110 protein-coding genes and 4 pseudogenes (2 of these 114 running past the window's edge) are annotated in these 112,655 nt (G+C 62.5%); 53 read left to right on the top strand and 61 right to left on the bottom strand.

What is annotated here, in order from left to right:
• On the bottom strand, positions 1-337 hold the 5' end (the start) of the coding sequence (locus MKK04_RS11145) for an ABC transporter substrate-binding protein (RefSeq protein WP_207830216.1). The gene continues 632 nt to the left of window position 1, outside the view; 337 of the gene's 969 nt are visible here — the first part of the coding sequence; it begins with the start codon at positions 335-337; the stop codon falls past the left edge of the window.
• Between the two features lie 199 nt (positions 338-536).
• Between MKK04_RS11145 and MKK04_RS11140 the strand changes: the two genes are divergently transcribed.
• The 4 genes from MKK04_RS11140 (at position 537) to MKK04_RS11125 (ending at position 4,859) form a co-directional block, all read left to right on the top strand.
• Entirely contained in the window at positions 537-1,451 is a 915-nt protein-coding gene (locus MKK04_RS11140) for a LysR family transcriptional regulator (protein WP_063913512.1), read from the top strand.
• A 164-nt stretch (positions 1,452-1,615) separates the two neighbouring features.
• Positions 1,616-2,155: a winged helix-turn-helix transcriptional regulator gene (locus tag MKK04_RS11135; RefSeq protein WP_207830219.1), complete on the top strand. Its 540-nt coding sequence runs from the start codon at positions 1,616-1,618 to the stop codon at positions 2,153-2,155.
• 95 nt (positions 2,156-2,250) lie between these two features.
• On the top strand, positions 2,251-3,297 hold the full coding sequence (locus MKK04_RS11130) for an HlyD family secretion protein (RefSeq protein WP_241106800.1): 1,047 nt from the start codon (positions 2,251-2,253) through the stop codon (positions 3,295-3,297).
• A complete protein-coding gene (locus tag MKK04_RS11125; RefSeq protein WP_233687475.1) occupies positions 3,294-4,859 on the top strand; it encodes a DHA2 family efflux MFS transporter permease subunit in 1,566 nt (521 codons plus the stop codon). The genes MKK04_RS11130 and MKK04_RS11125 overlap by 4 nt, the downstream gene beginning before the upstream one ends.
• 71 nt (positions 4,860-4,930) lie before the next feature.
• Here MKK04_RS11125 and MKK04_RS11120 read toward each other — a convergent pair whose 3' ends face one another.
• From MKK04_RS11120 to MKK04_RS11110, 3 genes are all read right to left on the bottom strand, one after another.
• Positions 4,931-7,369, bottom strand: coding sequence for a TonB-dependent siderophore receptor (locus tag MKK04_RS11120; protein ID WP_241106590.1), 2,439 nt, complete (start codon positions 7,367-7,369; stop codon positions 4,931-4,933).
• Positions 7,370-7,447: 78 nt separating this feature from the next.
• Entirely contained in the window at positions 7,448-8,284 is an 837-nt protein-coding gene (locus MKK04_RS11115) for a FecR family protein (RefSeq protein ID WP_207830228.1), read from the bottom strand.
• Positions 8,281-8,805, bottom strand: a complete 525-nt coding sequence (locus MKK04_RS11110) for an RNA polymerase sigma factor (RefSeq protein ID WP_207830230.1) — start codon at positions 8,803-8,805, stop codon at positions 8,281-8,283. Before MKK04_RS11110 ends, MKK04_RS11115 begins: the two co-directional genes overlap by 4 nt.
• Positions 8,806-9,117: 312 nt before the next feature.
• On the opposite strand from MKK04_RS11110, the gene MKK04_RS11105 reads away from it, so the two are divergent.
• From MKK04_RS11105 to MKK04_RS11080, 7 genes are all read left to right on the top strand, one after another.
• On the top strand, positions 9,118-9,513 hold the full coding sequence (locus MKK04_RS11105; RefSeq protein ID WP_207830231.1) for a hypothetical protein: 396 nt from the start codon (positions 9,118-9,120) through the stop codon (positions 9,511-9,513).
• 107 nt (positions 9,514-9,620) lie between these two features.
• The gene (locus MKK04_RS11100) at positions 9,621-10,055 is read left to right on the top strand and encodes a hypothetical protein (protein WP_207830233.1); all 435 of its coding nucleotides are present in this window, start codon (positions 9,621-9,623) and stop codon (positions 10,053-10,055) included.
• A 107-nt stretch (positions 10,056-10,162) separates the two neighbouring features.
• On the top strand, positions 10,163-10,849 hold the full coding sequence (locus MKK04_RS11095) for a methyltransferase family protein (RefSeq protein ID WP_241106589.1): 687 nt from the start codon (positions 10,163-10,165) through the stop codon (positions 10,847-10,849).
• A 118-nt stretch (positions 10,850-10,967) separates the two neighbouring features.
• A complete protein-coding gene (locus MKK04_RS26540) occupies positions 10,968-11,120 on the top strand; it encodes a hypothetical protein (protein ID WP_325176033.1) in 153 nt (50 codons plus the stop codon).
• A gap of 25 nt (positions 11,121-11,145) precedes the next feature.
• A complete protein-coding gene (locus tag MKK04_RS11090) occupies positions 11,146-13,329 on the top strand; it encodes a heavy metal translocating P-type ATPase (protein WP_241106588.1) in 2,184 nt (727 codons plus the stop codon).
• On the top strand, positions 13,326-13,544 hold the full coding sequence (locus tag MKK04_RS11085; RefSeq protein WP_207830241.1) for a hypothetical protein: 219 nt from the start codon (positions 13,326-13,328) through the stop codon (positions 13,542-13,544). Before MKK04_RS11090 ends, MKK04_RS11085 begins: the two co-directional genes overlap by 4 nt.
• A gap of 152 nt (positions 13,545-13,696) precedes the next feature.
• Positions 13,697-14,017 carry a DUF2933 domain-containing protein gene (locus MKK04_RS11080; RefSeq protein ID WP_241106587.1) on the top strand — a complete coding sequence of 107 codons (321 nt, stop codon included), beginning with the start codon at positions 13,697-13,699 and terminating at the stop codon, positions 14,015-14,017.
• Positions 14,018-14,212: 195 nt separating this feature from the next.
• Here MKK04_RS11080 and MKK04_RS11075 read toward each other — a convergent pair whose 3' ends face one another.
• Positions 14,213-14,602, bottom strand: coding sequence for a MerR family transcriptional regulator (locus MKK04_RS11075; protein WP_207830246.1), 390 nt, complete (start codon positions 14,600-14,602; stop codon positions 14,213-14,215).
• Positions 14,603-14,675: 73 nt separating this feature from the next.
• On the opposite strand from MKK04_RS11075, the gene MKK04_RS11070 reads away from it, so the two are divergent.
• The 3 genes from MKK04_RS11070 (at position 14,676) to MKK04_RS11060 (ending at position 18,382) form a co-directional block, all read left to right on the top strand.
• A complete protein-coding gene (locus MKK04_RS11070; protein WP_241106586.1) occupies positions 14,676-15,776 on the top strand; it encodes an SDR family oxidoreductase in 1,101 nt (366 codons plus the stop codon).
• Positions 15,777-15,947: 171 nt separating this feature from the next.
• Positions 15,948-17,459: a sensor domain-containing diguanylate cyclase gene (locus tag MKK04_RS11065; protein WP_241106585.1), complete on the top strand. Its 1,512-nt coding sequence runs from the start codon at positions 15,948-15,950 to the stop codon at positions 17,457-17,459.
• Between the two features lie 23 nt (positions 17,460-17,482).
• Positions 17,483-18,382 (top strand): DMT family transporter, encoded by a 900-nt coding sequence (locus tag MKK04_RS11060; protein WP_063913521.1) that lies wholly within the window; start codon positions 17,483-17,485, stop codon positions 18,380-18,382.
• Positions 18,383-18,444: 62 nt separating this feature from the next.
• Here MKK04_RS11060 and MKK04_RS11055 read toward each other — a convergent pair whose 3' ends face one another.
• The 4 genes from MKK04_RS11055 to MKK04_RS11040 all read right to left on the bottom strand — a co-directional run bounded on the left by MKK04_RS11055 (position 18,445) and on the right by MKK04_RS11040 (position 23,651).
• A complete protein-coding gene (locus MKK04_RS11055) occupies positions 18,445-19,698 on the bottom strand; it encodes an OprD family porin (protein WP_241106584.1) in 1,254 nt (417 codons plus the stop codon).
• Positions 19,699-19,756: 58 nt separating this feature from the next.
• On the bottom strand, positions 19,757-21,061 hold the full coding sequence (locus MKK04_RS11050; protein WP_241106583.1) for a CitMHS family transporter: 1,305 nt from the start codon (positions 21,059-21,061) through the stop codon (positions 19,757-19,759).
• Positions 21,062-21,184: 123 nt separating this feature from the next.
• Positions 21,185-22,498, bottom strand: a complete 1,314-nt coding sequence (gene dctA, locus MKK04_RS11045) for a C4-dicarboxylate transporter DctA (RefSeq protein WP_207830256.1) — start codon at positions 22,496-22,498, stop codon at positions 21,185-21,187.
• Positions 22,499-22,571: 73 nt separating this feature from the next.
• Positions 22,572-23,651 (bottom strand): 4-oxalomesaconate tautomerase, encoded by a 1,080-nt coding sequence (locus MKK04_RS11040; RefSeq protein ID WP_082888347.1) that lies wholly within the window; start codon positions 23,649-23,651, stop codon positions 22,572-22,574.
• A gap of 147 nt (positions 23,652-23,798) precedes the next feature.
• Here MKK04_RS11040 and MKK04_RS11035 point away from each other — a divergent pair, with 147 nt between their 5' ends.
• On the top strand, positions 23,799-24,692 hold the full coding sequence (locus MKK04_RS11035; RefSeq protein WP_016714082.1) for a LysR family transcriptional regulator: 894 nt from the start codon (positions 23,799-23,801) through the stop codon (positions 24,690-24,692).
• A 60-nt stretch (positions 24,693-24,752) separates the two neighbouring features.
• On the opposite strand, the gene tcuB is transcribed toward MKK04_RS11035, so the two are convergent.
• The 3 genes from tcuB to MKK04_RS11020 form a co-directional block, all read right to left on the bottom strand.
• On the bottom strand, positions 24,753-25,934 hold the full coding sequence (tcuB, locus tag MKK04_RS11030) for a tricarballylate utilization 4Fe-4S protein TcuB (RefSeq protein WP_241106582.1): 1,182 nt from the start codon (positions 25,932-25,934) through the stop codon (positions 24,753-24,755).
• Positions 25,915-27,369, bottom strand: a complete 1,455-nt coding sequence (tcuA, locus tag MKK04_RS11025) for an FAD-dependent tricarballylate dehydrogenase TcuA (protein ID WP_207830259.1) — start codon at positions 27,367-27,369, stop codon at positions 25,915-25,917. Before tcuA ends, tcuB begins: the two co-directional genes overlap by 20 nt.
• 148 nt (positions 27,370-27,517) lie before the next feature.
• Positions 27,518-28,438 carry a LysR family transcriptional regulator gene (locus MKK04_RS11020; RefSeq protein WP_233687488.1) on the bottom strand — a complete coding sequence of 307 codons (921 nt, stop codon included), beginning with the start codon at positions 28,436-28,438 and terminating at the stop codon, positions 27,518-27,520.
• A gap of 425 nt (positions 28,439-28,863) precedes the next feature.
• On the opposite strand from MKK04_RS11020, the gene MKK04_RS11015 reads away from it, so the two are divergent.
• From MKK04_RS11015 to arsJ, 5 genes are all read left to right on the top strand, one after another.
• Positions 28,864-29,220 (top strand): metalloregulator ArsR/SmtB family transcription factor, encoded by a 357-nt coding sequence (locus MKK04_RS11015; protein WP_063913529.1) that lies wholly within the window; start codon positions 28,864-28,866, stop codon positions 29,218-29,220.
• 115 nt (positions 29,221-29,335) lie between these two features.
• Positions 29,336-30,397: an ACR3 family arsenite efflux transporter gene (gene arsB / locus MKK04_RS11010; protein WP_207830262.1), complete on the top strand. Its 1,062-nt coding sequence runs from the start codon at positions 29,336-29,338 to the stop codon at positions 30,395-30,397.
• 4 nt (positions 30,398-30,401) lie between these two features.
• On the top strand, positions 30,402-31,118 hold the full coding sequence (arsH, locus tag MKK04_RS11005; protein ID WP_241106581.1) for an arsenical resistance protein ArsH: 717 nt from the start codon (positions 30,402-30,404) through the stop codon (positions 31,116-31,118).
• 23 nt (positions 31,119-31,141) lie between these two features.
• Entirely contained in the window at positions 31,142-32,146 is a 1,005-nt protein-coding gene (locus MKK04_RS11000; protein WP_207830269.1) for an ArsJ-associated glyceraldehyde-3-phosphate dehydrogenase, read from the top strand.
• A 9-nt stretch (positions 32,147-32,155) separates the two neighbouring features.
• Entirely contained in the window at positions 32,156-33,385 is a 1,230-nt protein-coding gene (gene arsJ, locus MKK04_RS10995; RefSeq protein ID WP_241106580.1) for an organoarsenical effux MFS transporter ArsJ, read from the top strand.
• 161 nt (positions 33,386-33,546) lie between these two features.
• Here the strand turns inward: arsJ and MKK04_RS10990 are convergent, their stop codons facing one another.
• Positions 33,547-34,029: a glycine zipper domain-containing protein gene (locus tag MKK04_RS10990; RefSeq protein ID WP_207830274.1), complete on the bottom strand. Its 483-nt coding sequence runs from the start codon at positions 34,027-34,029 to the stop codon at positions 33,547-33,549.
• 305 nt (positions 34,030-34,334) lie between these two features.
• Entirely contained in the window at positions 34,335-34,568 is a 234-nt protein-coding gene (locus MKK04_RS10985) for a PLDc N-terminal domain-containing protein (RefSeq protein WP_241106579.1), read from the bottom strand.
• A 183-nt stretch (positions 34,569-34,751) separates the two neighbouring features.
• On the opposite strand from MKK04_RS10985, the gene MKK04_RS10980 reads away from it, so the two are divergent.
• The 6 genes from MKK04_RS10980 to MKK04_RS10955 all read left to right on the top strand — a co-directional run bounded on the left by MKK04_RS10980 (position 34,752) and on the right by MKK04_RS10955 (position 37,249).
• Complete coding sequence (locus tag MKK04_RS10980) at positions 34,752-35,255, top strand: CinA family protein (protein WP_207830278.1); 504 nt, start codon at positions 34,752-34,754, stop codon at positions 35,253-35,255.
• A 13-nt stretch (positions 35,256-35,268) separates the two neighbouring features.
• A complete protein-coding gene (locus MKK04_RS10975; protein WP_233687494.1) occupies positions 35,269-35,775 on the top strand; it encodes a hypothetical protein in 507 nt (168 codons plus the stop codon).
• 9 nt (positions 35,776-35,784) lie between these two features.
• Positions 35,785-36,228, top strand: coding sequence for a DUF421 domain-containing protein (locus tag MKK04_RS10970; RefSeq protein ID WP_087500755.1), 444 nt, complete (start codon positions 35,785-35,787; stop codon positions 36,226-36,228).
• A gap of 123 nt (positions 36,229-36,351) precedes the next feature.
• Positions 36,352-36,816: a hemerythrin domain-containing protein gene (locus MKK04_RS10965; RefSeq protein ID WP_063913538.1), complete on the top strand. Its 465-nt coding sequence runs from the start codon at positions 36,352-36,354 to the stop codon at positions 36,814-36,816.
• The gene (locus tag MKK04_RS10960) at positions 36,816-37,061 is read left to right on the top strand and encodes a hypothetical protein (RefSeq protein WP_207830282.1); all 246 of its coding nucleotides are present in this window, start codon (positions 36,816-36,818) and stop codon (positions 37,059-37,061) included. Before MKK04_RS10965 ends, MKK04_RS10960 begins: the two co-directional genes overlap by 1 nt.
• A 44-nt stretch (positions 37,062-37,105) precedes the next feature.
• Positions 37,106-37,249 carry a hypothetical protein gene (locus MKK04_RS10955; RefSeq protein WP_207830284.1) on the top strand — a complete coding sequence of 48 codons (144 nt, stop codon included), beginning with the start codon at positions 37,106-37,108 and terminating at the stop codon, positions 37,247-37,249.
• 81 nt (positions 37,250-37,330) lie between these two features.
• Here MKK04_RS10955 and MKK04_RS10950 read toward each other — a convergent pair.
• The 6 genes and pseudogenes from MKK04_RS10950 to MKK04_RS10925 form a co-directional block, all read right to left on the bottom strand.
• Positions 37,331-37,414, bottom strand: a pseudogene (locus MKK04_RS10950) (exodeoxyribonuclease III); the annotation flags it as partial.
• Positions 37,411-37,653 (bottom strand): hypothetical protein, encoded by a 243-nt coding sequence (locus tag MKK04_RS10945; RefSeq protein ID WP_003257678.1) that lies wholly within the window; start codon positions 37,651-37,653, stop codon positions 37,411-37,413. The gene MKK04_RS10945 and the pseudogene MKK04_RS10950, both read right to left, overlap by 4 nt.
• 193 nt (positions 37,654-37,846) lie before the next feature.
• Positions 37,847-38,461, bottom strand: coding sequence for a hypothetical protein (locus tag MKK04_RS10940; protein ID WP_241106799.1), 615 nt, complete (start codon positions 38,459-38,461; stop codon positions 37,847-37,849).
• Positions 38,462-39,125: 664 nt separating this feature from the next.
• Positions 39,126-40,460: an MFS transporter gene (locus MKK04_RS10935; protein WP_241106578.1), complete on the bottom strand. Its 1,335-nt coding sequence runs from the start codon at positions 40,458-40,460 to the stop codon at positions 39,126-39,128.
• A 52-nt stretch (positions 40,461-40,512) separates the two neighbouring features.
• A complete protein-coding gene (locus MKK04_RS10930; RefSeq protein WP_241106798.1) occupies positions 40,513-41,583 on the bottom strand; it encodes a C45 family autoproteolytic acyltransferase/hydolase in 1,071 nt (356 codons plus the stop codon).
• Positions 41,584-41,700: 117 nt separating this feature from the next.
• Positions 41,701-42,630 (bottom strand): LysR family transcriptional regulator, encoded by a 930-nt coding sequence (locus MKK04_RS10925; protein WP_207830294.1) that lies wholly within the window; start codon positions 42,628-42,630, stop codon positions 41,701-41,703.
• Between the two features lie 244 nt (positions 42,631-42,874).
• On the opposite strand from MKK04_RS10925, the gene MKK04_RS10920 reads away from it, so the two are divergent.
• Positions 42,875-44,596 (top strand): amidohydrolase, encoded by a 1,722-nt coding sequence (locus tag MKK04_RS10920; RefSeq protein WP_241106577.1) that lies wholly within the window; start codon positions 42,875-42,877, stop codon positions 44,594-44,596.
• 106 nt (positions 44,597-44,702) lie between these two features.
• A pseudogene (locus MKK04_RS26655) lies at positions 44,703-44,804 on the top strand (formate/nitrite transporter family protein); the annotation flags it as partial.
• Between the two features lie 308 nt (positions 44,805-45,112).
• On the opposite strand, the gene MKK04_RS10915 reads toward MKK04_RS26655, so the two are convergent.
• From MKK04_RS10915 to MKK04_RS10905, 3 genes and pseudogenes are all read right to left on the bottom strand, one after another.
• Entirely contained in the window at positions 45,113-45,520 is a 408-nt protein-coding gene (locus MKK04_RS10915; RefSeq protein ID WP_233687496.1) for an OsmC family protein, read from the bottom strand.
• 136 nt (positions 45,521-45,656) lie between these two features.
• Positions 45,657-45,803 (bottom strand): annotated as a pseudogene (locus tag MKK04_RS10910) (HlyD family secretion protein); the annotation flags it as partial.
• Positions 45,802-46,062, bottom strand: a pseudogene (locus MKK04_RS10905) (FUSC family protein); the annotation flags it as partial. The pseudogenes MKK04_RS10905 and MKK04_RS10910, both read right to left, overlap by 2 nt.
• Positions 46,063-46,283: 221 nt before the next feature.
• Between MKK04_RS10905 and MKK04_RS10900 the strand changes: the two are divergent.
• Positions 46,284-47,936 carry a SulP family inorganic anion transporter gene (locus MKK04_RS10900; RefSeq protein ID WP_233687497.1) on the top strand — a complete coding sequence of 551 codons (1,653 nt, stop codon included), beginning with the start codon at positions 46,284-46,286 and terminating at the stop codon, positions 47,934-47,936.
• 173 nt (positions 47,937-48,109) lie between these two features.
• On the opposite strand, the gene MKK04_RS10895 is transcribed toward MKK04_RS10900, so the two are convergent.
• The 10 genes from MKK04_RS10895 to pedF form a co-directional block, all read right to left on the bottom strand.
• Positions 48,110-49,843, bottom strand: a complete 1,734-nt coding sequence (locus MKK04_RS10895; protein ID WP_241106576.1) for a PAS domain-containing hybrid sensor histidine kinase/response regulator — start codon at positions 49,841-49,843, stop codon at positions 48,110-48,112.
• Positions 49,827-50,990 carry an alcohol dehydrogenase-like regulatory protein ErcA gene (ercA, locus tag MKK04_RS10890; RefSeq protein WP_063913548.1) on the bottom strand — a complete coding sequence of 388 codons (1,164 nt, stop codon included), beginning with the start codon at positions 50,988-50,990 and terminating at the stop codon, positions 49,827-49,829. The genes MKK04_RS10895 and ercA overlap by 17 nt, the downstream gene beginning before the upstream one ends.
• A gap of 89 nt (positions 50,991-51,079) precedes the next feature.
• The gene (pqqD, locus tag MKK04_RS10885; RefSeq protein WP_207830305.1) at positions 51,080-51,352 is read right to left on the bottom strand and encodes a pyrroloquinoline quinone biosynthesis peptide chaperone PqqD; all 273 of its coding nucleotides are present in this window, start codon (positions 51,350-51,352) and stop codon (positions 51,080-51,082) included.
• Between the two features lie 52 nt (positions 51,353-51,404).
• Positions 51,405-51,476 carry a pyrroloquinoline quinone precursor peptide PqqA gene (gene pqqA / locus MKK04_RS10880; RefSeq protein WP_003253598.1) on the bottom strand — a complete coding sequence of 24 codons (72 nt, stop codon included), beginning with the start codon at positions 51,474-51,476 and terminating at the stop codon, positions 51,405-51,407.
• 251 nt (positions 51,477-51,727) lie between these two features.
• The gene (gene exaC, locus MKK04_RS10875; RefSeq protein ID WP_207830307.1) at positions 51,728-53,248 is read right to left on the bottom strand and encodes an acetaldehyde dehydrogenase ExaC; all 1,521 of its coding nucleotides are present in this window, start codon (positions 53,246-53,248) and stop codon (positions 51,728-51,730) included.
• A 162-nt stretch (positions 53,249-53,410) separates the two neighbouring features.
• Entirely contained in the window at positions 53,411-55,195 is a 1,785-nt protein-coding gene (pedH, locus tag MKK04_RS10870) for a PQQ-dependent alcohol dehydrogenase PedH (RefSeq protein WP_063913551.1), read from the bottom strand.
• 385 nt (positions 55,196-55,580) lie between these two features.
• Complete coding sequence (locus tag MKK04_RS10865) at positions 55,581-56,504, bottom strand: quinoprotein relay system zinc metallohydrolase 1 (protein ID WP_207830310.1); 924 nt, start codon at positions 56,502-56,504, stop codon at positions 55,581-55,583.
• A 40-nt stretch (positions 56,505-56,544) separates the two neighbouring features.
• Positions 56,545-57,312 carry a quinoprotein dehydrogenase-associated SoxYZ-like carrier gene (locus MKK04_RS10860; protein ID WP_241106575.1) on the bottom strand — a complete coding sequence of 256 codons (768 nt, stop codon included), beginning with the start codon at positions 57,310-57,312 and terminating at the stop codon, positions 56,545-56,547.
• A gap of 194 nt (positions 57,313-57,506) precedes the next feature.
• The gene (locus MKK04_RS10855; RefSeq protein WP_207830316.1) at positions 57,507-58,382 is read right to left on the bottom strand and encodes a substrate-binding periplasmic protein; all 876 of its coding nucleotides are present in this window, start codon (positions 58,380-58,382) and stop codon (positions 57,507-57,509) included.
• Between the two features lie 5 nt (positions 58,383-58,387).
• A complete protein-coding gene (pedF, locus tag MKK04_RS10850; RefSeq protein WP_207830319.1) occupies positions 58,388-58,849 on the bottom strand; it encodes a cytochrome c-550 PedF in 462 nt (153 codons plus the stop codon).
• A gap of 254 nt (positions 58,850-59,103) precedes the next feature.
• Between pedF and exaA the strand changes: the two genes are divergently transcribed.
• Together exaA and MKK04_RS26650 are read left to right on the top strand one after the other, a co-directional pair.
• A complete protein-coding gene (gene exaA, locus MKK04_RS10845; protein WP_241106574.1) occupies positions 59,104-60,999 on the top strand; it encodes a quinoprotein ethanol dehydrogenase in 1,896 nt (631 codons plus the stop codon).
• A 67-nt stretch (positions 61,000-61,066) separates the two neighbouring features.
• A complete protein-coding gene (locus MKK04_RS26650; protein WP_233687499.1) occupies positions 61,067-61,726 on the top strand; it encodes a pentapeptide repeat-containing protein in 660 nt (219 codons plus the stop codon).
• A 142-nt stretch (positions 61,727-61,868) separates the two neighbouring features.
• On the opposite strand, the gene MKK04_RS10835 is transcribed toward MKK04_RS26650, so the two are convergent.
• Both MKK04_RS10835 and MKK04_RS10830 read right to left on the bottom strand, forming a co-directional pair.
• The gene (locus tag MKK04_RS10835) at positions 61,869-62,507 is read right to left on the bottom strand and encodes a response regulator (protein WP_241106573.1); all 639 of its coding nucleotides are present in this window, start codon (positions 62,505-62,507) and stop codon (positions 61,869-61,871) included.
• A complete protein-coding gene (locus MKK04_RS10830) occupies positions 62,507-63,781 on the bottom strand; it encodes a HAMP domain-containing sensor histidine kinase (RefSeq protein ID WP_207830333.1) in 1,275 nt (424 codons plus the stop codon). The genes MKK04_RS10835 and MKK04_RS10830 overlap by 1 nt, the downstream gene beginning before the upstream one ends.
• A 153-nt stretch (positions 63,782-63,934) precedes the next feature.
• Between MKK04_RS10830 and MKK04_RS10825 the strand changes: the two genes are divergently transcribed.
• From MKK04_RS10825 to MKK04_RS10800, 6 genes are all read left to right on the top strand, one after another.
• Entirely contained in the window at positions 63,935-65,119 is a 1,185-nt protein-coding gene (locus tag MKK04_RS10825; RefSeq protein ID WP_233694247.1) for an ABC transporter substrate-binding protein, read from the top strand.
• Between the two features lie 31 nt (positions 65,120-65,150).
• Positions 65,151-66,140, top strand: coding sequence for a YVTN family beta-propeller repeat protein (locus MKK04_RS10820; RefSeq protein ID WP_207830339.1), 990 nt, complete (start codon positions 65,151-65,153; stop codon positions 66,138-66,140).
• Positions 66,137-66,877, top strand: a complete 741-nt coding sequence (locus MKK04_RS10815; RefSeq protein WP_207830341.1) for an ABC transporter ATP-binding protein — start codon at positions 66,137-66,139, stop codon at positions 66,875-66,877. The genes MKK04_RS10820 and MKK04_RS10815 overlap by 4 nt, the downstream gene beginning before the upstream one ends.
• Complete coding sequence (locus MKK04_RS10810) at positions 66,874-67,665, top strand: ABC transporter permease (RefSeq protein WP_013972167.1); 792 nt, start codon at positions 66,874-66,876, stop codon at positions 67,663-67,665. Before MKK04_RS10815 ends, MKK04_RS10810 begins: the two co-directional genes overlap by 4 nt.
• Positions 67,666-67,832: 167 nt before the next feature.
• Complete coding sequence (locus MKK04_RS10805; RefSeq protein ID WP_063913563.1) at positions 67,833-68,393, top strand: PQQ-dependent catabolism-associated CXXCW motif protein; 561 nt, start codon at positions 67,833-67,835, stop codon at positions 68,391-68,393.
• A gap of 58 nt (positions 68,394-68,451) precedes the next feature.
• On the top strand, positions 68,452-69,117 hold the full coding sequence (locus MKK04_RS10800; protein WP_063913564.1) for a response regulator transcription factor: 666 nt from the start codon (positions 68,452-68,454) through the stop codon (positions 69,115-69,117).
• A gap of 106 nt (positions 69,118-69,223) precedes the next feature.
• Here MKK04_RS10800 and MKK04_RS10795 read toward each other — a convergent pair whose 3' ends face one another.
• The 4 genes from MKK04_RS10795 to MKK04_RS10780 all read right to left on the bottom strand — a co-directional run bounded on the left by MKK04_RS10795 (position 69,224) and on the right by MKK04_RS10780 (position 74,789).
• Entirely contained in the window at positions 69,224-71,122 is a 1,899-nt protein-coding gene (locus tag MKK04_RS10795; RefSeq protein WP_207830343.1) for a hybrid sensor histidine kinase/response regulator, read from the bottom strand.
• On the bottom strand, positions 71,091-72,254 hold the full coding sequence (nosP, locus tag MKK04_RS10790) for a nitric oxide-sensing protein NosP (RefSeq protein ID WP_241106572.1): 1,164 nt from the start codon (positions 72,252-72,254) through the stop codon (positions 71,091-71,093). Before nosP ends, MKK04_RS10795 begins: the two co-directional genes overlap by 32 nt.
• Positions 72,255-72,420: 166 nt before the next feature.
• Positions 72,421-73,605, bottom strand: coding sequence for a porin (locus MKK04_RS10785; RefSeq protein ID WP_207830347.1), 1,185 nt, complete (start codon positions 73,603-73,605; stop codon positions 72,421-72,423).
• Positions 73,606-73,901: 296 nt separating this feature from the next.
• Positions 73,902-74,789 carry a MerR family transcriptional regulator gene (locus MKK04_RS10780; protein ID WP_241106571.1) on the bottom strand — a complete coding sequence of 296 codons (888 nt, stop codon included), beginning with the start codon at positions 74,787-74,789 and terminating at the stop codon, positions 73,902-73,904.
• Positions 74,790-74,942: 153 nt separating this feature from the next.
• On the opposite strand from MKK04_RS10780, the gene MKK04_RS10775 reads away from it, so the two are divergent.
• The 7 genes from MKK04_RS10775 (at position 74,943) to MKK04_RS10745 (ending at position 80,447) form a co-directional block, all read left to right on the top strand.
• Entirely contained in the window at positions 74,943-75,389 is a 447-nt protein-coding gene (locus tag MKK04_RS10775) for a PAS domain S-box protein (RefSeq protein ID WP_207830353.1), read from the top strand.
• A gap of 101 nt (positions 75,390-75,490) precedes the next feature.
• Entirely contained in the window at positions 75,491-75,913 is a 423-nt protein-coding gene (locus tag MKK04_RS10770) for a nuclear transport factor 2 family protein (RefSeq protein WP_207830355.1), read from the top strand.
• A complete protein-coding gene (locus MKK04_RS10765) occupies positions 75,910-76,662 on the top strand; it encodes an SDR family NAD(P)-dependent oxidoreductase (RefSeq protein ID WP_207830358.1) in 753 nt (250 codons plus the stop codon). The genes MKK04_RS10770 and MKK04_RS10765 overlap by 4 nt, the downstream gene beginning before the upstream one ends.
• 6 nt (positions 76,663-76,668) lie before the next feature.
• Positions 76,669-77,916, top strand: coding sequence for an NAD(P)/FAD-dependent oxidoreductase (locus tag MKK04_RS10760; protein WP_241106570.1), 1,248 nt, complete (start codon positions 76,669-76,671; stop codon positions 77,914-77,916).
• Entirely contained in the window at positions 77,913-78,722 is an 810-nt protein-coding gene (locus tag MKK04_RS10755) for a DUF1365 domain-containing protein (RefSeq protein ID WP_207830363.1), read from the top strand. Before MKK04_RS10760 ends, MKK04_RS10755 begins: the two co-directional genes overlap by 4 nt.
• The gene (locus MKK04_RS10750; protein WP_063913574.1) at positions 78,697-79,959 is read left to right on the top strand and encodes an SAM-dependent methyltransferase; all 1,263 of its coding nucleotides are present in this window, start codon (positions 78,697-78,699) and stop codon (positions 79,957-79,959) included. Before MKK04_RS10755 ends, MKK04_RS10750 begins: the two co-directional genes overlap by 26 nt.
• Entirely contained in the window at positions 79,959-80,447 is a 489-nt protein-coding gene (locus MKK04_RS10745) for a DUF2878 domain-containing protein (RefSeq protein ID WP_063913575.1), read from the top strand. Before MKK04_RS10750 ends, MKK04_RS10745 begins: the two co-directional genes overlap by 1 nt.
• Here the strand turns inward: MKK04_RS10745 and MKK04_RS10740 are convergent.
• From MKK04_RS10740 to MKK04_RS10730, 3 genes are read right to left on the bottom strand one after another with little or no spacing between them, the layout of a single operon-like run.
• Positions 80,385-80,567 (bottom strand): DUF2256 domain-containing protein, encoded by a 183-nt coding sequence (locus MKK04_RS10740; protein ID WP_207830365.1) that lies wholly within the window; start codon positions 80,565-80,567, stop codon positions 80,385-80,387. The genes MKK04_RS10745 and MKK04_RS10740 overlap by 63 nt on opposite strands.
• Complete coding sequence (locus tag MKK04_RS10735) at positions 80,564-82,090, bottom strand: cryptochrome/photolyase family protein (protein ID WP_233694251.1); 1,527 nt, start codon at positions 82,088-82,090, stop codon at positions 80,564-80,566. Before MKK04_RS10735 ends, MKK04_RS10740 begins: the two co-directional genes overlap by 4 nt.
• Before the next feature lie 28 nt (positions 82,091-82,118).
• Positions 82,119-82,640: a chalcone isomerase family protein gene (locus MKK04_RS10730; protein WP_207830640.1), complete on the bottom strand. Its 522-nt coding sequence runs from the start codon at positions 82,638-82,640 to the stop codon at positions 82,119-82,121.
• A 159-nt stretch (positions 82,641-82,799) separates the two neighbouring features.
• Between MKK04_RS10730 and MKK04_RS10725 the strand changes: the two genes are divergently transcribed.
• Complete coding sequence (locus MKK04_RS10725; protein WP_063913577.1) at positions 82,800-83,570, top strand: SDR family NAD(P)-dependent oxidoreductase; 771 nt, start codon at positions 82,800-82,802, stop codon at positions 83,568-83,570.
• 31 nt (positions 83,571-83,601) lie between these two features.
• Here MKK04_RS10725 and MKK04_RS10720 read toward each other — a convergent pair whose 3' ends face one another.
• The 11 genes from MKK04_RS10720 to pstS form a co-directional block, all read right to left on the bottom strand.
• Positions 83,602-84,156 carry a helix-turn-helix domain-containing protein gene (locus MKK04_RS10720; protein WP_063913578.1) on the bottom strand — a complete coding sequence of 185 codons (555 nt, stop codon included), beginning with the start codon at positions 84,154-84,156 and terminating at the stop codon, positions 83,602-83,604.
• A gap of 247 nt (positions 84,157-84,403) precedes the next feature.
• Entirely contained in the window at positions 84,404-85,762 is a 1,359-nt protein-coding gene (locus tag MKK04_RS10715; RefSeq protein ID WP_241106569.1) for an aspartate aminotransferase family protein, read from the bottom strand.
• Positions 85,763-85,832: 70 nt separating this feature from the next.
• Positions 85,833-86,606 (bottom strand): gamma-glutamyl-gamma-aminobutyrate hydrolase family protein, encoded by a 774-nt coding sequence (locus MKK04_RS10710; RefSeq protein ID WP_063913580.1) that lies wholly within the window; start codon positions 86,604-86,606, stop codon positions 85,833-85,835.
• A 78-nt stretch (positions 86,607-86,684) separates the two neighbouring features.
• A complete protein-coding gene (locus MKK04_RS10705; RefSeq protein ID WP_063913581.1) occupies positions 86,685-88,031 on the bottom strand; it encodes a glutamine synthetase family protein in 1,347 nt (448 codons plus the stop codon).
• A 27-nt stretch (positions 88,032-88,058) separates the two neighbouring features.
• Positions 88,059-88,613: a helix-turn-helix domain-containing protein gene (locus MKK04_RS10700; protein WP_063913582.1), complete on the bottom strand. Its 555-nt coding sequence runs from the start codon at positions 88,611-88,613 to the stop codon at positions 88,059-88,061.
• Between the two features lie 161 nt (positions 88,614-88,774).
• Positions 88,775-89,374 (bottom strand): hypothetical protein, encoded by a 600-nt coding sequence (locus MKK04_RS10695; RefSeq protein ID WP_063913583.1) that lies wholly within the window; start codon positions 89,372-89,374, stop codon positions 88,775-88,777.
• Complete coding sequence (locus MKK04_RS10690) at positions 89,374-90,072, bottom strand: hypothetical protein (protein WP_207830370.1); 699 nt, start codon at positions 90,070-90,072, stop codon at positions 89,374-89,376. The genes MKK04_RS10695 and MKK04_RS10690 overlap by 1 nt, the downstream gene beginning before the upstream one ends.
• A 40-nt stretch (positions 90,073-90,112) precedes the next feature.
• Positions 90,113-90,874 carry a phosphate ABC transporter ATP-binding protein PstB gene (gene pstB, locus MKK04_RS10685; RefSeq protein WP_233687519.1) on the bottom strand — a complete coding sequence of 254 codons (762 nt, stop codon included), beginning with the start codon at positions 90,872-90,874 and terminating at the stop codon, positions 90,113-90,115.
• A gap of 75 nt (positions 90,875-90,949) precedes the next feature.
• Entirely contained in the window at positions 90,950-91,843 is an 894-nt protein-coding gene (gene pstA / locus MKK04_RS10680) for a phosphate ABC transporter permease PstA (RefSeq protein ID WP_024086822.1), read from the bottom strand.
• Positions 91,843-92,808, bottom strand: a complete 966-nt coding sequence (gene pstC / locus MKK04_RS10675; RefSeq protein WP_063913585.1) for a phosphate ABC transporter permease subunit PstC — start codon at positions 92,806-92,808, stop codon at positions 91,843-91,845. Before pstC ends, pstA begins: the two co-directional genes overlap by 1 nt.
• A 72-nt stretch (positions 92,809-92,880) precedes the next feature.
• Complete coding sequence (gene pstS / locus MKK04_RS10670) at positions 92,881-93,912, bottom strand: phosphate ABC transporter substrate-binding protein PstS (RefSeq protein WP_087500806.1); 1,032 nt, start codon at positions 93,910-93,912, stop codon at positions 92,881-92,883.
• A gap of 269 nt (positions 93,913-94,181) precedes the next feature.
• Between pstS and MKK04_RS10665 the strand changes: the two genes are divergently transcribed.
• Positions 94,182-94,559: a termination factor Rho gene (locus MKK04_RS10665; protein WP_207830378.1), complete on the top strand. Its 378-nt coding sequence runs from the start codon at positions 94,182-94,184 to the stop codon at positions 94,557-94,559.
• 1,111 nt (positions 94,560-95,670) lie between these two features.
• Here MKK04_RS10665 and MKK04_RS10660 read toward each other — a convergent pair.
• Together MKK04_RS10660 and MKK04_RS10655 are read right to left on the bottom strand one after the other, a co-directional pair.
• Positions 95,671-95,904, bottom strand: a complete 234-nt coding sequence (locus MKK04_RS10660; RefSeq protein WP_207830381.1) for a hypothetical protein — start codon at positions 95,902-95,904, stop codon at positions 95,671-95,673.
• Positions 95,905-96,001: 97 nt separating this feature from the next.
• Positions 96,002-96,439: an MAPEG family protein gene (locus MKK04_RS10655; protein WP_233694909.1), complete on the bottom strand. Its 438-nt coding sequence runs from the start codon at positions 96,437-96,439 to the stop codon at positions 96,002-96,004.
• Between the two features lie 190 nt (positions 96,440-96,629).
• Between MKK04_RS10655 and MKK04_RS10650 the strand changes: the two genes are divergently transcribed.
• Positions 96,630-97,457 carry a helix-turn-helix domain-containing protein gene (locus tag MKK04_RS10650; protein ID WP_241106568.1) on the top strand — a complete coding sequence of 276 codons (828 nt, stop codon included), beginning with the start codon at positions 96,630-96,632 and terminating at the stop codon, positions 97,455-97,457.
• A 121-nt stretch (positions 97,458-97,578) separates the two neighbouring features.
• On the opposite strand, the gene MKK04_RS10645 is transcribed toward MKK04_RS10650, so the two are convergent.
• Together MKK04_RS10645 and MKK04_RS10640 are read right to left on the bottom strand one after the other, a co-directional pair.
• Positions 97,579-98,922, bottom strand: a complete 1,344-nt coding sequence (locus MKK04_RS10645) for an MFS transporter (RefSeq protein WP_207830389.1) — start codon at positions 98,920-98,922, stop codon at positions 97,579-97,581.
• Between the two features lie 45 nt (positions 98,923-98,967).
• Positions 98,968-100,110: an iron-containing alcohol dehydrogenase gene (locus MKK04_RS10640; protein WP_233688242.1), complete on the bottom strand. Its 1,143-nt coding sequence runs from the start codon at positions 100,108-100,110 to the stop codon at positions 98,968-98,970.
• Between the two features lie 143 nt (positions 100,111-100,253).
• Between MKK04_RS10640 and MKK04_RS10635 the strand changes: the two genes are divergently transcribed.
• The 5 genes from MKK04_RS10635 to MKK04_RS10615 all read left to right on the top strand — a co-directional run bounded on the left by MKK04_RS10635 (position 100,254) and on the right by MKK04_RS10615 (position 106,423).
• Positions 100,254-101,195 (top strand): LysR family transcriptional regulator, encoded by a 942-nt coding sequence (locus MKK04_RS10635; protein WP_207830392.1) that lies wholly within the window; start codon positions 100,254-100,256, stop codon positions 101,193-101,195.
• Between the two features lie 252 nt (positions 101,196-101,447).
• Positions 101,448-102,323 carry a universal stress protein gene (locus tag MKK04_RS10630; RefSeq protein WP_241106567.1) on the top strand — a complete coding sequence of 292 codons (876 nt, stop codon included), beginning with the start codon at positions 101,448-101,450 and terminating at the stop codon, positions 102,321-102,323.
• 424 nt (positions 102,324-102,747) lie between these two features.
• On the top strand, positions 102,748-103,974 hold the full coding sequence (locus MKK04_RS10625) for an MFS transporter (protein ID WP_207830397.1): 1,227 nt from the start codon (positions 102,748-102,750) through the stop codon (positions 103,972-103,974).
• A 182-nt stretch (positions 103,975-104,156) separates the two neighbouring features.
• Positions 104,157-105,998, top strand: a complete 1,842-nt coding sequence (locus MKK04_RS10620; protein WP_233688269.1) for a potassium transporter Kup — start codon at positions 104,157-104,159, stop codon at positions 105,996-105,998.
• A gap of 92 nt (positions 105,999-106,090) precedes the next feature.
• Positions 106,091-106,423 carry a hypothetical protein gene (locus MKK04_RS10615; RefSeq protein WP_233688243.1) on the top strand — a complete coding sequence of 111 codons (333 nt, stop codon included), beginning with the start codon at positions 106,091-106,093 and terminating at the stop codon, positions 106,421-106,423.
• Positions 106,424-106,686: 263 nt separating this feature from the next.
• On the opposite strand, the gene MKK04_RS10610 is transcribed toward MKK04_RS10615, so the two are convergent.
• A complete protein-coding gene (locus MKK04_RS10610) occupies positions 106,687-108,312 on the bottom strand; it encodes a methyl-accepting chemotaxis protein (RefSeq protein WP_233694906.1) in 1,626 nt (541 codons plus the stop codon).
• Positions 108,313-108,567: 255 nt separating this feature from the next.
• On the opposite strand from MKK04_RS10610, the gene MKK04_RS10605 reads away from it, so the two are divergent.
• On the top strand, positions 108,568-108,966 hold the full coding sequence (locus MKK04_RS10605; RefSeq protein WP_063913598.1) for a tetratricopeptide repeat protein: 399 nt from the start codon (positions 108,568-108,570) through the stop codon (positions 108,964-108,966).
• A 6-nt stretch (positions 108,967-108,972) separates the two neighbouring features.
• Here MKK04_RS10605 and MKK04_RS10600 read toward each other — a convergent pair whose 3' ends face one another.
• The 3 genes from MKK04_RS10600 to pdxR all read right to left on the bottom strand — a co-directional run.
• Entirely contained in the window at positions 108,973-109,677 is a 705-nt protein-coding gene (locus tag MKK04_RS10600; protein WP_207830411.1) for an SDR family oxidoreductase, read from the bottom strand.
• A gap of 89 nt (positions 109,678-109,766) precedes the next feature.
• Positions 109,767-110,672, bottom strand: coding sequence for a LysR substrate-binding domain-containing protein (locus tag MKK04_RS10595; protein WP_233694905.1), 906 nt, complete (start codon positions 110,670-110,672; stop codon positions 109,767-109,769).
• A gap of 629 nt (positions 110,673-111,301) precedes the next feature.
• Positions 111,302-112,655, bottom strand: partial view of a MocR-like pyridoxine biosynthesis transcription factor PdxR gene (gene pdxR, locus MKK04_RS10590; RefSeq protein WP_241106566.1) — the 3' portion only. 146 nt of this gene lie beyond the right edge of the window; the window shows 1,354 of its 1,500 coding nt (coding positions 147-1,500); its start codon lies beyond the right edge, outside the window — the gene reads right to left on this strand; it ends in the stop codon at positions 111,302-111,304.

The following is a 112,655-nucleotide window of genomic DNA, read 5'->3' as shown; positions in this document are numbered from 1 at the left end:
CCGGCGCGCCGACGCCAACCACCTTGCCGGCAGCCGCTGCCTTGTTCCAGACCTCGCTGCGCCCCACCCACTCTTCGGCAAATACCTGAATATCATTGCTGCTCAGGGCGTTTTCCATGGAGATGGAGTTACCCGGCAAGCTATCGGTATCACAGCCATAACCGTTTTTCAGCACGAACTGCATCACATCCGTGAGCAGCATCCCGCTTTCCCAATTCAAACCGGCGAATTTCACCGGTTTGCCAGACTCGCACCAACCGGCCGCCTGGCTGGCGCCAGCGGCCGCCAGCAGCCCGAAAGATAGTGTCGTGGTCAGCAGAGCCTTTGTAATTTTCATTGTGACGCTCCCAAACAAGAACATGGATTGCAGTAGTCGAGGGCATCCGGCCCAAAGAGGGTCGCCAAACTTGCTGATGAGCCTTGCAATCGGCATCGGCGTGGCCCCTGTGATCGGTGGCCACTGCGCAGTAGAAATATTTCACAACCTTAAAAAAGGATAAAATAATATGTCCTGATGTATCACAACGGAAAAAACTATGAAGTTCACACTGCGACAACTTCGCTATGCGCTCGCAGCGGCCAAGCACGGAAACCTGACGACTGCCGCCATGGAGCTTCATGTTTCACAACCCTCCATCTCGGCGGCCATCACCGAACTGGAAGAGGTACTGGGTCAATCGATTTTCGTACGCCAACGTGGCCTTGGCATATCGCTGACCCCATTCGGTCGCACCGTCATGGTCCAGGCCCGTCGCGTTCTGGCAGAGGCTCGGACCTTTGCCGAGATCAATGCCAATGCCGGGGAGTGTGTCGGAGAATTGGTCGTCGGATGTTTTGAAGACCTGGCGCCCTATTGCCTGCCACAGATTGTGCGACGGATGCAGGAGTCCTGCCCGAGGGTGACTGTCGATATGCGCGAAGGCAGCTTCGATTATGTTGGCAAGCGGCTGAGTGAGGGCGCGATAGAGCTGGCAATCACCTACGATCTGGGTCTGCCGCCGAACACGCAATGCACACAGCTGTGTCAGCTGACTGCCCAGGTACTGCTGGCTGCCGATCACCCGTTGGCCAAGGAGCCGCGCGTCAGTCTCAAAGCGCTATCCGAATACACTCTGGTCGTCACCGATCAGGTCCACAGCTGGCAGCACGTGCTGGATCTGTTCAGCTTTTACGATCTATCACCCGCCGCTGTGCACCGTGTGCGCACCTTCGAACTGCAGCGTAGCCTCGTCGCCAACGGGTTTGGCGTGGCGCTGATCTATACCCGGCCATTTGGTGACCGTAGTTATGATGGTCAAGCGCTGGTGTGTCGGCCGACTCTGGAGAAATTGCCAACGCATAGCATCGTCCTGGCCCATGACCAGCGCTATCCGCTGACGCCTTCGGCTGAGGCGTTCAAGGAGCTGGCGGTGGCATGGTTCGCGGAACGGCCGTCGTTTGCGTCCGAGTGAACAACGGGTGTCGCATGACGACGCTGGCGGGTAGATGAGATTCCCTGCACGTAAGTCAATCTGGCCGACCAACGGACATCAAAACCATGGCCATAGTAACTTGCATAATGAAAGTTACTGGCGGATAGTGACGTCATCCCAGGATGACGCCCAAGGCCGATGCCATGAAAAAAGCCAGCTTCCAACCCATGCCTTGCCCCGTAGCCCGTGCGCTCGAACACATCGGTGATGGCTGGAGCCTGTTGGTCCTGCGCGATGCGTTCTATGGCCTGCGCCGGTTCGATGAGTTCCAGCACAGCCTGGGCATCGCCACCAATACGCTTACCCGTCGGCTGACCGACCTGGTCACCGCAGGCCTGCTCGAGCGCCGGCCGTACCAGAACAACCCGCCGCGCTTCGAATACCTGCTCACCGAGGCCGGGCGTGACCTGCGCCCGGTGATCCTGACCTTGATGGCGTGGGGTGCGAAGCATGCCGAGGGTTCGCAAAAGGTCTACCTGGCCGATGAACGCACCGGCGAGCCTGTCGCCCTGGCGCTCATGGACGCCAACACTGGAAAACCCATCACCGTGGACGAGCACCGGCTGCGTATCGCACCCGACGCGGACCCGCTGACCCATTGGCGCGCTGAAACCGGGCAGGCCTACCGCCAAGGCAGCACCTTGGTAAGCCCCTTCCCCACCCAAGCCTCTTCAGAGGGTTGACCGTCATGAATGCTCACGTTGGCGCAGCGCCTGACCCGGTGGACGACACCGAAGCCATTGCAAGGAAATCCATCGGTAGAAAAGCCCTCCTGCGCATGGCGCTACTGGCGCTCGCGATGGTTGGCGGTGCAGGCTATGCCAGCCACTGGTGGAGCCATGGCCGCTTCATCGAAGGCACCGACGATGCCTACGTGGGCGCGGACGTCACCGTGATCAGCGCCAAGGTACCGGGCTATATCACCGAGGTCGCGGTGGTGGACAACCAGTTCGTCAAGGCAGGTGACCTCCTGGCGCGGATCGATGTGCGCGACTACACGGCGGCACTGGCCAAAGCGGATGGGGCCGTCGCCGCGCAACGTGCCCGTCTTGCAAACCTCGATGCGGTAGAGCAGTTGCAGCATGCGCTCATCAGTCAGGCCAAAGCGCAGATCGACGCCCGCAGCGCCGAAGCTCAGCGAGCCATGAACGACAAGGTCCGCTACCAGACGCTGGTCAGCAGCCAGGCGGTTTCCGTGCAAAGCGCCCAACGCGTCGAGGCCACCTGGAAAACGGCGCAAGCCGATCGGGCCCACGCCGAGGCTGGCTGGCTTGCGGCGCGCCAGCAACTGGCGGTGATCGACACGCAACGTCAGCAGACACAAGCCGCGCTGGCCCAGGCAGAGGCAGACAGGGAGCAGGCGCGGCTCAATATCGGTTACACCGAACTACGCTCGCCGGTGGACGGCTACGTGGGCAACCGCCGAGCCAAGGTCGGGGCCTTTGCCGCATCCGGCAGTCAGTTGATCTCTGTGGTGCCCGCCCATGGGCTATGGGTGGACGCCAACTTCAAGGAAGACCAACTCGCGAACATGCAAGTCGGCCAGACGGTCAGCGTCACCGCCGATATCCTGCCGGGCCATACCTTCCATGGCCGCATCGAGAGCATCGCGCCAGCCACGGGCGCGCAGTTCAGCGTGCTTCCCCCCGAGAATGCTACCGGCAACTTCACCAAGATCGTGCAGCGCGTGCCGGTGCGGGTGCGCCTTGAGGGCAGCGATGCAGACTTTGGCGCCCTGCGCCCGGGCCTTTCGGTGATCGCCGAAGTCGACACCGGGCCGCAGGCCCTGCCGCAAGCGAAACTGGCATCGGCAGCCCGGCCATGAATGGCGCCCTGCCCGTTCTCACACCCGCACAGAAAGTCACGGCCTTTGCCACCATGTGCGTAGGGATGTTCATCGCCTTGATCGATATCCAGATCGTCTCGGCATCGCTCAAGGACATCGGCGGCGGGCTCTCGGCCGGTGCAGACGACATCGCCTGGGTGCAGACGGCCTACCTGATCGCGGAAATCATTGTGATTCCCTTGTCGGGGTGGCTGTCACGGGTCATGAGCACGCGATGGCTTTTCGCGGCATCGGCGGCCGGCTTCACCCTGACCAGCTTGCTGTGTGCATTGGCCTGGAACATCCAGAGCATGATTGCCTTTCGTGCCCTGCAGGGCTTTCTTGGCGGGTCGATGATCCCGCTGGTGTTCACCACCGCGTTCATCTACTTCACCGGCAAGCAGCGGGTGATCGCTGCCTCGGTCATCGGTGCCATCGCATCGCTCGCCCCTACGCTGGGCCCTGCAGTCGGCGGCTGGATCACCGACGTGTCGTCCTGGCACTGGCTGTTCTACGTCAATCTGGTTCCTGGCCTGTTCGTCACCATCGCCGTACCGCTGCTGGTCAAGGTCGACCACCCCAACCTGCACTTGCTCAAGGGCGCTGACTACCTGGGCATTGGTTTGATGGCGGTGTTTCTCGGTTGCCTGGAGTACACCCTGGAGGAAGGCCCACGCTGGAACTGGTTCAGCGATGCAACGATTTCTGCCACCGCCTGGGTGGCGGGCATCAGTGGCGTACTGTTCATCTGGCGCAGCCTGAAGATCGAAGACCCCATCGTTGACTTGCGTGCCCTGCGCGACCGCAACTTCGCCTTGGGCTGCCTGTTTTCCTTCATTACCGGAATCGGCATTTTCGCCACGATCTACCTCACCCCCCTGTTCCTTGGCCATGTGCGCGGCTATGGCGCGTTGGATATCGGCCTGGCGGTGTTTTCCACTGGCGTGTTTCAACTGCTGGCGATTCCGGTGTATGCCTTTCTCGCCAACCGTGTAGACCTGCGCTGGATCCTGATGCTGGGATTGGCACTGTTCGGCATTTCGATGTGGGATTTTTCTTCGATTACCCATGATTGGGGCGGCAAAGAGCTGCTGCTGCCTCAAGCCATTCGCGGGTTTGCCCAACAGATGGCCGTGCCGCCGACCGTGACCCTCACCCTGGGTGCACTCTCGCCTGCACGCCTCAAGCTCGCCTCGGGCTTGTTCAATTTGATGCGCAACCTGGGTGGCGCGCTCGGGATCGCGGCTTGCGCCACGGTACTCAACGACCGTACCAACCTGCATTTCCTGCGCCTGGCCGAGCACCTGAACGTTCAGAACGAGACGATGAACACCTGGCTCGAGCAATGGAGCAGCAACGCCCAAGCCCTGGGCCAGGACAGCCTGGATGCCAGCCATACCGCGCTGCGCCAGCTCTGGGCATTGACCTGGCGCGAAGCGCAAACCCTGACCTACGCCGACGCTTTTCTGGTGATCATGGTGTGTTTCGCGCTCGCCACGGTACTGGTGCCGTTGATGCGCAAGGTACAACCCCCGACACAGCCTTCCGCCGACGCCCATTGACCCTTCCCGAAGCGCCCTCTTCTTTCCGTCGAGCGCCGGGCTCGTCATCGGCCCGGCGATCTTTTACAACCTTACCAATCATGCGTATAGCTGGCAGTCAACACAGTGCCCGGTGCCGGCAAGTGGCTGGTGTTGTTGTTATTACGCAGCAATTGGCTGTATAGCGGGTAGTAGTCGCGGTTGAACAGGTTCTGGATGCCGACGCTCACCTTGTCATCAGCGGTGATCTGGTACTGGCTGACCAGGTCCACTGTCGTATAGGTACTCACCTGATGTCGGCCAAAGCTGTCCACACCATCGAGCCTGTAATCCTTGGCGTCAAAGAACGTGGCTTGCAAGCGGTTGCTCCAGTCCAGGGTCGGCTTGTACTGGACGTAGGCGGTCAGTTTCAGGGGCGGAACGCGATAGCCGGTCATGTCTTGCCAGCCTTTGCCGTCCGGCTTTTCTCGCCCACGCATCCAGGTCGCACTCCCCCCTGCGCCCCACACCGCATCGTCCGATAGCCAGTCGGCACTGGCTTCAGCACCGTAGATGCGCTCCTTGGTGCGGGTCAGAATCAGGCCGTTGTTGAAACTTTGCACGTCCCCCAGTTTGGAGGTGGTGTAGAACAGGGCCAGGGTGCCCAGGGTGTTGCTGCCCAGCTCACCTCGCCAGCCAATCTCATAGTTGTTGGTTTTGACCGGTTCCAGGTTCGAGGCCCCCAGGTCGAAACCACGGCGCGCATTTCGCAACTGAATGCCCACGTCGGGCAACTGGAAGCCCTGGCTGAAGGAGGCGTAGATTTCCTGGCCGAGTACCGGCGAATAGACAATGCCAAGGTTCGACAGCACCGCATCGTAGTGAATGTCGCCACCCTTCACCGCCACAGGGGAGGCAGCCCTGGATTCGGACAAAGGAACGAAGTCATCGAATTCGGCGGTGGAGTATTCGTAGCGCAGGCCACCGTCGACCGACCAGTGCTCATCGAAGCGATGCTGAAGCTGCGCGAACGCACCGGCGCTTCGGGTCTTGAGCGGGGGCATGTAGGTGAGCTTGCCGGTCTTGTCGAAGACCAGGCCGCCACTGGCGTCATAAGCCGCTGGGTCGAAGACATCCAGCGGCATGTCGCTGCGCTCCTGGTTATAGTCGCCACCCCAAACCAGCTCGGTACTGCCGCTGTCGCCAAGTGGTGTGCGCAGGGTCAGGCGGCTGCCGAACACTTCGCTTTTCTGCATGATCTGGTCCACGTTGCCGCCGCGTGTGGCAACGGCCCGGGCGTCGAACGGCGTGAAGCGGGTGAAGTAGTCCCGGTAGTACATCTGGGCAGAAAGCCGGCTGCCGAGAATGTCGAGATTCTCGTACTCCAGATTCAGCAGTGTGTTGCGAATGCGGTTCTGTTCGTCGAGATCCAGGCCCTTGATCGCATTGGCCGGCACCGAGCCTGCGGGGAGTTTCGCGACGCTTGGGTCTGTAGCGTAGTCGGTGTCCTGGCGCGCATCGTAGTGGCTGACGGCAAGCTGGATTCGCTGGTTCTCGTCGATGTGCAGCCCCAGCTTGCCGCCAATGTTGTAGATGTTCGAATCGAACAGGTCGCCTTGACTGGGCTCCGGAGCGATCCGGTCGCCGTGCGCATCGTACGAGGCACCGATGTGGCGGGTACCGAAGTCGAACGAGTAGTCCACCGCGCCCTGAGAGCCTGCAAAATACTGCTGGAACTGGCCCCCCAGGCCATCGCTGCCCAGGCGGGTAAGTGGCGAGGTGGCGCTCAGGCTGGTTTCGGCACGGCTTTCACCGCCAGCAGGTCGTGTAGTGATGGAGATGATGCCCCCCGTGGCGCCGCTGCCGTAAATGGCGCTGCTGCCACGGATGACTTCGACCCGCTCGATCAGCGCCGGGTCGATGTTGGCCAGGTTGCGCGAAGAGTCGCGGTTGGTATTGAGCGGCACCCCGTCAACCATGACCAACATGCTGCGCCCGCGCAGGGTCTGGCCATACTCGGTGATGGTGCGGCTGGAGTCGGACATGCCCGGAATCGCCTTGGCCAGTACCGTGGCCAGGCTCTCTGAACCCTGGCGCAGCTCCTGCAGTTGTTCATGCTCGAGAACGGTGGACTGCCGCGTCGCGGACACCAGGCTACTGCTGGTGCGCGAGGCCGTGATTTCCATCTGCGCCATTTCCACGGGTACGCTTTGGGTCTCCGGACTGGGTGCAGGGGTGCCTTGCGCGATGATGACGAAGGTGCGCTCATCCTTGGCCTGTACTTGCAAGCCACTGTCCTTGAGCAGCGTTTGAAGTGCCTCCTCAGGTGTGAACCGCCCCTTCACCGCGGGCGCGTTTCGGCCTGCACCGAGATCGCTGGCAAAGATGATCTGTACCGAAGACTGCTGTGCAAGGGCGTTGATGGCCTCCCCCAGCGGCGCGGCAGGGAGATCCACGTTCACCCGTTCCCGGCCCTGGGCCGACATTGCGATGAGCAGGCTACTGGCAAGCAATGACAGGCGTAGTTGGCGACTGCGGAGGGGAAAATGCACTTCTCGAGTTCCTTTTTCTGGGTGGGCTTTTTTCAATAGCCGCCAAGGGAATCGAGAAACCCTACCTGCGCTTGAGAATTATTTTCTTGTCGATTTAGGTTGAATTCGCACGCTGCCATCCTCTTGTTTCAACACGGCGACGGGCAGGATGCTCGGTAACAGATCCAGCAGCAGGTCGACATTGTGCGCCTCGAAGACCCCTGTCACCTTGAGTGCAGCCAAGCTTGGGTCGCTCAGCTCAATGGATGCCTTGCGATAGTGACGCAGCAACGACACCGCTTCATCCAGCGGCGTCTGCTCGAATACGATGCGATCATCTTTCCAGGCCATCGCCTTCAAGGCGTCGACCTTCGCCACTGGCATCAGTTGCCCGCCAATCGAGTCGACCTGTTGCCCTGGCCTGAGGGTGACAGGCGCTTGCGCCGCAGCTGCCACGGCGACATCCACGCGCCCACGGGCCAGGGTCACACGCACCGCCTCGTTATCCAGGCGGCGAACATTGAACAGCGTACCGAGCACCTCGACTTTCGCCAGGCCAGCAGACACTACGAAGGGGCGGTACACGGCCGAGGACACATCGAAGAGGGCCTGCCCAGCGCGCAGGTCGACTTCGCGGCTGAGCAGGCGCCATCTGATATCGACGTGCGTACCACTGTCGAGCAGCAGTTTGCTTCCATCGCTCAGCAGCACAGCGCGCCGCTCACCAATGGCGGTAGCGAAACCCTCACTCTTATAGGCGGGGTTCAGCCAGGCAAGGGCGCCAAAGGCGATCGCAACCGCTAGCGTGATACCTGCTGACTTTACCGCTTTGGCGGGCGCTGGCCTGGACGGCGGCAGGGGGAACAGGTGCTTGAGCTCTTCACGGTGTCGCCCAAGAGCCTCGTCCAGTGGCGCCTGTTCGGGCTGCTTCGTCATGGTTGCACCTCATCGCGGCCAAGCCGTTGCCTGCACGCCGCCAACCCCAGGCGTAGGTGCTTTTCGACTGTCTTGATGGAAATACCGAGGCGAGCGGCTACCTCTGCCTGGGGAATTTCGTGAACCTTATGCATGACAAAAACGGCCTGGCAGCGAGGTGGGAGGTCTGCGATAGCGCTCACGAGCAGTTGAAACTCGCGCTCGCTGTCGTACTGGCTCATCGGCGTGGCTGCCGGGCAGGCTACCTCCGGAAGCTCGGAAACTGCCTCTACCCAGGCGCCTCGGCGGCGATCACTACGGTAGCGACTCACGGCGGTGTCGTTGGAGATTTTTCGTAGCAACGCCAGCGGGGTCCGAACGTTTTCTTTCTCACCGCGCTCAAGCAACTGCACGCACACGTCATGCACTACATCGCGCGCCATGCTTCTGTCGCCGAAGCGTCGGCGAATGTGGTCCACCAGGTCGTCATAGTGACGTACCAATGTAGACAGCAGCGTCGGTTTGGCGGGATCGAGCGACACAATGCATCCTGAAAAGAGGTAGGCCCCGAAAACAAGATGCAAGTGTAAATGAGAAATAGTTGCGAATAAACACCCTCCTCTACCCAGCTGTTGCCTGCTCGAGTGGGTGCAAGAGGTAATTGGAAGGCATGTTTGGCGCAGCTGCAGGGTGTCGATGCCAATGCAGAACTCAGCCAATAACCAGGGACGCTTCAAGGCAAGCCTCGACCTCGAAAATCACTTCATCGAGTAGTTTGATTTTTATCAAATGCTTCATTGCCTTCCTGCCTAGACTGAAAATCAATACGACGTGATAAGTCGAGGGAATGCTCCATGTACTGGTTCCGCCGTCACCGTCGAAGCCTGTTGCATCTCACCCTCGTGGTGTGGGTGTTGGCTATGGCCGTGATGGCAATCCAAGGGTGCTTGGTGCAACCGGATCACAATTTAGCCGCGCCCCACCATGCCGAGCAGTATGTGGTGGATGGTCATGCTCTCCACGCCAGTGGTTGCCTTCAGAGCTGTGAGGAAGCCACCACGGCAATAAAGCCTGCATTGCAAACTCCTGCATCAGACCCCATCCATTGGGCCGTCCTCTTGCTGCTGACTGCGGCAGTAGTGACAGGGCTTAACCCCGACAAGAAATCCTCCTTCGCCTCTCTTGCACTGAAACGCCCCGCGCCGCCGGACCGCCCAGCCCGCCTGATTTTCGTTCGTTCCAACGATTAACCCCCCTGCTTCAGAGTGGCCGGGTACCGGCCGCTCTATCTTGTTGAGTGCGGATTTTTCGGGACTCAGCTATTCCTGCTTATCCCTCACATTCCCTGGAGTTCATCATGCAAACGCATTCCAAATTCGTTGTGGCTGCCCTCCTGGCTGGCAGCGCGTGCATAGCCTCTGCCGAGGATGCACATCACCCGGTTGACGCACCAGGCGACTCAACCCAGAGCACAGCGCCAGCGGCGACGGCCATCACCAAAGCCATGACCGATCAAATGCAGAAAATGCAGGCTGCGCATGACAAAGCAGCGGCGGCAAAAACTCCCGCCGAGCGCCAAGCGGCCATGCAAGAGGGCATGAAGGCGATGAAGGACAGCATGGCCATGATGAGCAAGGAGCATCGTGCAATGGGTTGTATGGGCATGTCTGGAGCTAAGGAAGGCGGAGGCAACGAGATGATGGACATGATGATGCAAATGATGGAACAGCAGTCGTCCATGATGGAAATGCCAATGAAAAGTAAATCTACTGGAGCTGATCCAAATTACTAAGCACCGGTGTTGGCGGGTTAAACCAGAACGCACCCGCCTGTTGTTTGCTGTTGAAGGCATACACGATGAGTACAGCAAACACACCCGACAAGTGAGGAGCACCAACCATGAACCATACTGAACCGGCCTACGGCCTCTGGTCACTGGTCATCATCAACTCATTAGTGTTTGTGTTGTTCGCCTTCAGCTTCACACGGCCCAAGACGCGCCGCGATTGGCGCTCTTTTGGCATGTTCTCGGCGTTCCTGGTAGCTCTATTTACCGAAATGTACGGGTTCCCGCTGACCATCTACCTGTTGATGCCCTGGCTTTCTCGTAACTTCCCAAACATCGATTTCCTCTCACACGACGCTGGGCATTTGCTCGAAACTGTCATGGGCTGGAAGGTCAATCCGCACTGGGGGCCATTCCACATTATCAGCAACCTGCTGATCGCAGGCGGCTTCTGGTTATTGGCAAGCGCCTGGCGTGTGCTCTACAAGGCTCAAAGTACTGACCAACTCGCGCTCGACGGGCCCTATGCGCGGATCCGTCACCCACAATACGTTGGCTTCGTGCTGATCATGTTTGGCTTTCTCTTGCAGTGGCCGACATTGATCACCTTTATAATGTTTCCAATCCTCCTGTTGGTCTACGCCAAGCTGGCGAAGCAGGAAGAACAGGAGATGCTTGCGCACTTCGGCGATGCCTATCGCAACTACTGCGAACATACTCCGGCGTTCCTGCCCTGGTCATCCCCCCGCAGTCCCAACACACCTGCTGGCGCCCCTCCAAACTCAGGAAGGCAGTCATGAACGCTCTCTGGAGAACCGGACTTTCCTGGCCATGACCATGGCCATGACCATCTCCTGCACAATCTGCGCGCTGCTCTATGCGCAATGACCTGCGCAGGGTATTGCTTTTCTTGGCGCCTTGTTTCACGGGCTCGACTTTGGTCGTCTTCAAGTTCCGCAAGACTACAGTGTGGCGACTTTCGTCGGGCCCCTGCTGATCTTGAGTGTATGGGGCGCGATGGTCGGCACCTTGTTCGCCTGGCGGTCCGCCAAGCTCCATGGAAGGCCTTGATAGCCGCTTCGAGTAGGAGGCAGCAATGAACGAATCACACATGCAGCACAGCCAGCATCCGCAGGCGCTCGCATCAGAAAAAATGGCGAAAGATCCGATCTGCGGAATGATGGTAGATAAGACCAAAGCGTTGTCACGAGAACGTGGCGGGCGCCGCTATTACTTTTGCAGCGATACCTGCCTGCGCACCTTCGATTCGCCAGAAAGTGAACTGAAGGCGATGAAAACCCGCGTGACCATCGCCCTCACAGGTGTACTGGCCTTGGCGCTGCTGCGTGCGGGCGCCTTCATTGCGCTGGCTGCTGGTGCGACGCTGCTGACTTGGGTGCCGATCCAGGCGCTACCGTGGTTCACGTGGGGAATTTGGCTTTTCCTGTTGGTCACTCCGGTGCAGTTCATCGGTGGCTGGAGTTTCTATATGGGGGCGTGGAACGCCATTCGCACCCGTAACATCAACATGGATTTCCTGATCGCCCTTGGCACGTCGGTCGCCTATTTCTACAGCGTCGCGGTGTTGTTCTTTCCCGACGTCCTGCCGGTCAAGGTTGCCGAGCGCGACGTCTATTTCGAGGTGTCGGCGGTCATCATTGCCTTCGTACTGCTTGGTAGGTACATGGAGGAAATCATCAAGAAGAAGTCTTCAGCCGCAGTACGACGCTTACTTGATCTCAAACCAGCGATCGCGCATGTGATTCGTGATGGCCAAGAAGTCGACCTGCCCGCTGAAAGCGTTATGGCCGGCGAGTTTCTGATCGTCAAACCTGGCGAAAAAATCCCCACCGATGGCGATGTCAGTGAAGGTCAGTCAACGGTAGATGAGTCCATGCTGACCGGTGAGTCGATGCCGGTTGACAAGCACCCAGGCAGTCCGGTGATCGGGGGTACGCTCAATGGCAGTGGTGTGCTCACTTTCAAGGCGAGCAGGATCGGTGCCGACACCGCACTGGCACAGATCATCAAGATGGTCGAAGAAGCACAGACCAGCACGGCGCAGATCCAACGGTTGGCCGACCAGGTCACTGGCTACTTTGTACCGTTGGTGGTGTCGGTCGCACTGCTGGCCCTGGTCGGCTGGTCTCTTGCGGGGAATTTCCCACAAGGGTTATTAGCCTTTATCGCGGTGTTGATCATTTCCTGCCCCTGCGCACTGGGCGTGGCTACGCCGGCCGCGTTAATGGTAGGTGTTGGCAAGGGTGCCAACAACGGCATACTTATCCGCGGCGGCGAGGTGTTAGAGCGGGCAGAAAAACTGAGTGCGGTAGTGTTCGACAAAACTGGCACTATTACCCGAGGCGAACCAAACGTGACCGATGTGATCCCGCTTGGCACAGCGTTGGAAAACGAAGTCATGATGCTCGCCGCCGCCGTGGAGTCTGGTTCAGAACATCCGCTTGGCGCAGCGATAGTCCGCGCTGCCCGCCATCGCGGCATCATTCTGCCGAAAGCGACCGGCATCAATGGGATCGCCGGTCACGGCATCGAAGGCAGTATTGATAGTCGAAAAATCTGGCTGGGCAACCGGCGTTTATTCTCCCGCCAAGGCATTTCGACCGAGGCTGCCGAGAAACACCTCGTCAGCCTGGAAGCCGATGGCAAGACTTCCACGCTGGTCGGTGTCGACGAACGTTTGGTCGGGGTGATTGCTGTGGCCGATACCGTTAAACCCGAAGCGGTTGAAGCCGTCGCAGCATTGCAGGCAAGCGGCATCAAGGTCGTGCTACTGAGCGGCGACAACCACCGCACTGCCGAAGCGGTCGCGCGGCAGGTCGGCATCGAGCGAGTGATTGCCGAGGTCTTGCCGGACGACAAGGCCGCAGTGATCCGTCAATTGCAAAGCGAAGGGCAGATCGTGGCAATGGTCGGCGATGGTGTCAACGATGCCCCTGCCCTGGCCACCGCTGACATCGGCATCGCTATTGGCTCAGGTTCTGATGTAGCCAAGGAAACCGGCGGCATCATCTTGCTCAAGAATGATGTACGCGACGTGGTCACCGCGATCAAGCTGTCACGCGCAACCATGGTCAAGATCAAACAGAACCTGTTCTGGGCGTTCATCTACAACGGCATCGGTATTCCAATCGCGGCCTTCGGATTGCTTAATCCCATCATCGCTGCCGCCGCGATGGCGCTCAGTTCATTATCTGTGATCGCCAACTCCGCGATGCTGAAGCGTGCCCATATTGGCTTAAGTCAGGAGGCCAAGCCATGAAGCGCGAGATTTTTGTTATCTGCCTCCTCGTAAGTGTTGTGGGCATCGCCACCGTGCTTTACCTGTTGGGACTGACCGAAGAATCGTTTGTCATAGCAGCGATTTTCCTGCTGTGCCCGGTCCTGGTCGGTGTCCAACTTTTTCGAGGCGTCCGCCAATTTGACAAGGACATGGCCGAGGTTGAACGGCAACTGAAAAGGAAGAATCTGCCTTGATACCTTATGCGATTCACTACCTGAGTTTGCGACGCATTGGACACGTAAACCGATGCTCCAGCTCGCTATGCTCACACCTACGATCGCGCCAGCCAAACTGGAAGTGGCCTTGCGTCACGACCTCACTCCCGTTCCCTCCAAGGAGTGCCATCATGAGCCATCAGCACTTGCCCCAGAACCGCGCACGGGGCACCAACTGGTACTTTTTAGGTTTTCTGGCCATCGCGGGCTATTTCCTGTTCACCGAGCATAGGGCTCACGTCCTTCCATATCTGCCATTCCTGCTGCTACTGGCCTGTCCACTGATGCACTTTTTCATGCACCGTGGACATGGGAATGGCGGACATGAACACGGTGGAAGGGGTGAGCATGACAATTGCTGTGGCCATCAGCACACCAGCGCTCGCAATACCCAAGAGGAACACAATGGTCTACCCGCTAAACAGACGAAATATCCAGATCGCCCTGCATGAAGTAACCGTCGCAGGATTTGACGGTGGCGTTGATGCCATGGCTGATGGCGACACTGGACACGGTTGCGCCAGGTTGCAGGCATTCCGGATCGACCTGGGCTTTGAATGGTGTCGGGCAAGAGCTTCGTTGGCGCATGAAAATCCTGGCGATAAGGGTGATCGCGTCCGCTTAGAAATACGCGGACACCATCGGCCTTAAAGCTGGGCAGGAAACTGAGGAACAGTCAGTCCGTTGGCAATGGCGCTGGCTTCAAGCTTTGCACGCTCCGCGTCGAGAAACACATAGGCGGCCTGCAGCGTGGTGATCTTCGCTTGAATTTCGGCCATCTTGCTGGCGACGAGGACCGCGCCTTGCGCGCAATCGATCGTATTGCCCCGCTTGGCTGCAAGGATGTCGCCGATCTCGGCGAGTGAAAAACCGCCGCTCTGGGCACTCTGGATAAAGGCCAGATCAACAATGGTCTGGTCGCTATAGCTGCGGTAGTTGTTGGCTTGTCGATGGGCCACGATTAGCCCGAGTTGCTCGTAATAACGCACTGTATGGCGGCCGATTCCACTGCGGCGCTCCAACTCACCAATATTCACAGCAAAAATCCCTTGACTGTAGAGTACGCTCTACACCTTAGCCTGCGCCAATCATCCATACAAGGGTTCAGACATGAGCGTGGAATGCTTCGTCACAGGCGGCAGTGGGTTTGTGGGTCAACACTTGTTGGCCCACCTTACTGCAACAGGGCACACGACCCGGGTACTTATGCGTAACCCCGAAAACATCGAGCGCCTGAGAGCCCAGGTAAGCCGACTGGGCGGTGACCCTGCCTATATCCATGCAGTTGAAGGCGATATCAGCAGGGAGGGACTTGGACTCAGTGAAGCAGACAAGCAATGCGTGTCTTCGGCCGCTGTTGTCTTCCACCTCGCGGCGCAGTTTACCTGGGGCCTGACAATGGAGCAGGCCCGCGCAGTCAATGTACAAGGAGCGCTGAGAGTCGCCAGGCTCGCGGCGAGCCAGCGCGTCCGATTACTGATGGTGGGCGGCTATATGCTGCAGAACCTTACCCACCTTGCGAGTATCGGGGTTGATAACGAGCGCCCTGAAAACACCAATTGGCCCGCAGTCTACAGCCGTGCCGGTGGCTACGAAGGCAGCAAGCTGGAGTCCCATTTTGCGGTCATCCGTTTCATGCAGGAGGTGGGCGCGGACTACTCCATCGTTCATCCCGCCACGGTGTGTGGCCACAGCGAGAGTGGGCACATCCCTGAAGGACAACCCCTGGCCGAACTGATTCGAAATCTGGCCCTGGGCCGGTTCAAGGCTATCCCCGGTTCCGCCAGGCACTGGTTGCCATTGGTCAGCGTCGACTACCTGGTGATGATGATGACCTGCGTGGCGTTCGATCCCTCGATGGCCAACCGGGAGGTCCTGGCGCTCTATGAGCACACCCCGAACTTGCAGGGTATGCTCGAACAACTGGCAAAAACGCTGAAGATCAAGGCCCCCCGCCGCCATGTACCGATAGGGTTGCTCAAGTGGCTATTGATGATTCCCGGACTGGCGGCCCGATTCGCGATCAGCGCCGAGTCATTGAACTTCATTCAGACACAGCGCTTCGACATGCGTAACAGCCAGCAATTGGAACGAAAGTATCAGCTGGCACATCCCGACATGGCGCGAACGCTGGAGAAGACCGTGCGCTACGTCCAGGGTTACTTGCCTGATTACCATGCTGGCTCTTCTGAAAACCCGGCTGGAAGATAACGACTCGCGCCCTCAAGGAAAACTTCAGCTCGCGTAATTCTGTCGGACATTCCAATAATTTAGGTGCTATATTTTTGGGCATGGACCAGATAGTTACATCCTGACCGTTTGGTTAGTTACAGCGTGTCGGCGCTGAGCTTGGTCTTTAGGGAAAAAGGCGTGTGAATTGACGTGAAGCGTGACATCCACCTTGTTGTGCTACTGCTATCGGTCATAGGTTGTTCTCTCGCCTCGCTAACGCTGTGGAAGGTCATGGCCTCTCGCGAGCGCGCCCTGGAAGACATCAATGTCCATGGCCTGAACCTGACCCAGGCACTGTCCACCTATTCGGAAGGTATCGTCCGGCAGAGCTCAATGCTGTTGCTCGGGCTGGTCGAGCGCCTGGAAACCGAGGGCACCGAACCTGCACAGATCGAACGGCTGGGTCAGCTGGTCAAGCGTCAGCAACCATTGATGCCGCCAATGAGCGGCATCACCATCTATGCCAAGGATGGGCGCTGGCTCATGTCGTCCAACCGTCCGACTCCCGTCGGCGCCAACAGCAGCGACCGGGCCTTTTTTATCCACCACCGTGACGACCCGTCCCGCGCCCCCTTCATCGGCTTGCCAATCCGAAGCCGCGTCACTCAGGAATGGGTGATCACCATCAGCAGGCGATTCAACGACGGCCGCGGTGAATTCGCCGGCGTTGTTGCCATGACGCTCGGCGTGGAAAACTTCCTGCAACTTTTCGGCAAGCTGGACGTCGGCCATGACGGTGCCATCGGGCTGGCCTTTACCAACGGTTCCATGCTGGTGCGCTATCCGTTTCGGGAACAGGACATGGGGCGCAACTTTTCGAAGTCGCCAATCTTCGCCAAGTACCTCATCGACCAGTCAGCCGGCACCGCGTCATTCACCTCCAGCCTGGACGGCGTAGAACGCCTCTATGCGTTTCGCAAGAGTGACAAGCTACCCTTGGTGACAACGGTCGCGCTGGGCAAGCAGGAAGCACTTGCAGCCTGGCGGCTCGAGGCGCTGCTGTCGTCGCTGGTGGTCGCTGCGCTGCTCGCACTGACCGGAACCATCGGCTGGCTGCTGATTCGAGCCATGAGCCGGCGAAGCGCGGTCGAAAACGAACTGCGACTGACCCAACAGCAGTTGCTTGAGAGCAACCAACAGCTCGAACGCCAAGCGATGCATGATGCGCTGACGGGGCTTGCCAACCGGCGCTGCTTTGACGAGGCGCTGACCCAGGAGATCCGCACGGCCCATCGAGATGGGACCACGCTGGCTCTGCTGATGATCGACATCGATCATTTCAAGCGCTACAACGACACCTATGGGCATCCGGCTGGCGATGCCTGTCTGCAGCAGATGGCTCACCTGCTCTCCTCCTGCATCCGCCGCCCGCGCGACCTGCTGGCACGCTACGGGGGTGAGGAAATGGCTGTGATCCTGCCCGATACCGACAACGATGGAGCAACCGTCGTTGCCAGGCTGATGCTCGAGCGCCTGGCCTTGCAACATATCCCTCACGAAGGCAGCCCTTTCGGACAAGTAACCGCCAGTATCGGCATCGCCTGCTCCGATGGAACAGCCCTCGACAGCCCGCCGTCGCTAATTGAACGCGCCGACCAGGCGCTCTATATCGCCAAGCAAGCGGGCCGCAATCGCCTGCATGTCGACGGGGCGAATGTATAAAGCCAATGACAAGGAACGTATTGATGCAATCTCATTTCGGCAAAGGCGTCCTCTTTGCACTCTGCGCCGCAGCACTGAATGCAACGATCGGCGTACTCAGCAAGGTGTTGATGAACAGTGGATTCAGCTCCAGCAGCATCGCCCTGATAAAAACCGTACTTGGCTGCCTGCTGCTGTCAGCCTTGCTCATGTTCCTCAAGCGGCCCCTGCATACGGCCAAGTGGCTCCCTGCCGCTGTTTGCGCCTTTCTCGGCATTTTCGTGCTGTTCCACTTTGAAACCTCAGCCTATAGCCATTACGCCGCGGCAGGTGTCGTGGTGATCCTGATGGCGAGTGCCTCCATTTCTTCGATACTGCTGGGACGGATAGTCCTCAAGGACCCAATCACCGCCAACGCGACGGTAGGCGCCGGATTGACGATAGCCGGTATAGCCGTGATTTTCGGAGCCGATCTGGAACAAGGCTTCACGCTGCAAGGCGCAGTGCTCGCTTCGATCGGAGGCTGCGGTTATGGCGCATTTTCGGTTGCCATGAAGCGCATGGGCGTTTCCGGGGGGCTGCATTTCACTCGCCAACTGTTGTTTTTCGGCAGTCTTTACCTGCTGATGCCAGCTGCGACCGATGGGTTCATCATCGGAGAGCTTTCGTTGGCGGCGGTCATGGCACTGCTGGCTCTGGCTGCGTTGCCGACCATCCTCGGCTTCTTCTGTACCACCAAGGCCATCGAGTACCTGAAGCCATCGCAGGTCCAGGCACTGGAACTGACTGAACCGCTGTTTGCCGCGCTGCTGGCGTTCGTGATCCTCAATGAGGTACCTCGAGACACCTTGTACCTTGGGGCCGGGTTGATTCTCAGCGGACTGTGTTTCTCCAACGAGCTGATCCGGTTAGGCAAGAAAGCGCCACAGCCGTCCGGAGCGTGATTCGTTCTTCTGCCTGCACCTGGCGAGCAAGCGCTCCAAGAGCGCATGCTCGCGCCGCCGCATTACCAAACCGCTATATCGTAGGTCAGGTAGATCCGGTTGCTGTCGCGACCTCGGGAAAAGTCAGAACGGTAGACATAGTTGCGAAGTTTCACGCCCAACCCTTTCACCGGCCCGGACTGCACCACGTAGGCAAGCTCCACGTCACGCTCCCACTCGCTTAGCCCGGCATCAGCGGAGCGACCGTTGTCGCCGCTCAGGTAGCGCGCCATGAACGTGAGCCCGGGGACACCGGCTGCTGCAAAGTTGTAGGCATAGCTCGCCATCCAGGTTTTCTCTTCCTCCTCGATGAATTTGCCGATACCCACGTTGCTGAACGAGTAGACCGTCGCACCGCTGATGTACGGCAGCCCGGCCTCGCCGTCGAGCACCTGGTAACCGGCACCGACCGTGTGCCCGGTGTGTGTGTAGGACAGCTGCCCGCTGAACATGTCATTGTCGATCTCGCCACCGTGAGCGGCTCCGCTGTCGCGGCTCTTGAAATAGCGCAGGTCGGTGGTGAACACCCCGCCGGCCAACGGCAGGTCATGGGCCAGGCCGACATAGTCCTGGCGGTAGAAGTGTTCGAGCTGGCCGTGGAAGTAGCTCAAGCGCAGCTGCTTGCTGACGGCATAGTCGGCACCGGCAAAGTTGAAGTCGCCAGACTCCCCGCCGCTGTAGCCATCCAGGAACAGGCCCGTACTGTCGGAGGAATCCCGCTGCTTGAAGCGGTCCAGGTGGCCGGCAGTCAAGATCAGGCCATCGACATCGGTACTGGTCAGCTGCGTGCCTTGGTAGGTCTGCGGCAACAACCGCGCATCGTTGTAGACCAGCACCGGCGTCTTGGGCAGCAAGGTGCCATGCTTGACCACGGTCTGCCCCAGTCGCGCCTTGGCCGTCACCCCGGCACTGGCGAACTCGTCAGCCGCACGGCCATCGTCATGCACCGGCAGCAAGCCGGTACCGCTGCGGCCGCGGCCCGAATCAAGCCGTACGCCTACAAGCCCCAGGGCATCGAGCCCCAGGCCCAGCGGGCCTTGAGTGAACCCCGATTGGTAGTCCAGCAAAAAGCCCTGTGCCCACTCCACCCGCTCACTCTTGGCAGTTGCAGCAGCGCGGGCGCTCATGCCTTGTTCGTCGCGGAAGTTTTCGTTGAAGTAAACGTTGCGCAGCTGCAATTTGAGCTTGCCGTCGTCGATGAATCCGGCAGCGCCGGCCACAGGCAGCCAGCCGCAGAGCAGGCCACAGGTGGCCCCACGGAAAACAGTTCGGGACATGTTCGGTACTCTGTTGTTGTTCTTGGATGAGGTGGGCGCCAGCGGCGCCCCATGCAGATCAGACGAAGAAGGACAAGGCCCCCGTGACCAAGGCCAGCGCGGTGATGACCAGCGATGTCAGCACCGCCCATTTCACGGTGGCCTTCTGGAAGTCGCCGATGTCACGATCGACCATGCCCACCAGCAGCAAGGTCGAGGCCACCAACGGGCTCATCAGGTGCACCGGCTGCCCCAGCACCGAGGCGCGGGCGATTTCAACCGGGTCGATGCCATAGGCGGCCGCGGCGTTGGCAAGGATCGGCACCACGCCAAAGTAATAGGCGTCGTTGGACAGCACGAAGGTCAGCGGCATGCTGGTCAGCGCCACCACCAGCGGGAACCAGTGGCTCCACGCGTCGGGAATCCAGTCGACCAGGGTCTGCGCCAAGGCATCGACCATCTTGGTGCCAGAGAAGATCCCCGCGAAGATGCCTGCGGCGAACACCAGCAGCACCACGGTCATGGCGTTGCCCGAATGGGCGAGGATGCGCTCCTTCTGCAGATCCAGCTGCGGGTAGTTGATCATCAGCGCCGCGACGAAACCGATCATGAACAACAGTGCCGCGTGCATGACCCCCATCACCAGAGCCGTCATCACGGCAATCACCAGCACCAGGTTCACATACGCCAGCCGTGGGCGCTTGTGCGGGTTATCACCGAGGATTTCCTTGATGTAGCAGTTGCCGCCACCGGACTCCAGGGCGATGTTGCCGATGCGTCGGCGCTCGGCGCGGCCCAGCAGGTAGGCGGTGAACACCACCCAGGCCGCACCGCCGATCACGGTCGGCAGCAGCGGAATGAAATACTCGGTCGCATCCAGCCCGAGCGCGGCAATGGCCCGGGTGGCCGGCCCACCCCAGGGGCTCATGCCACTCATGATGCTCAGCGACAGCATGGACACCGTTGCCAGTATCATCGGGTTCATGCCAATGCGCTTGTACAGTGGCAGCATGGCCGCGCAGGTAATCATGTAGGTGGTGGTGCCGTCACCATCGAGCGCCACCAGCAGGGACAGCAGCGCAGTACCGATGGCGATCTTGATCGGGTCACCATTGACGCGCTTGAGGATCTTGCGGATCAACGGGTCGAACAGGCCGGCATCGATCATCAGGCCGAAGAACAGGATGGCGAACAGCAACAGGGCCGCCGAAGGCGCCACCATTTTCAAGCCATCGAGCATCATCTTGCCCAGTTCGGGGGCGAAGCCACCGATCACTGCAAAGACAACGGGTACTACGGTAAGCGCAACGATCGGTGACAGGCGTTTGCTCATGATCAGGTAGGTGAAGGTCACCACCATGATCAGGCCCAGGAGTGCGAGCATGGTCTTATCTCTTGTTTTTATTCTATTGCGGCCATCGCCAAGGCAGACGGCCCCCTACCCCACTCGACATCGCTGGGATGCTGAGTGGGATTCTAAGTCAACAATGGGAGGTAGAAGAGGCTTTCAGCCGTGATGCCTAGGCTCGGCAGACCAGTCGGCCGGCACAGTGTCCGCCACGTCCGGTGCAGCCGGGGTGCCGTTCAGGCGGCGCAGCAAGGTTTCCCGTTCACAGGCATTCTCAGACAGTGAGATGACCACGGTGGCCACGGCGTTGCTGGCCAGGCTGGTCAGGGCACGCGCCTCGGACATGAAGCGATCGATGCCGATCAGCAAGGCAAGCCCTGCAAGCGGGATGTCGTGAATGACGGTCAAGGTCGAGGCCAGCGCAACGAAACCGCTACCGGTCACACCCGCGGCGCCTTTTGACGACAACAGCATGATCGCCAGCATCGTCACCGTCTGGCCGAGGCTCAGATCAATGTTGCAGGCTTGAGCGATGAACACCGCCGCCAGCGACAGGTAGATGGCAGTACCGTCGAGGTTGAAGGAGTAGCCGGTTGGCAGCACCAGCCCGACCACACCTTTCTTGCAGCCCAGCTTTTCCAGTTTTTCCAGCATGCGTGGCAGTACAGGCTCGGTGGACGATGTGCCGAGCACCACCAGGAACTCCTCGCGGAAATAGCGCAGCAGCTTCCACAGGCTGAAGCCATGGGCACGGCAGATGCCGCCAAGCACCACGAGCACGAAAAACGCACAGGCGATGTAGAGCGTACCGACCAGCTTGGCCAGGGCGCCCAGGGACGTCACGCCGTACTGCCCGACGGTGAAGGCCAGCGCACCGAAGGCACCGACCGGGGCGAAGCGCATCAGGTAGCCGAAAATGCGGAACACCATGGTCGAGGCGGACTCCAGCACATCGAGTACCGGCTTGCCCTTCTCGCCCATGGACGACAGGGCAAAACCGCTGAGCACCGCGATGAACAGCACCGGCAACACTTCACCCTTGCTGAACGCCCCGATGAACGTGTCGGGAATGATGTGCATGAAGAAGTCGACCACGCTGAGCTTCGCCGCAGACGCGGCGTACTGGCCGAGCCCCTCGGTGCTGAGCGTGGCCGGGTCGATGTTCATGCCGACGCCCGGGCGGAACAGGTATACCGCTGCCAGGCCGATCATGAGGCTGACGACGGTCAGTACCAGGAACAGCAGCAAGGTCTTGCTCATCAAACGCCCCAGGGAGCGCTTGTCGGTCATGCCGGCGATACCGGTGACGATGGTGCAGAAGACCACGGGCGCGATCATCATCTTGATCAGCTTGATGAACGCATCACCCAGAGGCTTGAGCGCAACGGCCTGTTGCGCCCAGAAGTGACCGACCACCACGCCCAGCAGGACGGCGCAGAGGATCTGGAAGTACAGCGATTTGGCAAGTCTCATGAGGCATCACCCATTGTTCAAATTGTGCGGATGCGCTTGTTGCGAATGTACAGGTCTGGGCTACCGCCTGGGCTTACCCCGCCAACCTGCGGAATGTAGGGGCGTAAACGAAGCCTGAGAACAGCCGCCGGGCAGTTCGCACCACCGAGGCCTGAATCGTCTTGCCATCGGCACCGCTGCGTGACAGCGCGACATCGATACCGCCACTTGGGTGTTCCAGGCGTACCTCGGCCAGTTGCTCGGCGCCCTCGCCCAGCAGTTCGCCGATGACCGTACCGGGGCTGACGCAGGCAGTCGCCAACCCTATCGCGCCGGTGATGGCCAGGGCGCGGTGGCAGTTGTGCGGCATGAAGTAGCGAACCTGCAACGTGCCGTCATAGCGGGGCTTGGACACCAGCACCGGCTTCGGGATGACCATACCGCTGACATCGCCCAGGCCCATGGCCTTGCCGGCCTTCAGGCGCAACGCCTCGAGGCGCTCGAGCAGACCGACGTTGGCGTCGAGTTCGGCCGGGGTTTCCGAGCCGGTGACACCCAGCTGGCTGGCTTCAATCACCATCATCGGCATGGCCATGTCGATGCAGGTGACCGATACGCCATCGATCACATCCTTGGCCTTGCCAGTCGGGAACAGCTTGCCGGTCTTGCTGCCGACCGCATCGAGGAAGGTCAGGTGCACCGGGGCGGCAGTGCCCGGTACGCCATCGATCGCCGTACGGCCTTCGTAGCGCACGATGCCGCCGGGGGTTTCCACCAGCGAATTGACGAAAGTACCGGTGTTGAGGTTGCGAATACGCACCAGTGTCTTGCCGTCCTGGCCTTTGACCAGGCCTTGTTCGATGGCGAACGGGCCAACGGCGCACAGCATGTTGCCGCAGTTGGGCGCGGTATCGACCCGGCGCTGGGCGACCATGACCTGCACGAACAGGTAGTCGACATCGGCGTCGGCATGCAGCGAGGGGCTGACAATCGCTACCTTGCTGGTTTGCGGGCTACCGCCACCGATACCGTCGATTTCCAGTTCATGCCCGGAACCCATCAGGTTGATCAGCAATTCGTCGCGTTCGACCACATTGGCAGGAAGGTCCCATGCATGGAAAAAGGGGCCCTTGGAGGTGCCGCCGCGCATGAGTACGCAAGGAATTCGTTGCATGATTTCGCACTCTTGTTGATCAATGGACATCATTGATGCTGTGGACAAAAGATTGACAGGGATGGATAAATCAATCCAATGCAAATATCGTAGTCATTGTTCCGATTTGAGCATCAATAAAGAGCCCAATGCCAAGAGCGAACCGAGATGGAATATGAGCTGCAAGACATACGATCTTTCGTGAAAATCGCCGAACTCGGTAGCTTCCACGAAGCCGCAGAAGCGCTGCACCTGTCCCAGCCTGCCTTGAGCCGACGGATCAAGAAGCTCGAGGAAGGCTTGGGCACGTCGTTGCTGGAACGCACCACCCGTCGCGTCAGCCTGACCAGCGTCGGGCGTGACTTCCTGCCCAAGGCCAGGCGCCTGCTGGATGACTTCGAGGACTCGATCCTGAGCATTCGCGAACTCGCCGAACGACAGACCGGCCAGGTCACCCTCGCCTGCATCCCGACCGCGGCGTTCTATTTCCTGCCGTCGGTGATCCGCGACTACAACGAGCAATACCCGAAGATCCGCATTCGTCTGCTGGACCTCAGCGCCAACGACGGGCTCGAAGCCGTGCTGCGGGGTGAGGCCGATTTCGGCATCAACATGATGAGCGGCCAGCACCCGGACATCGAATTCGTCTCCCTGGTACAGGAGCATTTCGTGCTGGCCTGCCGCAGGGACCACAAGCTGGCGAACCGCGAAGCCGTCACCTGGACAGAACTGGCCGACTACCGCCTGATCGGCGTAGGCCGACTGAGCGGCAACCGGATGCTGCTGGACCATGCCCTGTCCGGGCTCAATCTGCGGCCCAAGTGGTTCTATGAGGTTCAGCACCTGTCCACCTCGCTGGGCATGGTCGAGGCCGGGCTGGGCGTGTCGGCCATGCCCAGCCTGGCCATGCCCAACGCCGACCACCCGACGCTGGTCAGCGTGCCGCTGATCGAACCCCAGGTCACCCGCACCCTGGGGTTGGTCTATCGCCGCGGGGCGTCGCTGTCGCCAGCAGCGGAGAAGTTCGTGTCGATCCTGCTGGACAAGTGGCCCAACCGATAAGCGAAACGCCTTGCGGTTCGCGCGGTGCGGCACAGGGGAAAAACCGGCGGCGTCCATGGTTCACTCTCCTCCCAGCCCCAGGGCGTTGGGCCGGCGTTTCTCGATCGCGAACTTCAGCAGTGCCGCGCTGCGGAACAGGCCATGAGCGAACTTGCCATAGGGCAGCGTGACGAATAGCGCCATCACAGTGCCCAAATGGATCGCCAGCAGGATCGCCATCGCTGCGGTATCACGCAGGCCCAGCAACGCAAGGCCCGTGGCGCTGACCAGCAGCAGAAGCAGGATGAACGCCCGGTCCATGGGCCGCTGGGCAACATCGCCCTGCTCCGGCGCCCTGCGCAGGTTCAGCGCCAACAGCCCGGCCGGCCCGACGATCAAGCCAATGCCGCCGAGTGTTCCGAGCAACACCGGTGCACTCAGCAGCGGGTACGGCGCCTGCTGGCCCAGCAGGTAGTGATACCCGGTGGCGACCACCGTGGCGGCAAAGCACAACATGAAACCGTAGAAGGTGAAGTGATGGAAGCGCCGGCGCCAGAGCGTGTAGCGATCATCGGCATTGTTGCAACCTTGGCCGTGTCCGCCGTCCAGGTATTTCAGGGTCAACGCTGCGCTTGATGCCTCGAACACTGCCCCTTTGGCCGGTTGCGCCAGCGCCTCGGCAGGCGAGACCGAGCGCCAGAAACGTCGTACCGCCACCGCCAGGGCCACACCTGCAGCGGCAAAGACACTACCGAACATCAGCGCCAGAGCGTTGTGCGGGAAGACCGCATAGAAGTTCCCCGCCAACCGCCCGGGCAGCAGCGTGCCGTTGACGTACAAGGTCAGCAGCAAGAACAGCGACAAGGCGAGGGCCAATGCAGTGGCGACATAGGTGCCGTTGTGCCGATACAGCCGTCCGAAGAGGGCCGGCCAGGCGTACTCGGCGTAAGTCTGCCCGCGCACCTTGGCCATTGCCTGGGGCACGTTGACGGCAAACTCGTGGGGTTGGGCGTACTGGCAGGCGTGCAGGCAAGCGCCGCAGTTGTGGCACAGGTTGGCCAGGTAATGGATGTCGGCCTTGCCGAACTCCAGCCTGCGGGTCATGGCCGGGAATACTGCGCAGAAGCCTTCGCAGTATCGGCAGGCGTTGCAGATCCGCATTTGCCGGTCCACTTCCCGCTCCTCCAGGTTCAACACCGGGATCAGTGCGAGGGCCGGCCGGGCGGCATCAGGCTGGCGTGGTTCAGGCAGTTGCACGGTCATGGCGATTCTCTTTTTCTGGATGTTCGTAACCTGCCGCCGCAGCGGCGCTGGTCCCGGCGATACGGCCGAAGGCGGTGCCGATGGACATGCCGACACCTGCGGTGTAGCCCTTGCCCAGTACGTTGCCCGCCATCATCTCGCCGGCAACGAACAGGTTCGGACTGGGACGTCTGTCGAAATGGACCGCGGCAGTTTCATCGGTGCGCAACCCCAGATAGGTGAAAGTCACGCCAGGACGCAGTGGGTAACCGTAGTAAGGCGGTGTATCGATCGGGCGCGCCCAGTGGCTTTTCACCGGCTCCAGGCCCACGGTGTGACAGTCATCCAGCCGGGTGTGGTCGAAAGTGCCCACCTGGCAGGCCTGGTTGTAGGCATGTACGGTTTCGAGGAAGGCCTGCACAGGCAAACCGAGCAGGCCGGCCAGCGCCTCCAGGCTGTCGGCGGTGGCACCGGGGAAAACCGGCGGCATGAAGCGACCGAGCGCTTTCTGGTCGATGATCGAGAACCCCACCTGCCCGGGCTGATGGGCCACGAGACGCCCCCAGATGGCATAGCGCTTGGGCCAGAAGTCCTCGCCTTCGTCATAGAAGCGCTGGCCGTCGCGGTTGACCACCACGCCCAGCGACACACAATCGATGCGCGTGCAGATGCCGCCGTCGTACAGCGGAGCGCGAGCATCGATCGCCACCATGTGCGCCTGGGTCGGGTCGCCAATCGTGTCGGCGCCCTGTTCGATCATGCGGCGCAACAAGACCCCGTCATTGAAACGCGTACCGCGGATCAGGAAATTGTCTGAAGGCCACTCCCCTCGCGCGTTCTGCCCCCAGGCCTCGCGCAGCCACTGGCGGTTGGACTCGAAACCGCCGGCGGCAAGCACACAGGTGCGTGCCTCGATGCGCTCGGCGGGCAGTTGCCGCCCCTGAACCTCACGCGCCGGCACATGGGCCGCAACGAAGCGTCCGTCCTGCAGTTCGATGTCGGCTACAGGCGTGTCGTAGCGGATCTGCACCCCGAGGTTTTCGGCGCTGCGAAAGTAGGCATTGACCAGCGCCTTGCCGCCGCCCATGAAGAAGGCATTGGTCCGTGCGGTGTGCAGCGCACCCGACAACGAGGGCTGGAAATGCACACCATGGCGGCGCATCCACCCGCGGCAGCTGGAGGACGCGCGAATCACCAGACGCGCGAGCTTTTCGTCAGTCTGGCCACCGGTGACCTTCAGCAAGTCCTGCCAGAACTCTTCCTCCGGGTAAGCCTCGACCAGCACGTCCTGCGGGCCATCATGCATGCAGCGCAGGTTACGTGTGTGTTGTGAATTACCACCACGCCAGGCGCGGGGCGCGGCCTCGAGCAGCAGCACGCTGGCTCCGGCCTCTCGCGCCATCAGCGCGGCACAGAGGGCGGCATTGCCCCCTCCGATGACTAGCACATCGATCATTTCGCCTCCAGGTCACGAAGAGCCGAATGTTCGGGTGCTCCTCGTGGCCACGGACTTTAATGAGTGCCCGGAGGGTGCGAAACGCGATCGTCGGGGGGAGGCATTCAGTTTTTCTAAAGGGGTTGGATGAATGAACCCACAGTCTGGGTCATAGCAACCGGGCCCCAGGCCATCGGCCCTGCTCCACCAGATCCCGAGCGACCTCCTGCAGTACGATCCGTGTCGCCAACGCGGCCGGCGAGAGCTCGTCATCGGTCAGGCTGACAATCACATTGCGACGCTGCGCCTGTGCTTCATCGATGGCAAACACGCGCAAGCCCGCCTGATGCGCCCGGGCCACCGTGGCGCCGGGCTGGATGGTGGCGGCATGGCCCGCACAGACACAATCCATCAACAGCGACAGACCATCGACTTCCATGACGATGCTGGCCTCCAGCCCGGCCCGTTCGAAAATCGAGCGCAATGTCGTACGCAGACCATGCTGGGTGCTGGGCATCACCAAGGGGAGCGTCGCAATCTGTTGCAATGTAAGCGACTCGCCCCACTCGGCCTTGACCAGCGGGGCGGGAACCAGCACGAACAGCCGCTCCGTCAGAAGCGCCCGGACATCCAGCCGCGGCCCCGTCTCTGCCTGGAACAGCACCGCCAGGTCAAGGTGCCTGGCATTGAGTTGGTTCATCAGATAGCCAGACAGCATTTCCACCAGGTGCAGGCGGATGTCCGGATAGCGTTCGCGCATCCTGTCGATCAACGCCAGGCCAAGAATCGATGCGGTGGTCGGTGCCAACCCCACGCTGGCGTAGCCGCTCATGCGGCCGCTCTGTGCTGCCAGCACAGCATGCTCCGCCTGACGAAGCGCCAGGCGCGCATGGTATTCAAAGGCCAGGCCCGCCGCCGTCGGCGAGACGCCGGTGCTCGAACGTGTCAAAAGCCGGGTACTCACCTCGCTCTCCAGCTTCGACAGTTGCTGGCTCAGTGCGGAGGCGCCGACCCCGAGCTCGACCGCCGCCCTGCCAAGACTGCCGTACTCCAGAACACTCAGGAAATAGCGAAGCTGACGTAACTCCATACAACTCTCTTCAACGATGGGGGCAGGCCTGGAGCATGTTAACCGTATTTGCACAGCGTGGGCGGTCAAGCCTTGATCGACAGGACGCTACGGTGGAACGGACTGGCCCGCCCTCATGGAACTGCACATGACTCATTGAATTGGCAGGGACCCTGTGGGAGCGGCTTTAGCCGCGAACACCGGCGCAGCCGGTGCCATCCACCGCGTTGGATTCTTCGCGGCTAAAGCCGCTCCCACAGGGTACGCGGACTGCTTGCGAATTCAGTTCGCCAAGCGTCAGCGCAGCCCACAAGCTGGCCGATCTCCTGCAAGGCCTTCTTTTCGTCTGCAGGAATCAATCTGGCAGGCCTTGCAATACATGCGAAAATTCGTATATTTGATAAACCATATATATCAAGCATGAAGAGCAAACACCGAGAACTGCCATGACTGACTCGCTGACCCCGACCCAGGTCTTCAAATGCCTCGCCGACGAGAACCGCATTCGGATGATGCTGCTGATCGCTCGCGAGCAAGAGCTATGCGTCTGTGAACTGATTTGCGCCCTGGAAGAAAGCCAACCCAAGGTCTCCCGCCACCTGGCACAACTGCGTACCTGCGGCCTGCTTGAAGACCGCCGCCAAGGCCAGTGGGTCTACTACCGCCTGCATCCAGAACTGCCCACCTGGGTACGCGATGTCCTGGTAACAACGCTGGAGGCCAACCGCGACTGGTTGAACACCAGCGCCAAACGACTGGACAGCATGGGTGACCGCCCTCAGCGCGTCGCTACCTGCTGCTGACCACTGCCGAGAAAAACACGGCATTTTTCACATTGCCTTTCGAACAACTGGATGCCACCCAGCTCAAGGCGAGCTGGCACGTATCGGAACGCTCTGACGTTCAGGGAGATACACCATGAGCAAAAGCCGACTTTCCTTCCTCGACCGCTACCTGACGGTCTGGATCTTTTTGGCCATGGGCCTTGGCATCGCCCTGGGCAGCCTGTTCCAAGGGTTGCCGGTTTGGCTGAACAGCTTGTCGCTGGGCTCGACGAACATCCCCATCGCGATCGGCCTGATCGTGATGATGTACCCGCCATTGGCAAAGGTGAAATACGAGGAGTTGCCGCAGGTCTTCAAGGACAAACGCATCCTCGCCCTGTCGCTGATTCAGAACTGGGTGATCGGCCCGGTGCTGATGTTCGGGCTGGCGGTCGTTTTTCTTTCCGACAGGCCCGAGTACATGACCGGCCTTATCCTCATCGGCCTGGCACGTTGCATCGCCATGGTGCTGGTGTGGAACCAGATCGCCGGCGGCAACAACCAGTACGTGGCCGGCCTGGTTGCCTTCAACAGCATTTTCCAGATTGTGTTCTTCAGTGTGTACGCCTGGATTTTCCTGGGGCTGCTGCCCCCGCTGTTCGGCCTGGAGGGCAGCGTCATCGAGACCAGCTTCCTCGATATCGCCCAATCGGTGCTGATCTACCTGGGTATCCCGTTCCTGGCCGGCTTCCTGACCCGGAAGATCCTGATCAGCAGTAAGGGCGCAACCTGGTACCAGGAGCAGTTCATTCCGAAGATCAGCCCGCTGACGCTCGTGGCGTTGCTGCTGACCATCGTGGCCATGTTCAGCCTGAAAGGCGACATGGTCCTGCAACTGCCGCTGGATGTGCTGCGCATCGCCATCCCACTGACCATCTATTTCGTGGTGATGTTCTTCATCAGCTTCTGGATGGGCAAGCTGCTGGCAGCCGACTACCCCCGCACCACTGCGCTGGCCTTTACCGCGGCAAGCAACAATTTCGAACTGGCCATTGCCGTGGCCATCGCCACCTTCGGCCTTGCCTCGCCGGTCGCCTTTGCCACCGTCATCGGGCCTTTGGTGGAAGTGCCGGTACTGATCTCGCTGGTTGGCGTGGCCTGGTGGCTCAAGCGCCGCTGGTTCGATCAGGCGTCCGGTGCCTTGTCCCAGGAGTAGAACCATGACCGAACATGTTATCCCCAACATCGACAGCGAACTGATCGACCTGCCATCCGCCGAAAAACTGGCGATCGCCCGGCAGTCCACCCACAAGCCGCGCATCCTGCTGCTGTACGGATCGACCCGCGAACGCTCCTTCAGCCGCCTGCTGACGGAGGAAGCGGCCCGCCTGCTGGAGCACTTCGGTGCCGAGACGCGAATCTTCAACCCGTCCGGCCTGCCATTGGCGGATGACGCCCCCGAAGACCACCCCATGGTCAAGGAGCTGCGCGAACTGGTGCTGTGGTCGGAAGGCATGGTCTGGTGCTCGCCGGAACGCCACGGCGCGATGACCGGTGTGTTCAAGTCGCAGATCGACTGGATCCCCCTGAGCATGGGCGCTGTGCGCCCGACCCAGGGCAAGACCCTCGCGGTCATGCAGGTGTGCGGCGGTTCGCAGTCGTTCAACGTGGTCAACCAGCTGCGCGTGCTGGGCCGCTGGATGCGCATGTTCACCATCCCTAACCAGTCGTCAGTGCCCAAGGCCTACCTGGAGTTCGACGAAGCGGGCCGCATGAAACCGTCCCCGTACTACGACCGTGTCGTCGATGTCATGGAAGAACTGGTGAAGTTCACCCTGCTGTTGCGTGACCGCGCCGACTACCTCGTCGACCGCTACTCCGAGCGCAAGGAGTCGGCCGAAGAACTGTCCAGGCGTGTCAATCAACGATCCATCTGAAGTCCCAACTCGAGAACAGGAACATGGCAATCAAAGTAGGCATCAACGGATTTGGCCGTATCGGTCGCCTGGCGCTGCGGGCGTCCTGGGATTGGCCGGAATTCGAATTCGTCCAGATCAATGACCCGGCCGGCGACGCCGAGACCCACGCCCACCTGATCAACTTCGACTCGGTCCACGGGCGCTGGCATCGTGAAGCCGGGGCACAAGGCGACGCGCTGGTGATCGACGGCAAGCGCATCAAGGTCACTGCGAACAAGGCAATCACCGACACCGATTGGTCGGGCTGCGACCTGGTCATCGAGGCCAGCGGCAAGATGAAGTCGGTAGCCGTGCTCCAGGCCTACCTGGATCAGGGCGTCAAACGCGTAGTGGTCTGCGCTCCGGTGAAGGAGAAAGGCGCGCTGAACGTGGTGATGGGGGTCAACCAGCACCTGTTCGATCCGGCGCTACACCGTATCGTCACCGCCGCGTCCTGCACCACCAACTGCCTGGCCCCGGTGGTCAAGGTGATTCACGAGAACCTGGGTATCCGCCACGGCTCGATCACCACCATCCACGACCTGACCAATACCCAGAGCATCCTCGATACGCCGCACAAGGACCTGCGTCGCGCCCGTGCCTCAGGCATGAGCCTGATCCCGACCACAACGGGCTCGGCTACCGCAATCGCCGAGATATTCCCTGAGCTGCGCGGCAAGCTGAATGGTCACGCCGTGCGTGTACCGCTGGCCAACGCCTCGCTGACCGACTGCGTGTTCGAAGTGGCGCGTGAGACCACGGCTGAAGAGGTCAACGCGTTGCTGAAGGCGGCTGCCGAAGGCCCGTTGAAAGGCATTCTGGGCTACGAAGCGCGACCACTGGTGTCCATCGACTACCGCACAGACCCGCGGTCCTCGATCATCGATGCGCTATCGACCCTGGTAGTCAATGGCACCCAGGTGAAGATCTACGCCTGGTACGACAACGAGTGGGGCTACGCCAACCGTGCAGCGGAGCTGGCCCGAATGGTCGGCCTGGCGGAGTAGACGGCAAACATGATGGCGTTGTCAGCCCTGCCTGCTCAAGTGCGTCAGTACCTGCTGGTTACCGGCAACTACTGGGCCTTCACACTCACCGACGGCGCGTTGCGCATGCTGGTGGTACTGCACTTCCATTCGTTGGGCTACACGCCGCTGCAGATCGCGGCGCTGTTCCTGTTCTATGAAGTGTTCGGCGTGATCACCAACCTGGTGGGCGGCTACCTTGGCGCCCGCCTGGGGCTCAACCGCACCATGAACATCGGCCTGGGCATGCAGGTGCTGGCGTTGCTGATGCTTACGGTACCGTCAGCCTGGCTGACAGTACCCTGGGTGATGGCCGCCCAGGCGTTGTCCGGCATCGCCAAGGACCTGAACAAGATGAGTGCCAAGAGCTCCATCAAGCTTCTGGTGCCGGACAGCCAGCAAGGCACCCTCTACAAGTGGGTGGCCATCCTGACGGGCTCGAAAAACGCGCTCAAAGGCGTGGGTTTCTTCCTTGGCGGCGCCCTGCTCGCCCTGCTCGGTTTTACCTTGGCGGTGCTGGCCATGGCTGCGGTACTGGCATTGATCTGGGTCGGCAGCCTGATCCTGCTGAAGAAGGACCTGGGCAAAGCCAAGGCCAAACCAAAGTTCCGCGACGTGCTGTCCAAGAGCCGGGCCATCAACATCCTCTCGGCCGCACGGCTGTTTCTCTTTGGCGCCCGTGACGTCTGGTTCGTCGTGGCATTGCCGGTGTACCTGAGCACGGCTTTTGGCTGGGACTTCTGGCTGGTCGGCGGCTTCATGGCTGCATGGGTAATCGGCTACGGCATCGTTCAGTCGTTTGCCCCCCACATCACTGGCAAGAAGCGCGGCCATGTGCCCGACGGTCGGGCGGCTTTCATCTGGGCGATCGCCCTTGCCGGGCTGCCTGCGCTCATCGCCCTGGGCCTGTCGGCAGGCTGGTCGGCTCAGGTGGTGGTGCTTGGCGGGCTGATGCTGTTCGGCGTGCTGTTCGCCGTGAACTCGTCGCTGCACAGCTACCTGATCGTCAGTTATGCCAAGGAAGACGGGGTATCGCTGGATGTGGGCTTCTATTACATGTCCAACGCGCTAGGGCGGCTGGTCGGTACGCTGCTTTCCGGTTGGGTATTCCAGGCTTACGGGCTGCAAGCCTGCCTGTGGATCTCCACGGCCTTCGTTGTGCTGGCTGCCCTGATTTCAATCGCCTTGCCACAGCACACCACCGTGGTTGCTCCGCGCTAGCCCCCGCTTTGCCGAGGACTGGCGCGCTGCGCTTGAATCACATTACCCGAACCTGGTACGCCGTTCGCTGGTTTCAAGCCACCACCTTAGCGCTACTGGTATTGGTCTGGCTGGCCGCAGCTCCTGCGGCCAGCCCTTTCGATGGGCCTGTAACGCCAGGGTCAGTCGTCGTGGCGGTGTTTGCGCCAGCCATAGTGATGGCCACGGTCGTGACGGTGGCGACGCCAGCCCCGATCGTCATCATCGTCGTCATAATCACGGTAGCGATGCCCACTTTCATCATCGTAGTCCCGGCCCATGTGGTTGCCCAAGGCACCACCCACACCGCCACCGGCCGCTGCGCCGATCATGCTGCCCGTAGTGCCGCCCATCTTGCGACCTACCACATTACCGCCAGCTGCACCCAAGGCGCCGCCAATGGCCGCCTCGCCACGGCTGTGTTTGTTGGCGCCCACCGCACTACCGGCCGCGCCACCCAGGCCTGCGCCGATTGCCGAGCCGGTGCTGCCGCCGATCGACTGGCCGACTACCGAGCCCAATACTCCACCCAATGCGCCACCTATACCTGCTTCGGTATTACCGCCTGCCGAAGCAACACCGCTAAGCAGGCCAAGTGACAACAAGAGAATCGAGGAGTACTTCATTTGTGAAAGCCTCAAAGGGATACCGAGGCGATCCTGAGGCTCTGGAAGGGGGCTTACAATGAAAATCCGACGAGTAACACGGCTTGAGAAAATTTTCTAAGTTGCTGTTTTTAAATTGAAACTTTAGGAATTTTCAACGGTCGTAGGCTAATTGCGGTCCCAGCAGCTGGCGGCGAAGCTGGCTTCTGATCAGTCCTTTGCGTGCCCGCGAAACAAGCGAAAGTACTGCAACGACCGCGCAACTGCCCAGGCCGACTTAACGTTTGCGCTGCGAGTTGTCATCGCTTCTTTCTTCATCTCCCCTCCTATCCCTTGCTGTGTTCAGGCGAAGATGGCCCCGTGCCGCGTTTGATTCCACGCGGCCCGAGCACACCCCAGATGGCCAGGCCGACAACAGGCAGCGCCAACAGCAGCAGCGCCCACATCGCCTTCGTCACCTCGGACTTGTCGCTGCGAAAAACACTGACGATGGCCCACAGATCGACCAACAGAATGATCGCCGCAACGGCGATCCAGAAATACGTCACAGGCTCGGTCATGATCCCCTCTCCTCTGTTTGATCCGGCAGCAGTACGCGGCTCGTGCGTCCTCCTACCAAGAGGAAGCCAGCAGACGCAACAAAGTTCAGGGAGCTTTACCTGACATCGATGAATGGCTCACAAGCAATGAACCAACCCCGCAAGAAACACGTCCACCAGAAAACAACGCACGAGTGACCGGCCATGGCGACCGACCCTGTACGCGAGGCCCTCGATTACCTCAAGGCCCACAAGCTGCTGCTGACCACCGCAGAATCCTGCACGGCCGGCGCCATGGTTGCGCTGCTGGCGGCAGTACCCGGTACCGGCGAGGTGCTGGAAAGCGGCTACGTGGTGTACTCGCCAAGTGCCAAGAAACGCCTGCTCGGCGTCAATCCCCAGACTATCGAACGCTACGGTCTGACCAGCGAGGCCGTAGCCTGGGAGATGGCGCTTGGCGCCTTGAAAGACAGCGACGCCACCGTCGCCATCGCCAGCACGGGTGTCGCCGGGCCGGAGCCGCAGGATGCCATCGCCCCAGGCACCGTGTGCTTCGCCTGGGCATTTGCCGGCGAGCCGCTGGCCGTGTTCACTCGCAGCCAGCGCTTTTTTGGCGAGCGCGCGGAGGTCATGCGCCAGGGTGCGCTCTACGGGTTGTCGCACCTGGCCCATTACCACCAACGCTGGCTGCGCGGTGAGCGCGCCTGAGGGGGCTGCGAGCATGGACGAAGAGGAGCTGGTTTCAAGGCGCCATCCCGTCGAGGAAGACATGCGGATGCAGCAGCGGGTGTGGCGTTTCGAACGGGTCGGATGGTATGCCCTGGTGCTGATCGTGCTGCTGGCCCTGGCCGGGTTGTTCGGCAACGGCCCGCTCAGTGACGCACAGGTCTCGAGTGAAGACGGCCGGGTACAGGTGGACTATCAGCGTCTCAGCCGCAGCGGCACCACCGACAAACTGCGTATCACGGTTCGCGGCACCGCAGGGGAGCCTGTGATGTTGTTGCTCGGGGGCAACCTGCTGCGCGAAGCCAGCATCGAAACGCTGCAGCCACAACCGCAAGCATCGCGTTCCCAAGGCCGGTCGCTCCTGCTCCAGCTTGGTACCAGCAAAGAAGGGATCGCCACTCTTTATCTGACCCTGCGCAGCGAATACGTCGGCACGCTCGAAGGTGTTGTCAGGGCTGGCCCGAGCAGCACAGTGCATTTCTCGACCTTTCTCTACCCCTAGGAGCGCGACATGGACTCCATTCTCCGTGCGGCAGGCATGTATATCGCGCTGATGCTGCTGTTTCGCGTGGCTGGCAGGCGCTCGCTGGCCGACCTGACCACCTTCGACTTCGTCCTGCTGCTGATCATTGGAGAGGCGACCCAGCAGGCCTTGCTGGGCGAGGACTTCTCATTCACCAACGCCATGCTGGTGATCGCCACGCTGATCGTTCTGGATGTCGGCCTGTCACTGGCCAAGCTCAACTCCAGGCGCCTGGCCCGGCTGGTCGATGGCCACGCGACACTGGTCGTGGATCAGGGGCGCTTTCTCCACCACCGAATGCGGCGGGCACGGCTGACCGAAGACGACATTCTCGAATCAGCCCGGGACAGCCAGGGTATCGAAAGCGTCGGGCAGATCAAGTTCGCCATCGTCGAGCGCAACGGCAAGATCTCGATCATCCCGCAGGAGTGACCCTACCTGCCGGGTACAAGGCAGCTGCGGCCCGGTACGTTGATCATCCGCTTTGAACCTTGTCGCACGCGCCTTACTCCATCGAAGGCAATCGTGATTTTTCCAACCCTGAAGAGGTGTTTCATGAACGCTATCGAACTGCTGATCCAGGATCATGAGCTGGTGAAAAAGCTGCTGGAGGAACTCTCCTCCACCACCGAGCGCGCGGTGAAGAAGCGCGCCGAGCTGCTCGAACGCATCAAGCAGGAAGTGACCATCCATACCGCGCTGGAAGAAGAAATCTTGTACCCGGCCATCAAGCAGGCCGGCGGCAAGGAAGAAGCGAAAATGTATTACGAAGCCAAGGAGGAGCACCGCACCGTCGACTCGCTGGTGCTGCCGGACCTGCTGCAGACCGAGACCGGCACCGTCGAGTTCGCCGGGCGGGTCAAGGTCATGAAGGAACTGCTGGAACACCATATCGAGGAAGAAGAAAGCGAGCTGTTCCCGACCGCCCGCAAACTACTGGGCAAACAGGAACTGGACAAGCTCGGACAGGCCATGGAGGCGCAGAAAAAGCTGCTCAAGGGCGAACAGCGTGCCGCGTGATGGAGGACTGGATCGACTTGCTTGACTGGCCGGCCATGGCCCTGACGGTGCTTGCCGCCTGGTGCATCGGTTCGCGGCGCCCTGGCCGGCGCAAGCTGGGTTTCTGCTGCTTCATCGCCAGCAATGTGCTGTGGGCCATCTGGGGGTGGCAGGCGCAAGCCTGGGCGCTGATCCTCCTGCAGGGTTGCCTGTGCGCCATGAACCTGCGGGGCTGGAAGAAAAATGCTGCTGTGGAGTCGGGCTGACGCCCGCTCACAAACCCGAGAGCCCAACGGCGAGGGACCAAACCATGATCGAACCCGACAACCCTGACCCTTACGTGGACGACATACCGCACAACCCGGGCGAACCTGTACCTGAACCAGAACAGGAGCAGGAAGCACCCGACTGGCCCGAAGGCCAGGTGCCGCCGGAGGAACAGTCTGACGGCTGAGGCTCAACCATCGAGCGGCGTTGCCTGCTTCGCCGGCAATGCCGCCCCCAGTCACCCAATCCTGCGCAAGGAGGCAAGCGTCTCCCGCTCCAGCCAGGCCAGCAGTGCCGGCAGTCGGCTACGAATGCCGTTGATGTTGAACGTGGCAATCTTCAGCGCTTTCATGCGTCGGGGTCGCTGACGTGGGCCTGTACGGCATCTTCCAGAGCACGTACATGGGCGTCATCGGCCAATGCCTTGAGTGCGAGCCAGTCGTCCCAATCGATGGCCCCATCGTCGCGCAGGGCCTCGGCGGTGCGCAGCAGTTCATGGTGGTAGGCATCCGGCGACTCACGGCGGTAACTGATGTCGTCGTACTGGGCGTACCAGGCCTCGAGCTCGGGGATGCTGCGTTCAATGCTCATGATGGGGCCCTCAAGGTGTCCTTTGCATTAAGAGCCTCCACCACGCAGCGACGTTCAAATTCAACGCCATTGGCCTGTCTTGTATGGCCATGTCGAGATCCTGAAGTTTCCCGCCCAGCCTCGGCGCATGAAACGAGCTCGCCGCGAACCAGGTTTCCCGGTTCACGGCGTATTTGAAGCGTTACTCAGGCAATCAGGTAGGAATGCCAGCCAGTCGCCACACAGGCGCTTGAACCGGTTCGGCCTGGCTGCGGTTGCGTGCCCACTGGGTCAGGGCAGCCATCATGGCAAAGCCGAGCAGGATCATCACCGGATAGGCCAGCAGCAACTCGGTCAGCGAGTATTTCCAGGCCAGTGGGCGACCGACGCCCAGCATCGCCGCATACAGCCAGGACACACCCGACAGTGCGCCGGAGAACAGCGCGAACATCCGCACGCCGAAATTCAGGTCGAGCAAGTTTCCCGCTTTGAGCAGGGCAGGCAAAACATAGCGATGCAACAACATGCCGTTAAAGGTCAACAACATGACGATAATGATTTTCGCGTGAAGTTTGGGATTGGCAAAATAGTTCATACCTTTATCAAGGTAGTCAATTCCAATCACTGCGGCGCCCGTGAGCCACAGGAATATCAGGGCATTGGCCACGGACTTCTGCAAGCGCGTCATATGCTGACTGTCATGCCCGGCCCCTTTTTGGCCTTTCAACAAGTTCCTGACCATCTCGGCGTCACTGGCGAATACCAGGCCGATGGCAATGCAACAGGCCAGTAAATGAACGTAAATCACCGACAACCGCACCAGCTCCATGGATTCTTTCTGCCCGAACAGGCTAATAATTGTATTAATCTCCACGACGTTTTCTCCACGTAATGCGTTAGCGCTAGATGACCTTGCAATAGGCGCGCGAACGTTTTAATCGCAGCGGCAAGACCAAATTCAAATCGTTAGTTGAAATAGCAGATCGTTTTTAATACACACGGTGGCTCACCCGAAGAGCCTCGGTTGGGCATGGCATTGCTCCACTGGTTCGAAAAAAAAAGCCCCATGAGCATCCCTGCGATGCCGATGAGGTTGAACGTCCATAAGTTCTGGGGGAAAGGCACCAGGTGCGATCTTGTTGAAAGCACCTGCTGGCAAATAGGAGTCAGCCTCGCCCAAATCGTTCATTTCTCAGGCAAAACGACCGACAGGCGGTACACTTAGTCAAGTTAGTTAGTTTGCTAAGTTGTTATAGTTTGACCGAATGGAAAGTTTTCACGGCAACTGGATCCAAACTTCACAAGCGACTTTGAATGCTCTACTCCGCTATTTTGCAGTTCCCCTTTTGCGGCGGGCCGTGTCTGAAGTGCCATCAGTCGGGCCAAAAACAGCCCCATTCCGATCGCCAGGCGCAGCCAACGACCCGTCTGTCGCCTTCAGCCTGCCAGCGCCCGCAACTCGGCCCGGGTGCTGCCAGGCAGCACAGGTACCGTCAATGAGTGCCCAAAGCCGCTGACGCCTGATGCCCCGGCGCCTCCTCATCGATCTGCGCCAGGCTCAAGCGCGATGTCTCGCGCAACATCAGCGAGCACACCGCGACCAGTGCCAGTGCCCCCGCGCCATACAGCGCCACGCCCAGCGGGTCATGGTCGGTGAGGATCAGGATTGCCGTGGCAACGCTCGAGGCGGTGCCGCCACCCAGCGCGGCGCCGACCTGATAGCTGGCCGAGATGCCCGAATAGCGCATGCTGCGCGGGAACTGCTCGCCGAGGAAGGCCGGGATGGGCCCTTGGGTCGCGCCCATCAGCAGGCCGGTCAGGCTGTAGGCGCACAAGGCGATGGCGAAGCTCTTCATGCCCACCAGGGAAAAGAACACGAACAGCCCCAGGGCCATGGCCGCTGCGCCGAAGCTCATCACCGTGCGCCGCCCCAGGCGGTCCGACAGGTAGCCGAACAACGGTGCCGACAGCACGATGGCGACCGACAGCGTCAGGTCGAACATCAGCGCCTCGGTACTGCCGAAACCCACCTGCGTGGCGTACGTCAGGAAGAAGGTGCTGCCGATATAGGCGATGGTGCAGTAACCGAAGGCGATCCCGGTGCACAACAATAGCTGCCGCGGACGTTGGCGCAGGGCCTCGGCCAACGGCGCACGCACGGGCTTGGTCAGTGACGCAGTGGCCGCTGCCGGCGCCCTCAGGCGCGCGTACAGGCCGATCAGTACCAAGGTGCCACCCAGCCAGAACGGGATGCGCCAGGCGAAATCGACCAGGTTGTCGTCGAAGGCCGCGCTGACGATGGCGAACACTCCAGCACCGAGGATGCCCCCCACGCCGATCCCCATGCTGGTGAAGCTGCCCCACAACCCGCGCCGCCCCGGTGGCGCAGACTCGATGCCGAACAGCGCGGCGCCCCCCCACTCCCCGCCTGCCGCAAAACCCTGGACCAGGCGCAGCAGCACCAGCAGGATCGGCGCGACCACGCCGACGCTGGCATGGCCGGGCAGGCAGCCGATGAGGAAGGTACTCATGCCCATCAGCAGCAAGGTCGCGACCAGGACCTTCTGTCGGCCGATGCGGTCACCGAAGTGGCCAAACACCAGCCCTCCCAACGGTCGGGCAAGAAAGCCCGCACCGAAGGCGCTGAAGGCCACCAGCGTGGCGGTCAGGTGGTCCATGTGCGGGAAGAACACCTGGGGAAACACCAGTGCAGCGGCAGTGCCGTAGATGATGAAGTCGTAGAACTCCAGCGCCGTCCCCAGGCCGGAGACACAGAAGGTTCGCAAGGCGGAGCGGGATGACGCAGGGTGGGAATGGTGCGCATGCATTGTTGTTGTTCTCGTTCGGCGGTGCCGCCTTGGCTGGCGGCACCGGGTTGGCTCAGAAAGTGTCGAAGCCGGCCTTGGCCAGGTGCACAGGCGTACCGGCTACGTACTGCAGGGCACAGCGTTCGGTGTCGATGCCGACGCTGAGCAAGGTTTCCCAGCGCTCGGTATCGGGCATGGCCATGTCCGGGTGGAAGCAGATCGGCGCACGGTCGCCCTCGGCGCCGCACATGGCCTCGGCCCGGGCACGCAGGTCAGCGCTGGCCATCTGGCCGACCACCTGCTCAAGGTGGCCCAGGCGGCATTGGCTATCGGCACGGTCGGCGACCTGCTCGCCCAGGCTCAGTTGTGGGTCGAGGAAGTGGTTGGTGTGCAGCAGCCAGCCGTCTTCTCCTGGCAGCACCAGGGCAGTGCGCGCGGGGCTCAGTTCGATGCTGGCTGCGCGCGGGCTGCTGTCCTGCCGCGAGAACACTGTCAGCACGGTAGAGGCACTGACCCGCGCCGACCGGGCAAGCTCGATGGCCTCCTCGACACTGCTGGCCTCCTCCAGCAGACGCCGGGCGATGGCGTGCACCGGCACACCACCATGGTCGTTGTCACTGGCATGGTGGAGAATATTGAAGTGCAGACCGAGGCCCGCACTGTTCACACCCAGCTTGGCGAGCATGCCGAATTCGCAGAACAGTTTGACGAGCATGCCGCGTTCGGTGTGCAGCGCCAGCATCAGACCATGGGGGCACAGGCTGTCATGCCAGTCCCAGGTCTGCAGGGTCTGCGGCACACGCGCGCCACGGGGTGCATGCACGGTGGTGGAGCATTCACTGTGGCGGGTGCGGGCCGCCAGCACTTCGGTGCGCGCGTTCAGGCTCGCCAGTTGCCACAGCGGCAGGTCGGCACCGCGGGCCATGCCGACCACTTCAGCGGCCAGGCCCGGGCTCCAGGTTTCCAGGGCAGCCAGGCTGTTTTCGCCGATGCGTTGCGCCTCGCTCAAGGGCACGCCAACCCGTGGGAAAAAGCCCAGGTACAGTGCAGTGGTGGTACGGATCTGTTCGGCGAAGCGCGCGCCAATCTGGTGGCCGCGCTCGAGCGGGTGGTGGATGTCGCTGACATGGGTGTGGATCTTCAAGGCGGGGAACTCCTGGTACAGGCCGGGGTGGTCAGGCAAGCACCGCTAGCCTAACGAGGCGCCCCCTGATCGATCATCGCCACAACCCGCACAACTTTTGTGCCCCGCTGGAAAAATTCAGCCCCACGCCAGCGCCTGCGCCCCCTGCCCGTGCAAATGTTCATGCAGCAAGGCAATGAACGCCTGCACCTTGCGGGTATTGCGCCGGTGCGGCAGGTACAGCACGTGTACCCAAGGGCCAAACGCGCTCAGGGCCCGCCAGTAATCAGGCATCACCTCCACCAGTTGCCCGTTGGCCAGGTAGGGCGCGGCGCACCAGGTGGGTACGAACTGCAAGCCCTGCCCATCGAGCAGGCAGGCCAGCAGGAAGTCGAAGTTGTCGCTCACCAGGCGGGGGGTGGGCTGGCGCACACGCAGCGTCTGGCCGCCGTGTTCGATCCACCAGAAGCTGCGGTTGAGCAGCGGGTGGCGCAGCAGCAGCCAGTCGTGCTGGGCATAGTTCTCCAGGGTGATCGCCTCGCCATGTCGGGCCAGGTAGGCAGGGCTGGCGCAAAGGATCACGCGGTTCTCGATCAGCGGCTGGGCGATCAGCTCCGGCTGGTCGGTGGGGCCGTCGCGCAGCGACAGGTCGTAGCCACCATCGATCAGGTCTTCGTTGGCATCGTTGAGGTTGACCTCCAGGCGCACCTGCGGGTGCTCGCGCATGAAGCGGCAACACACCTGGTTGAGAAATGCCGGGCCGAACGACGGCGGTGCGGTAATGCGCAGGGTGCCGCGCAGCGCGTGCTGCAACTGCTCCACTTCCTCGGTCACCCGTTGCAGGTGCATCAACGCCTGACGCGCGCCTTCCAGGTACAAGGTACCCGCCTCGGTCAGCGCCATGCGCCGGGTAGTGCGCTCGAACAGCCGCACGCCCAGTTCGCTCTCCAGGTGCGCGACGGCCTTGGTGATGGCCGACGGCGTCTTGCCCAGTTGCTCGGCCGCACGGCTGAAGCTGGCGTGTTCGGCGGCAGCGACGAAGATGGTCAGGGCCATCATCTTGTCCATGGTTTCTTCCTGTTCGGCACAAACGGTGGGAGTGATGCGAGGGTGGCGAGTATCTGCCCCTCCTATCAAACCCGCAAATGCCGGCGATTTGAATAGGCACGGCAAGGTCCGCTGCTTGCACCTTGGCAAATACGGGCTCGGGATTTTTTCCTCATCACGAAAAAAGTTGTGCCTGCCCTCGCCTTTATCCGCCCTAGCCCCCTGGCTAGGCTGCGGCGCCATCACGACAAGAACGAGGCACAGCATGAAACAGCTCCTGAAGATGGCAATCAGCGCCGGCCTGGCCTGCACCTGCATGCCGGGTTTCGCGGCAGTGGACCTGATCCTGCACAACGCCAAGGTCTACACCGCCGAGCCCGGCCAGCCCTTGCAGCAGGCCGTGGCCGTCGAAGGCGAGAAAATCGTCGCGGTAGGTTCCGACCAGGCCGTGCTACGCCTGAAGGCCAAAGGCACCCGGGTCATCGACCTGGGTGGCAAGGTGCTGATGCCGGGCATGCTCGACGCCCACTCGCATGCCATCAAGGGTGGCCTGCAACGGGTGCTGGCCGACCTCGCCGGCGAGCAGGTTGCCCTGGACGAACTGGAACGGCGCCTGCGCCAGTGGCGCAGCGACGGCAAGGCCGTGCGCGGCGAGTTCCTTGTCGTCGGTGGTGTACCGGGCACCTACTGGAATGACATTCCGGCGCTGGAACAGCGCTTCAACCACGGCGAATGGGCCGAGCAACCGATCCTGTTCGCCGCCAACGACATGCACACCGGCTGGGCCAACCAGGCCATGCTCAAGCGCGCCGCAATCGATGCCGACACCATTGCTGCCCTGCCTGCCGAGGCACGCAACACCATTGGCCAACACCCGGACGGCACACCAAACGGTTTCCTCGCCGATGCCAGCTACTACCCGGTGACCGACCTGCTCCCCGCGCTACCCCACGCCACCCTGCTGAACGCAGGGCGCATGGCCCTGGATTACTACAAACAGCTGGGCATCACCGGCTGGATGGACCCACTGACCAACGAGTTGCCGGGGGCCGATGTGAACAACCATTCGCTGGGCGTGCTGCCGGTGTACAAGGACCTCTCCGCACGCGGCGAACTGACCGCCCACGTCGCCGCCCTGTTGATGGCTGACTCCAGGGCAAGCCCCGCTGACCTGGACGAGCTGGACAAGATCCGCCGGCAGTTTCTCGGTGTGCACAACCTCACCCTGCCGGGCATCAAGGTGTTTGCCGACGGTGTTGCCGAAGCGCCAGCGCAAACGGCGGCAATGCTCGAACCCTACAGCAATTCCGGAAAGCACGGCGAACTGCTGCTGGACCCACAGCACTTTGGCGAATTGGTCAGCGCCGCCGATGCCCGTGGCTGGCTGGTGCACGTGCATGCCATCGGCGACCGCGCCGTGCGCGAGGCACTCAACGGCATCGAGCAGGCCCGGCGTGATCGCCACAGCGGCATCCCCCACTCCATCACCCACTTGCAGATGGTCAACCCCAGGGAATACACCCGCTTCAAACAGCTCGACGTGATTGCCGCGATGCAGCTGTACTGGGCCAGCGCCGACCAATCGAACATGGAACTGGTCAAGCCGTATGTGGATGCCATGGCGTTCATGCACACGTTCCCGGCACGGTCGCTGCTCAAGCATGGCGCCACCCTTGCTGGCGCCAGCGACTGGCCGATCACTACCCCGGACCCTTGGAAAGCGATCTACCAGGCCATCAGCCGCAAGGGGCCCAACGGTGTGCTCAACGCGGCTGAAACCATCGACCGTCAGGTGATGTTCCAGGCCTATACCCTCAACGCCGCCCGGGCCATGCGTCTGGAGCAGCAGACCGGTTCACTCAAGGTCGGCAAGCAGGCCGACATGATCGTGGTTGATCGGGACGTGTTCGACGTCGATGCCGAAACGCTGCGCGATACCCATGTGCTGCAGACCTGGTTTGCCGGGAAGCTGATCTACGCGCGCTGAACTGCGGGCCTCATCGACGCGGTCTGTCAACTCATCCATTCCATCGATTTGACCGCGTCAAATTGCCTCATGTAGCTTGCCGCCCTCTTCGAAGCTGGGCCAAAGGTTTGCCGGGTACTTGAGCTGGGGCAGTTGGCGGAGAACCTGGTGGCCGTGTTCCTGGGGAATGCGGTGGGTGGGGCGATCCTCGTGGGGCTGGCATATTACGTTTCCTACGGTGTGCCTTCGCAGGAAACGTGTGAGGTGCAGTTAAGCACCACGGCACCGCAGTGTCTGGCACCGGCTTCGCCGGTATTCGCGGCTAAAGCCGCTCCCACAGGTACTACCCGTGCAGAACCCAGGGCACGATCCGCAGGATACGCCCCACTCCCCCTGCTGCACTACCGCGTAGGTGGGCTGGACAGTCGTTTCATGGCCGAAAACCCTGAGGTGCAGGTGCATCTTGAAGCCACCAACCGTCGTGTGGACGTATCAGGCGAAGGCCTCACGGTGGATTGCCCAATGCAGCACCTTGTTTCATCCAACCAGCTTGCTGGCGATGATGATTTCGCCGCTCAACACCTTGTGAATGGGGCAGGCATTGGCAACTTCCAGCAAGCGCGTGCGTTGCTCATCGCTCAGCGGGCCGCTCAAACGAATGTCACGGGCAATCTGGATCCGGGGTTCGCGCCCCAGTTGTTCCTGCTCGATGCGGATATCCACATCAATGGCTTGCAACGGCATTTCCTTGCGATGTGCGTACATGGCAACCGTGATGGAGGTGCAGGCGCCGAGCGAAGACAGCAACAGCCCATGGGGTGACGGACCGACATCCCCGCCCCCTGCCGCCGCGTCAACATCGCTGGCCCACTGGTGCAGGCCGTCTGTCACGTTCACCTCGTACGCCACGCCTGCAAAAGAGGCGCGAATAGCTCGCTCTGCCATTGAAACTCCTGATTGACGATTGCCTGTGGCCACCTGGCAACGCAGGCTGCAAAGCCTGAATGATAGATGCACGCCTGAACTGACGATAGGCGATGAAATGCACCGCAGCGTTCTGCCTGATGAACGCTGCCCCCTGTTACTCGAGAATGGTGACGGCGGCTGTGGTCCCCGCGCGCAAAGGGGGCGCGTCGGCACTGCGCTCAAGGCGCAGCCGTACCGGGATGCGCTGGGCAAGCTTGACCCAGGTGTAACTCGGGTTGACGTTGGCCAGCAGGCGGTTGCCACAAGGCCATGAGAACCACCGCCATGGCTGCCCCCGCGGCGGTGCCCAGTACCTGGGCAAAACTGCGTTTTAGGGCCATGCCGGCCAACGACAGGCTGATGATGATCACGGTCATCAGCGCCCACTTCGGCTGCTCAAGGTCGAAGATGAACGCCAGGTAGAGGCACAGCAAGCCTGCAACGATGGTGCGCAGTGCGAAGAACAGCACCCCACGGCCAGGGTTCAAGGCCAGCTTGAAATACGAAATCAGTGGAGCCATCCGGCACCTCGGGACACGACCAGGGAACCGCGCAGGGGCGCATGGTTCGCCAGGCCGGGTTAGTACATTGACTGGAGGCGAAAGCAGGTTTACTGACGACAGGCTGGATTCCGGGACGCTGTGTCCCATCTCACGAACAGCGGCCCAGGTTTACCATTGGGTGCTCCTCCTGCGCATGACATGCTAAATACTATGTGCATGCACCCACCAAGGAGCCTGCAATGATCGCGGTACGCGAAGCCTGGAAAGCCGGCTTGTTCAAACGTGAACACTGGATGCGCAACCTTGTATCCGGCCTTATCGTTGGGGTTGTTGCGCTTCCCCTCGCCATGGCCTTCGCCATCGCGTCCGGGGTCAAGCCGGAGCAAGGTATCTACACGGCAATCATAGGCGGGTTGCTGGTTTCCCTGCTGGGCGGCAGTCGATTGCAAATCGCCGGGCCTACCGGAGCATTCATCGTGATCCTCGCAGGGGTGACGGCGAAGTACGGAGTCGAAGGCTTGCAACTGGCCACGATGATGGCTGGCGCCATACTGCTGGTGCTTGGCATTACCCGCCTGGGCGCAGTCATCAAGTTCATTCCCGACCCGGTGATCGTGGGTTTCACCGCCGGTATCGGCATCATCATCTGGGTGGGGCAATGGCGGGATTTCTTCGGTCTGCCCGAAATCGAAGGCGGGCACTTCCACGAAAAACTATGGCATCTGTTGCAAGCCCTGCCGGACCTCCACATTGCCACGACGCTGCTCGCAACCTGCAGCCTTGCCCTGCTGGTCCTTGCGCCAAGGTTGCCCGTGCTGAAACGCCTGCCCGGGCCACTGGTAGCCATGGTGTTCGCGACGCTCATTCAATCTCTGTTCCACTTTGACGGTGTGGCTACCATCGGCACCGCCTTCGGCGCGATTCCACAGGGTTTGCCATCGCTCACCTGGCCCGAGGTTTCCCTCGCGCGCGTGATCGAACTGATCGGGCCGGCCTTCGCGATCGCCATGCTCGGGGCCATCGAATCGTTGCTTTCTGCTGTCGTGGCCGACGGCATGGCAGGGACCAGGCACGACTCGAATCAGGAACTGATCGGCCAAGGGGTCGCCAACCTGGTCGTGCCGCTATTCGGGGGGTTTGCCGCCACCGGGGCCATTGCCCGGACAGCGACCAACATCCGCAATGGAGCTACCGGGCCACTGGCCGGCATCGTCCATGCCGTGACGCTGGTACTGATCATTCTGTTCCTCGCGCCGCTGGCGTCGAACATTCCACTCTGCGCACTGGCGGCGATTCTGTTCGTCGTCGCCTACAACATGAGCGAGTTGAAGCATTTCAAGCGCATGCTGCAACGCGCACCGAGAGCCGACATCGCCATCCTGCTCGTCACCTTCACCTTGACGGTGTTCAGCGACCTGGTGATTGCCGTGAATATCGGCGTCATCCTCGCCATGCTTCAGTTCATGCGCCGCATGGCATCGTCCGTCGAAGTCCAACAGGTGGTCGAAGAGGAACTGGCCAGTGAACTGCACAGCAACGGCCAGACATCGCTTCCCCCCGGCGTGATGGTGTACACCATCGAAGGCCCGCTGTTCTTTGGCGCCGCTGAAACCTTCGAGCGCGCGCTGTCACAAACGCATACCGACCCTGAGCTGCTGGTGATCTGCCTGAAGCGGGTGCCGTTCATGGATATCACGGGTCTGCAAACCCTGGAGGAAGTGATCCAGCAACTGCACAAACGCCAGATCGTGGTGAAACTGTGCGAAGCCAACAGCAAGGTGCTCGGCAAGCTGGAAAGGACCGGTATCTTGCGGCTGCTTGGCCCTGAGCACTATCACCACACGCTCGGTACAGCCCTGCTGGAAGCACAGGCAACAGCGGCAGAGAACTGAATTCACAAGCGCTACGCGTACCCTGTGGGAGCGGCTTTAGCCGCGATGCATCCAACGCGGTGCATGGCACCGGCTGCGCCGGTGTTCGCGGCTAAAGCCGCTCCCACAGAGTCCCTGCTAATTCAATGAGTCATGTGCAGTTCCATGGGAGCCTGGCTAGCCGGCGACGGGCCTCAGGCCTGGCCCAGCAACTGGCTCAACACCGCACGCAACTTCCCCGGTTTGACCGGTTTGTTCAGCAACGGCGCACCGAGCTTGTTCAAGGCGCGTCGGCACTGATCGCTGCGGTCGGCGGTGATGATCACCGCGGGAATGGCGACGCCGAAATGTTCGCGCAAGTGCTTGACCACCTCGCAGCCGACCACGCCGTGGTCCAGGTGAAAATCCGCCAGGATCAATTCCGGTGCCTGCCCCTGCAAGGCCAGCAAGGCCCCGGCCTGGTCGGTCGCGGTAACCACTTCGCAGCCCCACTGCCCGAGCAGTGCGCCCATGCTCTCGAGGATGCTCACCTCATTGTCCAGTACCAGCAGGCGGCGGCCTGGCAGCGGGTTGCCGGCGCCCGGCTGCGGCGAAGCCTGGTGAACAGGCAGCGGCATCGCTTCGCCGATCGGCACGTCGATGCTGAACATCGAGCCACGCCCCGGCCACGAGCGCACCTCGACCCGATAGCCGAGAATCTTGGCGATCCGTTCCACGATGGCCAGCCCCAGGCCCACGCCCTTGCGATCGGCGGCGCGGCCAACGTCCAGTTGATTGAACTCGAGGAAAATGGCCTGCAGCCGATCTGCCGCAATGCCTCGCCCGGTATCCCACACCTCCAGGCGCAAGTGGCTGCCGCGGCGCCTGGCCCCCAGCAGAATTTTGCCCTCATCGGTATAACGGCAGGCGTTGCTGAGAAAGTTGCGCAGGATACGTGTCATCAGCCGCAGATCGGTGCTGATGGCATAGTCGGCAATGCGCGCGCGCAGCTTCAGGCCGGCCGCATCGGCCACCGAGCGGAACTCCGAGACCAGTGGCCCGAACAATTCGTCGAGGCGGTACAGCGCCACGTCCGGCTTGACTGCCGCCTGGTCGAGCCGGGAAATGTCCAGCAGGTCGGTCAGCAGGTCTTCGGCGCCCTCCAGGGCCTGATGGGTACGCTCCACCAGCACTTTTTCCGCCTCTGGCAGTGGCCTTTCGCGCAAGGTCGAGATCAGCAGCCGCGCGGCATTCAGCGGTTGCAGCAGGTCATGGCTGGCGGCAGCGAGGTACTTGTCCTTGCTGCGGTTGGCGGTTTCCGCGGCGTCGCGGGCATCACGCAGGGCGCGGGCGATCTGTTTGCGCTCGGCGATCTGCTGTTGCAGGTTGCGGTTGGCCTCCAGCAATTCATCGGTGCGGGCGGCCACCCGTTGCTCGAGTTCGTCATTCAGTTGCTGCAGCCGCTGCTGGGCCTGCTTGCGTTCGGTGATGTCGGCGACAAACCCTTCCACCAGCCCTTCCTGACCGGGCTTGAGCAACAGGTTCATCAGCACATCAAGGTGGCTGCCGTCCTTGCGCCGCAAGCGGGTTTCATAGCCATGCAGGCTGCGTTCACGGGCGAGGGTCGCGGTGATGGCGTGCAGCTCTTCAGGCCCGCCGGCAAACAGGTCGGCGGCAAGGTCAGTCAGTGGAAACAGCAACGCTTGCGGGTTGTCGTAACCGAGCATGCGTGCCAACGCCGGGTTGGCGGCGCGCATGCCGTCTTGCAGGCTGGCCTGGAAAATCCCGTGCACGGCATTTTCGAACAGCCATTTGTAGCGGTTGCGTTCGGCCTCCAGCTCGTCCAGGCGCGCCGCCAACTCCGGGTAATGGCTCTTGCGCGCCGAGTGGTCGCCCAGCCCCAGCAGCCCGGCCAGCGCCCGCTGCTGCTCGTCAGAGGGCCTCGCCATAGACGACCTCGACATCACGCTGGCTCGACGCACGCGGGTTGGTGAGGATGCACGGGTCATCCATGGCATGTTGCGACAGGAACGGGATATCGGCCGTGCGCACCCCGTGCAGGCCCAGGGTTTCATGGAAACCAATGGCATGCTTCAGCGCGATCAGGTGCTCCACCAGGCGCCCGCAGATCTGCCGGTGGTTGAGGCCGCGGCAGTCGATGCCCAGCACTTCGGCAATCACCTTGAAACGCTCCGGTGCCGAGCTGTAGTTGAACGCCACCACGTGCTCCACCAGCACCGCGTTGCACAAGCCATGCGGCAGGTCGAGGAACCCGCCCAGGCTGTGCGACATGGCGTGGACCGCCCCCAGGATCGCATTGGAAAAGGCCAGCCCCGCCTGCATGCTGCCCAGCATGATTTTCTCGCGCAGGGCGATATCGGTGGGGTTGGCGATCATTTCTACCAGGTTGCCGTTGATCAGGCGCATGGCTTCCAGCGCATGGGGGTCGGTCAGCGGGCCGTGGCCGGTGGAGACGAAGGCTTCGATGGCATGCACCAGCGCATCGATGCCGGTGCAGGCCGACAGGAACGGGTCCATGCTCAGGGTGGTTTGCGGGTCGATCAGCGACACGTCCGGCACCACCGCCTTGCTGACGATGGAGAACTTCATGCGTTCCTGCTGGTTGGAAATGATCACGAACTGCGACACGTCCGCCGAGGTGCCGGCCGTGGTCGGAATCAGGATCAGCGGCGGGCTGGGCACGCGGATCATGTCCACGCCTTCGAATTCGAGGATGCTGCGCCCGTGGGCGACCACGATACCGATGGCCTTGCCGCAATCCATCGGGCTGCCGCCGCCGACCGCGACAATCACGTCACAGTGGTTTTGCCGGTAGATCTCGGCGCCGAGCATCACCTCTTCGACCCGTGGGTTGGGCGATACAGCGCTGTACAGGCAGTAGTCGATGCCCTGGGCCTGCAGGCTGGCCTCCACGTCCGCCACCCAACCAGCGGCAATCACACCGGGGTCGCTGACCACCAGCACCTTGCGCGCACCGAAGGTCTTGGCGTAATTGGCGACATTATGCCGGCAGCCGGCACCAAAGATGATCTCAGGCGAAACGAACTTGCGAAGCGGGCTGAAACTCTGGCTCATCGGAAAGCCTGTTCTTATTGTTCTGGAAGGTAACCGCCAGCGTAAAGCATCCCGCAGCGAAAGCAACCAGACCAAAGCGTGGCCAGCGCTCATTCGATCCAGTACTTGGCACGGGCCACCTCCAGAAACGCCAGGATGTCCTCGTCGAGCCCCGGCACACCGGGGAAGCGCTGTGCAAGGCGGTCGATGACCGCTGCCACGCTGCGCTGGCCGTCCAGCAACTCGAGCACCCAGCCGGCACTGGCGTTGAGCTCGATGATGCCCTCGGGGTACAGCAGCACATGGCACGCCTGGTGCGGCTCCCAGCGCAGGCAGAAGCCTTTGCGCAAGGCCAGGGCTTGGTTGCGATCGATCAGGTTCACAAGGGGTTTGCGCTATAAAGACCCGGCCATCGCTACGATGGCCGGACAGGCATCAACGATTGGCGAAGTACATCGTCACTTCGAAGCCGATGCGCAGGTCGGTAAAGGCGGGTTTAGTCCACATGGGGCATTCCTCTTCTTGGTGCCGGGCGATTCCGGTAGAGGCATTAATGCACGAGGGGCGACGGGGCCGAATGCTACTTTGGGACAGGTTTGCGGGGTGCGTTGGTAGGGGTAATACGGAGCTGCTGTGGATTTGTGCATGGCAGTGCCGGCCTCTTCGCGGGCTCGCCCGCTCCCACAGGGACTGCACAAGTTTCAAGACCAGTGCAATACCTGTGGGAGCGGGCGAGCCCGCGAAGGCCGCGACGCGGTTTAGAAGAAGCCCAGCGGGTTGATGTCGTAGCTCACCAGCAGGTTCTTGGTCTGCTGGTAGTGATCGAGCATCATCTTGTGCGTCTCGCGGCCCACCCCGGACTTCTTGTAGCCACCGAACGCCGCATGCGCCGGGTACAGGTGGTAGCAGTTGGTCCACACACGCCCGGCCTTGATCCCACGGCCCATGCGATAGGCACGGTTGATGTCACGGGTCCACAACCCGGCACCCAGGCCAAACTCGCTGTCGTTGGCAATCGCCAGCGCTTCGGCTTCGTCCTTGAAGGTAGTCACGCCAACCACCGGGCCGAAGATTTCCTCCTGGAACACACGCATCTTGTTGTTGCCCTTGAGCAGGGTCGGCTGGATGTAGTAACCGCTGGCCAGGTCGCCGTCGAGCCGCTCGGCACCGCCACCGGTGAGCAGCTGCGCGCCCTCCTCCCGGGCAATCTGCAAGTAGGAAAGGATCTTGTCGTATTGCTGCTCCGAGGCCTGGGCACCGACCATGGTCGCGGTGTCCAGCGGGTTGCCACGGGTAATCCTGGCGATCTTCTTCATCACCTCGGCCATGAACGGCTCGTAGATCGACTCCTGGATCAGCGCCCGCGACGGGCAGGTGCACACTTCGCCCTGGTTGAAGAATGCCAGCACCAACCCTTCGGCTGCCTTTTCGATGAACTCAGGCTCGGCCTGCATGATGTCTTCGAAGAAGATGTTCGGCGACTTGCCGCCCAGTTCGACGGTGGACGGGATGATGTTCTCGGCCGCGCACTTCATGATATGCGAGCCCACCGGGGTGGAGCCGGTGAAAGCGATCTTGGCGATGCGCTTGCTGGTGGCCAGGGCCTCGCCGGCTTCGCGGCCAAAGCCCTGGACGATGTTCAGCACGCCTGCCGGTAGCAGGTCGGCGATCAGCTCGGCGAAAATGGTGATCGACAGTGGCGTCTGTTCCGCCGGCTTGAGCACCACGCAGTTGCCTGCGGCCAGGGCCGGGGCGAGTTTCCAGGCGGCCATCAGCAGCGGGAAGTTCCACGGGATGATCTGCCCGACCACGCCCAGCGGTTCGTGCATGTGGTAGGCAACGGTGCCTTCGTTGATCTCGGCGGCGCCGCCTTCCTGGGCGCGGATGCAGCCGGCGAAGTAGCGGAAGTGGTCCGCCGCCAGCGGCACGTCGGCATTGAGGGTTTCGCGCACGGCCTTGCCGTTGTCCCAGCTTTCGGTAACGGCCAGTACTTCCAGGTTCTGTTCGATACGGTCGGCGATCTTCAGCAGCACCAGGGCACGGTCCTGCACCGAGGTCTTGCCCCAGGCCTCGGCAGCGGCATGGGCGGCGTCCAGGGCCTGCTCGATGTCCTGGGCGCCAGAGCGCGGGAACTCGGCAATCGGCTGGCCGTTGACCGGCGAGCTGTTGGTGAAGTACTGGCCGCCCAGCGGCTGCACGAACTCACCGTTGATGAAATTGCCGTAGCGTGGCTTGAAGGACACGATGGCGCCTGGGGTTCCGGGTTGTGCGTAGATCATGCTGAGCCTCTGTGGGTCGATGCCTGTCCAGCGACAGGCGATGAGCCGATGGTAAAAAGCCCCGCCTGCCGGGCGAATGCATCGTTGGCAGCGGGGCTCTCGTCATTTGGTAGTAGGGCCGCTTGCCGCAGGGTCCCTGGCAGCAAGCGGCAGGCTGTCGGCTTAGCGACTGGCGCTTGCCGTTTGCAGTTGCTTGGGCAGCTTGAAGGTCCAGAGCATGCCGCCCTGGTTGAAATCCTTGACCCGCTTGGCCACTTCGCCGCCCCACAGCGGCACCGCACCGCCCCAGCCGGAAACCACCGAAACGTACTGTTCGCCGTCCATTTCCCAGGTGACTGGCGAGCCGAGCACGCCGGAGCCGGTCTGGAACTCCCAGACCTTGTCGCCGGTCTTGGCGTTGAACGCCTGCAGGAAGCCTTCCGGCGTACCGGTGAACACCAGGTTGCCCTTGGTGGTCAGCACTCCGCCCCACAGCGGCGCATAGTTCTTGTGGCGCCACACTTCCTTGCCGCTGACCGGGTCGATGGCGCGCAGCACGCCGATGTAGTCTTCGTTGAGCGGCTTGATGGTGAAGCCGGCGCCGAGGAACGCCGCGCCCTTCTTGTAGGCGATGCCTTCGTTCCAGATGTCCATGCCCCACTCGTTGGAAGGCACGTAGAACAGCCCGGTGTCCTTGTTGTAGGCCATCGGCATCCAGTTCTTGGCACCGAGGAACGCCGGGGCGACGAACACCGAACTGCCCTTGGCCTCGCTACCCGGCGCCCCCGGCCGGCTGGCTTCGTTGTAGATCGGCCGGCCATCCTTGTCCAGGCCGGTGGCCCAGGTGATCTTGTCGACGAAGGGGAAGCCGCGGATGAACTTGCCGTTGGTGCGGTCCAGCACGTAGAAGAAGCCGTTGCGGTCGGCAGTGGCGGCGGCCTTGACCTCTTTGCCGCCGTCCTTGTAGTTGAACGAAATCAGCTCGTTGACGCCGTCGAAGTCCCAGCCGTCATGCGGCGTGCTCTGGAAGTGCCACTTGATGGTGCCATCGTCCGGGTTCAGGGCCAGGCGCGACGAGGAATACAGGTTGTCGCCCGGGCGCAGGTGCGAGTTCCACGGTGCCGGGTTGCCGGTGCCGAACAGGATCAGGTTGGTTTCCGGGTCGTAGTAACCGCCAAGCCATGGCGCCGCACCGCCGGTCTTCCACAGGTCGCCGGGCCAGGTCTTGCCCGCCTCGCCGCCGGAAATGCCATTCTCGATCGCCTTGCCGTCCTTGTACACGTAACCCATGTGCCCTTCCACGGTCGGGCGCATCCACAGCAGTTCGCCGTTTTCCGGGTTGTAGGCCTGGATCTTGCCCACCACGCCAAACTCGCCACCGGCGACGCCAGTGATCAGCTTGCCGTTGACGATCATCGGCGCAGCACTGATGGAGTAACCTTCCTTGTGGTCGGCCACCTTCTTGCTCCATACCACCTTGCCGGTGTCCTTGTTCAGCGCCACCAGCTTGGCGTCAAGGGTGCCGAAGAACACCAGGTCGCCGTACAGTGCCACGCCGCGGTTGATCACGTCACAGCACGGGCGAATGTCATCGGGCAGGCGCGCATCGTATTGCCACAGCTTCTTGCCGGTACGGGCGTCCACGGCGAACACCCGCGAGTAGGAGCCGGTCAGGTACATCACCCCATCCTTGACCAGCGGCTGGGCCTGCTGGCCGCGCTGCTTCTCGCCACCAAAGGAAAACGCCCAGACCGGTCGCAGGTCCTTGACGTTGTCGGTATTGAGCAGGTTCAGCGGGCTGTAGCGTTGGCCCTGCACGCCCAGGCCATTGGTCACGATCTGCTGCGGGTTCTTCGGGTCCTGGAGAATTTCTTCATTGCTGACAGCGGCGTGGGCCGCGCCGGCAAGCAGCATGGCGCTGAGCACCAGGCTCAAGGCGAACACGGGACGACGTGGGGATCGGGTCATGACGGCTACCTTTGGTTTTTTTGTTGTATCCGGGAAAACTTCCCGGTGTGTCGGGAATTCTTGGTCCCGACCTGCTTGCCAACAATTGCCCGCAGTGCGGAGTTTTCTAGTTCCTTGGTATGGGGCTTGGGATTTGGGTTGGTGCGCATATCGAGCGCCGCCCGCGCGGCGCATCGCGAGCAAGCTCGCTCCTACATTTGTTTCGGGCCAATTGATCCTGAGGCAGAGGCGCGCGGTCTCTTGGCGTTCACCTCGATATCGAGAGGGACAAGCAAGGCGGTCGCGCGCGTCGGCGCAGGCGTTACTGGCCCGAAACAGATGTAGGAGCGAGCTTGCTCGCGATGCGCCACGCGGGCGGCGCTCGATCTCGAAGGCGCAGAAAATCTCACGGCAAGCGCCGCAGCTGCTGGCGTTCGTAACGGGGATACAGGTGGCTGACACTGCGAATCAGCTCGTAACGGGTCAGGCTGATACCGGCAAACCGTTCGGGTATCGGGCTGCGGATCATCTCGGCCATGTCGTCGCCACGCGCCGCGCCGTCACGCATCAGCCCATCCAGCCAGCCCAGGTAGTCACGCATCTGGGCAAACGGCCGGGCATCGCTGGCCAGCGGGCCATGCCCGGGTACCAGCTGCTTCCAGGGCAGCGCTTGCAAGGTGTCCAGGTCCTTCAGCCACACCTCCAGCCCCGGGCTGTTGGGCGTGGTCAGCGCGCGCTCGTAAAACACCAGGTCACCGGCGAACAGCACGCCGGTGTTTTCATCCAGAATCGCCAGGTCGGCACCGGTGTGCCCGCCCAGCGCCAGCAGCCGCAGGCGGTGCCCGCCCACCTCATGAATACCCGGCTCCAGCACCCGGGTCGGCAGCACCACCTCGGTCCCGCGCATCCAGTCGCCGACCAGGCGGTACATGTTCTCGGCCATGGCCTCGCCCTGCTGGCGCAACAGCTCGCGGGTACCGGCCAGGGCGCCGATGGGTACATCGGCAAAGGCCTGGTTGCCCAGCACATGGTCAGGGTGATGATGGGTCAGCAGCACTTCGACAACCGGCTTGTCGGTGGTGGCGGCAATGGCCTGGCGCATGGCTTCGCCGTAGCGTTTCGACGGCCCACTGTCGATCACCACCACCCCGCTGTCGGTGACGATGAACGCGGTGTTGACGATATTGCCGCCGTTATCCTTGGCAAAATTGTCGGTGCTGCCCTCCAGCAGCCAGGTGCCCTCGGCGATCTGCCGGGGCTTGAGCCGATAGTCCAGGTCTGCCCAGGCCGGCAGGCCCAGGCACAGCAGCAATAGCAGAATGCAACGCATGACGGGCGCCTCGGGTCAGGAATGAAGTGGGGCAACGCGCTCAGGGCACCGCCGCCTCGAACTGGTTGCCGCTGTTGTCCTGCAACACCAACCGGGTCGGCCCGGGGCCCTGGATGTCGAAGCCCAGGTTGGGGTTTTCGCTGACCGCCGGGTACAGTTCCAGGCTGGCCAGGCGCTGGCCGTCAGCGTCCTGCAGCTCGGCATGGTTGAGGAAGAATTCGGGGATACCACTGACCAGGCCGTTATCCATCGGATGGGCCACCTGCAGGCGCAGGCGGCTGCTGTCGCCGCGCGGGTAGCGCCCGCCCAGGACTTCGCCAAGGTGCTCCTCCCAGCCGGGCTGAGTGCGTACCACGCTGGGCGCGGTACAACCGCCACCGGCGGCATCGATCAGGGTCGAGCCGACATGCCACAGGCCGTCGCGCGTCAGCACCGCAGCACGCAGTGGCGTGGCCTGTTCGACGCGGATGCGGATCGACAACCAGGGCAGCACCCGCTCGCCGGGCTGGAAGTCGACAATGCGCGGCAGCGGGTTGAGTTCGGCCCAGACGAGCATCCGCACCACCTCGCCACTGAACGCCCTAGCGTCGATCTCCAGCGGCACCTGGCGTGCGTCTTCGGCAAAGGGTGGCGCCAGCAGCTTGACCCGGTCATCGAAGACGAACGCGGCCTGGCCCAGCAGCTGCTTGTGGTAGAAGTCCCACATTACCGACGGTACCGGGTCCTTGTGGTTACTCGGCTCGCTGGCCAGGGCCTGTGCGGCCCAGGGCACCCAGCAGGCCAGCAGGAAAGTCGCTCGCCAGTTCATCGCCCACTCCCATTAATCAACACGGATCTCACTGACTTTGCGCGGTCCCTGTGGGAGCGGGTTCACCCGCGAAGAATGCGACGCGGTATATGGCACCGGCTTCGCCGGTGTTCGCGGCGGTTCGACGCCTCGGTGAACCCGCTCACACAGGGAGGATGTGTTGCCTTTAGAAACCCGCAAGCCTGCGCAGCTTGTTACTGGTACATCTCCGGCACCTGGTAACGCAGGCCGTAACTGGCATAAATCGCCTTCATCCGCCCATCACGAATCAGCGCCTCAAGCGCCTCCTCCACCGCATAGGCCAGCTGCCGGTTGCTTTCATGCACCGCCATGCCGATCTCCCAGGCCTGCTTGCCAAGGTTCGGGTAGGCGTTTTCCGCCAGTGCCAGTTGCGGGTCGGCGGCCTGGTGCAATTGCCAGTCAACCTCGCCGCGCATCGCCATCACCGCGTCTACCTGGCCGGCCTGCATGGCACCGAAGGCCTGCTGCACATTGGGGTAATGATGGGTTTTGGCACTCAGCATGCCGTTGAACACAGAAGTCAGGTAGAACGACGGCACGCTGTCCACCTCGACCCCGATCGGGTGCTGCCGGAACACCGCGACACTGGCCACCGAGGGCAGGCGGCGGCGATCGTAGGCGACCTGCCAGCGCTCCTCCTGATAGGGGCCGAACATCACCACCTGGGCGTTTTCCAACTCGCCCACCTCATTGCGCCTTTGCGCGTAGGCGTGGTCGTATGGCACGCGCATCATCAGGTCGGCCAGTTGCTGGTGACGCAGCGGGCTGCCGCGCCAGATATAGTCGCGCAGATCGTCGTCGAGCTTTTCCCCCGGTGGCGCCCAGACCAGCTGCAAACGCACCCCCAACGCCGTGGCCAGGGCCTGCGCCAGTTCCACGTCGACACCGCGTGGCTGGCCGTGGTCCTCGAAGCTGTAGGGCGCGAAGTCCTTGTACACCGCCACCTTCAGTTCACCGGCGGCGATGATCGCGTCATAGCTGCGCACCTGTGCCTGCGCCGCCGCGCAACACAGCAGCAGGGTACTGAACAGCACCGCCAACAGGCGCATGGCCGTCACTCCTCGACGTGCACGCTGTCCAGGTAGGTGCGCACCGCCCACAGGGCTTCCTGGCTCAAGTAGTCGGCCATCTTCGGCATGTACACCCGGCCGTCGCGGACGGCGCCGTGGCGTACCCGCTCGACGAACCATTCATCCCCGGCCTCGCCGGCATCGAGCATGCGCAAATCCGGGGCGATACCGCCAGACTTGGCCTCCAGGCCATGGCAGGCGGCGCAGTTCTGGTTGTAGGCCGAGGCGCCGATTTCCACCGCCTTGTCGTGCTCGGGAGAGCTGCGGTACGGGTTGACCGCCGCCCAGCCATCGCCATCCAGGGCTACGCCGGCGTCCTTGATCGGGGTCAGGCCCTGGGTTTCCACGGCCTGGGGCACCACATTGCCATGTGCCCAGGCCGTGCCGGTCAGCACTGCACTGGCAAGCAGCCCGGCAGCCAGCAAGACGTTGCGTTTTGTTGTCATTCTTATGCCCTCACGATTGCACGCAAGGCCTCAACCACAGAGGCCGTGCCGCCATCTTAGAAACAGCCCGCAGGCGGCCGAATGCTGCTTTGGTGGCCGGGCCTTAATCCCTTGGTAGTAGGGCTTGTGGCGAAGGGCCAAATGAGGTGCGCCGCGGGAACTATTCCCGGCAAGGGCGGGACTTTTTCCGTATCCCGCAACGTCCGCCCCGCCCCACCCTGTGCAGGCCAAAACTTCCACTGGGAACTGCAACCATGACAACAAGAACGCTACCCGCCCTTTCCCCTCTGGCCCTGAGCGTGCGGGCCTTGCTGCTGGTCGGTAGCCTGGCCCTGAGCAACGCGGCCACGGCGGCCACCGCCCCAGCAGCACCTGCCAGCAAGAACGTGACCTGGGAAGACATCGCCAACGACCACCTGACCACCCAGGACGTGCTGCAGTACGGCATGGGCACCAACGCCCAGCGCTGGAGCCCGCTGGCCCAGGTCAATGACCAGAACGTGTTCAAGCTGACCCCGGCCTGGTCCTATTCCTTCGGCGACGAGAAGCAGCGCGGCCAGGAATCCCAGGCCATCGTCAGCGACGGCGTGGTCTACGTCACCGGCTCCTACTCGCGGGTGTTCGCCCTCGATGCCAGGACCGGCAAGAAGCTGTGGCAATACGATGCGCGCCTGCCCGATGACATTCGCCCCTGCTGCGACGTGGTCAACCGCGGCGCGGCGATCTACGGCGACAAGATCTACTTCGGCACCCTGGACGCGCGGGTCATCGCCCTCGACAAGCGCACCGGCAAGGTGGTGTGGAACAAGAAGTTCGGCGACCACAGTGCCGGCTACACCATGACCGGCGCCCCGGTGCTGATCAAGGACAAGACCAGCGGCAAGGTGCTGCTGATCCACGGCAGCTCCGGCGATGAATTCGGCGTGGTCGGCCAACTGTTCGCCCGCGACCCGGAAACCGGCGAAGAAGTGTGGATGCGGCCCTTCGTCGAAGGCCACATGGGCCGCCTGAACGGCAAGGACAGCACCCCGACCGGTGACGTCAAAGCACCGTCCTGGCCGGACGACCCCACCACCGAAACCGGTAAGGTCGAAGCCTGGAGCCATGGCGGTGGCGCCCCTTGGCAAAGCGCCAGTTTCGACCCCGAGACCAATACCATCATTGTCGGCGCGGGCAACCCCGGCCCCTGGAACACCTGGGCGCGCACCTCGAAGGATGGCAACCCGCAGGACTTCGACAGCCTGTATACCTCAGGGCAGGTCGGCGTCGACCCGAGCACCGGCGAGGTGAAGTGGTTCTACCAGCACACGCCCAATGATGCCTGGGATTTCTCCGGCAACAACGAGCTGGTGCTGTTCGACTACAAGGACAAGGATGGCAAGCAGGTCAAGGCCACCGCCCACGCCGACCGCAACGGTTTCTTCTATGTGGTGGACCGTAGCAACGGCAAACTGCAGAACGCCTTCCCCTTCGTAGACAACATCACCTGGGCCAGCCACATCGACCTCAAGACCGGGCGCCCGGTGGAGAACCCCGAGCAGCGCCCGGCCAAACCGCTGCCGGGCGAAACCAAGGGCAAGCCGGTGGAGGTCTCGCCACCGTTCCTTGGCGGCAAGAACTGGAACCCCATGGCCTACAGCCAGGACACCGGCCTGTTCTACATCCCCGGCAACCAGTGGAAGGAGGAGTACTGGACCGAGGAAGTGAACTACAAGAAGGGTTCGGCCTACCTGGGCATGGGCTTCCGCATCAAGCGCATGTATGACGATCACGTCGGCACCCTCCGCGCCATGGACCCGACCACCGGCAAGCTGGTGTGGGAGCACAAGGAGCACCTGCCGCTGTGGGCCGGCGTGCTGGCGACCAAGGGCAACCTGGTGTTCACCGGCACCGGCGACGGTTTCTTCAAGGCCTTCGACGCCAAAACGGGCAAGGAGCTGTGGAAGTTCCAGACCGGCAGCGGCATCGTCTCGCCGCCGATCACCTGGGAGCAGGACGGCGAGCAGTACATCGGCGTGACCGTGGGCTACGGCGGTGCGGTGCCGCTGTGGGGCGGCGACATGGCCGAGCTGACCAAGCCGGTAGCCCAGGGCGGTTCGTTCTGGGTGTTCAAGATCCCCAGCTGGGACAACAAGACTGCACAGCGTTGATCTGCAGCGGGGAGCGGGCCTGCGCCCCTCCCCGCTTCTGCCTTTCTCCTGCCAGGAGCCTTTCACCATGAACTACCTGCCACTTGCCTTGCTGATCGTGCTATCCCCTGCCATGGCCGACAATGCCGACGACGCTGGCACCGATACCCCCCTGACCATCAATGGTTGCGTGATTGCCGAAGCCAGCCAGTGCCCGGGGGCCGACCTGCGTGGCGCCAACCTGGCCAACCAGGACCTGCGCAAGATGAACCTGGCCGGCGCCGACCTGCGCGATGCCGACCTGCGCCATGCCCGGCTGGACCTGGCCAACCTGGAAAAGGCACGCCTGCAGGGCGCCAATCTGACCCGCGCCAGCCTGCAGCAGAGCAACCTGCGCCTGGCCGACCTGAGCCATGGCCGGCTGGTGGCGATTCAGGGCTGGGGCCTGTTTGCCCAAGGTGCGCAATTTGCCAAGGCCGACCTCAGCGCGGCCTACCTGCAGTTCGCCAGGTTGTCAGGGGCGAAGATGCACCAGGCCAACCTGCGGGCGGCGGACCTGGAAATGGCCTGGCTGAGCAAGGCTGACCTGCAAGGGGCCGACCTTGGCGATGCCAACCTGCAGGAGGCCAAGTTCGGCCAGAGCAACCTGGCCCGCGCCGATCTGCGCGGGGCGCGGCAGCATTACGGGAATTTTCAGGAGGCCAACATGGAAGGATGCAAGGGGTGCCCTGAGACCTGGGACAATTGAGCGCTGCCATTTTTGCAACCGCTCGGTTACCTGTGGGAGCGGGCTCGCCCGCGAAGCAGCCTACGCGGTGTCTGGCACCGGCTTCGCCGGTGTTCGCGGGCATGCCCGCTGCCACAGGGTCCGGACCCGACCCATAAAGACCTCACCCCGCCACCCGCACCACCCCCAGATCAATCCCCAGGTGCACCAGCTCGGCATGGGAGCTGACCTGCAACTTGCTCTTGAGCACGGTCAGGTGGTTGGACACGGTCTTGGCGCTGATGCACAGCTGCTCGGCAATCCCCCGCACCGGTGTACCCTTGGCCAGCATCACGAAAATCTCCAGCTCACGCTGGGTCATGCGCTGCAGGCGCGGGTCACTGGCGCTCTGCTGTGAGGTACAGGCCAGCTGGGTGGCCAAAGGCTGTTCGATATAGGCATGCCCGGCCAACACTCGCTGCACCGCCTCGATCAGCACTTCGGGTGCCGAGTTCTTGGTCAGGTAACCCGAGGCCCCCGCGTCCAGTGCCTGGCGCACCAGCGGCAGCTCGTCATGCATGCTGAAGAACAGCACTCGCAGCTGCGGCAGGCGCTGACGCAGGCGCCGGGTGGTTTCCAGGCCGCTGATGCCTGGCAGGCCAAAGTCCATTATCACCAGGTTGGGCACTTGCTCCTGAACCCGGGCCAGCGCCTCTTCGCCACTGGCAGCCTCACGCACCTGTATTGTCGGCAGCACCGCCCGCAGCAGGCTGGCATAGCCCTGGCGGACCACGGCGTGGTCATCGACCAATACGATATTCATCACACCTCCATAGGAATGTTCAGGGCCAGCGCCCAGCCGGCACCCGGGCGGCTGAGGATGCGCAGTTCACCGCCCAGGCTGCGGGCGCGCTCGGCCATCGAGTGCAGGCCTACCCCGGGGCGCTGGGGCTGGCTCGCGCCACAACCGTTGTCGCGAACCAGCAGGCGCAAGCCCTTGGCGCTGCGTTGCAGGCGCACCCGCACCTGGCTGGCGCCGGCGTGCCGGGCAACGTTGGTCAACGCCTCCTGCAGCAAGCGATACAAATGCGTGCGGCTCGCCCCGGGCAGCACCGGCAGCTGCTCGCCGACCCGCAGGCGGCATTCGATACCCTGGCTGGCCTGCCATTGGCTCACCAGCAGGCCAAAGGCTTCGGCCAGCGGCATGTGTTGCAACGCCAGCGGATACAGGTCGTGTACCAAGGCGCGAAAACCCTGCTGCAGGCGTTCGCAATCGAGCTCCAGGGCACGTGTCGTCTGCGCCACCATGGTGGGCTGGTCGGCCACCATGCGCAGCAGGCAGAGTTGGGCGCGAATACCCGCCAGGTATTGCCCAAGGTCGTCGTGCAGGGTCTGCGCCAGCTGAGTGCGCTCCTGCTCCTGCACCGCCAGCAGGGCCTGGGTCAGTTGGGTATTGTCGGCCCGGGCCTGCTCCAGAGACGCGGTCATGCGGTTGAAGTGCTCCGCCAGCTGGCGCGCCTCCGGCAGGCCGGCCTCGCGCAGGCGAGTGGTCAATTGGCCGCCCGAGACCTGGCGCAAGGCCTGCAGCAGATCGTCCAGCAAGCCCATGCCCCGCCGCACCGCCCAGCGGATGGTCAACAAGCTCAGCAACAACGCCAGGCCGCACAGGACCAACAGCTGCTGCAGGGAGTCGCGGACCTCGTCGATTTCATCCCGGGCATCCACGGCGATCACTACCCGGCGGCCGTCACCCAGTTCCAGCAGCCGGCTGCTGCCGTGGCGCTGGCCAAGCAATTGGCGGCCCAGCCAGGCATCCAGGCCGGCCTCTTGCGGCAGCCGCGCTGCCTCATCCGCCGCCAGCCAGTGCACCCGCACATGGCGCAGGCTTTGCGTCAGCCGTGGTTGCAGGCGCTGCGGGTCGCGCTCGGCGGTGTCGCCGAGGTACGCCACTACGGCCTCGGCCGACTGCAACTCCCGCTCCACATCAGCCACCGCCTGATGCAACAGCACCCCGGCACAAGCCAGCGTCACCAGCGCGAAGCAACACGTGACCCAGAGGTTGATCCGCCACAGGGCCGACAGGTTGACAAGGCGCATGGGCGGTTCTCCTCCGAGGGTGCTGCGGCCCATCGTAAAACCCGGGCCCGCGTGGCGAATTACTACCTTGGTACCGGCCGTGCGCTACTTTCTGCATATTTCCCCCTCCCGGCGGGCTTCCTATGCTGGCGCCATCTGCCGTGGAGTTGCTTTATGCGCCAGCCTGCCCACCTTGCCCTGACCTGCCTGCTGGCCCTGGCCGCGACGCTGCCGGCGCCCCCCGCACAGGCCAAGGTCGCTGAACCGCTGCAGGTGCGTATCGGCTACCTGGGCTATCGCCCCGATCCCGGCCCGCTGCTGTCCAACATCATCCCCGAGCCCGCCGATGCCGGGCTGCAGGGCGCCGAACTGGCCATTGTCGACAGCAACAGCAGCGGGCGCTTTCTCAAACAGGAATTCCAACTGGCCAAGGCCAGCGTCGACAGCCCCGAAGCCCTGCTGCAAGCCGCCAAGGCCCAGCATGACCAGGGCCTGCGACTGTTCGTGGTAAATGCCCCCGCCGCCAGCCTGCGCGAGCTGTCGGCCGCCCTGCCCGACAGCCTGCTGTTCAACGCCGGCACCCCGGACGACAGCCTGCGCAGCAGCCAGTGCCTGGGCAATGTGCTGCACAGCCTGCCCGGCCGCGCCATGCTGGCCGATGCCCTGGCGCAGTTCCTGGTGCTGCGCAAGTGGCAGCGGGCGCTGTTGATCGTCGGCCAGACCGACGACGACCGGGCTTACGCGGCGGCCCTGCGCCGCTCCATGAAACGCTTTGGCATGCAGCTGGTCGCGGAGAAAGCCTGGACATTCGACAACGACCAGCGTCGCAGCGCCCAGGCCGACATGCCGCTGTTCACGCAAACCGCCGAGTACGACGTGGTGCTGGTGGCCGACGAACGCGGCGACTTCGGCGAGTACCTGCCCTACCAGACCTGGTACCCGCGCCCGGTGGCCGGCACTCAGGGCCTGACCCCCACCGGCTGGCACAAGACCGTGGAAACCTTCGGCGCGGCGCAGTTGCAAAAGCGCTTCGAAGCCCAGGCCGGGCGCTGGATGAACGACCGCGACTTCGCCGCCTGGATGGCCGTGCGCAGCGTCGCCAGCGCAGTGAACAAACTGCGCCAGGCCGAGCCCCGTGCCCTGCAGCAACTGTTGCTCAGCGAGCAGTTGCCGCTGGACGGTTTCAAGGGCCGCAAGCTCAGCTACCGCCCGTGGAACGGCGAGCTGCGCCAACCGATCCCGCTGGTACAACCGCGGGCCCTGGTCAGCACCTCGCCGCAGGAGGGCTTCCTGCACCCGTTCAACGAAATGGACAGCCTGGGCTACGACAAGCCCGAAGTGACCTGCGGCTACCCCTGACCCGATAACCACAACAAAAAAGGATTTCGCCATGCGCCGCTCCCCGTTTCACCGGGCACTGCTTTACCCAAGCCTGCTGTCGGGCGCCCTGGCCCTTGCCGGCGGGCACGCCGTGGCCGCCACTGCCTGGGTGTCGAACGAGAAGGACAACAGCCTCAGCCTGATCGACATGCACACCCTGCAAGTCACCGAGACCCTGCCGGTGGGCCAGCGCCCGCGCGGCCTGCTGCTGTCCCACGACAACACGCTGCTGTACATCTGCGCCAGCGATTCGGACCGGGTGCAGGTGATGGACGTGGCCACCCGCAAGATCATCAAGGAACTGCCCTCCGGCAAGGACCCCGAGCAGTTCGCCCTGCACCCCAACGACCGCTGGCTGTACGTGTCCAACGAGGACGACGCGCTGGTGACGGTGATCGATACCCAGACCGACAAGGTGCTCGGGCAGATCGACGTCGGCATCGAGCCCGAAGGCATGGCGGTGAGCCCGGATGGCAAGTGGGCGGTCAACACCAGCGAGACCACCAACATGCTGCACTGGATCGATACCAGCACCCAGACCCTGGCGGAAAGCACCCCGGTGGACCAGCGGCCGCGCTTCGTCGAGTTCAGCCAGGACGGCTCGCGACTGTGGGCCTCGGCGGAAATCGGCGGCACGGTGACCATCCTCGATGTGGCCAGCCGCCAGGTGCTGAAAACCCTCAACTTCCAGATCAAGGGCGTGCACCCGGACAAGGTCCAGCCGGTGGGCATCAAGCTCAGCGCCGATGGCAAGTACGCATTCGTCGCCCTGGGCCCGGCCAACCATGTAGCAGTGGTCGACGCCAACACCTACGAAGTACTCGACTACCTGCTGGTGGGCCGGCGGGTCTGGCAGCTGGCGTTCACCCCGGACCAGAGCCAGTTGCTGGCCACCAACGGGGTCAGCGGCGACGTTTCGGTGATCGATGCAAAAAACCTCAAGGTGCTCAAGTCGGTGAAGGTCGGCCGCTACCCCTGGGGCGTGGTGGTGACGCCATGAATACCCTCGAAGTCAGTGACGTGAGCTTTGCCTACGGCCAGCGCGAGGCGCTCAGGCAGGTCGGCTTCAGCCTGGCGCCCGGGCGCTTCGCCGCCTTGCTGGGGCCCAACGGTGCCGGCAAGTCGACCTTGATCGCCCTGCTCACCCGGCTGTACGACCTGCAGCATGGCGACATCCGCGTGTGCGGCTGCTCGCTGCGCAACGCGGCGCGCCCGGCCTTGCGCCAGCTGGGCGTGGTGTTCCAGCAAAGCACCCTGGACCTGGACCTGAGCGTGGAGCAGAACCTGCGCTACCACGCTTCGCTACATGGCCTGTCGCGGCGCCAGGGCACTATTCGGGTCGATGCCGAACTGGCCCGCCAGGGCCTCGATGAGCGGCGGCGTGAGCCGGTTCGGGCGCTGAACATCGGCCATCGGCGCCGGGTGGAGATTGCCCGCGCACTGCTGCATGAACCGCGCTTGCTGTTGCTCGACGAGGCCAGCGTCGGCCTTGACCCGGCCAGCCGCCTGGCGCTCAACCAGCACCTGCGGCTGCTGTGCCGCGAGCAGCGCCTCAGTGTGCTGTGGACCACCCATTTGCTGGACGAAGTGCAGCCCAGCGACGACCTGCTGATTCTGCATCAGGGGCGCCTGGTGGCCAGCGGCACGGCCGATGCCCTGAGCCTGGAGCACGGCGGTGACCTCGACCATGCCTTTGCCCGCCTGACCAGCGCCCCCACAGGAGTCAATGCCCGATGAACGCTTACTGGCAGTGCTTCAACGGCATTCTCCTGCGCGAATGCCTGCGTTTCGTCTTGCAGCGCACACGCTTCCTCAGCGCCCTGGTGCGCCCGTTGCTGTGGTTGCTGGTGTTCGCCGCCGGCTTTCGCGCGGCCCTGGGCATTGCGATCATCGAGCCCTACGACACCTACATTCCCTACGAGGTGTACATCATCCCGGGCCTTGCCTGCATGATCCTGCTGTTCAACGGCATGCAGGGCTCGTTGTCGATGGTCTATGACCGGGAGATGGGCAGCATGCGCGTGCTGCTGACCAGCCCATTGCCGCGGCCATTCCTGCTCGGCAGCAAGCTGCTGGCGACCTCGTTGATTTCCCTGCTGCAGGTATACGCCTTCCTCGCCATCGCCTGGTTGTATGGCGTGCAACCACCGGCTGCGGGTCTGTTGCTGGCGCTGCCGGCGTTGTTGCTGGTGGCGCTGATGCTCAGCGCCCTGGGGCTGTTGCTGTCGAATGCGATTCGCCAGCTGGAGAACTTTGCCGGGGTGATGAACTTCGTGATATTCCCGCTGTTCTTCCTGTCCTCGGCGCTGTACCCGTTGTGGAAGATGCGCGAGGCAAGCCAGTGGCTGTATTGGCTGTGCGCCGTGAACCCGTTCACCCATGCCGTGGAACTGGTGCGCTTTGCCTTGTATGAACGCTTCAACCCGCTGGCGCTGGCGGTATGCCTGGGGCTGACCGTGTTGTTCACCCTGCTGGCGATCCTCACCTTCAACCCCCAGCATGCGGCGCTGCGCAAGCCGCGCTGAGCGGCAGCGATCCCTTGCTTAGCGCGAACCCTGCGGGCGCGCCCGCTCCCACAGGGTTGCGCGCACGGCCATCTACTACTTTAGTACTGCCTTTGCTGTCTGATCGTCGCATTCACAATACCCCGCCACTGGCATGTAATGGGCCTATAACAAAAAGGATAAACCCCATGCCACGTGCCCTGCCCCGGCTGCCACGCCCATTGCTGGCGGCGCTTTCGCTGAGCCTGACGCTGGGCATAGCCCAGGCCGACAGCACACCGCTGTTTTCCGCCGAGGGCTATCGCACTACCCTCTACCGCAGCCCGACCCCACAGCAGGTCGAAGGCGGCCAGGTCATCGACACCGCCACGCTGCAAAACCTGCTGGGGCACACCCCAAAGCCGGTGCTGATCGACGTCTATCGCCGCCAATGGCTGCAGGGCCGCTTCATCGAAGATGAACCCCACACCAACATCCCCGGCAGCCGCTGGCTGGCCAACACCGGCGACGGCGAGCTGAGCCCAGCGTGGCACGATTACTTCGTGCGCAACCTGCAAAAAGCCACCGCCGGGCGCACGGAGCAACCGCTGGTCTTTTACTGCCGCTCCGATTGCTGGTTGAGCTGGAACGCGGTAAAACGCGCAAAAGCCCTGGGCTATAAGAATCTGTATTGGTATCGCGACGGCCTGGACGCCTGGCAGCAAGCCAACCTGCCACTGCAACCGGCACAGCCGGAACCCTTCCCCTGAGTTCATTGCCTGCGAACGCGTGCCCCGCTCCATCCAATAAAAACGAGGTGAAAAGGCCATGTACAAAATTCTGATTGCCGACGATCACCCCCTGTTTCGCGAAGCCATCCACAACGTTATCAGCGATGGTTTCCAGGGCAGCGAAGTCATGGAAACTGCCGACCTGGACAGTGCCCTGGCGCTGACCCACGAGCACGACGACCTCGACCTGATCCTGCTCGACCTGAACATGCCCGGCATGCATGGCCTCAATGGCCTGATCACCCTGCGCAACGAGGCACCGACCACGCCGGTGGTGATCGTTTCGGCCGAGCAGGAAAAGCAGATCGTGCTGCAGGCCATCACCTACGGTGCGGTGGGTTTCATCACCAAGTCCTCGCCACGCTCACAGATGATCGAAGCGATCGAGCAGATCCTCAACGGCAATGTCTACCTGCCGCCCGATATCATCCGCGCTCAGAAAAGCAGCACCAGCCGGCGCCTGAGCGATGCCCCGAGCTTCCCGCCGGAGATGCTCCAGGCCTTGACCCGCAAGCAGTTGCTGGTGCTCGAGCGCATGACCAAGGGCGAATCGAACAAGCAGATCGCCTACACCCTGGATATCGCCGAGACCACGGTCAAGGCCCACGTTTCGGCGATCCTGCGCAAACTCAACGTGCACAACCGGGTGCAGGCCATCCTCAGTGCCGGTGATATCGATTTCGGTGATTACCTGCGCCGCTGACCTGTTCCGGCCTCTTCGCGGGCTTGCCCGCTCCCACAGGTATTGCGCAACACTGAAAACTGCGGGAACCCTGTGGGAGCGGGCAAGCCCGCGAATAGGCCGGCGGCTATGCCACGCTGCTGCCCAGTAAATGGCTCATCGCCGCCTTCAGCTTCATCGGCCGCACCGGCTTGTGCATCAGGGTGTGGCCCAGCTCGCGGATCTGTTGCTTGAGCTCGTTGCTGTAGTTGGCGGTGATCATCATCGCCGGTAGCGGCTGGGCGCGGCGGGCATTGATCCGCGCCACGGCATCGACGCCATTGCAGTCGTTGTCCAGGTGATAGTCGGCGATCAGCAGGTCGGCTTCGGCATGGTAGTTGTCCACCTGGCGCGCCAGGTCCTCCTCCGACAGTGCGGTGACCACCTGGCAGCCCCACCCCTCCAGCAGGGTGCGCATGCCGGCACAAATCGCCGCATCGTTATCCAGCACCCACACCCGCGCCCCGCGCAGGCGTTCGAGCATCGGCTCGCTGATCGCCAGGCTCGGCTGGGCCTTGGGCGCGGTGGCGCTCAGCGGCACTTCGACCGCGAATACCGAGCCTTTGCCCAGCCATGAGCGCACCCGAATCCGGTGGCCGAGGATGCCAGCGATCTTTTCCACGATCGCCAGGCCCAGGCCCAACCCGCGGTCCTGGTCCGGGCGCTGCACATCGCCGCGCCTGAACTCCTGGAACATTTCTTCCAGGTGCTCCTCGGCAATACCGATTCCGCTGTCCCACACTTCGATCCGCAGGCCGCCACGCTGGCGCCGGCAACCCAGTACCACGCGGCCGCTGGGGGTGTAGCGAATGGCATTGCTGAGCAGGTTGCGCAGGATCCGCGCCAGCAGCTGGATGTCGCTGCGCACCACGGCAGAGCAACCCACGAAATGCAGCTCAAGCCCTTCGCTGCGCGCCACCTGGGCATATTCGGCAGCGAGGTTGTCCATCAGTTCGCGCAGGGCGAACGGGGCGACATCGGCCTTGATTACCCCGGCATCGAGCTTGGAAATGTCCACCAGGGTACCTAGCAGGTTCTCCACATCCTCCAGGGAGTTGCTGACATTACGTACCAGGTGAGCACTGTTTTGCAGCTCGCGGTGTTCGAGCAAGGCACTGGTGAACAGCCGCGCCGCGTTCAGCGGTTGCAGCAGGTCATGGCTGACGGCAGCAAGGAATTTGGTTTTCGACAGGTTGGCCTGCTCGGCCTCGCGCTTGGCCTCGCGCAGGCGCGATTCCACCCGGCTGCGCTCTTCGATTTCGCGCAGCAACTGCTCGTTGAGGCTGGTCAGCTCGGCAGTGCGCTCGCGTACCCGTTGCTCCAGATGCTGATAGGCCTGGTGCAGCGCCTGTGCGGTATTACGGCGCTCGGTGATGTCGCGGATCAACACGAAGATGCCCACCACTTCACCGTTGGCCAGGCGGTTCGGCACATAGGAGCGCAGCATGTAGCGTTCCTGGCCGTTGATGTTGGTCTCGGCAAACTCGAAGGTGACGCTCTCCCCCGCCAGCGCCCGTGTCACATAGGCCTCCAGGCGCTGGTAATGCTGTTCGCTGTGGGCCTCGCGCAGGCTCTGGCCCAGCATCACGCCGCGGGGCCAGCAGTACCATTCTTCGTAGACCTTGTTGGTGAATTCGTAGACCAGGTCGGCATTCAGGTAGGCGATCAGCGCCGGCACATGGTCGGTGATCAGGCGAATCTGGTGCTGGTGGGCAGTCTCGGCCCGCTGCCGGGCCTCGCTGAGCAGGCGGTTGACGGCCTTGAGCTCGGCCATGGCCTGGTTCAGCGCTTCGGTGCGTTCGCGCACCTGTTCGGCCAGCACCACCGAATGCTGGAACGCGGCGTAAGGGTCATTGCCACGCGTTACGCCGGACTCGATGCGTTCTATCAGCGCGCCGTTGATGCGCTGCAGCTTGTGGTTCTGGTGCTGCAGCCGGGCGACCTCGGCCTGCAGTTCAGCGACCGACAGGAGGCCGGTTGCGGGCAATGGCGACCCCGGTGAAGGTCTGGTTGATGTGCATGCCATTGAACTGTTCTCCATAGGTGTTGAAGCCGATCACCCGCTGCTCGCGCAGGAACGCGCCGATCGGCTCCAGGCCGTGATGGGCTTGCAACTCCAGCCGCCGCAGGAAGCAATCGCAACCGATGGTCAGCAGCAGTGGGCCGAGGCGTTGCTGCAAGCCGTCGAACAACTGCTGCAGGTTCGGTAACAACGGGCCCGGGGTCATGGCGGTGAGCACGATGCCGTTTTCCACCGCGCAGTAGAAACTCAGGCTCAGGTCCGGGTGCACCTGCTGGATCGCCCGCACGTAATACTGGTCGTGGATGCGCACGGCCAGCGGATGGGCGGCGAACACCCGGTGGTCGAGCTCGTCCACCGGCACGCCGATGTGCCGGGCGTACTCCTCGGCAGCAGGCTCGGCATTCAGTTCGAAGACCCGTCGCTGGGCACTGTCGGCACCGGTGACCACCAGCTTTTCCTGGCGCGGCAGGATGTGGTGGGTGGTGAATACTTCGAAGTCGAGCCAGGTGTTGACCAGCACCACCACCGCCGCGCCGTGGTGGAACGCGCCACCGAAATACACGTGGGTGCGGGTCAGGTAGTTGTCGTCGCCGGCCGACCCACCGAAATGCGGGATGTCGCCCAGGGCCGCACTGAGGGCAGCGAGCACCATCTCCTCACGGCTGGACAAGCCATCGAGCAGGGTCAGGGCAAAGCTGTGGCCCTTGATCGGTGCCAGGGTATTGCTGCGGCAGGTGCCAACCAGGCGCTCGACCATCTGCTGGGCGTCGATCAGGCTGAAGCGCTCCATTTCATCGATCAGCTCGGTGGCGATGGAAAAGTGCCGATGGTCGAACCCTACCGCCGTTATGCAATTGCGGCCGTAGCCCAGCGGGGTGATTTCGCCGGCGCTGGTGCAACCGACCAGGCGGATACCACCAAAGCCCTGCTCCAGGGCCTCGCCCAGGGCTTGCAGGTCGTATTCGGCAGAGCAGAAGAACAGCACGAAGCCCAGGTGCGGGTGCAGCAACTGCGCCGCCAGCTCCTGGGCTGCCAGCCGGGCGTCGGTTGCCTGGGACATGGCGCTGACCACACCGTCGTTGTGAGCCTGCTGCATCGTGGTCTCCGGCGCGGGGTGGCTGAGGGTTCAGTGTACGAAGGTGGGTACCGGGGACGAATGCTACTTGGGTAGCGGGTGGGCGGTTCCATGGTTGTAATTGCTTTCACCGAAGATTGCCGGGGCTGCTGTGCAGCCCCGGCAATCTTGAGTCGAAGCCGAGGGCCTACCAGGTCAACACCGCCCCCACCGCAAAGGTATCGGTGTCTTCGTTCTGGTCACTGGTTTCGTGCCCATCGATCGAGAACTGGTTGTACTCGGCAACCAGCTTGAGGTTGTCGTTGACGTCATGGAACAGCGCCACGCCACGAGTCTGGTAATCCGCACCACTGCCCACCGCGCCATTGCCATCGTCCTTGGTCTTGCCATAGGACAGCGCCACACGGTTCTTGCCGACCTTGTAGGAGCCCTGCAGCAGGTAGCCATCGCTGTCGACATTGCGCAAGGTCGGTTCGCCAGCGTTGTTGGTGAAGAACGGGTTGATGCCCTTGGCCTGGAACCCCGAGCCGGTCAGCGACAACCCTCCCATCTTCGCCTGCACACCGTAGCCGACCCCTTTGGAGGTGACCGACTGCACCGCCGGGTCGGTATTGTCGGAGGTCTGGTAACTGCCGTTGACCCAGCTGTAGATCTGCGCCCCAGCCAGGTCGAACTGGTAGGTGATCTCGCTCTCGGTGCGCGGGTTTTCCTGGTAGGCCTTGCCAGTCGGGCTGCTGTCGTTGGTGTCTACCGGGTCCATGATGCCCACCGCCACCCGCAGGCCGTCCATCACTGGCGTGCGGTAGGTGATCTGCGACGTGGGGAACGGGTACGGGTAGCCACTGCCGATGTTGCCGAACGACACCCCGCCGCCGTCCACCAGCCCCAGGGTGTCACTGACCTGGCCATAACCGGCCAGCAGTTCGTCGAGCAGGATGTTGGAACGGGCGAACAGCCCGAAATCCTTGCCGATCAGCACCTCGCCCCACTCGGGATTGGCCACGGTACCGTAGAACTGGCGCACGTCGATGGCGGTGTCGGTGCCGTTGGTTTCGCTGTCGTTGATGGTGACCCAGAACGAGGCACGCGCCCCGAGCTTCAGGTCATCCACCTGCTTGCCCATGTTGAAGCCCAGGTAGTTGGGCAAAAAGCCCATCTTCACCCGTGACTGGCGGCGATCGAATTGCTCGCCCTGCCGATCGACATCGCTGTTGACGTAGAAGGCGTTGATATAGCCGTCGGTGGAAAACGTCGTCTGGTCCTTGTCGTACAGCATGATCTCGGCCTGGGCGAGGCTGCTCAGGCAAAGGGTCGACAGGCTGGCGGTAACAGCCGCCAGCAAACGTGGGGACAGATTCTTATTGTTGTACATGGCGCGCTCCGAAACGGGGACGGGATGTCGGAGGCGATTATCAGAAGCTGGCAAACCGCCAGAAACGCTGCCTTGGAGGGGGCTGGCAGGCGCTTTGGGCCAGTGCGGGGGGCGCGATGATTCCGGCCCAGGACCGGGTTACGCCCTGGGGCAAGACTTCTGGCGTAACCCACAGGAGCAGGCAGGGATCAATACGGCAGACTACTGCGGGCCCCGGTTCGGGCCGTGACAATGCACATCGTGATCGGGGGCGGGCCAGAGGAACTTGCCGAGGTTATCCCGGCAAGCGGCAGTGGTCAGAGGTCCAGGGCACCATTGAGCAAGGCGTTGAGCATGCTTGCGGCGTCAGCGCGTTGCTCATCCAGCAGACACAACGGCACGCCTTGCCAGGCTGGTGGCGAATCGGCCAGCCCTTCGCCAATCAGGGCCAGCGGACACGCAATCTGCATTTGCAGCGAACGCAGGCGCTTGGCCAAGGCAGGGTCCACCGGCACCTGAACCTTGATGACCAGTGCCGCAGGCTGCATCGCCGCACACAGCATGGGGATTTCTTCCAACGGCTGCCCGCAACCGAGTACTTCGATGCGTTGCTGCTCGCTGCTCAACAACAGCCCGGCGCACAATACCTGCAGTTCGGCTTGCCCCTCGGTGCCCGCCAGCAGTACGCGCGGCGCATCGGCCTGGTTCATCTGCAGACGCATCAGCAGGCGGGCGCGCAGGAACATGTCCAGGAACAGCCATTGGCTACGCTGGCCCGGCGCAATGCCTGAAGCCAGGCCGTGCCAGACCGGCATCAGTACCTCACGCAGCACGGTGGCCTTGGGCAGGATGGTGAATAACTGCCCATGAATGCTTTCCAGCGCTTGCGTATCGAATGCCTTGGTTGCGCGCGCCACGGCGGCGCGCCAGTCGTCGAAGACCGAGTGCTGCTGCACCGGCGCATCTGCCTGGCCTGCCAGAATGTCGCCTACCTTGCTGATGGGCACGCCATTGCCGGTCCAGTGCAAGATGTCGCGTATGCGCTGAACATCCCGGGCCGTGTACAGGCGATGGCCGCCCTCGGTGCGTTGCGGGCTTATCAACCCATGGCGCCGCTCCCAGGCCCGCAAGGTCACCGGGTTGATGCCGGTCAGGCTGACCACATCGCGCATGGGTAGCAAATCGGCTGGGGTGACGTCGGTCATGATATGGGTTTATCTGGGGGGTGGCACATTCTAAACCCATATGCACCTTCTGCGGCGAGCCTCGTTGGTTCATCATGCAACAAACGGCGCCGAGGCCTTCTGCACGCAGGCCACGCTGCGCACTTCGCATACGAAAGCCTGTAGGTGGGCCCCATGATCAACGCGAAACTCCTGCAACTGATGGTCGAGCACTCCAACGATGGCATCGTCGTCGCCGAACAAGAAGGCGACGACAGTATCCTTATCTACGTCAACCCTGCCTTCGAACGCCTGACCGGTTATCGCGCCGAGGAAATTCTCTATCAGGACTGCCGTTTTCTCCAGGGCGAAGATCATGACCAGGCGGGCCTCGCCAACATCCGCGAGGCAATCCGTGGAGGCCTCCCCTGCTGCCAGGTGCTGCGCAATTACCGCAAGGACGGGAGCCTGTTCTGGAACGAGTTGTCCATCACGCCCGTGCACAACGAGGCGGACCAGTTGACGTACTACATCGGCATCCAGCGCGACGTCACAGCGCAGGTTTTCGCCGAGGAAAAGCTACGCGAGCTGGAGGCCGAGGTAGCTGAATTGCGTCGGCTACTGGGCCAGTCGGAGCGCTGAGCAAACCTATACAATATCGTTGACTTGTATAGATTTAGGCTTAGACTTCGGATATACCTGTACAGCAAGCCATTCTTGTACAGGATTTCCTGGAGCCCAGCATGTCAGCGTATCTGCAGCAATTCGCCGAGCACTTCACCAGACTCGACGGGGGCAACCTCGACACCCTTGAAAAGCTGTACAGCGACGATGTCACCTTTCGCGATCCATTGCATCAGATCCAAGGGCTTCGGGCTCTGCAGGCATACCTGGCGCAGCAGTACGCCAACGCTCACGATATTCGCTATGACTTCTCCAGCATCGACGAGGTGATGCCCGGGAAAGGCTATCTGCGTTGGACCCTGCAGTTCCGCCATCCACGCCTGTCCCGTGGTCAGCAGATCACCTTGCAGGGATGCAGTTACCTGCAATGGCATGACCGGGTCCATTTTCACCAGGACTATTTCGACGCTGCAGCCTTGCTCTACGAACATGTTCCGGTCATGGGCAGTGCGATTCGATGGCTCAAAGGCCGGATGGCATGAGCCGCTGCTGGCTGACAGGCGCAAGCAGCGGTATCGGTGCCGCACTTGCACGATGCCTGCTGGAGCAAGGCCACCAGGTTGCCTTGGGCGCACGCCATGCCGATCGTCTCGCACCGTTGGCCGAACACTTTCCCGGGCAGGTGCTGCTGGCCATTGGCGACCTTGACGACCCTGTACAGGTAGCAGGGATCGCAACCCGTATCGAGCAGGCCTGGGGCGGGCTCGACCGGGTAATCCTCAATGCAGGCACCTGCGAGTACCTGGAACCGGGCCATTTCGACCCTGCCCTGGTCGAGCGCGTGGTCCGTACCAATTTCCTGGCTGTCAGCTACTGCCTGGCAGCAGCCTTGCCCTTGCTTCGCGTCGGCCAGCAGCCTCACCTGGTGGTGATGGGCAGTTCGGTGACCTGGCTGGCCCTGCCCCGCGCCGGCGCCTATGGCGCGTCCAAGGCAGCCGTGCGTTATCTGGTGGAATCGCAGCGCATCGACCTGGCCCGCGAAGGCATCGCCGTTACCCTCGTCAGCCCCGGCTTTGTGGATACACCATTGACTCGTCGCAACGATTTCCCGATGCCCCAGCTATGGTCGGCGCAGCGCGCAGCCAGCCACATTGCCAAACGCCTGCCTGAACGCCCGCTGGAAATCAACTTTCCCCGGTTTTTCACCCTGGTATTGCGCCTGCTTGGCGCACTGCCCGCACGCCTGCGCCTGGCGCTAGGGCAACGCCTTGCCCGTCATGAACAGGAATGATGCCCCATGCGTATAGCAATCATCGGCAGCGGCATCGCAGGCCTATCCTGCGCTCATCTGCTGTCACGCAAGCATGAGGTCACGGTTTTCGAAGCCGAGCGCTGGATCGGGGGCCACACGCATACCCTCGATGTGATCTGGCAGGGTGAACGCCATGCAATAGATACCGGCTTCATCGTCTTCAATGACTGGACCTATCCGAACTTCATCCGCTTGCTCGACCACCTGAAGGTCGCCTCACGGCCGACCGAAATGAGCTTCTCCGTGCATGACCCGGTCACCGGCCTGGAATACAACGGGCACGACCTGAATACCCTGTTTGCCCAACGCCGCAACCTGGTGTCACCGGGGTTCTGGGGGATGCTACGGGATATTCTGCGTTTCAATCGCCAGGCCCTCGCCGACCTGGATAACCAGCGTATCGATGCCAACGCTACCCTCGGCGCCTACCTCCAGGCGCAGCGTTATGGACAGCGCTTCATCGATCATTACATCGTACCGATGGGGTCGGCGATCTGGTCGATGTCCCGCGCGGACATGCTCGGCTTCCCACTCGCGTTCTTCGTGCGGTTCTGTCGCAACCACGGCTTGTTGTCGGTAAACCAACGTCCACAGTGGCGCGTGATCGAAGGGGGCTCGCGCAGCTATGTCGGCCCGCTGTGCCGACCGTTTGCCGATCGTATCCGCCTCGATTGCAAGGTTTACCGGGTCAGCCGCGACGAAGGTGGCGTCACCCTGACGAGCAGTGCCGGTACCGAACGTTTCGATAATGTGGTGTTCGCCTGCCACAGCGACCAGGCCCTGGCGCTGCTGGAAGCGCCGAGCGTACAGGAACGGGAAGTGCTCGGCGCCATCGGCTATGCCAGCAACGATGTGGTGCTGCACACCGATACCCGTCTGCTACCCCGGCGCAAGCGCGCCTGGGCCAGCTGGAACTACCGTCTCGGCGGGCCACAACAGGCCCCTGCCGCGGTGACCTACAACATGAACATTCTGCAAGGTATCCAGGTGCCGACGACTTTCTGCGTGAGCCTTAACCAAACCGCACTGGTGGATCCGGCACAGGTCATCGCCCGCTTCCGGTACGACCATCCGCAGTACAGCCTTGCGGCATCCACCGCGCAGATGCGCCAGGCGCAGCTGCAAGGCCATCGCCACAGCTACTTCTGCGGCGCCTACTGGGGCAATGGCTTTCACGAAGATGGCGTGGTCAGTGCACTAAAGGTGGCCGCGCATTTCGGAGAGCACCTGTGAACAGCAGCCTTTGCGTGGGCTGGGTCAGCCACCGACGCCTGGCGCCGCGCCCCCATGCGTTCCGCTACAGGATCGGCATGTTCTACCTGGACCTGGACGAGCAAGCCTGGCTGGCAGGCCTGTCACGCTGGCTGTGGCGCTGGCGCCTGGCGCCGCTGAGCTGGCACCAGGCAGATTACCTGCCAGCTCGGACCCGCAAAGGCGAGACGCTGGCCCAGGCTGCACGCTTGCTGGTGCAGAACGCGACGGGAGATATGCCCGAGGGGCCGGTGCACCTGCTCACGCAATTGCGTTGCTGGGGGCTGTCGTTCAACCCGGTGAGCTTCTATTTCTGCCATGACCGCGATGGGCGACTGACGGCGATCCTGCTGGAGGTGCGAAACACGCCATGGCGCGAGCGCTTTCATTACGTGCTGCCGGTGCAAGGAAACCTTGCCAGGCCCTTCGCCGTCGCCAAGGCCTTCCATGTGTCGCCATTCATGCCACTGCACATGGACTATCGCTTGCGCTTCGCCCTGGACGCTGAACATGTACGCATCCACATGGAGAACTGGCAAGCCGATCGCAAGGTGTTCGAGGCCGACCTGGCCCTGCAGCGCCAGCCGCTGGATAAGGCCGCCGTGCACCGATACGTACTGGCCTTCCCATGGATGAGCCTGCGCACCGTCTCGGCCATCTATTGGCAGGCACTGCGCCTGTTGTTCAAACGCACGCCCATCCACGACCACACGCCCAGCCAGAGTGACCTGGCGCTCGGCCATTCCTGCGAGGACCCTGATGATGTCGAACCCCACCCTGAGCGTTAGCAAGTTCGCAGGCCTCGGGCCTTTGTTCGGTGGTCTGGCACGAAACGCCGTGCTCGCCCGGCTGGGCAGGCTGCGCCATGGCCACCTGCGCCTGCTCAGCCACGGGCAGCAATGGAGTTTCGGTGATGTCGACAGCCCGTTGCAGGCCGAGGTGGAAATCCTTGATGACATCACCTGGAGCCTGATAGCCGGCAATGGCTCGATCGGTGCTGGCGAAGCTTACATCCACGGCTATTGGCGAAGCCCCGACCTGGCGCTGGTCACTCGCCTGTTCGTCGCAAACCTCGAGGTACTTGACGCACTCGAGGGTGGCCTGGCCCGCTTCGGCCGCCCTGCCCTGCGGTTGCAGCACAAACTCAACCGCAACAGCAGGCGCGGTGCCCGCCGCAATATCCTGGCGCACTACGATCTGGGCAATGCCCTGTTCGAGCGGCTGCTGGACCCCACCATGATGTACTCGGCAGCCCAGTTCGAACACCCTGAACAGACGCTGGAGCACGCTCAGCTGCACAAACTGGAGCGCATCTGCCAGAAGCTGGAACTGTGCCCTGACGACCACCTGCTGGAGATCGGCTGCGGGTGGGGCAGCCTGGCGATCCACGCCGCCACCCGATATGGCTGCAGGGTCACCACAACGACGCTCTCCGAAGCGCAGTACAGCCATACCCTGCAGCGCGTTCAGGCACTGGGGCTGGAGCAGCGCGTGAAAGTGCTTCGCGAAGACTACCGCGATCTTCAAGGCACCTTCGACAAACTGGTCTCGATCGAGATGATCGAGGCCGTGGGCCATCGTTACCTGCCGGTGTACTTCCGCCAGTGTGCCTCGCTACTCAAGCCCGACGGCCTGATGCTGTTGCAGGCGATCACCATCCGCGACCAGCGCTATGCACAGGCGCGGCGGTCGGTCGATTTCATCCAGCGCTACATCTTCCCCGGTGGCGCCCTGCCTTCGTTGAGCGTGTTGCTGGAAACTGCCAGCCGGCACACCGCACTCAACCTCTTGCACATGGAAGATTTCGGCCAGGACTATGCCCGCACCCTGCGGCATTGGCGAGAAAACCTGCGCCAGGCACGTACGGCATTGACGGAGCTGGGCTACGACGACATGTTTCAGCGCCTGTGGGAATTCTACCTGTGTTACTGCCAAGGCGGCTTCGAGGAGCGCACCATCGGTGTCGCGCATCTGCTCTGGGCAGCGCCCCAGGCACGGCGCGCGCCCTTGCCCGGCAGTGCCTGATGAGCCGTCGCTGGCTGGTCGCCAATGCCTTGTGGCTACAGGCTGGCTGGTGGCTCTGCGTACTGGGGAGCGAAAAGCCCTTCCTGTCGATGCTGGTGATTCCTGGCCTGGCCGTGCACTTGAGCCTGTGCCCGGACGTCCACGCAGAGGTCAAGGCGCTGTTGCGCGTAACGCCGGTCGGATGTTTGCTGGATAGCGTGCTGGGCGCGCTGGGCGTGTTCGGTTTCGACACCTGGCCACTGCCGCTGTGGCTTGCGCTGCTGTGGCTGGTGCTGGCCAGCGGCATGCGCCACAGCCTGGCATGGGCCGACCGTCACTGGCGGCTCGGTGCGCTGGTGGGTGCAGTTGGCGGCCCTCTGGCCTATCTGAGCGGAGCAAGGCTGGCAAATGTCGACTTGCCCATGGGCCCGCTGCAAACCGGCCTGCTACTGGTGCCTATATGGGCCGCTACCCTGCCCCTGCTCGCGCGCCTCGCGGTACGGTGCTGATTTGCGGCATCGTTCGGAGCAGTAGCGCACCTGCGCCCAACAACGCGCCCAGCGCTTGCGCCAGTTGAACGGCCGCCCACACACCACGCAGACCTTGCTGGGCAAAAGACCCTTTTTCATATCGGCTGCGCCGCATCGAGTCGTGCCAAAAGTGACTGGCCACGCTGCCACACGGCATCACGACGGTCAGCCGCCATGCCATCGAGGCTTCGATAGACCAGCGCCAGACGCGGGTTAGCCGAAAGCAGGGGGCGATGGCGAATCAGAAAATGCCAATACAAGGCATTGAACGGGCAGCCATCCTCCTCGGTCACCTGGTCAACCCTGTAACTGCATGCCTTGCAATGGTCGGACATGCGCTGGATATAGCGACCACTGGCGCAGTAAGGCTTGGACCCCAGGTAGCCGCCGTCGGCGTACATCACCATACCCAGCGTGTTGGGCAGCTCGACCCAGTCGAAGGCATCCATGTAGACCGCCAGGTACCACTCACAGATCGCAGCTGGCTCGATACCGGCCAGCAAGGCGAAGTTGCCGGTGACCATGAGCCGCTGGATATGGTGAGCGTAGCCCAGGCGAAGGGTCTGGCCGATGGCCTGCTCCATGCAGCGCATGCGGGTGCGCCCGGTCCAGTAGAATTCCGGCAGCGCCCGCTCGTTGCCCAGGTAGTTGAGCGCAGCATACTCCGGCATGCGCAGCCAATAGATGCCGCGCACATACTCGCGCCAGCCGATCAACTGGCGGATGAAGCCCTCTGCCGCATTGAGCGGCACTCGCCCCTCGCGCCAGGCCTTGTCGACCTCGTCGCACAGGCAACGTACGTCCAGAAGCCCGATGTTCAGTGCCGCACTGATGCGCGCATGGAACAGGTACGGCTCGCCCTCGGCCATTGCGTCCTGGTAGTCACCGAACGCCGCCAGGCCGAACTCCAGAAAGTGTTGCCAGAGCTGCAGCGCCTCGGCATGGGTCACGGGGTAATCGAAACCGTCGATGGCTCCGTAGTGGTCGCTGAAGCGTTGGCGTACCAGGGCTATCACCGCCGCCGTGATCTCGTCCTGCTCGAAATGCGCGGCGAAGGGGCCACGTAGCTGGCGCGGCAAGGCCTTGCGATTGTCGCCATCGAGATTCCAGGTTCCACCTGCCGGGCTGCCGTCAGGCTCCAGCAGCAGGCCGGTACGCTTGCGCATGCCACGGTAGAAGTGCTCCATGCGCAGTTGGCCGCGCTCCCGGGCCCAGCGCGCGAAGGCTTCGCGAGAACAAAGAAATCGCGTGTCGCGATGCCACACAAGCGGCAGTGCGGCATCGCGCAACGCCTGCTCCAGGCGCCATTCACCGCACTCGGTCAGGTGAATGTGCGTGGCTCCCAGGGCTTGCTGCCAGCGCCGCAACTCGCCAACGATGCTACCGCTGTTGCCGTCATCGTCGAGTTGCACATAATGCACTTGCCAACCGCGCTCACGCAGTGCCTGGGCGAAGTGTCGCATGGCGCTGAAGATCAGGACGATCTTCAGTGGATGATGCGGCACGTACCGGGCCTCTCCCTCCACTTCTGCCATCAGCACAACATCGCGGGCAGGATCGAGGGCCCTCAGGCTTGCCAGGTCGAACGTCAGCTGGTCACCCAGTACCAGGCCCAGGCGCATCGTCAGGCTACCCCTGGCTGTTGCAGATTCATGGCAGCCCTCCCAGCAGACGCTGACGCAGTTGTTGATCCCTGGCCCGCGGATCTAGCCAGATGGCGAAGAACGCCCGGGCAAAGCGCGGGTCGGCGATCGCCCGGCTGAGTTTGCCATCGACGTAGAAGCGGCAGCCCTGCCCCGGCATGTAGACGCCAGTAATGCGCATGCCAGGGCGCACATCCACAAACGCTTGCTGCATGGCCTGGGCCCACACCGCGCGCCGCTGCGGCGTCGCGTTGTCAGGGTCCAGGCGGTGCATTTCCTCGAGGCTGGCCTGTACCAGCACATCCCTGGACAGCCTTCGGTGATAGGCCAGTTCAAGGGCAAAAGGCCGATTCCAGTCCTCAACCGGACCGGCTGCCCATAGCTGAGCGGTGTAAAGACGCAGGCCAAACCATGTGAACTCACCGGCGCCCAGCCGTTGCGCGCCTGGCAGCTCCGTTCGCCAGTCCGCCGCCTCCGACAGGGCAGTCAGTAGCAGGCAAAGCCAGGCCCAACGAGCGGTGTGCCCCATGTTGACCTCGAGCACCTGAAAATACCTGTACAATATTAGCAGTCATGTATAGCTTTTTGCCAACTTGTACAACTTTACTTGCAGCTCTCGGCGCCAGTTTTCGACGAAGCCGGTGGAAGTGGCAGAGAGGCGGCGGGGCCTTGCAAAGGAGGTAGTTCAGTGAGCCTTGTCAATCACCTTCACACGCCCGCCAACGTTCTGGTCTGCGGAGCCAGCCAGGGGATTGGCCTTGCACTGTGCACGCAGTTGCTGGCGCGCGACGACGTCGCGCAGGTGTTTGCCGTCTCGCGACATGCCACCAGCAGCCCCGCGCTGGATGCCTTGTTCGCCGAGCATCCGCGCAAGTTGCTGCGCATCGACTGCGACGCGTGTTCCGAAGCGGCACTGCAAACCCTGGCAACGCAAGTAGGCGCCCGTTGCAACCAGCTGAACCTGGTATTTTGTACGCTTGGCGTGCTGCAAGAGGCACCTGCACGGGCCGAAAAAGCGCTGACACAGGTGGATATGGCAGGGCTACTGAGCAGTTTCACGACCAACTGTTTCGCACCTGTCCTGCTGCTCAGGCATTTGCTGCCCTTGTTGCGACAACAACCGATGACCTATGTGGCACTGTCGGCGCGGGTCGGCTCGATCAGCGACAATCATCTTGGCGGGTGGTACAGCTATCGCGCCAGCAAGGCCGCGCTCAACCAGCTTATGCGCACTGCAAGCATCGAGTTCAAGCGACTGAACCCCGCCTCCACGATACTCTTGCTGCATCCCGGGACCACCGCCACCCGCCTTTCCCAGCCCTTTCAGGGCAATGTGGCCCCGGGAAAACTGTTCTCGCCGGCATTTGCCGCGTCATGCGTTCTAGAGCTCGTGAGCCGACACGGCCCAAAGCAGAGCGGTACATTCTGGGCGTGGGACGGCACACCGATTGCCTGGTGACTCCAGAGCCAGCATGGCTTGGGTTTTCCCGTCAGCTGAACACCCAGAGCACGCGGGTGGGCTTGTCGGTGAGGTTGGCGTAACGAAAACTGGCGTGGGGTTGCAGCTGAAAACTGTCACTGGCGCGCAGCGTTACCGGCTCGCCGCCATCCAGCCAGACGGTCAGTTCGCCTTCGAGCACGAAGCAGCCCTGCTCCGAGCTGTCGTCCAGGTACTCCTCGCCACTACTGGCCCCCGGTTCCAGGTGGCTATCGAGCATGGAGAACGCCCCGGTGATCGTGGGGGATGCCAGCACATCGGTGATGCCGCCGGCCAGGTGAAGCGTACGACGCTCGTGAGGGCGGGTGACCCAGTCGAGTTCGCGGGGCTTGTCCAGCTTGTAGAAATAGGCCGTGGAGACGCCGAGCTCTTCGCTGATAGCCGTGAGGTCGGCCACGGTCGGGCGCGACACGCCCCGTTCGACCTGGGACAGAAAGCCCACCGAACGGCCGATGCGCTGGGCCAGTTCGCCGAGGGTCAGGCCCTTGAACTTGCGCAGGTCGCGAATCAGTACGGCCAGGCCTTCGATCTCTTCGTGCACTTTCATGGTTGAATCGCGACTTTCGGACGGGAAAATTGATGCCCTGAAAAGTACATGATTCATCTCACAAAGCAAGATACTTCATGGCGATCTTAGGGCTGCTTTGCAGCCCTTCGCGGGCACGCCCGCTCCCACAGTGATCGCGCCTCTCCTGAACCTAGCGCCAACCCTGTGGGAGCGGGCGTGCCCGCGAAGGGTCGCAAAGCGGCCCCAAACCATTCAACTTACTGGCACCAGTCCCAGGGCTCGTCCCTTACCGAACAGCCTCGTACGTCAGGTCCAGGCACTTGCGGGCTTTTTCCACCAGTTCGTCAATCTCCTCGATGCTGATCACCAGCGGCGGCGCGATGATCATGGTGTCGCCCACCGCACGCATGATCAGGCCGTTGTCGAAGCAGTGCTGGCGACAGATCATGCCAATACCTTTGCTTTCGTAGCGGGCGCGGGTGGCCTTGTCTTTCACCAGCTCGATCGCGCCGAGCATGCCCAGGCCGCGCACTTCGCCTACCAGCGGGTGGTCGGCCAGCTCGCGCAGGCGTTGTTGCAGGTAAGGAGCGGTTTTGTCGTGCACCTGTTCGATGATCTGTTCGTCACGCAAGATCCGCAGGTTCTCCAGGCCCACCGCAGCCGCCACAGGGTGGCCGGAATAGGTGAAACCGTGGTTGAAGTCACCGCCTTCGCTGATGACCTTGGCCACTTCGTCACGCACGATCACGCCGCCCATGGGGATGTAGCCGGAGGTAAGGCCCTTGGCGATGGTCATCAGGTCGGGCTTGAGGTCGTAGTAGTCGCTGCCGAACCACTCGCCGGTACGGCCAAAGCCGCAGATCACTTCGTCGGCGACGAACAGGATGTCGTACCTGGCGAGGATCTCCTTCACCTTCGGCCAGTAGGTCTGCGGCGGAATGATCACCCCACCAGCGCCCTGAATCGGTTCTGCGATGAAGGCGGCGACATTGTCCACGCCAACTTCGAGGATCTTCTTCTCCAGCTGTTCGGCCGCCCACACGCCGAAGTCGGCCTCGGCCATGTCGCCGCCTTCGCCATACCAGTACGGCTGCGGGATGTGCACGATATCCGGGATCAGCCCGCCCTGCTGGTGCATGCCGCTCATGCCGCCCAGGCCCGCGCCGGCCACGGTGGAGCCGTGGTAGCCGTTGATGCGGCCGATGATGACCTTCTTGTTCTTCTGGCCCTTGAGCGCCCAGTAATGGCGGACCATGCGCAGCACGGTATCGTTGCCTTCGGAGCCGGAGCCGGTGAAGAACACATGGTTCATGCCTGGCGGGGCCACATCGGCGATCGCCTTGGCCAGTTCCAGCGCCGGCGGGTGCGCAGTCTGGAAGAACAGGTTGTAGTACGGCAACTGCCTCATCTGCTGGCTGGCGACGTCGGCCAGCTCATCGCGGCCATAGCCCACCGCCACACACCAAAGGCCTGCCATGCCATCGAGAATCTTGTGGCCTTCGCTGTCCCAAAGGTACACGCCCTTGGCCGAGGTGATGATGCGCGGGCCTTTCTCGGCCAGTTGCCTGACATCGCTGAACGGCGCCAGGTGATGGTCGCGGCTCATCGCTTGCCAGGCAAGGGTCTGCGAATGCTGTTCACTCATTGACTTCACTCCATCAAGTTGCGCAGCCGTGCTGCGCGGGTACTTTTTTGTAATTGGGAACGGTCGCTGTTCAGGCGGACTTCAACAGCATCTGGCGCAGCACCGAGCGATGCCGGCAGGCCTTGCCAAAGGACTGGAAGATAGTCAGGTAATGCGGGTTATCCATGACCTGGTACTCGGGGTGCCATTGCACGGCCAGGGCAAAACCCTTGCTGTTCTCGACCGAAATCGCTTCCACCAGGCCATCGGGTGCCAGCGCCTCCACCCTCAGCCCAGGGGCCAGTACATCGATACCCTGGCCGTGGATGGAATTGACGTTGATGATCGCCGGCAAGCCCATGCGGTCGAGCATGCCGCCGGGCTCTATATGCAAGGCGTGACGCGGGCCATATTGCTTTTCGATGGGCTCACCCTTGCTTTCACGGTGGTCCATGAACATGCCGGTCTCGTGGACCTTCTGGTGCAGGGTGCCGCCCAGCGCCACGTTCATTTCCTGGAAGCCACGGCAAATGCCGAGCACCGGCACACCGGCGGCGATGGCCGCACGCATCAGCGGCAACGTGGTGGCATCCCGCAGCGGGTCGTGGTGGGTACCCGCTGCACTGGCCGGGCCGTTGTAGTGGAACGGCTCGATGTTTGACGGCGAACCGGTGAAGATCAGCCCATCCACCACATCGAGAATATCGGCGCTGTCCATCAGGTCTGCGAGGCTGGGAATCACGATGGGTAACCCACACGCTGCCTTGGCCGCCGCGCGCGCGTACTTCTCGCTGATGGTCTGGGTTGCATGCAGCTCGATCATGCTGGTGCATGCGGTGATGCCGATAACGGGCACACGTGGCATATCTTCCTCCGGCAAATCCATATTGCGCGTTGTATTGAAACGGTAGAAAGGGAGGCGTCGCTGTTCGAACCTCGGCACCTACAGGAACCAGCGGTATTCACGGGCATCGATGTGGCGCATGAAGTCCAGTTGCTCCTGGTATTTGTTTTCGCAATAGACCATCACGAACTCACTGCCCAGGCCCTCGTTGACCACCGGGTGGTGGCGCATGGCGGCCAGGGCACTGAGCGCATCCTTGGGGAAGTCGATGCCGCTCTGGCGGTTGTCGTTCAGCGGGGCGATGGGCTCGACACCACGATCCAGGCCATGCTCCATCCCGGTCAGGATGGCCGCCAGCACCAGGTACGGGTTGGCGTCGGCACCGGCGAGGCGGTGTTCGATGCGCAGGTTGCGCGGGTCGGACTCGGGGATGCGAATACACGCATCACGATCTTCGAAGCCCCAGCTGGCCTTGCTCGCCGCGTTGACCATGGCGCCGTAACGGCGGTAGGCATTGTGGTTGGGGGCGAAGATCGGCATGCAATGGGGCAGCAGCTCCAGGCACCCCGCCACCGCATGGCGCAGCTTGCGCTGTTCGGCGCCGGCCAGGATGTTGTTGCCGGCGTTGTCGTACAGGCTGACGTGTACATGCATGCCGCTGCCCGGCGCGTCGAGGTACGGCTTGCTCATGAAGCTGGCACGGTAGCCGTGCTTCATCGCGATACCACGGGTACTGCGGCAGAACAGCGCCGACCAGTCCGCCGCACTGAGGGCATCGTCGCTGTGGGAGAAGTTGATCTCGAACTGGCCTGGGCCCAGCTCGGCGGTGATGACGTTCGCCGGGACGCCCTGCTCGTTGGCGCCATCGACCATCTCGTGCAGCACCGGTGCGAAGCGCGACAGCCGCTCGATGTGCATGTTCGGCTGGTCGTCCTGGTCGTCGGTCGCCGTGTCGCGTGGGTACTGGGGCAGGCCGTTATCGAGCTTGCGGTCGAACAGGTAGAACTCCAGTTCGAAGGCCACCACCGGGCGGATGCCGCGCCTGGCCAGGCGCTGGAGCACCCGGGCCAGCACTTCACGGGGCTCGAACTCGATGGGCTTGGCGGTACCGTCGGAGGTGATGAGCATCTGCGCGATCACTTCCTTTTCCCAGCGCACTGGTTTGAGGGTACCCGGCACCAGGCGGCGGGCGGCATCCGGGTCGCCGTCGGCGAAGCAGTAGTCACCGATTGGGTAGAGGCCACCCTGGGTGCCCAGCAGCACGCAGTTCTGCGGCAACTTAAGCGGCGTGCCGGCTGCGACTTTTTCCAGCATGTCCATGGGGTAGCGCTTGCCGTAGAAGTGCCCGGGGATATCCAGCGCAATCAGGTCGACATAGCGTATTTCTGGGTGTTTCGCTCGGAACGAACGCACTTCAGTCAGCAGATCCGGAAAGATGACACTCATCTTCTTGTCCTTGTGAGGTGAACGAATTCAGTTGAAAACCCAGAGCACGCGGGTGGTTTTTTCCGTCAGGTTGGCGTAGCGGAACTGCGCGTGGGGGTGCAGCTGGAAGCAGTCGTTGGCCTGCAGGGTCACGGCGTCGCCGTGGTCCAGCCATACCGTGAGTTCGCCTTCGAGCACGAAGCAGCCCTGCTCGGAACGGTCAGTCAGGTACAGCTCGCCACTACTGGCGCCTGGCTCGAGGTGGCTGTCGAGCATGGAGAACGCGCCGGCGATGCTGGGCGAAGCCAGCACATCGGTGATGCCCGACTCGAGGTACAGCGTGCGGCGCTCGTGAGGGCGCGTGACCCAGCTGATGCTGCGGGGCTTGCTCAGGTTGTAGAAGTACGCGGTCGATACGCCGAGCGCTTCACTGATGGCGGTAAGGTCCGCCACGGTAGGGCGCGAAACACCGCGTTCGACCTGGGACAGGAAGCCGACCGAGCGGTTGATGCGCTCGGCCAGTTCGCCCAGGGTCAGGTTCTTGAATTTGCGCAGGTCGTGAATAAGGATCGCGAGGGCTTCAACCTCTTCGTGCATCTTCATCGTTTGAGACTGCCGTGAAATTTTTAGAGTTATTTTTCATGAAAAAATACATGAAAAATTTCACGCGTCAAGCCGGATCTGAAAAGGGGAACTGCGCAGGGAGATATTGGGGGGGGTAACAAGGCGCGAAGAAGCGTAACGAGAAAGGTACCTTGAAGCCCTCAGGACGCGAGGGCTTGCGAACGCTGCCGTACCGGCATCTGATAGCGGTGCGGTTGCTGCCAGGCCAGCTGTGCCTGGACATCGACTGCCGCATCCATCACTTTCTGTGCCCAGTTGTCATCCTTCGGGCACACCACCACCACGCGAAAACCGTGGTCGACGCCTTCCAGCCGCACGCCGTCGGAATCATCGACATGCAAGTCGATATCGAAGGCCGATGGCAACTTCGAGGGCGCATTCTCAAGCCCGTTCACGGCCAGGATATGCTGGTGCCGATCACTGTTGACCACGCCATCGACACGGATGCCGTAGAGCATCAGCCAACGGCGGATGTAGGACGGCGTGCGCCCGGACGAGGTGTAGATCCAGATGCTGCAGCCCTGACGGCGCAGGTCGCGGATCAGCGAGCGCGTACCGCTGCGCAGGGGTTCACCCAACCAGCGGTGGACGAACGCCGGCAGCTTGCTGTCCTCGGCGGCGGCATGGTCGGCCTGGCAGGCGAGCGTGTCGTCGATATCGAACGAAATGCGTACCTGCGGGCGGTTGAACGTGCGCTCGATGGCTTGCCGCCCGCGCTGGAGCAGTGAAGGCCTTGGCATCAGCGGCACCTCTCGCGCGCAGGCACGGATGTGCCGCAGAGGAAGAACTTGCCGGGCTCAGGCGCCTTCGCTTCAAGGAAGGCTGCGTACTTTTTCTTGATCTTGGGTAGTTCGTACAAGGCCTTGACACCATGCTTGGCAGAGTTGCGTATGACCGAGGACGGGTTGAAGTAACCCTCGGCGTTGTCCAGCGACAGCACGAAGGGCGGTAGCCCCGCGCGCATCAGCAAGTAGCTGACAATGAGCGACCCCGTGCGATTGTTGCCTTCGATGAACAGCTGCGGCTTGCTGAGAATCCGAACGTAGACACCCGCCGCGCGCTTCCAGATCGAGTCGCTGCCATACGAGCAATACCAGTTGTAGAGGTCCTTGATGCCGCCCTCCACATTATTGAAAAAGTGCGCCTCGGTCGCCGCCAGGTGCGGGGCAAACTCCAACCTGCGCGCCGGGTCGCTGCCGCACAGTACGGTGGCATTGATCTCCAGCATCAGGTTCAGCTGCTGAAGGTCGAAAAGGTCGACACCCCGGGCGACATAGTCGTCAATCAGTGCGTAGCCTTCAACCACATTCAGCAGCACCTCGTCGGTAAACGGATCCCGCGGTTCGGTGAAGTGCCGGCTGAGTTCGGCAAAGCGGGCCTGCACCTCGCGCAGTGCACGCTCTACCGCTGGCAGATCAAGACGACGCGTCGCTCGCATTGGGAATCCCTGGTAACACTTGACGGAAGGTAATGCGGCCTCAGCTGAACTTGCCGCTGATGTAGTCAGCGGTCAGTTGTTCACGCGGGTTCTGGAAAATCTGCGTGGTCGGGCCCATCTCGACCAGGTAACCGGTACGCGTGCCCCTGGAGATGTCGACCGAGAAGAACGCGGTGGTGTCGGCCACACGAATCGCCTGCTGCATGTTGTGGGTCACCAGGGCGATGGTGTAGTCCTTCTTCAACTCGACCATCAGCTCTTCCACCCGGCGGGTGGCAATCGGGTCGAGTGCCGAGCAGGGTTCGTCCAGCAGCAGCACTTCCGGCTCGGTGGCGATGGCGCGGGCGATGCACAGACGCTGCTGTTGGCCGCCGGACAGGGCCAGGCCACTGACCTTGAGCTTGTCCTTCACTTCGTCCCACAGCGCGGCGCCCTGCAGCGCGTGCTTGACGCGGTCGCCGATGTCGCCCTTGTAGCGGTTCAGGCGCAGGCCGAAGGCGACGTTGTCGAAGATGCTCATCGAGAACGGGTTGGGCTGCTGGAACACCATGCCGATGTAGCGGCGTACCACCACAGGATCGACGCCCTTGCCGTAGACGTCCTGGCCCAGGAAGTGCACATGGCCTTCGAAGCGGAAGCCCTTCACCAGGTCGTTCATGCGGTTGAGGCTACGCAGCACGGTACTCTTGCCGCAACCGGACGGCCCGATGAAACCGGTGATCTCGTTTTTCCTGATCGGCACATGGCTGTCGCGAACGGCCATGAAATTGCCGTAGAAGATCTTGTCCAGCTTGCAGTCCATGACGATGGGGGCTTCGCTGACCACGGGAGCGGCTTTTGGCGCAGTGGATACGTTCAAGTTCGGATGCTCCCTTTCTCAATACTTGGGCTTGCCGAATACTCGGCTCAAAATGTTGATTACCAGCACGATCATCACCAGTACCAGCGAGGCCGCCCAGGCGAGCTCGAGCTGGTTGTCGAATGGCATGCCGGAGAAGTTGTAGATCAGTACGGCAAGCGAGGCCGTCGGGTTCATGACCGCCAGGTCGCCGTCATGCAGGATCCAGTAGTTGCTGAACAGCGCGGTGAACAGCAGCGGCGCGGTCTCGCCGGCGGCGCGGGCCACGGCCAGCATGACACCGGTCAGGATGGCCGGCAGGCCGGTGGGCAGGACGATTTTCCAGATCACCTGGGCACGGGTGCAGCCCATGCCGTAGGCGGCATCTTTCATGATCTTGGGCACCATCTTCATCGACTCTTCAGCGGTCAGCACGACGATGGGCAGCATCAATACCGCCAAGGCCACGCCGCCAGCCGGCGCGGAGTAGGTGCCGGTGGTCATCACCACCAGGGCGTAGGCGAATACGCCGGCCAGGATCGACGGCAGGCCGGTGAGCATCTTGGCGGCGAAGCGTGCGGCGTTGGCCAGCTTGCTGTCCGGGCCGAGTTCGGCCAGGAACACCGCGGCCAGGATACCGACCGGCACGGCGATGGCAGCAGCAATGCCGACCATGACGAAGGTACCGGCCATGGCGTTGCCGAAGCCCCCGCCCATTTCGAAGCCGGTGGGTGGCAGCTCGGTGAACACCTCCAGGTTGAGGCGTGCACCGCCACGGGTGATCAGCATGTACAGCACGGAAATCAGCGGCACGCTGGCCACCAGAGCCGCGAACCATGCCAGCGTGGTCAATACCAGGCTGCGCAGGGAACGGCCTTCCAGCTTGCGCTGCAGGCTGGGCAACGCGTTTGCAGGGGTGGTGAGGTTCGTCATTATTTGTTACCCCGCTGGGCGTAGAGCATGATCATCGAACCGAGTACGTTCACCAGCAGGGTAATGAACATCAGTACCAGCGCGGCGTACATCAGCACCTCGACCTCGTTCGGGCCAGCCTCCGGGAAGTTCAGGGCCAGCAAGGCCGCCAGCGTGTTGGCCGGGGCGAACAAGGACAGGGAAATGGTGTTGGCATTGCCCACCAGCATGGCCAGCGCCATGGTTTCACCCAGCGCACGGCCCAGGCCGAGCACCAGCGAACCGAAGATGCCGGTGGCCGCCGATGGCACCATCACCTTGAGGATGGCCTCCCAGTGGGTGGCGCCCAGGCCATAGGCGGCCTGCTTGGTTTTCATCGGCACGCTGGTCAGCGCATCCTGCGAAACGGCGGCGATGGTCGGCAGAATCATGATCGCCAGCACCAGCGCAGCCGGCAGCAGCCCGGGCCCGCTCAGGGAAGTGCCGAAAAAGGGAATCCAGCCCAGCTCGCTGTTCAGCCATGTGGTCAGCGGGCGAATGGCCGGGATGACCACATAGATCCCCCACAGGCCGTAAACGACGCTGGGGATGGCAGCGAGCAGCTCGACGATGGTGCGGAACACCGACGCCAGCCTGGCCGGGAGGAAGTCCTGGGTCAGGAAAATGGCCATGCTGATGCCGAAGAAACCGGCGATCAACAGGGCGATCAGGGCGCTGTAAAGCGTGCCCCAGATCGCTGGCAGAATACCGTACTTGCCTTGGTTGACGTCCCAGACGCTGCCGAACAGCACGTCAAAGCCGTGCTTCTCGATGCCTGGCAGTGCCTTGCGGCCCACTTCGTAGACCAGCGCGAAGACCAACGCCAGCACCAGCACCACGCCGATGCGTGCAAGCGCACGGAAGGTGCGATCAACCAGGAAGTCCTTCGCAGACGGTGGCTGGCACGCGGAGTCGGGGTTAGCCGGGATGGCAAAAGGTGTGTTCATTGGCAAGTTCCGGGACAGAGGGCAAACACACCCGGCATGGCCGCAAGACCACACCGGGAGCGCCTGGGCGTGTTACTGGATGTTGGCGGACGCTTTGCGCACCTGATCGACAACCGACGGTGGCAGCGGGATGTAGCCCATCGAGTCAGCGATCTTCTGGCCTTCGGTCAGGCTGTACTCGACCATTTCGCGCATGGCCTTGGCCTTGGCCGGGTTACCGTTGTCCTTGCGGAAGATCATCCAGGTGTAGGAGGTGATCGGGTAGGACTTGGCACCGTCCGGGTCAGGCAGCCAGGCCACCAGGTTCTCCGGCATTTTCACCGCCGCCAGTGCCTCGGCACCGCTCTCGGCGTTCGGCACGACGTATTGGCCGGCCTTGTTCTGCAGCTGGGCGAAGTCGACCTTGGCCAGCTTGGCGAAGCCGTATTCGATGTAGCCGATGGCGCCTGGGGTCTGGCGGACGGTGGCGGTTACGCCATCGTTCTTCGGCGACTTGATGAACTTGTCACTGGCCGGCCAGTTGACGGTGTTGCCTTCACCCAGCGCTTGCTTGAAGTCAGCGTTGATGGCCGACAGGTGCTTGGTGAATACCGCAGTGGTACCGCTGGAGTCGGCACGCACGACCACGGTGATCGGGGTAGCTGGCAGTTTCAGCTCAGGGTTGGCCGCGACGATCTGCGGGTCGTTCCACTGGGTGATCTTGCCGAGGAAGATATTGGAGTACACATCGCGCGGCAGCTTCAACCCTTTTGGGTTGCCCGGCAGGTTGTAGGCCAGGACGATTTCACCGGCGGTCATCGGCAGCAACTGTACGCCCTCGCCGACCTTGGCGATTTCTTCGGCTTTCATGGCCGAGTCGCTGGCGGCGAAGTCGACGGTTTTATTCAGAAAGTCCTGAACACCCGCCCCGCTCCCCTTGGACTGGTAGTCAACGGTGACACCGTCGGTTTCCTTGCTGAAGGCCTTGAACCAGGTCAGGTAGATCGGGGCCGGGAAACTGGCGCCGGAACCGGTCAGGCGGACGTTCTCTGCGGCAAAGGAAGCCGAGGTGGCGCAAAGAGAAACGGCAACGGCAAGTGCAGCAGACTTCATCAGGCGTATCATCGAAAAGCGCTCCGTGTGATGGCCGGCACACTTTGCAGCAGCAATGTTACAGCTTTGTGACCAATGAATGGCAGGCCGCAGGGTAGAGCCGTCCGGGTGCGCCATCACGGCAGCATCAAGGGCTGCCTCAACCCTAAGGCCTCAAAGTGTCGGTTGAATGACGGTTTCCGGTGGGCAACAGGCTTCCTGGCACCACTCGTCGATTAGCGGGCACTCTGGCGTTGCCCCGGCATTCAACCGCTCATGCAAACCAGACGGGAGTGAATGCCATGCCACGCGGCGACAAGGACAAATACACCGACAAGCAAAAGCGCAAGGCCGAACATATCGAGGAAAGCTACGAGCACAAAGGCGTGCCGAAAGACCAGGCCGAGGCGCGGGCCTGGGCCACCGTCAACAAGCAGTCCGGGGGTGGTGAGAAAAAAGGAGGCTCGGGGCAAACGACATCCTCCAGCGAAAAGAAGACTGCCCGTTCGGACTCTGCCAAACGTGCAGCGAAGTCACGCCAGGGTCATTCCCGCAAATCAGGCAGTTCCCTGGAAACCCAGAGTAAGCAAAGCCTGATGAAAGAAGCGCGTAGTAAAGACATCAAGGGGCGCTCCACCATGACCAAGGCGCAATTGGTGGAAGCGCTCGCGCAGGCATGACGCAAGCCCTCCGCCACCCGCGGAATGGCGTCAATCCTCGGCCGGGCGCGATCCCCGTGGGAGATGGCCCATCCCTTCGGGCTGCGCTGTCGCTTGGAGAACTGAATTCGCAAGCAGTCCGCGTACCCTGTGGGAGCGGCTTCAGCCGCGAAGAATCCAACACGGTGCATGGCACCGGCTGCGCCGGTGTTCGCGGCTAAAGCCGCTCCCACACCGACCGTGCAGGCTTCAGGATCTTTGAGCGAGGCTATGGCCTTAACAGGAATGGCGCCAATCCTCGGTCGGGCACGATCCCCGTGGGAGATGGCCCAGCCCTTCGGGCTGCGCTGTCGCTTGAAGAACTGAATTCGCAAGCAGTCCGCGTACCCTGTGGGAGCGGCTTCAGCCGCGAAGAATCCAACACGGTGCATGGCACCGGCTGCGCCGGTGTTCGCGGCTAAAGCCGCTCCCACACCGACCGTGCAGGCTTCAGGATCTTTGAGCGAGGCTATGGCCTTAACAGGAATGGCGCCAATCCTCGGCCGGGCGCGATCCCCGTGGGAGATGGCCCAGCCCTTCGGGCTGCGCTGTCGCTTGGAGAACTGAATTCGCAAGCAGTCCGCGTACCCTGTGGGAGCGGCTTCAGCCGCGAAGAATCCAACACGGTGCATGGCACCGGCTGCGCCGGTGTTCGCGGCTAAAGCCGCTCCCACACCGACCGTGCAGGCTTCAGGATCTTTGAGCGAGGCTATGGCCTTAACAGGAATGGCGCCAATCCTCGGTCGGGCACGATCCCCGTGGGAGATGGCCCAGCCCTTCGGGCTGCGCTGTCGCTTGGAGAACTGAATTCGCAAGCAGTCCGCGTACCCTGTGGGAGCGGCTTCAGCCGCGAAGAATCCAAAACGGTGCATGGCACCGGCTGCGCCGGTGTTCGCGGCTAAAGCCGCTCCCACACCGACCGTGCAGGCTTCAGGATCTTTGAGCGAGGCTATGGCCTTAACAGGAATGGCGCCAATCCTCGGCCGGACGCGCGCCAGCGAAGCAGGCATCGTGGTGCATGACACCGGCTACGCCGGTCAGTTGTTCCTACCCGGACCGCGTCGCATTCAAGGCCCACGGAACATCATCAGCATCAACCATTCCCGGCTATATCCGCCACGCCAGCATCAAGGCAACTGTTGCGGGACGCACATACGAATTCCGCCTCGGCGCGTGTCGGGTAGTTGAGGGTCAGGCGCAGCTTCTCTTGTGTGTCATAAAGGTCATACCCCTCCCCTAACGTCGCGGAAAAGCCAAGACTGCGAGGGTAAATCTCTTTCTTGAGCGGCACAGCGGGAACCACAACAAAGCGCGTCTGCATGATCATCCCCCTCCCGGCAGTTTCTTAGTATTAGTACCGTTACAAGAAAGCATCAAGTTGGCTCATGAAAAAGCAACCGCAACATATCTAAGGCCGAGCAGTATCAGAAGGCGAACGAGTTCATTACTCTCGCCGTGATAATTACGCAAAAACCCAACAGGCAAACGACCCCGATGCCATAAAACACGGTACGCCAGGGCTGCAGCTCTGCCAGATAGGCCCATGTGTGCAGGACCCTGGCAAGGGTGAACACGATGCTCAGCCCGGCGTTGGGCCCCTCCGCTGTACCTAGGGCAATGGCCAGCCCGCAGAGGGCGAAGAATACCGGGATATTTTCCAGATCGTTGGCCCATACCCTGGCGCCGCGAGCTACCTCCGGCCGCTCCGCTACCTGCGCAGGTCGCTTGAAGACAGCGGCATCCTCCGGATTGGTGAAAGCCACGAAGCGCAAGCGGTAAAAACCCTGGTAACAGGAGACCATGAACATCTTGAAGAACAGCACGACCACACACAGCGCGTATACAGCCAAGGCGTTGCTCATGGCTGGCGCTCCCCGGCAACGCCCCTGACCACAAAGTGAATCAGCCGCCCCAGCAACGCCAGCGCACAGATACGCATGCCCATCGTCCTCTCCTGAGTAGGGTTTTTCGGCACGGTAGTGGTAGGGTTGGCTGCGCTCAATGACCTGTGAGGTCATGGACGCTGTACTCAAGGACGGTCAGGGTCAACGCATGAGTCATCATCCATTCCATCGCAAAAGCCCCGCACCGAGCACATCGGCGGGCCAGCAACTGCGCCACCTGCGCCAGCAGGCCGGGCTCAGCCAGCTTGAACTTTCGCTGCTGGCCGGGCTATCACAGCGTCATCTGAGCTGCGTGGAGACAGGGCGCGCCAACGCCAGCCCCGGCACACTGCATGCCCTGCTTTCGGCCCTTGGCGCCCCACTGGAGCACTGCAACGAAGTGTTCGTCGCGGCCGGGTACGCCCCCCGCTACGCAGCCTCGCCGCTCGATGCCCCCGAACTGGCCTTGGTGCATGCCGCCATCGAGCACATCCTGCAGGCAAACAACCCGGCGCCTGCAATCGTCATCGACAGCAACTGGAACGTCATCGCCGCAAATGCCAGCACCGGCTTGCTGTTGGCGATGGCGGGCATTGCCGCACAGGCGGCGTCAGGCCTCAACCTGTTGGAAACACTGCTTCAACCCGGCGGCCTGGGTGACCATTTGGCCAATGCAGCGGAGATCCGCGCCGTTGCCTGGCAACGTGCGTCCAGGGAAGCCGCCGGCAACCCGGCGCTGGCAAGGCGCCTGCGCGACCTGCCAGCCCCACGCAACCCCACCCAGGCGACGAGTGCCACGCCGGTGTTGCTGACCCGTGTGAACACCCCGGACGGCGAGCTGAGGTTTCTGTCCACCTTCACCACCTTCGGCATGCCACTGGACATCACCGTGGAATCGCTGCGCATCGAGCACCTGATTCCTGCCGACCCGCTGACGCGGCAAAGGATGCTGGCGGCGTTCGAACAGGGCCATTCGCCGAGTCGGCCTCATCGTTGATTTAGCGGGCACCTTTGGGGAGCAACTGTCTTGCTCAAAATTGAAAAGCACATGCGGTCACGCGAGCCTTGTTCCCTGTGCGAAAGCGCAGCCCAAAGGTCTGGTCGATCTTCTATGGGAGTTACCTGTCAGCAGACACTGGCTGCTTCAGCAGCAACACATAGGCCATCGCCGCCACCGCCGCGACCGCCGCACTGATCAGGAACGCCGAAGCAAACGACCCGGTCTGCTGAATGCTGAACCCCGTCACGATCGGTGCCACCGAACCCGCAAGGTAACCGCCGAAGTTCTGGATGGAGCCAAACGAGGCTACACGCCGGCTATCCACGACGGTGTTGGCAATCATCCAGGCGGTGGAACTGGCCATGTTCACGCTGAACAACGCGCAGCACAGCAGGGCCACGCTGAGCATGAAGCCGCTGCCGAACGATAGCGGCACGGTGAAAGCCGCCGCCGCGAACAGTGCACTCACCACTACCCGCTTGCGACTACCCAGCACGCTGGCGCCGTTCCTCACCAGGCGGTCGCACACACGGCCCGCGACAATGGTGCCAAGGGCGCCAAAAACGTAGGCCAGGGACACCACCCAGGCCGTCTTGTACAAGCTCAACCCGTGCTCACGTTCGAAGTAGCCCGGCAACCAGGTCAGGTGCAGCCACAGCATGTAGATCACCCCCATGAAGCCCAGTACAGCGCCCCAGGTGCTCTTGTGCCGGAACAGCTCGGCCCATGCCGCCAGTTGTGCCTTCATGCTCGGCCTGGCCGTTGCCACCGCCTGTTTTTGCGCCTGGGCCGCCAGCAGGCGCTCACGCTCCTCGGCAGGCAACTCGGCCAGGTAACGTTCCTTGCTTTTATAGAAGGCAAACCAGCACGCGGCGACCAGAATGCCGAACACCCCAGTGACGATGAACATGCCTCGCCAGCCCCAGGTGACCATCAGCAGCGTCAGCAGCGGCGGCGCAATGCACGGCCCGATGCAGGTCGATGACAGCACGATGCCGGTCGGCGTGCCGCGTTTCTCGGCCGCGAACCACTCCGCCAGCGCTTTGGCCGCCGACGGGAACATCGGTGCCTCGCCAATCCCCAGCACCACCCTCAGCCCGATGAACGCGGAAAAACTGTTGATCAGGCCGGTGGCTGTCTGCGCCACCGACCAGCCCAGAAGCGCCGCCCCCAGCGAGATCTTGCTGCCCAGCCGGTCGATGATCATGCCCAGCGGCAACTGGGAAAAGGCATAGGCCAGGGAAAACGCCGACAACAGAATGCCCATCTGCGACGGCGTGATCGCCATGTCTCGCTGGATCGAAGTGTTGGCGATCGACAGCGCGCTGCGGTCGACGTAGTTGATGATGCCGATCACCAGCAGCAGGCTGACGGTGATGACCTGGTACTTCCTGAGCGGGTTCGAGCTCGCGGTCGCTTCAGGCTCGCGGCCAAGCTCGGCTTGCGCATATTTGGTAGTCATGGGCGTTCACTTTTGTTGTTATTGGTTGAACAGCGGATCAGCGAATTACAGGGATGCCTCAAGCAGCCACTGGTAGTCTTCGGCAGATGCCTCACGTGGGTTGGTGCGGTGGCTGTGATCGGCCAGCGCGCCCTGGATGATGCGCGGGAACAGCTCTTCGCTGACGCCCAGCTCGCGCAGGCCGGTCGGCAGGCCCAGCGCGCGAGTCATCTGGCGGATGGCGTCTTCGATCCGGCCTTCGTCAGCCAGCCCCATCGCCAGGGCAATGCGCTGCATCTTGTGCTCGTTCAACACCGTCTCGGCCTTGCGGTTGAAGGTGATGACGGCGGGCAGGAAGATCGCGTTGAGGGTGCCATGGTGCAGCCGTGGGTTGATACCGCCCAGCGCGTGGCTGAGGCTGTGCACGCAGCCCAGGCCCTTCTGGAATGCCAGGGCGCCTTGCAGCGAAGCACTCATCATGTTGATGCGGCCATCCAGGTTGCCGGGCTCGCGGGTGGCGGTTTCGATGAAGCGCCAGGCACGCCACAGGCCATCCAGGGCAATGCCATCGGCGGGCGGGTTGAACGCAGGTGCCATGAAGGTTTCCAGGCAATGGGCAATGGCGTCCATGCCGGTGGCGGCGGTGAGTTGCGCGGGCAGGCCAAGGGTCAGCGCCGGGTCGCAGATGGCGGCCTTGGGCACCACATGGGGCGAGATGACACCCACCTTGCGCCCGTCGTCGAGAATCAGGATGGCACCCCGCCCTACCTCGCTGCCGGTGCCCGCCGTGGTCGGTACGGCGATCACCGGTGCGGTTGCCGGTGTGATGCGGGCCAGGCCGCCCTCGATCACCGCAAAGCTTTTCAATGGACCGTCGTGCCTGGCACACACGGCCACACCTTTGGCCAGGTCGATCGCCGAGCCCCCACCAATGGCGATGATCCCGTCACAGCCACACTCCTGGAACATGGCCACCGCTTCACGCACGGCGTTCTCGTTCGGGTTGGGCGGCGTGCCGTCATAGATCGGCCATTGCGCGCTGCTGCCGCTGAACGTGCTCAAGGCCACATCGACGATACCGGCGGCACGCACGCCACGGTCGGTCACGATCAAAGGCCTGGTTATACCAACGCGCTCGCACTCGGCAGGCAGATGCACAATGGCGCCGACATCGAACTGGATCTGAGTGATGTAGTTGATCAGGGACATAGGGCCTCAGCAGCCTCCTGGGGTTATTTTTATAGGCGGTTCAGCCGCACTGGATGCGACACCGTGCAGCGCCAGTATAGGAATGCGCGCCTGACCATGGTATTGAGAACAATCCATATCGGTATAACCCGGACGCATACCAGATGACCCCATCACTCAACTCGATCATGTCCAGGCTCCACGCTCGCCACCTGCGCCTGCTCATCGAGCTGGACGAGCACCGCTCGCTGCTCGGTGCGGCAAGCAGTGTCGGGCTTACCCAGCCCGGGGCGAGCAAGGCCTTGCAGGAAATCGAAACCACCTTCGGCACGGTGCTGTTCAACCGCACCAATCGCGGGCTGGAGCCCACGGCTGCCGGGCACTGCGCTATCCGCTACGCACGCGTGGTGCAAACGGACATTTCAAACCTGCGGCATGACCTGGATGCCATCCTGCGCGGGGTCGGCGGCCGGCTGGCGGTGGGGGCAATCATGGGCGCCGTGCCATTGCTGATGAGGGCGGTGTCGCAGCTGGCCAGCATCCAGCCGCAGATGTCGTTCGAAATCATTGAAGACACCAGCCAGTCGCTGCTGGCACAGATCGAAAGCGGTCGCCTGGACGTCGCCTTGTGCCGCACCAGCGTGAGCAATACCCCTCAGCTGTTTTCCAGCCGGTTTGTCCAGGACGAGACGCTGGCGGTCATTGCCAATATCGACCACCCGCTCAAGCACGCGCAAAACCTGAACCTTGCAGACCTGGCGGAGAGCCGCTGGATCGTGTACCGGGCCAACATGCCGATGCGGGTACAGCTCGAGCGCGAATTCCACGATGCCGGGCTGCGCTTCCCGCTGCACCTGGTGGAGACCACCTCGATCCTGGCGACCTTGTCGCTGCTGCAGAACAGCCCCGACTTCGTGGCACTGGTGTCGATCGACGTGGCTCGGCAATGTGCGATGAACCAACAGGTCCGCATTCTGCCCCTGACCATGGGTTCGGTCAGCGACCCGTATGAGCTGGTCACCCGCAAGGGCAGCCAGGCGACACCGGCCATGGACAAGCTCGCCGAACTGCTGCTGTCGCATGGCGCACACCACAACGACAGCTGATCGTGTTGCCAGACAGAAGACCTAGAGCACCATGAGCCGCGGACTTGTTGCCGATGCCCGCTGGCGTTGATTTGGTGCGCAGAAGTGGTCAGCTCAAGATAGGTCACTCACTCCTTTGACACACATCAAGTCGCCGGGCCGGGTTCGCGAGACGATGGCTGCCAGCAAGGAACGAATCGACAACCGCCAGGCGCATCGTGCTCAAGGCATCGCCATCGATCACCGTGCGCGGCTTTGGATAAGGAACCCCACATGAGCCCGCTGAACCACGTACTGGTAGCCACCGACCTGTCCACCTCTGCCCGCAACGCGGCAGAGCGCGCTGCGCACTTGTGCAAGGCGCAACAAGCATCACTGGACCTGCTATACGTTGCCAACCCGGCCCCCTTCGAGCGCCTGAAGCAACTGGTGGCACCTGATGACGATCTGCTGAAGCGTGTACTGGATACCGCTGGTGAAAAAATTCGCGCACTGGCTGCAATGCTGTTCCAGCGCTACGACATCGCCGCTGGCGTGCAAGTCGCGCACGGCTCGGTGACCACGGAGATCACCCGCGTGGTGCAGGATAAACGCAACGACCTGCTGGTGTGTGGGGCAAAGGGCCAGAGCGTGGCGAGGCGCCTGCTGCTGGGCTCCACTGTGCAGAAAATGCTGAACCACATGCCCTGCCCTTTGCTGGTGGTCAAGCAGGCACCTCGCGATGCGTACCGCACCTTGCTGGTTGCAGTTGATTTTTCGTCTTCGTCACTGCGCGCCATCAAACTGGCAAAAGCCATTGCCCCACAGGCCGAGATCATTTTGCTGCATGTGTACGAGGCGCCGTTCGAAGGCAGCATGCGCTTCGCCAACATCGATCACGACACCCTGATGCACTATCGCAATGTCATCCGCAAAGATGCGGTGAAACAACTCGCAGTCTTGAGCGAAATCGCCGGAGTGGCCGATGCTCGGCAAATCGTGGTGCACGGTGACCCTGGCTGGCAGATTGCCGAGCAGGAACAAGCGCTGGAATGCGACCTGATCGTGGTCGGCAAGCAAGGGGAAAGTGCGCTTGAAGAGCTGCTGATTGGCAGCGTCACCAAGCATGTGCTGAACGAGTCCCAGTGCGATGTGCTGGTGTCGCCATAGGGTCGATTGATGGGGAGGACGCTTGTGTGTCCTGCACCGAAGCCCGCGCTATCCACCGCGGCGCCTGCTTCGCGGTTAAACCCGCTCCCACAGGGATCGCGCCAGCGTTCAGGTTGTGAGCAAGGCCGTTGCGTCCCCAGGTCTTTTCTGGCCTCAAGCAGCACACAAACCTGTGGGAGCGGGATCACCCGCGAACACGGGCGAAGCCCGTGCCATCCTCCGCAACACCTGCTTGCGGAACCTGTAGCATAACTCCCCGGCCAACAGCGGGTGCTCTGCGCAAGGCGTTTCATCGATTGCGCTGATGATTACTATCGAGCCCCCCGCCTGTTGGCCCGGCAAAACCACCCCCTATAATCGCCAGCACATTTCCCCCGCTCCTGCGCCTGCCTCAGGCGACATCCCTCTCTTGGAATCCAATACCATGCCAAGTGCCAGTCAGGCCCCTCGCGGCCGCCCCGAACATGATCAACAGAGTGTCAGCCAACAGTGGCTGGCCATTCTCTCCGTCGCCGTCGGTGCCTTCGCCCTGGTGACCAGCGAGTTTCTGCCGGTGGGCGTACTCAACGATGTCGCCAGCGACCTCGGCATAAGTGCAGGCCACGCCGGCCTGATGGTTACCCTGCCCGGCATCATGGCCGCCCTCGCCGCCCCATTGCTGTCGGTGGGCATTGGCGCCCTGGACCGTCGCTACCTGCTGATCGGCTTGACGCTGATCATGATCATCGCCAACGCGGTGGTGGCCTACGCCAGTGACTTCAGCCTGCTGCTGTTCGGCCGCGTACTGCTGGGCGTGAGTATCGGCGGTTTCTGGGCCACGGCCATTGCCCTCAGCGGCCGCCTGGCGCCCAAGGGCGTGGGCGTAGCCCAGGCTACCTCGATCATCATGGTCGGTGTAACCCTGGCCACCGTGCTGGGCGTGCCGGTAGGCACCTGGTTGAGTGGCCTGATGGGCTGGCGCATGACCTTCCTGGTAACCGCGCTACTGGGCGTACCGGTGCTGCTGGCGCAGATCCTGTTGCTACCGCGGCTCAACCCGGACAAGGCCATTCGCATCAGCGACCTGCCGGCCCTGTTCATCAACCCACAAGCGCGGGTTGGCCTGATCGCCGTGTTGCTGATCGGCCTGGCGCACTTTGCCGCTTACACCTATGTCGCCCCGTTCTTCAAACAAAGCTCCGGCTTCGATGGGCCGACCATTGGCTCGTTGCTGCTGCTCTATGGTGTGGCCGGGGTATTCGGCAACATCTTCGCCGGTTTCGCCGCCAACCGCAGCGTACGTCACACTCTGCTGCTGGTCGCACTGATGATCGGCACCAGCACCGCCCTGTTCCCCCACTTCGCCACCGGCATGACCGGTGCCGCAATGTTGATCGGGTTGTGGGGCTTCGCCTTCGGTGCGTTCCCGGCCTGCGCCAGTATCTGGATGTTCGTCGTCGCGCCCAAGGATGTCGAACGTGGCATGCCGCTGTTCGTCGCCATGTTCCAGGTGATCATTGCGCTGGGTTCGTTCTTCGGCGGGCGGATCGTCGACCAGTTGGGCAGCTCGGTACTGTTGAGTCTGGCCACGGCCCTGGTGGGCTGCGGTTTCGCTACGGTGCTGGTGCTGGGGCGCAACGTCAGCAACAGCCTGGCGGCACAATCTGCCTGAGCAGGGCGCAGGCTGATTTTTTACGCTCTTTTTACGGCTGAGCCGACAGCCAGAAGGAATACTGGGCGCGCGATGCTCAAGGATGGCATGCATTTCAACCCGCCAGTCCAGAGAAGCCTTTCGTGAGCCAGTCCACCGTCATCGCAAACCAATCCCTTCCCGGCAAGTCCAACCCCATCGGCATGCTCGTCGCCGCTGTCGGCGTGGTGTATGGCGACATCGGCACCAGCCCGCTGTACACCCTCAAGGAAGTGTTCGCCGGGCACTACGGCGTGCAGGCCAATACCGCCGGTGTACTGGGCGTGCTGTCCCTGGTGTTCTGGTCGTTGCTGTGGGTGGTGTCGCTGAAGTACGTACTGTTCATCCTGCGTGCCGACAACCAGGGCGAGGGTGGCATCATGGCCCTGACCGCCTTGGCGCATCGGGCGGCGGCGCCCTACCAGCGGCTGGGCAGGATACTGGTGCTGCTCGGCCTGTTCGGCGCCGCGCTGTTCTACGGCGACAGCATGATCACGCCGGCGATTTCCGTGCTATCGGCCGTCGAGGGGCTGCAACTGGCCTTCGACGGTATCGAACACTGGGTGGTGCCGCTGTCGGTGGTGGTGCTGGTGGCGCTGTTCCTGATCCAGAAGCACGGCACCGCGCGCATCGGCATCCTCTTCGGGCCGATCATGGTGCTGTGGTTCATCGTGCTGGGTGCACTGGGCCTGCACGGCATCGTCCAGCGCCCGGAAGTGCTGCAGGCGCTCAATCCGCTCTGGGCGGTGAAGTTCTTCCTGCTGCACCCGGGCATGGGGGTGGCGATTCTGGGCGCGGTGGTGCTGGCCCTGACCGGCGCCGAAGCACTCTACGCCGATATGGGGCACTTCGGCCGCAAACCCATTGCCCGGGCCTGGTTCATGCTGGTGCTGCCCGGCCTGGTGCTGAACTACTTCGGCCAGGGCGCCTTGATCCTCGGCGACCCGCAGGCAGTGCGCAACCCGTTTTATCTGCTGGCGCCCGAATGGGCCCTGCTGCCCATGGTCGGGCTGGCCACCCTGGCCACCATCATCGCGTCCCAGGCCGTGATCTCCGGTGCGTTCTCGCTGACGCACCAGGCCATCCAGCTGGGGTACATACCGCGCATGTTCATCCAGCACACCTCCAGTGAGGAGCAGGGGCAGATCTACATCGGCATGGTGAACTGGGCGCTGATGGTCGGCGTGGTGCTGCTGGTGGTCGGCTTCGAGTCGTCCGGGGCGCTTGCGGCAGCCTATGGTGTAGCCGTGACCGGGACCATGCTGATCACCACGCTGCTGGCCTCGGCAGTGGTGCTGTTGTTGTGGAAGGCACCACGCTGGCTGGCAGTGCCGATGCTGCTGGCGTTCCTGCTGGTCGACAGCCTGTATTTTGCCGCCAATGCGCCGAAGATCCTCCAGGGCGGTGCATTTCCGGTGATTGCGGGCCTGGCGCTGTTCGTCCTGATGACCACCTGGAAGCGCGGACGAAGGATCATCGTCGAGCGACTGGACGAGAGTTCGCTGCCGCTGGACCTGTTCATCAACAGCCTCAAGGCCCAGCCGCCTCACCGCGTGGGCGGTACTGCGGTGTTCCTGTCCGCCAGGCCCGAGGCGGTGCCTCACGCCTTGCTGCACAACCTGCTGCATAACCAGGTACTGCATGAGCAGGTGGTGCTGTTGACCGTCGTGTTCGAGGATGAGCCACGAGTCAGCGCTGGCAAGCGCTTTGAGATCGAGGCGTTTGGTGACGGTTTCTTCCGCGTGAACCTGCATTTCGGTTTCATGGAGGAACCCGACGTGCCGTTGGCGTTAAGCCGCTGCCAGCGTGCGGACCTGGAGTTCGGCCCCATGCGCACAACCTATTTTCTCAGCCGGGAGACGGTCATTGCAGGCAAGCAGATGGGCATGGCCCGCTGGCGGGAGCACCTGTTTGCCTTCCTGCTGAAGAATGCCAACAGCAACCTCAAATACTTCCAGCTGCCGCTGAACCGGGTGATCGAGCTTGGCACTCAGGTCGAGATCTGAGCAGTCGGGGCAGTACCCAGCGGAACTTGAAGGGTAACCTCATGTCCTATCCGCACCCAAGCTCCCCCTGCGCCTTCTGGAGGCGAACAAACATGAAAAAAACCCTGGTAGCCGTCTTTACTTGTGCCCTGGCGCTCGGCGCAACGGCATTGTTGCCTGCCAATGTCTCGCCGATCGGCTCCGCGTATGCCAAAGGTGGTGGCAACGGCGGTGGGCAGGGTGGCGGCAAGGGTGGCATCAACGGCAATGGCGCCGGTTATGAGAGTGACCATGCCGGCAAGGCCACGCGCAACCATGGCGAGAGCGGTAATCACTATGGCAGCTTGCGCAACGATGACAACGGCCGTGGTACTACCCAGTCTGGCATTGCCCATTCCAAGGAGCACAACAAGGCCGGGCGCTCCTCTTCGAAGCATGATCGATAACTGAAAGCACGCCACTCCTGCAGGCACTGCACAATCCTCAAGGGCGGCGCTGAACCTGTGGGAGCGGCTTCAGCCGCGAAGCATCCAACGCGGTGCATGGCACCGGCTGCGCCGGTGTTCGCGGCTAAAGCCGCTCCCACAGGGTCCCTGCTAACTCAATGAGTTATGTGCAGTTCTATGAGAACGGGCATGGCGCATTCCTTCGGCTGGGGAAGCCCTTGTAAAGACAACTGCTCCCCCAACAGCCTGATGCCCACCTGACCTCAAACCCTGAACCGCCCCACCAACGCCGTCATCTCCCCCACCAACCGCGACAACGCCTTGCTCGCCTCACTGGTCTGCTGCGCCCCCGCTGCCGAGGATGTCGACAGCTCGCGAATGTTCAGCAGGTTGCGGTCCACCTCTCGCGCCACCTGGGCCTGCTCTTCGGCTGCGCTGGCAATCACCAGGTTACGCTCGTTGATCTCGCCGATCGCACTGTAGATCCCCTCCAGCACCTGCCCCGAGGCCAGGGTCACGTCCAGCGTCGACTGGGCGCGGCTGGTACTGGTCTGCATCGAGGCCACGGCCGCTTCGGTGCCCGCCTGCACACGCCCGATCATCTGCTCGATTTCCTGGGTCGACTGTTGCGTGCGGTAGGCCAGCGTACGCACCTCATCCGCCACCACCGCAAAGCCGCGCCCGGCCTCGCCCGCGCGGGCTGCCTCGATGGCGGCATTGAGCGCCAGCAGGTTGGTTTGCTCGGACACCGAGCGAATCACCTCCAGCACCTTGCCGATATCCCGCACCTGCCCGACCAGTTGCTCCAGATGCGCGCTGCTGGCCTGGATCTCACGCGTCATGGCCTCGGTGCCGTCGATGTTGTCGCTGACTTGCCGGCGGCTTTGCGCTGCCAGCTGGTTGGATTCGCTGGTGGTCTGCGAGGTGGTGATGGCGTTGCGCGCAACCTCCTCCACGGCTGTGGTCATCTCGGTGACAGCGGTGGCGGCCTGCTCCAGTTCCTGGCCCTGCTGGCGCAGGTTGTTGGCGCTTTCCTCGGTGACCGCATTCAGCGCCGTGGCGGCTGCATCCAGTTGCCCGGCACAGCTGCTGATCTGCACCAGGGTGTCGCGCTGGCTCTGCTGCATGCGCTCAAGCTCATGGAACAGCTGGCCGATCTCGTTGCTGCCCTGCCCCTGCACCGGCACGCTCAGGTCGCCGCCGGCAATGCGCTGGAAGTGCCGACCGGCTTCGCGCAGCGGGTGCAGCACGCGCTGGGCAATAAAGGCCCAGCACAGCGCCGCCAGTAACAGCGTCACGCCCAGCAGCGCCAGGCTCAGCAGCTGCGCGCGCGCCAGGCGCCGGTCGGATTCCAGCATGATCTGCTGGCCGCGCTCACTCAACGCGCCGACCAGTTGCTGGCGCAGCGCCTGCAACCGGCCCATGGCGTTGCCGGCGTCGGTGTTGACCTTGAAATACTGCTCAAGCGAACGTTGACGGGTTGCCTCACGCTGCCCGGCGACTGCCTTGGCGTACTCGCCATAGGTGGCCTGCAGCGCGGTTGCCAGTGCGTGCAGTACAGGCTCGCGGGCGTTTTCGACAAACTCGTCCACCAGCTTCTGGCTCTTGTCGTTCAGCTCGACCGACAGCGCCATGCGCTTGTTGGCACTTTCCTCATGGCCACCCAGTTGCTCGATGAAGCCCGAGGACACATTGGCGCTGGCGCGAATCGCCATCAGCAACGCATTGTTCAACCGGTCCGACTGGTGCGCGGTCTGGTCCAGTTCGGTGATCTGCTGGTCGCTACCCACCGCTGCACGCCAGGCACTGACGGTGGAAAACAGCAGGGTCAGACTGAACAGCGACAACACCCAGAACATTCCGGTGCGGATCTTCAGGTTGGCAAGCATGCGGGCAGTACTCCTTGTTGGCACCACTTCTGGTCGATGATTCGATGGTGGGTGTGCTGCTATCGGAGGTACTGACGCAGGCTTGAGGCGCCGGAATGCGGTTTTGGGCGGTAACCGAACAGATGTTGCCAGGGCAAAGGGCGGGGAACAGGCAACAAATTGCCCAAGCGGGAACTTCAACGCTCCACTTCGGTCGATAGCATCCCCTTGCCCTCCAGCCAGGGGTTTGCCCAAGCCCTGCCGAGTCTACCGCCGATGCCCAGCACACCTGTTCTGTCCGCCTTGCTCCTGTTGTTCAGCGCAATCACGGCACCAGGCGCACTGGCCGGCGAGCGCTCCGCGCCGGCACGCAGCAACCATGCCTCGACCGTGCTGATCGAAACCGCCTCGCAACAGTATGCCGACGGCCAACTGGACCAGGCGGCAGCCACCCTGGAGCGCGCGCTGCACATTCAGCCGAACAACCCGGCAACCCTGCACTACCTTGGCGTCCTGCGCCTTCAGCAAGGGTTGTACGAACAGGCCGAAACCCTGGCGCAGCGCTCCAACCTGCGTGTTGGCAACAATCACGCACTACGCAGCCGCAACCTGCAGCTGATAGAAGCCGCGCACAAGGCCCAGGGCGACGGCGTGCTGCCGACGGCTGCGTACTGAGGGCGGTCAGACGCTGCGCGTCAGGCCACCATCGACCTTGATGTTCTGCCCGGTGATATAGGCAGCCCCGTCGCTGGCCAGGAATGCAATGGTGGCGGCAATTTCCTCGCTGGTGCCATAGCGCCTGAGCGGTACGCTGTCGCGCCGCTGCTCAGTGGCCGGCAGGCTGTCGATCCAGCCAGGCAATACGTTGTTGATGCGCACGTTGTCCACGGCATAGGTGTCGGCGAAGATCTTGCTGAACGCCGCCAGGCCCGAGCGGAACACCGCCGATGTGGGGAACATTTCGTTGGGTTCGAATGCCCAGGCGGTAGAGATGTTGATGATCACTCCCCCCTTCTGCCGTTGCATGACTGGCGTCACCAGGCGTGCCGGGCGGATAACATTGAGCAGGTACGTGTCCATGCCCTTGTGCCAGTCTTCGTCGCTGATCTCCAGGATCGGCGCGCGCGGGCCGTGGCCGGCGCTGTTGACCAGCACATCGACGCGCCCCCACTTCCCGACCACGGCATCCACCAGGCGCTGCAAGTCCTCGACCGACTGGTTGCTGCCGGTAACACCGATACCACCCAGCTCCTTGGCCAGTGCTTCGCCCTTGCCCGAGGACGACAGGATGCCGACCTTGAAGCCGTCGGCAGCCAGGCGACGTGCCGCTGCTGCGCCCATGCCGCTGCCACCGGCGGTGATGATTGCTACCTTTTGCACAGACATATTGCCTCCTTCGGCGATGGAACCCTGTGTTTGCAAGTGCATTCACACTAGCAGCCACACAGGTGCGCAGGGAGGCAGCCGGACTTCGTCTAGCCAGTAGTTTTTCTTTCGTCAGCCTGAGCCTTGAGCCACGCCCTGACGATTTGCAGGGCCGCTGGCGGCTGCCCCTTGCGCGGCCATACCAGGTAGAACGCCTTGTCCAGCCGCAGTTGCTGGGGGAACACCTGCACCAGCCGGCCGGCGGCGATATCGTTGCTGACGAAGGCATGGCTGGCCAATGTAATGCCCTGCCCGCCTATGGCAGCTTCGATGGCCAGCGAGGTCTGGTTGAAGCGCACGGTCTTCGCCGTGGGCGTCGGGTGGCCAGGGAACACCGCAGCGCAGAACTGCGGCCAGAAGTTGTGCGCATCGTGCAATGCCACATAACGCTGCAAGGCGGCAAAACCCTCAGGCCAGCCCACGTCTGCCAACAACGCCGGGCTCGCCACCGCGACCACCGGCGGCTCCATCAGCAACTCGGCGTTCAGCCCGGCACCGAACGGCGGCTGGCCATAACGCACGGCCAGGTCCACACCATCGGTATGAAAATGCGAAAGCCGGTCGGTGGCCAGCACCCGCAAGTCAATCTCGGGGTTGTGCTCGGCAAAGTGCCCCAGCTTGGGGATCAGCCATTTCGAAGCAAAGGTTGGCGTTACGCTGACCGTGAGATGGGAGGGCGCCGGACGCAACAGCCGCGTGGCCTCGTCGATCATCGCCAAGGCACTGCGCACGCTGGTGCTGTAGGCATGCCCGGCATCGGTCAGGCCTAGGCCGCGCGGCAAACGCTCGAACAGGCGAACCTCCAGACCGGCCTCCAGCCCACGAATCTGCTGGGCAACGGCGGCTTGGGTGACGCCGAGCTCCTCGGCGGCCAGGCGGAAGTTCAAGTGACGCGCCACCACTTCGAACACCCGTAACGCATTGAGTGAGGGCAACCCGGGAAAACCTGCAGGCATGGCGATGATTTTTCTATTGGCTGCTCGGCAGCATTGCGCCGAGGCTATCCTCATCGGCCGAGGAAGTCGATGCTTTGTCGGCGGACAGAGCCCAAAGGAGTTGGCATGCCCGCCATCAATGCATTCCGCCACTACGGCCTGCTCGACCTGTCTTGGACACAACGGCCGTTGCGGCTGACCGCGCTTGCCGAGCAGGTGCTCGCTGGGCAGGCGCACTGGCTTGACCACAACCCTGCGCAGCGCTGGGTGAAGTGCTTATCGATGCCGCGGACAGGCCCTGGGTGGTCAGCGAACAAGGCTAGGTGTGGCAGCGCAAATAGCCCGCTCAAGCCTGATCAGGTAACGCGGTGGATGGCACCGGCGTTGCCGGTGTTCGCGGGCATGCCCGCTCCCACAGGAACCGAGGGTACCCGAAACCTGCACCATACCTGTGGGAGCGGCTTTAGCCGCGAACACCGGCGCAGCCGGTGCCATGCACCGCGTTGGATTCTTCGCGGCTAAAGCCGCTCCCACAGGGTACGCGGACTGCTTGCGATTTCAGTTATCTACGCGACAGCGCAGCCCAAAGGGCTGGGCCATCTCCCACAGGGACTGCGCTAGCTTTTAGAGCTTGAGCAAGACCGTTGCGCCTACAGGGCCGATGTTGCAATCGCCTTCGCCGCTTGCGCCAAACGTTGCGTAGCCAGCCGGATTTCATCCATGTCCAGCGAGGCAAACCCCAGGCGCAAGGCATTTTCCGCATGACCGAACGGCGAAAACTGCCGGCCACTGCGTACCACCAGGTCCAACGCCAGCGCTTTGCCAACCAGTTGGTCCACATCGATCGAGTCGGCAAACCTCACCCACAGCGCCAGCCCGCCTTCCGGTGCCTTTACAGCTACCTGCTCGCCAAAGGCATCGCGCAAGCAAGCCAACAGGGTCTCCCGACGCTGACGATACTCCCGCGCAACCCGACGCAAGTGCTTCTTCAGCTCGCCATCATTGATCAGGTCCGCCAGCATCTGCTGCATCACCGCATCGCCCTGCCCCAGGGTCAGCGTCGCCCTGCGCTCGAGCACCACGGCCACCTCCGCCGGCGCCACGATGAAACTGCAACGGAAGGTACTGCCCAAGGACTTGGACAATGAACCAATGTAGATCACATGCCGCTGCTGACGGTCGCTGGCCAGCGGCAGGTAAGGCCGCCCGGCAAAGTGGTACTCATGGTCGTAGTCTTCCTCGACCACGCAAAAGTCGTGCTGCCGCGCCAGCTCCAGCAACTGCTGCCGGCGCCCGGCAGGCAGGCTGACCGTGGTCGGGAACTGGTGATGGGGTGTGATGTACAGCATGCGCACCTTGTGCAGCCGGCACAGTGCATCGATCTGGTCGACCCGGCAGCCCTCGTCATCTAGGTCCACGGTGACCAGCCGGGCACCCAGCTGGCGGAAGATCTCCCACGCGGGCGGATAGCTCAAGCGCTCGACCAGCACAACGTCACCGGGCTTGAGCAGCACGCTGGCCACCAGGTACAGCGACATCTGCACGCCCTGGGTCAGGCAGATATGCTCGGCGCCAACGTTCAGGCTGCGATTGTGCCGCAGCATGTCGGCCAAGGCGCTGCGCAGGTAATGGCTGCTGCACGCGCTGCCATGGCGCACGGTGTTGGCGGTGAAGCTGTTGCGCAAGGCATTACGGTAATAGCGGTGCAGAACGGTCTGCGGCAGCAGGCGGTGGTCACAGGCGCCGTTGTCGAAAAACAGCGCACCCGGCCGATGCTGCTGCGCGGCAGCCTGTTCGTTGGCCGTGAAGTAGGCAACGGCAGGCTCCTCTGGCAGCACCAGGGCAAAGGGCCGCGCTGCATCGGGCTCGGGCAGGGTGCCAACTGCCAGTTGCCGACTGACGAAGGTGCCGCGGCGTTGCACGCTTTCCAGCCAGCCTTTGGTCTCGGCTTCCTCGTAGGCGAGGATCACCGTCTTGCGATTGACGTTCAGCAGTTGCGCCATT

Source organism: Pseudomonas sp. LS.1a (assembly GCF_022533585.1).
Taxonomy (GTDB): domain Bacteria; phylum Pseudomonadota; class Gammaproteobacteria; order Pseudomonadales; family Pseudomonadaceae; genus Aquipseudomonas.
This window is presented reverse-complemented; position numbering and strand designations above follow the sequence as displayed.

Coding starts and splice junctions, on each gene's coding strand:
- MKK04_RS11140 (WP_063913512.1), top strand. CDS start 537: ATGAAGTTCACACTGCGACAACTTCGCTATGCGCTCGCAGCGGCCAAG.
- MKK04_RS11135 (WP_207830219.1), top strand. CDS start 1,616: ATGAAAAAAGCCAGCTTCCAACCCATGCCTTGCCCCGTAGCCCGTGCG.
- MKK04_RS11130 (WP_241106800.1), top strand. CDS start 2,251: ATGGCGCTACTGGCGCTCGCGATGGTTGGCGGTGCAGGCTATGCCAGC.
- MKK04_RS11125 (WP_233687475.1), top strand. CDS start 3,294: ATGAATGGCGCCCTGCCCGTTCTCACACCCGCACAGAAAGTCACGGCC.
- MKK04_RS11115 (WP_207830228.1), bottom strand. CDS start 8,284: ATGACGAAGCAGCCCGAACAGGCGCCACTGGACGAGGCTCTTGGGCGA.
- MKK04_RS11105 (WP_207830231.1), top strand. CDS start 9,118: ATGTACTGGTTCCGCCGTCACCGTCGAAGCCTGTTGCATCTCACCCTC.
- MKK04_RS11100 (WP_207830233.1), top strand. CDS start 9,621: ATGCAAACGCATTCCAAATTCGTTGTGGCTGCCCTCCTGGCTGGCAGC.
- MKK04_RS11095 (WP_241106589.1), top strand. CDS start 10,163: ATGAACCATACTGAACCGGCCTACGGCCTCTGGTCACTGGTCATCATC.
- MKK04_RS11090 (WP_241106588.1), top strand. CDS start 11,146: ATGAACGAATCACACATGCAGCACAGCCAGCATCCGCAGGCGCTCGCA.
- MKK04_RS11085 (WP_207830241.1), top strand. CDS start 13,326: ATGAAGCGCGAGATTTTTGTTATCTGCCTCCTCGTAAGTGTTGTGGGC.
- MKK04_RS11080 (WP_241106587.1), top strand. CDS start 13,697: ATGAGCCATCAGCACTTGCCCCAGAACCGCGCACGGGGCACCAACTGG.
- MKK04_RS11070 (WP_241106586.1), top strand. CDS start 14,676: ATGAGCGTGGAATGCTTCGTCACAGGCGGCAGTGGGTTTGTGGGTCAA.
- MKK04_RS11060 (WP_063913521.1), top strand. CDS start 17,483: ATGCAATCTCATTTCGGCAAAGGCGTCCTCTTTGCACTCTGCGCCGCA.
- MKK04_RS11055 (WP_241106584.1), bottom strand. CDS start 19,698: ATGTCCCGAACTGTTTTCCGTGGGGCCACCTGTGGCCTGCTCTGCGGC.
- MKK04_RS11050 (WP_241106583.1), bottom strand. CDS start 21,061: ATGCTCGCACTCCTGGGCCTGATCATGGTGGTGACCTTCACCTACCTG.
- dctA (WP_207830256.1), bottom strand. CDS start 22,498: ATGAGACTTGCCAAATCGCTGTACTTCCAGATCCTCTGCGCCGTCCTG.
- MKK04_RS11040 (WP_082888347.1), bottom strand. CDS start 23,651: ATGCAACGAATTCCTTGCGTACTCATGCGCGGCGGCACCTCCAAGGGC.
- MKK04_RS11035 (WP_016714082.1), top strand. CDS start 23,799: ATGGAATATGAGCTGCAAGACATACGATCTTTCGTGAAAATCGCCGAA.
- tcuB (WP_241106582.1), bottom strand. CDS start 25,934: ATGACCGTGCAACTGCCTGAACCACGCCAGCCTGATGCCGCCCGGCCG.
- tcuA (WP_207830259.1), bottom strand. CDS start 27,369: ATGATCGATGTGCTAGTCATCGGAGGGGGCAATGCCGCCCTCTGTGCC.
- MKK04_RS11020 (WP_233687488.1), bottom strand. CDS start 28,438: ATGGAGTTACGTCAGCTTCGCTATTTCCTGAGTGTTCTGGAGTACGGC.
- MKK04_RS11015 (WP_063913529.1), top strand. CDS start 28,864: ATGACTGACTCGCTGACCCCGACCCAGGTCTTCAAATGCCTCGCCGAC.
- arsB (WP_207830262.1), top strand. CDS start 29,336: ATGAGCAAAAGCCGACTTTCCTTCCTCGACCGCTACCTGACGGTCTGG.
- arsH (WP_241106581.1), top strand. CDS start 30,402: ATGACCGAACATGTTATCCCCAACATCGACAGCGAACTGATCGACCTG.
- MKK04_RS11000 (WP_207830269.1), top strand. CDS start 31,142: ATGGCAATCAAAGTAGGCATCAACGGATTTGGCCGTATCGGTCGCCTG.
- arsJ (WP_241106580.1), top strand. CDS start 32,156: ATGATGGCGTTGTCAGCCCTGCCTGCTCAAGTGCGTCAGTACCTGCTG.
- MKK04_RS10990 (WP_207830274.1), bottom strand. CDS start 34,029: ATGAAGTACTCCTCGATTCTCTTGTTGTCACTTGGCCTGCTTAGCGGT.
- MKK04_RS10985 (WP_241106579.1), bottom strand. CDS start 34,568: ATGACCGAGCCTGTGACGTATTTCTGGATCGCCGTTGCGGCGATCATT.
- MKK04_RS10980 (WP_207830278.1), top strand. CDS start 34,752: ATGGCGACCGACCCTGTACGCGAGGCCCTCGATTACCTCAAGGCCCAC.
- MKK04_RS10975 (WP_233687494.1), top strand. CDS start 35,269: ATGGACGAAGAGGAGCTGGTTTCAAGGCGCCATCCCGTCGAGGAAGAC.
- MKK04_RS10970 (WP_087500755.1), top strand. CDS start 35,785: ATGGACTCCATTCTCCGTGCGGCAGGCATGTATATCGCGCTGATGCTG.
- MKK04_RS10965 (WP_063913538.1), top strand. CDS start 36,352: ATGAACGCTATCGAACTGCTGATCCAGGATCATGAGCTGGTGAAAAAG.
- MKK04_RS10960 (WP_207830282.1), top strand. CDS start 36,816: ATGGAGGACTGGATCGACTTGCTTGACTGGCCGGCCATGGCCCTGACG.
- MKK04_RS10955 (WP_207830284.1), top strand. CDS start 37,106: ATGATCGAACCCGACAACCCTGACCCTTACGTGGACGACATACCGCAC.
- MKK04_RS10945 (WP_003257678.1), bottom strand. CDS start 37,653: ATGAGCATTGAACGCAGCATCCCCGAGCTCGAGGCCTGGTACGCCCAG.
- MKK04_RS10940 (WP_241106799.1), bottom strand. CDS start 38,461: ATGGAGCTGGTGCGGTTGTCGGTGATTTACGTTCATTTACTGGCCTGT.
- MKK04_RS10935 (WP_241106578.1), bottom strand. CDS start 40,460: ATGCATGCGCACCATTCCCACCCTGCGTCATCCCGCTCCGCCTTGCGA.
- MKK04_RS10925 (WP_207830294.1), bottom strand. CDS start 42,630: ATGGACAAGATGATGGCCCTGACCATCTTCGTCGCTGCCGCCGAACAC.
- MKK04_RS10920 (WP_241106577.1), top strand. CDS start 42,875: ATGAAACAGCTCCTGAAGATGGCAATCAGCGCCGGCCTGGCCTGCACC.
- MKK04_RS10915 (WP_233687496.1), bottom strand. CDS start 45,520: ATGGCAGAGCGAGCTATTCGCGCCTCTTTTGCAGGCGTGGCGTACGAG.
- MKK04_RS10900 (WP_233687497.1), top strand. CDS start 46,284: ATGATCGCGGTACGCGAAGCCTGGAAAGCCGGCTTGTTCAAACGTGAA.
- MKK04_RS10895 (WP_241106576.1), bottom strand. CDS start 49,843: ATGGCGAGGCCCTCTGACGAGCAGCAGCGGGCGCTGGCCGGGCTGCTG.
- ercA (WP_063913548.1), bottom strand. CDS start 50,990: ATGAGCCAGAGTTTCAGCCCGCTTCGCAAGTTCGTTTCGCCTGAGATC.
- exaC (WP_207830307.1), bottom strand. CDS start 53,248: ATGATCTACGCACAACCCGGAACCCCAGGCGCCATCGTGTCCTTCAAG.
- pedH (WP_063913551.1), bottom strand. CDS start 55,195: ATGACCCGATCCCCACGTCGTCCCGTGTTCGCCTTGAGCCTGGTGCTC.
- MKK04_RS10865 (WP_207830310.1), bottom strand. CDS start 56,504: ATGCGTTGCATTCTGCTATTGCTGCTGTGCCTGGGCCTGCCGGCCTGG.
- MKK04_RS10860 (WP_241106575.1), bottom strand. CDS start 57,312: ATGAACTGGCGAGCGACTTTCCTGCTGGCCTGCTGGGTGCCCTGGGCC.
- MKK04_RS10855 (WP_207830316.1), bottom strand. CDS start 58,382: ATGCGCCTGTTGGCGGTGCTGTTCAGTACCCTGCTGCTGTGTTGCGCG.
- pedF (WP_207830319.1), bottom strand. CDS start 58,849: ATGACAACAAAACGCAACGTCTTGCTGGCTGCCGGGCTGCTTGCCAGT.
- exaA (WP_241106574.1), top strand. CDS start 59,104: ATGACAACAAGAACGCTACCCGCCCTTTCCCCTCTGGCCCTGAGCGTG.
- MKK04_RS26650 (WP_233687499.1), top strand. CDS start 61,067: ATGAACTACCTGCCACTTGCCTTGCTGATCGTGCTATCCCCTGCCATG.
- MKK04_RS10835 (WP_241106573.1), bottom strand. CDS start 62,507: ATGAATATCGTATTGGTCGATGACCACGCCGTGGTCCGCCAGGGCTAT.
- MKK04_RS10830 (WP_207830333.1), bottom strand. CDS start 63,781: ATGCGCCTTGTCAACCTGTCGGCCCTGTGGCGGATCAACCTCTGGGTC.
- MKK04_RS10825 (WP_233694247.1), top strand. CDS start 63,935: ATGCGCCAGCCTGCCCACCTTGCCCTGACCTGCCTGCTGGCCCTGGCC.
- MKK04_RS10820 (WP_207830339.1), top strand. CDS start 65,151: ATGCGCCGCTCCCCGTTTCACCGGGCACTGCTTTACCCAAGCCTGCTG.
- MKK04_RS10815 (WP_207830341.1), top strand. CDS start 66,137: ATGAATACCCTCGAAGTCAGTGACGTGAGCTTTGCCTACGGCCAGCGC.
- MKK04_RS10810 (WP_013972167.1), top strand. CDS start 66,874: ATGAACGCTTACTGGCAGTGCTTCAACGGCATTCTCCTGCGCGAATGC.
- MKK04_RS10805 (WP_063913563.1), top strand. CDS start 67,833: ATGCCACGTGCCCTGCCCCGGCTGCCACGCCCATTGCTGGCGGCGCTT.
- MKK04_RS10800 (WP_063913564.1), top strand. CDS start 68,452: ATGTACAAAATTCTGATTGCCGACGATCACCCCCTGTTTCGCGAAGCC.
- nosP (WP_241106572.1), bottom strand. CDS start 72,254: ATGCAGCAGGCTCACAACGACGGTGTGGTCAGCGCCATGTCCCAGGCA.
- MKK04_RS10785 (WP_207830347.1), bottom strand. CDS start 73,605: ATGTACAACAATAAGAATCTGTCCCCACGTTTGCTGGCGGCTGTTACC.
- MKK04_RS10780 (WP_241106571.1), bottom strand. CDS start 74,789: ATGACCGACGTCACCCCAGCCGATTTGCTACCCATGCGCGATGTGGTC.
- MKK04_RS10775 (WP_207830353.1), top strand. CDS start 74,943: ATGATCAACGCGAAACTCCTGCAACTGATGGTCGAGCACTCCAACGAT.
- MKK04_RS10770 (WP_207830355.1), top strand. CDS start 75,491: ATGTCAGCGTATCTGCAGCAATTCGCCGAGCACTTCACCAGACTCGAC.
- MKK04_RS10765 (WP_207830358.1), top strand. CDS start 75,910: ATGAGCCGCTGCTGGCTGACAGGCGCAAGCAGCGGTATCGGTGCCGCA.
- MKK04_RS10760 (WP_241106570.1), top strand. CDS start 76,669: ATGCGTATAGCAATCATCGGCAGCGGCATCGCAGGCCTATCCTGCGCT.
- MKK04_RS10750 (WP_063913574.1), top strand. CDS start 78,697: ATGTCGAACCCCACCCTGAGCGTTAGCAAGTTCGCAGGCCTCGGGCCT.
- MKK04_RS10745 (WP_063913575.1), top strand. CDS start 79,959: ATGAGCCGTCGCTGGCTGGTCGCCAATGCCTTGTGGCTACAGGCTGGC.
- MKK04_RS10740 (WP_207830365.1), bottom strand. CDS start 80,567: ATGAAAAAGGGTCTTTTGCCCAGCAAGGTCTGCGTGGTGTGTGGGCGG.
- MKK04_RS10735 (WP_233694251.1), bottom strand. CDS start 82,090: ATGCGCCTGGGCCTGGTACTGGGTGACCAGCTGACGTTCGACCTGGCA.
- MKK04_RS10730 (WP_207830640.1), bottom strand. CDS start 82,640: ATGGGGCACACCGCTCGTTGGGCCTGGCTTTGCCTGCTACTGACTGCC.
- MKK04_RS10720 (WP_063913578.1), bottom strand. CDS start 84,156: ATGAAAGTGCACGAAGAGATCGAAGGCCTGGCCGTACTGATTCGCGAC.
- MKK04_RS10715 (WP_241106569.1), bottom strand. CDS start 85,762: ATGAGTGAACAGCATTCGCAGACCCTTGCCTGGCAAGCGATGAGCCGC.
- MKK04_RS10710 (WP_063913580.1), bottom strand. CDS start 86,606: ATGCCACGTGTGCCCGTTATCGGCATCACCGCATGCACCAGCATGATC.
- MKK04_RS10705 (WP_063913581.1), bottom strand. CDS start 88,031: ATGAGTGTCATCTTTCCGGATCTGCTGACTGAAGTGCGTTCGTTCCGA.
- MKK04_RS10700 (WP_063913582.1), bottom strand. CDS start 88,613: ATGAAGATGCACGAAGAGGTTGAAGCCCTCGCGATCCTTATTCACGAC.
- MKK04_RS10695 (WP_063913583.1), bottom strand. CDS start 89,374: ATGCCAAGGCCTTCACTGCTCCAGCGCGGGCGGCAAGCCATCGAGCGC.
- MKK04_RS10690 (WP_207830370.1), bottom strand. CDS start 90,072: ATGCGAGCGACGCGTCGTCTTGATCTGCCAGCGGTAGAGCGTGCACTG.
- pstB (WP_233687519.1), bottom strand. CDS start 90,874: ATGGACTGCAAGCTGGACAAGATCTTCTACGGCAATTTCATGGCCGTT.
- pstA (WP_024086822.1), bottom strand. CDS start 91,843: ATGACGAACCTCACCACCCCTGCAAACGCGTTGCCCAGCCTGCAGCGC.
- pstC (WP_063913585.1), bottom strand. CDS start 92,808: ATGAACACACCTTTTGCCATCCCGGCTAACCCCGACTCCGCGTGCCAG.
- pstS (WP_087500806.1), bottom strand. CDS start 93,912: ATGATACGCCTGATGAAGTCTGCTGCACTTGCCGTTGCCGTTTCTCTT.
- MKK04_RS10665 (WP_207830378.1), top strand. CDS start 94,182: ATGCCACGCGGCGACAAGGACAAATACACCGACAAGCAAAAGCGCAAG.
- MKK04_RS10660 (WP_207830381.1), bottom strand. CDS start 95,904: ATGATCATGCAGACGCGCTTTGTTGTGGTTCCCGCTGTGCCGCTCAAG.
- MKK04_RS10655 (WP_233694909.1), bottom strand. CDS start 96,439: ATGAGCAACGCCTTGGCTGTATACGCGCTGTGTGTGGTCGTGCTGTTC.
- MKK04_RS10650 (WP_241106568.1), top strand. CDS start 96,630: ATGAGTCATCATCCATTCCATCGCAAAAGCCCCGCACCGAGCACATCG.
- MKK04_RS10645 (WP_207830389.1), bottom strand. CDS start 98,922: ATGACTACCAAATATGCGCAAGCCGAGCTTGGCCGCGAGCCTGAAGCG.
- MKK04_RS10640 (WP_233688242.1), bottom strand. CDS start 100,110: ATGTCCCTGATCAACTACATCACTCAGATCCAGTTCGATGTCGGCGCC.
- MKK04_RS10635 (WP_207830392.1), top strand. CDS start 100,254: ATGACCCCATCACTCAACTCGATCATGTCCAGGCTCCACGCTCGCCAC.
- MKK04_RS10630 (WP_241106567.1), top strand. CDS start 101,448: ATGAGCCCGCTGAACCACGTACTGGTAGCCACCGACCTGTCCACCTCT.
- MKK04_RS10625 (WP_207830397.1), top strand. CDS start 102,748: ATGCCAAGTGCCAGTCAGGCCCCTCGCGGCCGCCCCGAACATGATCAA.
- MKK04_RS10620 (WP_233688269.1), top strand. CDS start 104,157: ATGCTCGTCGCCGCTGTCGGCGTGGTGTATGGCGACATCGGCACCAGC.
- MKK04_RS10615 (WP_233688243.1), top strand. CDS start 106,091: ATGAAAAAAACCCTGGTAGCCGTCTTTACTTGTGCCCTGGCGCTCGGC.
- MKK04_RS10610 (WP_233694906.1), bottom strand. CDS start 108,312: ATGCTTGCCAACCTGAAGATCCGCACCGGAATGTTCTGGGTGTTGTCG.
- MKK04_RS10605 (WP_063913598.1), top strand. CDS start 108,568: ATGCCCAGCACACCTGTTCTGTCCGCCTTGCTCCTGTTGTTCAGCGCA.
- MKK04_RS10600 (WP_207830411.1), bottom strand. CDS start 109,677: ATGTCTGTGCAAAAGGTAGCAATCATCACCGCCGGTGGCAGCGGCATG.
- MKK04_RS10595 (WP_233694905.1), bottom strand. CDS start 110,672: ATGCCTGCAGGTTTTCCCGGGTTGCCCTCACTCAATGCGTTACGGGTG.